Raw genomic sequence first — 112,149 nt, 5'->3', positions numbered from 1 at the left:
GGCCGCACCTCTCGCGAGGCGGTGTCCTGCAGCCGCCCGCCACCTCGTAACGGCAGGGGCCCCGGACCGCTCACGCGGTCCGGGGCCCCTGCACCGAGCTTGCCGGTGATCAGTAGACCGGCTTCTCCGGCTCGATCTGGTTGACCCAGCCGATCACGCCGCCGCCGACGTGCACCGCGTCGGCGAAGCCCGCGGACTTGAGCACCGCGAGGACTTCCGCACTGCGGACGCCCGTCTTGCAATGCAGGACGATCTTCTTGTCCTGCGGCAGGTCCTGGAGGGCGCTGCCCATCAGGAACTCGTTCTTGGGGACCAGACGCGCACCCGGGATCGAGACGATCTCGTACTCGTTGACCTCGCGGACATCGATGATGTCGATGTTCTCGCCGTCGTCGATCCACTCCTTGAGCTGCTTCGGAGTGATCGTCGCGCCGGCCGCCGCCTGCTGGGCCTCCTCGGAGACGACGCCGCAGAAGGCCTCGTAGTCGATGAGCTCGGTGACGGTCGGGTTCTCACCGCAGACCGCGCAGTTCGGGTCCTTGCGGACCTTGACCTGGCGGTACTGCATCTCCAGGGCGTCGTAGATCATCAGCCGGCCGACCAGCGGCTCGCCGATGCCGGCGAGCAGCTTGATCGCCTCGTTGACCTGGATGGAGCCGATGGAGGCACACAGCACGCCCAGCACCCCGCCCTCGGCGCAGGAGGGGACCATGCCCGGCGGCGGGGGCTCCGGGTAGAGGCAGCGGTAGCAGGGGCCGTGCTCGGACCAGAAGACCGACGCCTGGCCGTCGAAGCGGTAGATCGAGCCCCAGACGTAGGGCTTGTTCAGCAGCACGCACGCGTCGTTGACCAGGTACCGGGTCGCGAAGTTGTCCGTGCCGTCGACGATCAGGTCGTACTGGCTGAAGATGTCCATCACGTTCTCGGCCTCGAGCCGCTCTTCGTGGAGGACGACGTTCACGTACGGGTTGATGCCCTTGACGCTGTCGCGGGCCGACTCGGCCTTGGAACGGCCGATGTCCGCCTGGCTGTGGATGATCTGACGCTGCAGGTTCGACTCGTCGACCTCGTCGAACTCCACGATGCCGAGCGTGCCGACACCGGCCGCGGCAAGGTACATCAGGGCCGGCGAACCGAGGCCGCCCGCGCCCACGGCGAGCACCTTGGCGTTCTTCAGCCGCTTCTGCCCGTCCATCCCGACATCCGGGATGATCAGGTGGCGGGAGTACCTGCGGACCTCGTCTACGGTGAGCTCGGCAGCCGGCTCGACCAGGGGTGGCAGCGACACGGGGGCTCCGTTGGTCGGTAAGTCAGTACGGTTGTTCTCCCCGTAACACTGCCACGGCCCTTCTCATTCCGAGACACCCGGTCCGATCTGCGAGACGATTTCGTCCCAGTAGCCGGGCAGCGCCTCGTATGGTCCGCTTTGCCCTTTTCCTTCCTCCGGGACACCGCGGTCCGTGAAGAAGATCGTCCCGGCGCCCTGCCAGCGCGCGATCCGGGTGGCCTCCTCCAGATGCGTGCGCGGCACCCCGTGGACGAAGTGCGCGAACCGCTCCTGCGGATGGTCCGCCGTCCATTCCGCCACCTGCGACCAGCGGTAATCCGTCCACGGTCCGGAGAAGGTGACCAGCTGGTCCGCCGCCTCGGCGTAGCCCGGGTACGGGTGGGTGCCGTGCCCGAGGACCAGGTGGCCGCCGTCCGTCATGGCGTCCAGCGTGGCCGTGGTGCGCCGCACCCTTGCCAGGTCCGCGCGCTCGACCGGGCAGCGGTCGAGCAGGAAGCCGTCGACCCGGTACCAGTCGCAGAAGTGCTGGGCATCACAGACGACGTCGCCGAACGAGCGGGCGCCGTGGGCGAGGTCGAGATGTCCCAGCACGCGCACCCCCGCGTTCCTCAGCCGGCCCGCCGCCTCCAGGCAATGCGGGTCGGGGAGGATGCCGGGACCGTCGGCGACATTGAGGACCACCCAGTGCAGCGGCGTCCCGGGGCGGGTCAGTTCGGCCCATTCGAGGGGCGCGAGCAGCGGATGGGCGTAGCCGGGGATGCCGAAGCCCAGCCCGTGCGCGCCGGTAGCCGAGAGCTGGGCACCGGAACTCGTCAGATGCGGCATGCCGCCTCCATCCAGATGTCGGCGAGGGATTCCTCGAGGTTGATACGGGGCCGCCAGCCGAGCCGGTCCCGTGCGGTGCGCACATCGGCCTGCTGCCAGCCACCGCAGCCGTCGGGGTACGGGGAGGGGGTGGCGGCCAGGTGCTCGGCGACCGACTCGCCGCGCGGCGCGCCGATGCCGGGGCGGCCCCCGGGCACATCCAGTTCGTGCAGGGCGCCCGCGTAACCGGCGACGCGCGCGAGGGTCGCCGCCGCGTCCCGGAGTTTCACGGCGCGCCCGGTGCCGATGTTGACGACGCCCTGTGCGGCGGACAGGGAGGCGGCGTGCACGGCGCGCGCCACATCCCGTACGTCGACGAAGTCGCGCTGCACGCCGAGGCCGCTGAGCTTCAGCTCGCCGTCTCCCTGCTGCATGGTCCGCCGCATCGCCTCGGCGAGGCGGCCGAGCGGGGAGCCGGCCGGGGTGCCGGGTCCCACGGGCGAGAAGACCCGCAGGACGACGGCGTCGAGTCCCGAGCCGAGGACCAGCTCGGTGGCGGCTAGTTTGCTCACCCCGTACGGGCCGCCGGGCCGCGGCACGGCGTCCTCGGCCGTCGACGAGCCGTGCTGGGACGGCCCGTACTCCGAGGCGCAGCCGATCTGGACGAGCCGTGCACCGCAGCCGCTGCGCCGCAGTGCCTCGCAGACGGTGGCGACGGCGACGGTGTTGTGCCGGGTGAGTTCCCGGGCGCCGCCGCGGGTGGCGCCCGCGCAGTTGATGACGACACCTGGGTGGACGGCGCCGAGGAAGCGCGTGAGCGCGCCCGGGCTGCCGCCGGAGAGGTCGAAGCGCACATCGGCGTCGTCGCCGCGACCGAGCGCGGTGAGGTGCACGGCCGGATCGGCGAGGAGCCGGTCGGCGACGAAGCGGCCGAGGAATCCGTTGGCACCGAGCAGAAGGACCCTCATCGCGCGACTCCTCGGTGCCGACGGGCCGTGACTGGGTGGTGCGGGGTCATGCGCAGTCTCCTTCGGGGTGTTGCTGTCGATGCCGTGAATGCCGGCTGCTCCGTGGTGTCGGCTCCGCGGACCGCGTCGGCCTGCTCCATGGCGGGTGGTGTTCGGTGCGTGTGGCCCTTCGGTGGGTGGGCGCCTTCAGTGGCCTTCAGTGGCTGTGGGCCGAGGCCCGGGCGAGCACCGCGAACGCGTGGACGGCGAGTCCCAGCGCGGCGGCCCCGCAGGCCAGTACGGGTACGGCCGCGACGCCCCCCGCTCCGACGAGCGCCTCCACAGGACGCGCGACGAGGTCGAGGCCGGGCAGCCCGCCCGACAGCAGCAGGGCTGGGGCCGTCATCTCGACGGCGCACGCCGCGGCCAGGGCGGCCGATGCGGGCTCCGGGAAGCCGTGGACGACGAGCAGCCGGGCCAGGAAGAACAGCGTGCCCAGGACCACGGGCGCGAGCGTCCCCGCGTCGGGCAGGACGAGCCCGGTCAGGGCGACGATTCCGCCCAGCGCGCCGACGTACAGAAGAAGGACGGCGAGCAGCAGGGGCCGGGTTCCGGTGGCGAAGTCGTCCAGTCCGCGGCTGGTGCCGAGCCTGCGGCGCGCCCGTACGGAGAAGAGGTGCGCGCACCAGGCGGCCGGTGCGACGGCGAGGGCGAGCGCGACGAGAGGGGCAGGGCTCATGGACCACAGGCCGTCCGGGCCGCTGGCGGCGATCGCGCCGAGCAGCCCTTGGCCGCATGCCGCGTGGGCGAGCAGGAGCAGGGTCCACAGGCGTACGGCGGGGAGCGTACGACCCCGGGCGCGCAGCGGACCCCTGCGCAGCGCGAACAGGAGCGCGAAGCCCGTGGCGAGCATGCCGAGTGCGCCGACCGCAAGCCGGGCGGCGCCCTCGGTGGCGGCCATGCCCGCGACCGCGAGGGCGCAGACGGCGCCCGGCAGCAGCGGCCCCAGGTGCAGCCCGGCCCGCCCGGCGCGCGAATCGGCGGCGCGCGCCGGGCGGTCCTCGGCGGTGCTGATGCGCTCCGCCCGCGCGAACATCTCCTCGGCGAGCGAGAAGACGTCCCGGTGCCGGAAGCGGGCGGCGGTGCGGTCGGTCACCCCGTGGGCCTCGAGCCCGGCGGCGATCTCCAGAGGGTCGACGGCGTGCTCGCACAGCTCACGATGCCGGTGGATCAGCCTCTTGACGGGGTCGACCCCGCCCCGCCGACCGGCGGCCCGTACGGGGCCACCGCCCCTGCGGAAACGGTCCCGCACGGGCGCGCCGTCCGCCGGTGCGGCCTCGGCACGGTCGGTGCTCGGCGGAACGACGTCGTCGCCGGCACCCGGCGCGGACCTCCGGGGCGGCCGGTCCCCGGCGCCGTCAGAACCGGCGGCCAGGGAGCCTCCCGCGTTCCGCGGAACGACGTCGTCGACACCGCCCGCCCCGAAGCCGACGACAGGTACGGGCGTACCTCCTTCGGCACCGGCGGGCGCGGAGCCGCCCGCGTCCGGGGAGTCGGATTCGCCATGGGACCGGCCACCCGCGGGCGAGTCCGCCGCGGCGGCCGTGCCGTCGCACGGCGCTCCCGCCGGGAGCGTGTCCGTCGGCAGTGGTCCGCCTCCGGGCCGGTCGGTGCCCGCCGAGTCGCCGCAGTGCGCGGGTGCCCGAGGGGTGACGGACTCGGATCGCCCGGCACCGGCGAGGGGCTCCCCCCATCGCCCGGCACCGGCAGCGGCAGCGGCGAGCGGCTCATCCAGGGCACTGGCGCGCTCCCCGGGCGCGTCCACGACCGCCTCCCCCGACTTGGCGCCCCCCGGGCGGGACCGGTCCTGCACCTGCGCGTCGCCGGGTCCGGCCGGGTCACCCCCCGGTGCCGACTCTGCGCGGATGTCGTCGAGAGCCGTCAGCGCCGCCAGGGCCCAGACCGCGCGGACGTGGTCCCTGTCGGTCTCCAGGCCGAGGTCGAGGCCGCCTTCCAGCGCCGCCGGTTCCTCTGGAGCCGCGTTCCCCGTGATGCCTGCCGCGTTCATCGGTCAGCCTCCTTCCCGCTCTCCGGTGTCGTGCCGGCGCCGACGAGCCCGGCCACCGCGGCCCAACTCGGCGTCTGCGCGCCCGTTCCCGTCCAGCCGCCCGGCACATGCGATTCGGCCGGGTGCGCGAAGGGCAGGGGCTCGCCGTCGGCGTCGACGGCCTCCCGCTGCACCGGCGAGTGCGAGATCAACTCCAGGTAAATGCCGCGAAATGCCGTCAGGTTCTGTTCGACGGTGAAGAGTTCCAGCGCGCGGGCCCGCGCGGCCGCGCCCAGGCGCGCACGGCGCTCCGGGTCGCGCAGCAGCGCGAGGCACGCGTCCGCGAGCGCCCGCGGGTTGCGCGGTGGCACCACCAGCCCGGTGCCACCGATGACTTCGACGACCGCGCCGACGTCCGTGGACACCGTCGCCCGGCCGCAGAACATCGCCTCGACGAGGCTGGACGGGAAGCCCTCGACCACGCTGGAGAGGACGACGACCGCTCCGGCGGCGTACGCGTCGGCCACTTCGGGCGCCTCGGGGCCGCCGATCTCCTCGAAGGAGACCGGGTTGTCCCCGACGGCGTGCGCGTCCGCGGCCTCGTCGGGAAAGAGTTGCGCGGCCAGGGCCCGACAGTGGGCCAGGTACGTCATGCCCTCGTCGCTTCCCACGGGCGCGCCGAAGATCCGCAGGCGCGCGGCCGGTTCCTCCTTGCGGACCGCGGCTAAGGCGTGGAGCAGGGCGATGAGGTCCTTGGCGGGTTCGATCCTGCCGACCCAGACGAGAGTGTGCCCCTCCCCCGCGTCGTCGCTCTCCCCGACGGCCGCGAAACGGTCCGCCTCCATGCCGGGGTGGACGGTGCGCAGCTTGGCGCGGTCGGCGCCGCACTTCTCCTGCCAGCGCCGGGTGTGGGCGTTTCCGGGGGTGATGACGGCCGCCTGCCGGTAGGTCTCGGCGGCGAGCTGTCCGTGGAAGCCGGCGAGCATGGCCCGCACGGGGCCGCCCAGTCCGGCCTCGCGCGCGGCGAGGTACTGCATGCGCACCTGCGCCCCGTACTCCGTGACCAGCAGCGGGACCCCGCAGAAGCGTTTGGCCAACAGGCCGGGCAGCGCCGCCGTTCCACCGGACGCGGCGTGGCAGAGGTCGGCCGAGGCGAGGCCGTCGTCCTCGTACCAGTCGAGCGAGAGGGGGCGCAGCGCGCGCTCCAGCCGTTCGGCGACCGCGAGCAGGTCGGCGACCGTCACGCCCTGCAGGACGCGGTGTGCGCCGGGCGCGCGGCAGGCGGATTCGAGGGCGCGCAGGGCCGGTTCGGCATGCAGGGCGGCGGGCAGTCCACCGTGGTCGCGGGCGAGGTCGGCGAGACCGTACAGCCCTTCGGCGAAGCCTTCCCCACCGGTGCAGACAGCGGCCGCCAGGTCGGCGAAGTGCCCGGTGAAGCGCCGTCGTTCACGCCGTCCGTGACGCACGCCGTCATCGGCCGGCGCCCACAGCCGCGCGCTGCGCACCCGGCGCACCTGCGGCGGCAGCGCGGGGTGGCGCTGCTCCTCCTGCCGGGCACTGCGACGGAGCGCGTAGACGTCGAACTCGTGCTGCGCGAGTCCGTGCACCAGCCGGTCGCACCAGAGCCCGGATTCACCCGGCGCATACGGATAGCCACCGTCCGTGAGTAGTCCGATCCGCACGAATACACCGCCGATCTCCCTTGTGGACGGCCGCCGTTGGTTTCCGGCGACTCACAGCGGATGACGTTATGCGGATGTGGCGGTGGCGCGACGGACGGTTGTCCATCGCACCACCGGAAGGGGTGAATGCACGTAACTTTCGCACTCAGGTAGCGTTCCGTCGCGCTACAGTGCCGTTTCGTTACGCAAAGTCATGCTGCGGCCAGTCCGAGGCGGGCCTCGATGACCGCTCGGCGCGGGCCCGTGTCACCACTCCGGCGCGGGCTCACTCGCCGGGGTGCACCCAGGGGTTCGGCTTGCACGCGATGCCACCGATGTCCAGCGACTTCGTCTGCTGCTGCATCACGGGCGCCAGGGCTCCCGGCGTCCGGCAGTTCACATGGTTGTACCCGAGCCGGTGGCCGACCTCATGGTTGATCAGCATCTGCCGGTAGGCGAGCATCGCCTCCGGTCCGTACGTCTCGGCACCCTGGGCCCACCGGAAGGCGTTGATCATCACGCGCTCGGTCGATGCCGAGTCGCAGGAGACGTTGTCGACGGTCGTGTCCAGACCGGACTTGGCACACCAGGTGGCGGTGGTGCCGGGGCTCGCCAGGGTGATGACGAACTCGGGCTCGCCCGACGAGATCCGCTCGAAGGTCATCGCCCCGCCGTGGGCCCAGCTCCGCTCGTCGTTCAGCGTCTCCTGGACGGCCCGGGCGAACAGGCCCTGGTCCAGGCCGAGCCCCTTCTCCACGTCGATGCGGTAGCGGACCGTGCGCCCCTTGCCGGGCGCCTTGTCGAATCCCGGGACGGCCTCGAAGTCCCCGGACGCCTGCAAGTCGGGGTCGATGGGGAACTGCCGGGCCATCAGCTGCTGGTACGTCGGAGCCACGCGAGGCGGCGCCACCTCCTGCGGCGGCGCCGGCCTGCCGTCGGACCGGCCCGGGCGCTCCTGCACGGCGCTGCGGTCCTGTTCCGCCGGCCGGGCGTCGACGCTGCGGTCGGCGGCCACCTGACCGGCGACGACGACCGCAAGGACGGTGGTCACGGCAGCGGCCGCGATCCCGGTGAGCGTGCGCCCCTTGCCGCCCTTCGCGGGCTGCTCCTCCGCCCCGTCCCCGGCGTCGTCCGCCTGACTGTCGACACCGGCCCCAGGCGGCCTGCCGTGATCGCCGTCCCGGTCGGAGTCGTAGGGACCGGACGCGTACACATCGGACACGTACGCATCGGACGCGTAAGGACCGGACGCGTACGGACCGGACGCGTACGGACCATCGGCCGGGGCGCCCGCCGGTGCGTCGAAGGCCTCGATGAACTCACGGCGCGGGCCCGGTATCCGCGGTCCGCCCACCGTCGTGCGCGGCGGCGCGGTCCGCACCTGCTGCATCGCACCCGTCTGCCAGTCACCCCAGCCGCCGCCGGCCTCGTGGTGCTCGGGATGCCCGCCCCTGGCCGGACCCGTGAGGGGGCCCGTGGCGGAGGTGTGCTGCTCCGGACCGGGACGGGGCCCTGCGGACCTGCGCCGCCAGTTGCCCGAGGAGGCCGCGGCGTCCCGCTCGCCGGACACCGGCCCGGGTGCCCCCCCGGCACCGGCGCCCTTGGCTGCGGGGCCCTTGCGGCTGTGTCGTCCCACGCCCCGGATCAGCTCCTATTGCCGTCGTCGAGCAGTTCCCGGAATGCCTGGGCGACCGTCTCCGGGTACTCCATCATCGCAACGTGCCCGGCGTCCGGGAGCGTCAGCAGCCGGGAGTCCCGGAATGTCGCTGCCGCCTTGCGCGCCTTACGGTACGAGACGAGCCGGTCCCTGCGCCCGTAGACGAGCAGGGTCGGCGCGAGCACACGCTCCGCCTGACGCCACAGCCCGTGCTGTCCGCCGAGGGTGTATGCGTCCACGATTCCGCGCGCCGACCTGGCCATCGCGTCCCAGAAGTACGGAAGGCGCATGCGTCGCTCCATCTCCTCGACCGCGTGGCGCAGCGCCTCCTCCGTCACCCGTGCGGGGTTCCCGTAGCAGAGCCCGAGTACCCCGCGAGTGCGCTGTTCGGCGCCCCATTCCTTCGTCAGCCGCGCGAAGAGCAGGGCCACGCCGGGCAGGGCGAGCAGCGCGGTCGGCACGGCCGAGCGCTGGACTCGGAGCTCGGGCAACGCGGGCGAGACGAGGGTGAGCGTGCGCACCAGGTCGGGACGGACGGCCGCCACCCGGGTGCACACGGCGCCGCCGAGCGAGTTGGCGATCAGATGGACGGGGCCGCGTCCGCTCGCGTCCAGGAAGCGGATGACCGCTCTGGCATGTCCGGTGACCGAGTAATTGCCGTCGTCCGGCGGCGGCGAGTCGCCGAACCCGGGCAGGTCGATCGCCTCCCCGTCCACGGCGTCGGCGAGGAGCGCCATCAGCGCCGACCAGTTCTGCGAGGAGCCGCCGAGGCCGTGCACATACAGCGCGGGCGGGAGCCCGGCGGTGGCCGGCGGGCGGGACCGGACGGTCAGCGTGAGGCCGGGCAGGGTGACGGAGCGCAGCTCCTCGCCCTCGGCGACGCGAACGGTCGCGACCTTCGGGGCCACCGCGGCATTGGCGGCGGCGGCTCCCGGCAGCTCGGTCGAAGACATGCGGGCAATGTTACGAGACGATCACGCCCTGACTCGTGTGTTCGGTGTCACAGATCCCGTACCTACCGCGTAGCGCCCGCGATCGGGAACTCCTAGGCTCGTACTAAAGGGCGCATTCCAGGGAAAGCGGTGCGGTATGACAGTCGATCCCACAGAGCCGGAAACCTTCACCGAGGACGACGACACCGCCACGAACGACTCGGAGGTCCCCGAGGCCGACGCCGCCGAGCAGCACGCCGACATACGCCCGGAGGGGGACGACCCGGTGAACCGGTCCGAACCGGACGCCGCGAACGAGGCGGACGCGGCCGAGCAGGCACGTGTCGTGACCCTCGACGAGGACGACTACCGGTGACCTGCCGCGCTTGCCGCCGGTATGTCCCCGTATTGCCCCCGAACAGGCAGCTTCCGTGACCGTCCGGTCCGTGAAATTCTGCGTCCGCACCACGCGCACCGTCGTTACCCAAAAGTACGATGGCGGGCGCGGCGCACAGCGCGTACGGAAGAACTGTGCTTGTTCAACACATTGGGAGGCGGCGTGACAGCCATCGAGCAGACAGAGGCGGCGCGCCCGCGGGGCACGCGCCTGCCACGCCGAGCCCGCAGGAACCAGCTCCTGGGCGCGGCCCAGGAAGTCTTCGTGGCCCAGGGGTACCACTCGGCCGCCATGGACGACATCGCCGAACGGGCCGGCGTCAGCAAGCCCGTGCTCTACCAGCACTTCCCCGGAAAGCTGGAGCTCTACCTCGCGCTGCTGGACCAGCACTGCGAGTCGCTGCTCCAGGCGGTCCGCACGGCGCTCGCCTCGACGACGGACAACAAGCTGCGCGTGGCGGCCACGATGGACGCCTACTTCGCGTATGTCGAGGACGAGGGCGGCGCGTTCCGGCTGGTCTTCGAGTCCGACCTGACGAACGAGCCCGCGGTCCGCGAGCGCGTGGAGCGGGTGTCGCTGCAGTGCGCGGAGGCCATCTCCGACGTGATCGCCGAGGACACCGGTCTGTCCAAGGACGAATCCATGCTGCTGGCCGTTGGCCTCGGCGGTGTCTCCCAGGTCGTCGCGCGGTACTGGCTCTCCAGCGGCTCCCGGATCCCGCGCGACACGGCGGTGCAGCTGCTCACGTCCCTGGCGTGGCGTGGTATCGCGGGCTTCCCGCTGCACGGCAGTGAGCAGCACACGGCCGAACAGCACTGAGCACTGTTCGCTCTTGGCGTTGCCCAACCCGTGCCTGCCGCGTCCGGCGCCCGGCTAATGTGTGCTGCGTACAGCGCGTTGATCGCGCAACGCAACTGACCGTTCGGAGGGACATAGCCGTGGAGGTCAAGATCGGCGTGCAGCACGCGCCCCGGGAGATCGTTCTGGAGAGCGGGCAGTCCGCCGAGGAGGTCGAGCGCGCGGTGAGCGATGCGCTGGCCGGCAAGACGCAGCTGCTCAGTCTGACGGACGAGAAGGGCCGCAAGGTCCTGGTGCCGGCCGACCGTCTCGCCTACGTCGAGATCGGCGAGACGACGGCGCGGCGCGTGGGATTCGGCGCCCTGTAGGCACGTCCCGACACAGGCGCCCGGGCGGCGCGGCAGCATCACATCGGGTGAGGGCCCGGCGGTTTACGCCGGGCCCTCACCCATGTCCACCGCGCTGCCCGAACAGACCGACCCCACCCATGGCCGGCCGCCCCTGCCCCGGTCCAACCGCGGCCGCGTCACGGCCCCGAAAAACCCACCACCGTCCGCAACCACCAACGGCCCCCGCCCAGTCGAACCACGGCCGCGTCAGCAGTCCGTCAGAGCCCGCTTTCGCCCGCTCAGCGAGGGTTGTGCTCCGCTGCCCCGGGGTAGTACGGGCTACGACCGTCCCCTGCCCGCGCCGGTGTCCGTGAGGTGATCAGCAGTGCTTCTGGAAGCGCTCGGTTCCGTTCTGATCGGCTTGGCTCTGTCCTGGGCCGCGACGCGTCATCTCGCCGAACGTCTCCCGTCCCGCTGGGCGGTCTTCACCACGGGCACGCTGGGCGCACTGTTCGGTGCCTATGTGACGCATGTGGCGATCGGCCCCGGCAATGAGGCGGCGACGCTGATCGGGTCCGCGGCGATCGCAGCCGTGCTGCTCTCCCTCCTACTGCGTCCCTCGACGCGCAGACTGCACCGCGCCCTCCCTTTCTGAAGGGCGAAGACGACCGGCCGGGCCCGAAGGAACGGCCGGATAAGAGGGAACGGCCGGACGAGGACGAACGGCCGCATGAGAAAGAGCGGCCGAACAGGAGAGCCCGCCGCTTCCGGCGGCGCTGAGGTGAGGGCGCAGGACATCCGGCCGGCCGGGCCCTGAAGGTCCCGGCCGGCCGGCTTCCGTGCTCCGTGCTCGGCACGAACGGTCAGGCGGCCAGCCCCAGGGCCGCCATCCGCTTGGTGTGCGCCCTGGTGATCCGGGAGAACATCTCGCCGACCGCCGCGAGGTCGAAGCCGTCCGCCACACCGCCCACGAGCATCGTGGAGAGCGCGTCGCGCTCCGCGACGACCCGCTGCGCCTGGGACAGCGCCTCACCCATCAGGCGCCGCGCCCACAGGGCGAGCCGGCCACCCACCCGCGGGTCGGCCTCGATAGCGGCGCGCACCTTCTCGACGGCGAAGTTGCCGTGACCGGTGTCGTCGAGCACGGCCAGCACCAGGGCGCGGGTGTCGCTGTCCAGGCGGGCCGCCACCTCGCGGTAGAAGTCGCTGGCGATCGAGTCGCCGACATACGCCTTGACCAGGCCCTCAAGCCAGTCGGACGGGGCGGTCTGGCGGTGGAAATCGTCCAGCGCCTGGGCGAACGGCTCCATCGAGGCCGTCGGCTCGGCCTCGATGGCCGTCAGCCGGTCCCGCAGCTGCTCGAAGTGGTGGAACTCCGCGGAGGCCATCTTCGCCAGCTCCGCCTTGTCGCCGAGCGTCGGCGCGAGCTTCGCGTCCTCGGCGAGCCGCTCGAAGGCCGCCAGCTCGCCGTACGCGAGCGCGCCCAGCAGGTCCACGACGGCTGCGCGGTACTGGGGGTCTGCGGACGCCGTGGCCCAGTCCTGGGCGGCGATCCCGGTGTGTTCAGTGGCGTTGTCAGGCGTCTCCATGGAGCGCACAATAGCCCGCCCGCCGATCGGGGGAAGGGCCTGGTCAGCCCTGCCACGAGCACAATTCCCATGAACTGCCCCGACACACATGCGCGAATCCGGGGTACAGTGGTAATGCGCCTGCTGAGCATCAGCATTTTTCCTCTGCTCAGTGGGCCGTCTGATGAATGAGGATGCCCGGTCGGTGGCCCGATCGGCTCCGACCCGACCGCCCTCCACGCGGAAGATGCGCACACCAGGTGCGTACGACCGCAGATGAGGGGCCCCTCCAGCGGCACGACGCTCGAGCGACGGCAGTGGTCCCGCGCCATCCGGCCAATCCACGGCCGGCCCAGTACCCAGGTGCGGTACGACCCCCAGCGTTCGCCTCGCGCCGCGTCTCACAGAAGAGGCAACACCCTGACTACGCAGCCCATGACTTTCCGGGATCTCGGGATCCTCCCCGAGACCGCCGAAGCCCTCGAGGCCGTCGGCATCGTGTCCCCCTTCCCCATCCAGGAGATGACGCTCCCCGTCGCGCTCTCCGGTACCGACGTCATCGGCCAGGCCAAGACCGGCACCGGCAAGACTCTCGGTTTCGGCCTGCCGCTGCTGGAGCGCGTCACCGTCCCCGCGGACGTCGAGGCCGGCCGGGCCAGGCCAGAGCAGCTGACGGACGCGCCGCAGGCGCTCGTCGTCGTCCCCACCCGCGAGCTGTGCACGCAGGTCACCAACGACCTGCTGACCGCCGGCAAGGTGCGTAACGTCCGCGTGCTCGCCATCTACGGCGGCCGGGCGTACGAGCCCCAGGTCGAGGCGCTCAAGAAGGGCGTCGACGTGATCGTCGGCACCCCCGGGCGTCTGCTGGACCTGGCGGGCCAGAAGAAGCTCGACCTCTCGCATGTCCGCGCGCTGGTCCTCGACGAGGCCGACGAGATGCTCGACCTGGGCTTCCTGCCCGACGTCGAGAAGATCATCCAGCTGCTGCCCGCGCGCCGCCAGACGATGCTGTTCTCGGCGACCATGCCGGGTGCGGTCATCGGGCTCGCCCGCCGCTACATGTCGCAGCCCACGCACATCCGCGCGACCGCGCCGGACGACGAGGGCGCGACCGTCGCCAACATCACGCAGCGCGTCTACCGCGCGCATTCCATGGACAAGCCGGAGATGGTCTCCCGCATCCTGCAGGCCGAGGGCCGCGGGCTGGCGATGATCTTCTGCCGTACGAAGCGCACCGCCGCCGACATCGCCGACCAACTGGCCCAGCGCGGCTTCGCGTCCGGCGCCGTCCACGGTGACCTGGGCCAGGGCGCGCGTGAGCAGGCCCTGCGGGCCTTCCGCAACGGCAAGGTGGACGTGCTCGTGTGCACCGACGTCGCCGCGCGCGGCATCGACGTCGAGGGCGTGACGCACGTCATCAACTACCAGTCGCCGGAGGACGAGAAGACCTACCTCCACCGCATCGGCCGCACCGGCCGCGCGGGCGCCAGCGGCATCGCCGTGACGCTGGTCGACTGGGACGACATCCCGCGCTGGCAGCTGATCAACAAGGCGCTGGACCTGAAGTTCCCCGACCCGGCCGAGACGTACTCCACGTCCCCGCACCTGTTCGAGGAGCTGAACATCCCGGCGGGCACCAAGGGCGTCCTGCCGCGCGCCGAGCGCACCCGCGCGGGCCTCGGGGCGGAGGAGCTCGAGGACCTGGGCGAGACGGGCGGCCGCGGCCGCCGGTCCGCGGCCACGGCCACGGCCGTGCTCGAGGAGCGTCCGGCGCGCACCCGCACGCCGCGTCAGCGACGCCGCACGCGCGGTGGGTCCGAGCTGACCGCACCCTCGGTGCCGGAGCAGGCCACCGGCTCCGGCGAGGAGCAGACGGAGCCGCGCACGCCGCGCCGGCGTCGCCGTACCCGGGCCGGCGCCCAGGCGTCGCCCGAGGCGACGGCCGTGCTGGACCAGGTCGAGACGGTCGAGACCGTCGTCGAGACGGAAGAGGCTCCTCGTCGGGCGCGTCGCCGGACGCGAGCGGCGCAGGAGACCGAGGCGCCGGTGTCGTCCGTGGCCACGGAGACCGAGGCGGCCCCGGAGGCTGCGGAGTCCGCGGAGGAGAAGCCGCGCCGTCGCCGCACGCGCGCCGCGAAGCCCGAGGCAGAGCAGGCGGCCGTCACGGTCGCCGTCGAGGAGCCGGAGGCGGAGCCCAAGCCGCGCCGCACCCGCACACGCGCTGCCAAGGCCGTTGACACCGCGGAAGCCGTCGACACCGCCGAGGCGGTCGAGCCCGAGGCCAAGCCCCGCCGGACTCGCGCCCCCAAGGCCGTCAAGGCGGTCGAGACCGTCGAGGCCGCGGAAGGCACCGAGCCGGAGGCCAAGCCCCGCCGCACCCGTACGCGTAAGGCGGCGGAGCCCAAGGCCGCCGCAGTGGCTGCGACCGAGGCGGAGGCGCCGGAGCCCAAGCCGCGCCGCACCCGCACACGCAAGGCAGTGGCGCAGCCGGAGAGCTGACGCTGATCCCGCGCCGATGGCCCGGCCTCACTGGGGACCGGGCCATCGGCGTTTCCGCGCCCGCATCCGCATCCGCATCCGCATCCGGCCAGAGCCTGCGCCCGTACCGCCCGCTGCCGGAGCACATCGGCGTTTCCGCCGCCCGCCCCGCGCTCGGTCAGGCTCCAGAGCCCGTACCGCCCGCTGCCGGAGCACATCGGCGTTTCCGCCGCCCGCCCCGCGCTCGGTCAGGCTCCAGAGCCCGTACGGCCCGCTGCCTGGGGCATCCGACACCCGCAAGGGGCAGGGCACCGCCCCGCGGGCCCGCCGCGTTAGCCTCATGCGCATGAGCCGGCCGCCCACCTTCGTACCGCCACCTTGCGCCCGATCCCTGCGCCTGCCCACCGCGCGCGGGGACTTCGCCGTGCTCGACGCCCGGCCGCCCGCCGGGGACGTGCGCGGCACCGCGCTGCTGCTGCCCGGATACACCGGGAGCAAGGAAGACTTCATCGCCATGCTCGAGCCGCTCGCCGAGGCCGGCTACCGGGCCGTCGCGGTCGACGGGCGCGGGCAGTACGAGACCGACGGGCCGAGCGACCAAAGCGCGTACGCACAGAGCGAGTTGGCGCATGACGTGCTGGCCCAGGCCGCGGCCGCGGGCGGGCGTGTGCATCTCGTCGGGCATTCGCTGGGCGGGCAGATCGCCCGTGCCGCCGTGCTCCTGGACGCCTCTCCCTTCCTGACGCTTACGCTGATGTCCTCCGGCCCGGCCGAGATCAGTCCGGCGCAGCGGCAGCGGGTCGAACTGCTCGCCGACGCTCTCGGCGTCATGACGATGGACGAGGTCTGGTCGGCCATGCAGGCGATGGACGCGGCCGCTCCGGAGGACTTCGACGCGGTACGCAACGGTCACCGCGAGGACCTGCGGCGGCGCTGGCTTCGCCACAATCCCGCCCAACTGCTGGTCACCGGGCGGCAGCTGGCCGCCGAGCCCGACCGGATCGCAGAACTCGCATCGGTGCGGCCGCTGCCCAAGCATGTGCTGTCGGGAGAGCGGGACGACACCTGGCCCGTACCGCTGCTGGACGAGATGGCGCGGCGACTCGGCGCCCACCGGACCGTCGTCCAGGGTGCCGAGCACTCCCCGAACACCGACCGCCCCCGGGAGACCGCGCAGGCCCTGGTGCGGTTCTGGGACCGCCACTGAGGACACCGCTGCGGGCGTCACCAGGCGTCACTGAACGTCACTGAGCCCTCGCTCGGCGGGACCTGGTCAGAGCTGTGACTGCAGGTGCTGCCAGAAGCCGTCCCGCAGCGCACGCCGCAGGACAGCGTGTCCGCGCAGCGACCGCTGGAGCAGCCGTTCCGCCTCGATCAGCAGGTCCTGGTCCACCGGACCGGGCAGATAGGGCAGACCGGGCAGCAGCTCGGACATCGCGGCGAGCCCCCGCTCCCCCAGCCATGTCGCGGCGATCTGCGCCCCGATGAAGCGGACCTCGTCGCGGGAGGGCGGCGGAGTGCCCTCGTTCTCGTACGTCGTGACGGGCCGGCGCGTGATGTAGGGACGGCAGAAGTCGAGGTCGAACGTCCGCCGGCTGTCGACCTCCCAGAGCAGCGGCTCGGCCTGGTTGCTGCCCTCCGCGGCCTCGATGCCCCACAGGTGGACCCGTGCGCCGTACCCCTGGGCCGCCTCGACCGCCGACACGAGGTCCTCGTCGCCCCCGATGAGAGCCGCGTCGCTGATGGCGCGGTGCCGTGCGAGGGACTCCAGGTCGGAGCGGATGAGGGAGTCGACGCCCTTCTGCTGGTTGTTCGCGTTGAGGTTGCCGAGGCGCACCTTGACGTCGGGCAGTTCGGCGATGGACTGCTGTTCGGCGGTGTGGATACGCCGCCGGGCGCCGTCGTACCAGTACACGCGCAGCAGTCGGCTGTCGGCGAAGATCGTGCGGGCCCGGTCGATGAAGGCCTCGATCATGCCCTCGGCGTCCAAGTCGAAGGAGCGCCGGTCCTCGGTGCCCGCGACCAGCAACCCGGCCGCAGCATAGACGTAACCGGCGTCGACGAAGATGGCATGTGTCGAGGGGGTCTTGGCAACTTCGGCGAGCATCCGCTGGAGGAGCTCATTGGTGCGCTCCAGGCGGTCGGCGATCGGGGTGGTGTCGGCGTCGTTCATACGGTGCTCATTGTCCGCGCCCCGAGCGCTACCCGCCAGTAGTTAGGCATCCGAAAAATTTCCTTAGCGTAGGGAATGTTTGCAGGATGCATCGCGTTGTGGACCTGTGTACCCAGACGGAGAATTCCGTCTGTCACCAGTTCTCCGTCAGGAGGATCAGACGAAGGGAGAAGCCGTGCGCTTCGAGATCATGCGACTGGACGACGTCGACGGCACCGCCGTGGACAGCACCGTCGTGGACGCCGCCTCCGTCAACCGGATCGTGCAGCAGGCCGCTTCGATCGGCCAGCGCATCCTCATCCGGCCTGCCGAGACCTCGGCTTCGTAGCCCTTACGAGCCCTACCCTCAGCGCCCCCGTACGACCTCCGTACGGGGGCGCGCTGCGTCGGGCGCCACCCGTCATCCGTCACGCACCACGCGTCAGGCGCCACGCGCCACGCGCGTCAGGCACCCTGGATCACCTGGGTGACGCCGTTGATGATCTGCTGCACGGCGATCGCGGAGAGCATCATGCCCGCGAGCCGGGTCACGAGCACGACACCGCCGTCTTTGATCACGCGGATGATCAGCAGCGAGTAGCGCATGGTCAGCCAGAGCACGACGTGCATCGCGGCGATTGCCGCCCAGACCGAGAGCTGCTGGCCCGGGCTCTGCGCGTGCTGGACCGCCAGGATGACCGAGACGATCGCGCCCGGGCCGGCGAGCAGCGGCATGCCGAGCGGGACCAGGGCGACGTTGACGTCCTTGGTCTGCTTGGGCTCGTCGGTCTTGCCCGTCAGCAGGTCGAGCGCGATCAGCAGCAGGAGCAGCCCGCCGGCGATCATCAGCGCCGGCACGGAGACGTGCAGATAGTCCAGGATCTGCTGACCGAGGATGCCGAAGACGGTGATCACGCCGAAGGCGACGGCTACGGCCTGCCAGGCCATCCGGCGCTGCACCTTGGCGGCGCGTCCGGAGGTCAGGGCGAGGAAGATCGGCGTGATCCCGGGGGGATCCATGATGACGAAAAGGGTGAGGAAGAGGGAGCCGAAAACGGCAACGTCGAACACGGTGAAGGGCCTTGCGGGAGAGGGGTGTACGAGGGTCGGCGGGTCCTACGGGCGCGTTCCGCCCGTACCCGGCACCGGGAACGCGCCCGTGGCCCGGCGGGTGATCTCGCCGTAGATCTCCGGGTCGGTGGTGTACTCGCCGAGCCGGCAGGTCTTGCGGCTGCCGTGGTAGTCGCTGGAGCCGGTCGTCAGCAGACCGAGCTCCCCGGCGAGGCCGCGCAGCCGCGCACGCGTCGCCTCGTCGTGGTCCATGTGGTCGACCTCGATGCCGTCCAGGCCGTGCGCGGCCAGTTCGGCGATGACGCTCTCGGGCACGGTGCGGCCGCGCTTGACGGCGAGCGGGTGCGCGAAAACGGTGACCCCGCCGGCGGCCTTGACGAGGCGTATCGCCGTGAAGGGGTCGAGCTCGTGCTTCTCGACGTACGCCCGGCCGCCGTCCGCGAGCCAGTCCGGGGTGAACGCGTCCGAGACGGTGTCCACGACGCCGAGCTCGACGAGGGCCTCGGCGATGTGCGGGCGGCCGACGGAGCCGTCACCGGCGATACGGGCGACCTGCGCCCACTCGACAGGGACGCCGAGCTCCTGGAGCTTGCCGACCATGGCCCGGGCGCGCGGCACACGGTCGTCCCGTACGAGCTCGCGTTCGCGCAGCAGCTCGGGCTCCGCCGCGTCGAAGAGGTACGCCAGCATGTGCAGGCCCACACCGTCGAGGCGGCAGGACAGCTCGGCGCCCGTGACGAGGGTCAGGCCCTCGGGGAGGGCGGCGAGGGCGCCGGCGTGGCCGCGTGTGGTGTCGTGGTCGGTGAGGGCGACGACGTCCAGCCCGGCAGCGGCGGCGCTGTGCACCAGCTCCGCCGGGGTGTCCGTACCGTCCGAGGCCGTGGAGTGGGTGTGCAGGTCGATGCGCACGTGTGACTCCGGGGCTCGGGGCGGACAGGGGGACGATCCAGGATAACCGGCCGGCAGCCCCTCTCCGCGCCATGCGGGTAAGCCGGGCGTCCCCGCACGGCCCCTTACGGAAGCCGACAGCGAGGCACCGCCGGCAGTACGCGGGCGCCTACGACAGCAGTCGCGGCGACAGCGCTCCACAGGGCAGCAGCTCCACCTCGGCGCCCGCGTCGCGCAGGTCCGTCAGCACCAGCTCGTCGTACATCAACAGCCCGGACTGCTCGGGCCAGACGACGGCCCACAGCCACAACCCACGCGCCTCACCGGCGAACACGGCGCGATCCTCCGGGGCGCCCGCCACATGCCACAGCGGGGTGGGCCGGCCGGCGGCCAGCATCTTGACCTGCGGCGACATGTCCACCCGGATGTGCGGGCCGGGATCGGGGCCGTCGATGCCCGCGTACCGCGCGCCGAGCCCAACACCCAACTCCTCGGCGACGAGCAGCAGTTCCCCGATGCCGCCGAGCGGTCCGGGGCCCGAGCACGCCACGGCGGTGGCGCGGCCGCCACTGCGGTCGTCGCCCGCATAGGTGACACCCGTGAACAGCCAGCCGACCGGCAGTGGCCAGGGCATCCACACGGGGACCTTCGCGCGGTGCACCACGACACCGAGGGCCTCGACACTGGGCGGGATCACCGGCTGCAGCGGGTGCACGGCGCCGTGCACAGCGCACTGCCAGGAGTCGGCAAAGAGACCGGGCGCCCTCACCCGGCCACCGCACTTCGGGCAACTGGGTTCGCCCCTCATAGGGCTCAACGGTCCTCCCCGGCCGACTCCGCGTCAAGGACGATCACCCGTCCGGAGCGTGCCACGCCGGGGGAAATCAGATGCTCTTTACATTCATCAGGGTGCCTCACTTGTTCATCGCGTAGATCACGCACCCAGGCGGAGGGGCAGGGGAGGCGTCGCATGCAGGAGCAGGGGGAGGACTGGTGCGGATCGCTCGTCCTGTTCGCCGCCGATGTGACGGTCCTCGGGCAGGGGCAGCCACACCACGGCGATCGCGTGCACGATCCTGTCCGGGCGCTGCGCTGCCCGCTCGCGGCGATCCTCTGGGCCAGGCGCGACTCACGGACCCACGAGGCCGAGGAGCTGGAGCCGGAGCATGTGACCGGGGACGACGTCACCACCATCGCGAACCGGCCCTCCGGGACCTCGTGTTGGGACGCTGCCCACCGGCCCCGTGCGCGCCGTCAGTCCAAAGGTACCGACCTGCGCAGCGGATCACGCAGGTCCGTACCGCGCGCCAGCCAGCGCTCCTGGAGCTCCGCGGCCCCGTGCACGCGCTTCCACGCGGCCTCATTGGACGTCATCGGCAGCAGCGGCAGGAATCGCACGGGATCCATCGGCTCGTCGAGCTCCAGGTCCTCCACCAGACCGCCCGACTCCGCCACCAGCACCGAGCTGAACGGCGCGTCCGGCCACAGCGGTTCACCGACGTCGAGCGAGGCCCCCGGGGCCACGACCACGCCCTCGACCTGCGGGGAGGCGGCCAGTACGGCGAGAGGGCGCAGCACCTTGTCCGTGTCGGCGAGCCCGGCCCGTACCGAAAGGATCAGCTCTGCGCGCGGGCCGGCGACCGGGTCGGCGAAGGCCGCAGTGGGGTCGGTCATCGGCTGTGCGGACATGCCGAGAGTTGCGTACCGCACGATGTTCCCGCCGTCGCCGGGGAAGCGCAGGACCTCGATGCGGTCCGTGCCGAGGAACGTCACCGCGGCGCGCGCGTCCGGTTCGCCGAGGGCGCTGTGCAGTCGGGCCTCGACCAGAGCAAGAACATCTTTCATGTCGCGAGCATAAAACGCGTAAGCAACGGGCAATCAGAGGGATTGGCCCCTAGTCGGCTGATAGGCTTGGCCGCTGGTCGGGGCAGTTCACCGACGGGAGCATCTGCCGGCGGCAGCCGGAGGGCGTATTCCCCGGTCCCCGACGACACGTCATCCCCCAAGGGGGACCGGCCGGAGGAGGTGAGGCTGCGGTGGATCGAAGTCGATCGGGCAGTACCAGCAGCTCTTCCGCACGGCACCGCTCCTCTCGCCACGTCTGATCCGGCGACCGCGGACCGGTGAGCTGAGGCCTTTCCGTACAGGGCCCACGGCATTTCGCACGACGGAAGAGCACTTCCTTTTTGCCTGTCTGTAGCGAACGCCGTCACCGCGACCCTGCGGTGCCGCCCGCTTTGCGGACGTATGTCACACGTCCCCATTCCGGGCTGCGCCACGCCATTCGCCGACGGCCTCTCCGTGAAGGAGCCAGCCATGTCGATGATCCGTGACCTGCGCGCAGCGGTCCGCCCCGCCCTGCGCAAGAGCAGCACGCCGTACAGCACCTACGACACGACGCGCGACCCGTCCGCGTCCAGCGCGGTGGTCGACTGCGCCGTCTACCGCGACGGCAAGCGGCTGGAGAGCACCGCCTGCCAGACGCCGCACGAGGCGATGCTGCAAGTGCGTGAAGGAGGCGGCTTCGCCTGGATCGGGCTGCACGAGCCGACGGAGGCGGAATTCGCCGGTATCGCAGCCGAGTTCGGGCTGCACCCGCTCGCGGTCGAGGACGCGGTCCACGCCCACCAGCGGCCCAAGCTGGAGCGGTACGACGACACCCTGTTCACCGTCTTCAAGACGATCCACTACGTCGAGCACGCCGAACTGACCGCCACCAGTGAGGTCGTGGAGACCGGCGAGGTGATGGTCTTCACCGGGCGGGACTTCGTCATCACGGTCCGGCACGGCGGCAAGGGCTCGCTGCGCGCGCTGCGGCACGGCCTGCAGAAGGACGCCGAGCTGCTCGCCAAGGGTCCCTCGGCGGTGCTGCACGCCATCGCCGACCATGTCGTCGACGGCTACATCGCGGTCGCCGCGGCCGTACAGGACGACATCGACGAGGTCGAGATCGACGTGTTCTCCGCGCCCGCGAAGGGCAGCCCGCGCGGCAGCGACGCCGGGCGGATCTACCAACTCAAGCGTGAGGTACTGGAGTTCAAGCGGGCCGTGTCTCCGCTGCTGCGCCCGATGCAGCTGCTGAGCGAGCGGCCGATGCGGCTGGTCGACCCGGACATCCAGAAATACTTCCGCGACGTCGCCGACCACCTCGCCCGGGTCCAGGAGGAGGTCATCGGCTTCGACGAGCTGCTGAACTCCATCCTCCAGGCCAACCTGGCGCAGGCGACCGTCGCGCAGAACGAGGACATGCGCAAGATCACGTCCTGGGCGGCCATCATCGCCGTGCCCACGGCGGTGTGCGGCGTCTACGGCATGAACTTCGACCACATGCCGGAGCTGCAGTGGAAGTACGGCTACCCGATGGTGCTCACCGGGATCGTCGGCATCTGTCTCATGATCCACCGCATTCTGAAGCGCAACGGCTGGCTGTGAGGCGCCGGCCGGTCGATAGGCTGCGCCCATGACATCCCATCGTCTCGACCAGGCGCTCGTCGAGGAGGCCACGAAGAAGTCCGGCCTCATCTGGGTGCGCGGCGACGGCCCGACGCACGCGCTGTGGCACGTGTGGCACGAGGGTGCCGCGCACGTCGTCGGCGACGGGCCCGGCGAGCAGCCGCTGCCCGGCCTGGTCGACGGCGGGGCCGCCGAGGTCACCGTCCGCAGCAAGGACAAGGGCGGGCGGCTGGTCGCGTGGACAGCCGTCGTACGCGAGCTGCCCCCCGGGTCCGAGGAGTGGGAGGCGGCCGTCGGCGAGCTCAAGGGCAAGCGGCTGAACGCGCCGGACGCGGAGCGGATGACGGACCGCTGGGCGCGGGAATGCCGCGTGCTGCGGCTGGAGCCACGGGACACCATCACCGATCTACCGGACGCCTCGCTCGCCGCGCCGCCGGTACCGAGCCCCGCCATCACCCGCAGGCCCGCTCCGGCGGCCCTGCCGAGGCTCCTCCTGAAGCGCCGCGCCGGCCGCCGCCGCTAGGCGAGCCGACCGCGCGGCACGCCGCCGGCCACAGGCGTGGCCGCCGTGCCTGTGCCCGCCGCCGCGTGCGGGCGTGGTCCCGGGCGCCGGGAGCCGTCACCTGCCTGCCGTGGCCGACGCGTCGTCCATCGTCCGCCCCAGCCGGAACCCGCGCCGCCCGCGGACGTGGCCGCCGCGACCACGGTCGTCATCCGGTGCGCCGTCCGCCGCGACGCCTGGACGCGCTGCCGCCGGTCAGCGGCGGCAGCGTTGCCGCCGTGCCGACCCGACGCCAGCCGCTCATGGGCCGCGCCGCCGCCTGCACGCGTGCCGCCGGGACCACCCTGATGGGACCGGCACCTGCCTGCCGTGGCCGCTGGGCTCCGACGCCTGCCCGCCGTGGCCGCTGGGCTCCGACGCCTGCCCGCCGTGGCCCGCGCATCATCCCTCGTCCGCACCCACACTGCCGCGCCCCACCCGATACGCGCACCCCGCAGGCGTTGCCGCCGTGACCAGGGCCGTCGTGCCCCGCACCGGGGTGCACCGCCTGCGGGCGTGCCGCCGACGCAGCCCTGATGGCGTGGTCACCAAACGCCGTGGCCGCTGGGCTCCGACGCCTGCCCGCCGTGGCCCGCGCATCATCCCTCGTCCGCACCCACACTGCCGCGCCCCACCCGATACGCGCAGCCCGCGGGCGCTGCCGCCGTGACCAGGGCCGTCGTGCCCCGCACCGGGGTGCACCGCCTGCGGGCGTGCCGCCGACGCAGCCCTGATGACGTGGTCACCAAACGCCGTGGCCGCTGGGCTCCGACGCCTGCCCGCCGTGGCCCGCGCATCATCCCTCGTCCGCACCCACCCTGCCGCGCCCCACCCGATACGCGCACCCCGCGGGCGCTGCCGCCGTGACCAGGGCCGTCGTGCCCCGCACCGGGGTGCACAGCCGCCCGTGGAGGTGGTTGCGGGGGTCGCCGTGACCTGGCCGCCGGGTGCCCGCCGTGACCTCGTGACCGGCGTCGTCGTGCCCCGCACCGTTGGGCCGGCGCGCTCGGGCGGCGGGGAGCGGTCACCATGGAAGGCGTGGTCCCCGCCGGACGAGGAGGCAGCATGGTCACGCTGCACATCGAGCATGCGATCACCGATCTCACCACCTGGAAGGCCGCGTTCGACCGGTTCGGCGACTTCCGGCGGAAGCACGGCGTGCGGGCGTACCGCATCCAGCAGCCCGTCGACAATCCGGCGTACATCGTCGTCGACCTCGAATTCGCGACCGCGGGCGAGGCCGAGCGGTTCCGCGACGCGCTCGTCGCGGATGTCTGGACGTCGCGCGAGAAGGCACCGGCACTGATCGGGACACCGGTCACGAGAGTCCTCGACGTCGTCGAGGAGGGATAGCGGCGGAGCCCCGGGGGTGTCAGTCGCCCGAGGTCTTCGGGAGCTGGCCGCCGTAGTCCAGCGTCTCGTCCTTCGACGGCTCGGTCAGTGCGAAGTCCTTGTCCCAGTCGCCGAGCGCGAGGACCCCCGCGCCGCCTGCCCGGGTGAAGCGCAGCGGGTACGGCTTGCCGATCAGCGACACGTCGAGCACGCCGCCGGCACCCTCGGCCGCGAGGACCTCGACGGTCCGCACGCCGCCCACCTCCGTCCGGTCCCCCTTCGTCAGCTTGCCCTGCATGCCGAGCAGCCCGTCAAGCAGCACGTCCATGTCCGTGAAGCCGCGGAACTGCTTGTACGCCGGGTCACCCTTCGGGACCTTCACGTACTTGTCCTGGAGCTTGTCCGCGGCCTCCTCGTCGGACCTGCTCGGCTCCTCGCCGTCCTCGTCGTCCGTGTGGCTCCAGAAACCGGCGTCGGCCTTCAGGAAGAGGGTGTCGCCGATGCGCAGCAGTTCGAACGTGTTGTCCTTCGAGGTCACCGAGCCGGTGCCGCCGTCCTGCTTGAGCCGCATGTTCAGCTTGTACGTCCCGCCCTTGCTGACCAGCGTGCCGGACAACCGCACCGCGGAGGCCCCGTCGGCGGCCGCGCGCGCCTTGTTCTCGATCTGCTGGGCCGTCAGCTTGCCGATCCCGTTGGTGCCCGCGTCCGGGTCCTCGCCGCAAGCCGTGACTCCGGCGGTCAGCCCGGCACACAGCGCGACGGCAAGCACGGCACGACGGGCCCGGCCGGCCGAAGGGAGGGGAGTCACCAGCGCCCTGCCTCTCATCTGTGGGGGGATGGCAGACCGCAGCGTACCTGTGCCGGATGCGCGGTCTTGCAGAGAGCCGTACGGACGTGAGACAGGGCGACCGCGAACGGTACGAGCTAGCCTGAATCACCTGAATCAGTCGAACAACGGCATCCCGGTAAGGAGGGGCGGCATGGCCGCAGGCGCCCCCCGGGTCTTCGTCTCGCACCTCGCGGGCGTACCCGTCTTCGACCCCAACGGTGATCAGGTCGGCCGCGTGCGCGACCTGGTGGCCATGCTGCGCGTCGGGCGGCGTCCGCCCAGGCTGCTGGGCCTCGTCGTCGAGGTGATCAGCCGCCGCCGCATCTTCCTGCCGATGACCCGCGTCACGGGCGTGGAATCGGGTCAGGTCATCACCACGGGCGTGCTGAACATGCGTCGCTTCGAACAGCGCCCGACCGAGCGCCTGGTCCTGGGCGAACTGCTGGACCGGCGCGTGCGCCTGGTGGAGAGCGGCGAGGAGGTCACGGTCCTCGACGTGTCGATCCAGCAGCTGCCCGCCCGCCGCGACTGGGAGATCGACAAGGTCTTCGTCCGCAAGGGCAAGGGCGGGGCATTGCGCCGCAAGGGCGAGGCGCTGACCGTCGAATGGTCCGCGGTCACCGGCTTCTCGCTGGAGGAGCACGGCCAGGGCGCCGAGAGCCTGCTCGCCACCTTCGAGCAGTTGCGTCCGGCCGACCTGGCCAACGTCCTGCACCACCTCTCGCCGAAGCGGCGCGCCGAGGTGGCCGCCGCGCTCGACGACGACCGGCTCGCCGACGTGCTGGAGGAGCTACCGGACGACGACCAGGTGGAGATCCTGGGCAAGCTCAAGGAGGAGCGCGCGGCCGACGTCCTGGAGGCCATGGACCCCGACGACGCGGCCGACCTGCTCTCCGAGCTGCCCGAGGAGGACAAGGAGCGGCTGCTAACGCTGATGCGCCCGGACGACGCGGCCGATGTGCGCCGGCTGATGTCCTACGAGGAGCGCACGGCGGGCGGCCTGATGACCACCGAGCCGATCGTGCTGCGCCCGGACGCCACGGTCGCCGACGCACTCGCGCGCGTCCGTCAGGCGGACCTCTCCCCCGCGCTCGCGGCCCAGGTGTACGTCTGCCGGCCGCCGGACGAGACGCCGACGGGCAAGTTCCTGGGCACCGTCCACTTCCAGCGGCTCCTGAGGGACCCGCCGTTCACCCTCGTGAGTTCGATCGTCGACAGCGATCTGCCGCCCCTGTCGCCCGACACCCCGCTGCCCGACGTCACCAGCTACCTCGCCGCGTACAACCTGGTGGCCGCGCCGGTCGTGGACGAGAGCGGCTCACTGCTCGGTGCCGTCACCGTCGACGACGTGCTCGACCATCTGCTCCCAGAGGACTGGCGCGAGACCGAGTTCGAGGAGTCCGCCCATGGGTAGCGGCGGTGAGCTCGGATCGACCGAGCGGGGCGAGCCTCGCGAGCGCATGCCGGCGGGCGCGAGCGCCGCGTCGCGTGCACGCGTACGGCTGGACATGCCACGCCCGCCGCGCCGCACGCTGCTGCCGGAATACGACCCCGAGGCCTTCGGGCGGCTCTCGGAGAAGATCGCACGGTTCCTGGGCACCGGGCGGTTCATCGTCTGGATGACGGTGACCATCATCGCGTGGCTCAACTGGAACATCTTCGCGCCCGAGGAGCTGCGATTCGACCGGTACCCGTTCATCTTTCTCACGCTCGCGCTGTCGGTGCAGGCCTCCTACGCCGCCCCGCTGATCCTGCTGGCGCAGAACCGGCAGGGCGACCGGGACCGGGTCACCTACGAGCAGGACCGCAAGCAGAACGAGCGGTCGATCGCCGACACCGAATACCTGACCAGGGAGATCGCGGCACTGCGGATGGGCCTCGGCGAGGTGGCGACGCGGGACTGGATCCGCTCCGAGTTCGAGGACCTGATCAAGGAGCTGGAGGAGCGGCGCACCGTATTCCCGTCCGAGCGTCCCGGGCACCGTGACGAAGGCGACCGCTGACAGGGCTTTCCCGAGGCGGGCGGCAGCGCCGTACCATCGTCCCTATGGTTACGGAAGACGCGGTGCTCGAGGCACTGGCGACAGTGAACGACCCCGAGATCAACCGACCGATCACCGACTTGGGCATGGTGAAGTCGGTCGACATCGGGGACGACGGCACGGTCGCCGTCACGGTGTACCTCACCGTCTCGGGGTGCCCCATGCGCGAGACGATCACCAAGAACGTGACCGACGCGGTCGCCCGTGTCGACGGCGTCAGCCGGGTCGACGTCTCGCTCGACGTGATGAGCGACGCGCAGCGCAAGGACCTCGCGGCCTCGCTGCGGGGCACGACCGCCGAGCGGGAGGTCCCGTTCGCCAAACCCGGCTCACTGACCAGGGTGTACGCGGTCGCCTCCGGCAAGGGCGGCGTCGGCAAGTCCTCGGTGACCGTGAACCTGGCGGCCGCGATGGCCGCCGACGGCCTGAAGGTCGGTGTCGTGGACGCCGACATCTACGGCCACAGCGTGCCGCGGATGCTGGGCGCGGACGGCCGTCCCACCCAGGTCGAGAACATGATCATGCCGCCGTCGGCGAACGGTGTGAAGGTCATCTCCATCGGCATGTTCACCCCGGGCAACGCGCCCGTGGTGTGGCGCGGCCCGATGCTGCACCGCGCGCTCCAGCAGTTCCTCGCGGACGTGTACTGGGGCGACCTGGACGTGCTGCTGCTCGACCTGCCGCCGGGCACCGGCGACATCGCGATCTCCGTCGCCCAGCTCGTGCCCAACGCCGAGATCCTGGTGGTCACCACCCCGCAGCAGGCGGCCGCCGAGGTCGCCGAGCGGGCGGGATCCATCGCGGTCCAGACGCACCAGAAGATCGTCGGCGTCGTGGAGAACATGTCGGGGCTGCCGTGCCCGCACTGCGACGAGATGGTCGACGTCTTCGGCACCGGCGGCGGTCAGAGGGTCGCCGACGGCCTGTCGCGGACGACCGGTACGACGGTGCCGGTGCTCGGCTCGATCCCGATCGACGTACGGCTGCGCGAGGGCGGCGACGAGGGCAAGCCGGTCGTGCTGACAGACCCCGACTCCCCCGCTGGGTCGGCGCTGCGTTCGATCGCGGGCAAGCTGGGCGGACGCCAGCGCGGCCTGTCGGGCATGAGCCTGGGCATCACACCGCGCAACAAGTTCTGACGGGGTCCGTCGGGGTCATTCCCTGACCGCGCGGTGACCGGGGCCGAACCGGCGTCGGCCGTGCCCCGGCGCCGCACGGCCTCAGGTGGTCGCCCCGTTGGCCTCATGGGCCGCCCGGGTACGCCTCAGGTGGTCCGGCCTCGTACGGCCTCCGGTGGTCGCCTCGCACGGCCTCCGGTCGCGTCCTCGCCCCCGGCCGGCGGATCTCCCGCCCGGGAGTCCGGGTACGGACGGGTGGGGCAGGGCCCCGCCCGTCACGCGTACGCGGATACGTCCTGCACCACCGAGAACCCGAGCCCGTACGCGCTCATCCCGCGCCCGTACGCGCCGATGTGCACGCCGTTCCCCGTCGTCCCGGCGAGCACCCAGCCGAACTCCGACTCCCGGTAGTGGAACGGCGTCGGCACCCCGTCGACCGGCAGCGACAGCGTCGACCACGCGGGGCCCGCCAGGTCGTGCGCGAGCTCGAACGCGGTCTCCGTCTGCTGGTTCAGCCAGTCGTCGCGCAGGCAGTGGTCCAGCTGCGGCGGCCAGGTGTGCGCCAGCAGCCCCGAACCGGCCAGCAAGGCCGCGGACGAGGCCGTCGTGGCGTCCAGGACGCCCGTACCGTCGTCGCTGCGTCTGAGCGGGCTCGCCGCGACGGTCACGACCACGGCGAAGCGTTCCTTCTCCGCGCCGGCCGCCTCGGACCGTATCGACGGCTCGTCGCCGTGGCCGATGGCGCCGTGCTGGACGGTGCCGTCCGCGGCGGTGCCCACCTGCATCAGTCGGCGTGGGCCGGTGAAGGCCTCGTCCAGCCCGTACCAGGGGAAGCCGGCACTCCTGAAACCGTCGGCCGTACGCCGAGCGGCCGCCGCAGCCGTGCCCCCACCCTCTGTCGCGCGGGGGCCGCTGCCGCCCTGGGCCGACGCAGCGCCGGCCGTGTCCTGCGCCGTCACCCCACTCGTCGTCGCCATCTCCGGCCGCCTCCTCTGTCGTTCATGCCTTCAGCGGACCCGCCCCCCTCGGGCGTCCTCACTGCCGGACAGATGGAGAGAATAGCCATCCCGTCGCTGTGCGCAGGGGATGACAGTGCTCGGGCGTGCTCAGGTGGCGTCCGCGTCGAACGGCGGCCGCTCGTCGCGATCGGCGCCGTCGCGCTTCTTGAGCAGGTCGGGGCCGCCCGCGGGCGAACCGTTCACCACGGCCGGGACGGAGCTTTCCGACACGCCGGAGGGGTCCTTGCCGTTGACGGCGTCCGCGACCTCGTTGATCTCCTTCTTGAGATCGAAGCTGCTGCGGAGCTCCTTCAGGTCCTTGAGGTCCTCGTTCTCCGCGAGCTGCTTACGGAGATACGCCTTGGGGTTGAGGTCCTCGAACTCGAAGTCCTTGAATTCCGGCCCCAGTTCGCTGCGGATGTCCTCCTTCGCGCTCTCGGAGAACGCGCGGACCTTCCGGATGAAGCGGGCAGCGTCCTGAATGACCTTCGGCAGCTTGTCGGGGCCGAAGACGAGCACGGCGAGGATGACGAGAGCCACCAGCTCCAGTCCGCCTATGTCATTGAACACCCTGCTGCTCCTCGTGTTCTCTGCGGCCCGCAGGTCGGATGAGGTCCGGACCGGCTCCACGGTACCCGGCGGAACTGTCGCCCCGGTACCGCCCGGGCACCGCGCACATGGTCATGAGCTGTCCGCCGAACCGAGGGTCAGTGTCACCGTCCGCTCGTCGCCGCCGCGGGTGAGGGTGAGCTCCAGCCGGTCGCCCGGCCGGTGGGCGCGGATCTTGACGATCAGCTCCTCGCCGCTGTGAACCCGCTGCCCGTCGACCTTGGTGATGACGTCGCCCGGCCGGATTCCGGCCTTGTCGGCCGGGCCGCCCGCGGTGACGGACGGGGTGTTGTCCTTGCCCTTCTCGCCGACGCGCGCGCCGTCCCCGGTGAACTTCATGTCGAGGCTGACGCCGATCACCGGGTGTGTGGCCTTGCCGGTGTTGATCAGTTCCTCGGCGACGCGCTTGCCCTGGTTGATCGGGATCGCGAAGCCGAGACCGATCGAACCGGCCTGGCCGCCGTCGGCCCCCACTCCGGTGTCGGCGGCCCTGATGGCGCTGTTGATGCCGATGACCCGCGCCTTGCTGTCCACGAGCGGACCGCCAGAGTTGCCCGGGTTTATCGGGGCATCGGTCTGGAGTGCGTCGACGTAGCTGACGTCGCTGCCGTCGCCCTTCTCACCGCCGGCCGTGATGGGGCGCTCCTTGGCGCTGATGATCCCGGAGGTGACGGTGTTCTGGAGGTCGAACGGGGCGCCGATCGCGACGACGGGGTCGCCGACGCGGACGTTGTCGGAGTTGCCGAGCGGCAGCGGCTTCAGGCCGGAGACGCCGGTGACCTTCACGACCGCGAGGTCATATCCGCTGTCCTTGCCGACGAGGGTGGCCTCGGCCGTCTCCCCGCCGCTGAAGGTGATCGTGATGTCGCCGGAGGTACCCGCCGGGTCGACGACATGGTTGTTGGTGAGGATGTGGCCCTGCCGGTCGAGGACGAAGCCGGTGCCCGTGCCCTGCTCGCCGCCGCCGCTGACGTGCAGGGTGACGACGCTGGGCAGGGCGCTGGCCGCGATGCCGGCGACGCTGTCGGGCGCGCGGTCCCGGCTCTCGCGGTCCGCCTGGGGCAGCTCGACCTGGGTGATGCCGCCGTTGCGCTCGACGTATGCACCGGCGGCACCTCCGATGCCGCCCGCGACGAGCGCGATGACCAGCGCGCCAACGAGCAGCGGACCGCGCCTGCGCTTCCTGGCGGCGGGCTCGCCGGGCTCCGTGAGCGGCCGGCCGGGTGCGCTCCACGGGTCGTACTGGAGCCAGATCGAGTTCAGCGGCTGCGGCCGCTCGGGCGGCTGCGGCTGCGGCTGGTGGAGGTGGTGGGGAGCGGTCGGCTGGGACTGGTGGGCCTGGTGGGGTACAGAGGGCTGCTGGACGGCCGGCTCTGGCCGCACGGGCGGCAGCGGCGCCGTCTGCGCGTCCTGCGGCACGGGAGGCACTGCCTGCGACGCGTGCGGTGCCTGTGGTGCATGGGGTGCGTGTGGAGCCGCGTACTGCGGGGGTACGGGCGTGCCTTGCGCCGGGGTCGGGACGGGCCGCTGCACGGGGGGCGCCGGGGCCCACGGACCCGGGCCGCCGTAGGGCGGGGTGCTGTACGCGTCAGGCTCGTGCAGGGGCGTCGGGCGGGAGGCGGTCGGTGCGGAGGCCGGCGGAGGAACGACGACCGCGTCCGCGGTGCTCGGCTCGGCGGACTGCGTCGCACCCACCGGGACCGTCGCCTCGGCCGCCGCGTGCGGGCTCGCCTCGGGCTCGGTGACCGACGGCTGTGCGTCGGCCACAGCGGCTTGCTCGGGCCCGGAATCCGTCGCCCGTCCCGCACTGGGGCGGCTCCACCACTTCGCCTTCGGTTCGGTGGGCTTCCCGTCGTCCATGCTCTCCCCGCAAACTGCCGGCCTCTGCGGTACCCCCGCGGGGCACGCACCCAGGATTCAACCAGGTTTGCGAATCCCCGCGCAGGGGCCCGCCCTGGGTGCCGTCAGTGCGGGGGTGTCCACGACGGGTGAGGAGCCGTCGGAGCCGCGAGATGCGTCGGGGCCGGGGTGGCGGCCGGCGTGGCGGACGGCGACGCCCCGGAGCCGGTGGCAGGCGGGAGCGCCGACGCCGTGGGCCGTATCAGCGGCGGGAGGGCGGCGGAGTCATACATCAGCAGCGCGGTGGTGTACGGGTGCGCCTGCTGCGGGGCGGGGGGCGCGGTGGGTGCGACGGCGCGGAACGGGCCGCTGCCCTGCCTGGCCGGCGTACCCATCGTGCTGCGGCGCCGGTCGCCCTCCGTGCCGCGCGGGGAGATGGCGCCGCCGGTCGTCGTGGCACCGGAAGAGGATCCGCTCGGCCCGGCGGAGGCGCGCACGGGGGTCACCTTGTTGCCGGCGCCCTGGCCACGGGCGCTGGTCTCACCGGAGACGTCCAGCGGGACGGCTCCGCCGAGCGCGATGGCGGCGAACGACACGGCACTCGCCGCGGCGAACGCGAAACGTCTGCCGCGCCACGGCGACCGCTCAGCGTCCCCGCGGCCCACCTCGTGAATGCGGAAGCCGCCGCCCGCTCCCGGCAGGACGGCCGCGTGCGCGCCCCCGGGGACGTACCCGAAGGTCTCCCCGCGCGGTTCGCGAGTATGTCCCGCCGACGGGTTCAGAGCTCCGAGCACACCGTCGCCGGAGCGGCCGCCGAAGGGGCCCCCGCGGTCGTCGTCGACACCGGGCTCCGCCGGCAGGCCCTGGAGCCGGGCGAGCAGCCCCTCGGACAGCGGCGGTGGCGCGGACTGCGCGAAGACGCTCTTCAGGCGGCGCTGGGCGTCCGCCTCCGCCTTGCACTTGGGGCAGGTCGCCAGATGGGCGAGGACACGGTCGCGCACGTCGTGTTTCAGCTCGCCGTCGACAAGCGCGGCGAGCCGGTCCCCCAGATGCTGCTCCGCCGGGGTCGGACCGGTGCCACTCACGCCGTCCCGCCCTCCACGGCAAGGCAGACCACACCCGCCGGCGACCGCTGCTGCTCGGCACGGGCCTCGGGAGACCGGTGCTGCAGGGCCTTGCGCAGATGCGAGCGGCCGCGGTGGATACGGCTGCGGACCGTGCCGAGCTTCACGCCCAGGGTCGCGGCGATCTCCTCGTACGACAGCCCCTCGATGTCACAGAGGACGACGGCGGCGCGGAACTCCGGTGCGAGGGTGTCCAGCGCCTGCTGCACATCGGCGTCGAAGTGGGTGTCGTTGAAGACCTGCTGGGGGGACGGCTCGCGGCTGGGCAGGCGCTCGGCCGCGTCGTCACCGAGGGCGTCGAAGCGGATGCGCTGCTTGCGGCGGACCATGTCCAGGAAGAGGTTGGTCGTGATGCGGTGGAGCCAGCCCTCGAACGTGCCGGGGGTGTACGTCGACAGCGAGCGGAAGACGCGGACGAACACCTCCTGGGTGAGGTCCTCGGCGTCGTGCTGGTTCCCCGTGAGGCGGTAGGCCAGGCGGTAGACCCGAGCGCTGTGGGTGCTGACGATCTCCTCCCAGGTGGGAGGGGTCCACGCCTGCGATTCCGCATCCGATGCGAAGGTCGCGGTGGCTACGGAGTCGGAGGGCACGGAACGGTCAGCAATGTTGGTCACGGATTTGGGCTCACCCACCGACCTGAGGAAGCGCCTGAGCACTCCGGTCCGATCCGCAGGTGCAGCCGCACCTCCCCTGTCAGCTCTGGTGGTGTCCAGCGGAGCCCCTACCATAGCCACCTCGCCCGTTAGCTCCGGATAAGAATTTTTACGTGGATTTGGGTCCTGCTGCCGGCCTCGATCCATGTACTCCCCCCAATCTCCCCCGTCCTTCTCCAACGTCCGGTCCCATCTGCGGGTTCCCGGCGCAGCGGATACAGTCAGCCTCGCGCCACCTACGGGGACAGGAGAGGGTCATTACCGCCAACCGGCAGACGAGCTGGGCGTTCGCCGACGCCTTTGTCGCCGAGGACGACGCTCTGCGCTGGGCCCGGGAGCGGGCCCGGGAGGCAGGGCTGCCCTCGGTGTCGCCCGGCACCGGCTCCGCGCTGCGCCTGCTGGCCGCCACCGCCGACGCCAAGGCCGTGGCGGAGATCGGGACCGGGACGGGCGTCTCGGGGATCTATCTCCTCCAGGGCATGCGGCCCGATGGCGTGCTGACCACGGTCGATCTGGAGCCGGAGCGCCAGCAGTTCGCGCGGGAGGCGTTCCGCGCGGCCGGCTTCGCGGGGAACCGCGCGCGCTTCATCCCGGGCGGTGCGCTGGACGTGCTGCCGCGGCTGGCCGACGGCGGGTACGACCTCGTCTTCTGCGACGGGGACCGTACGGAGTCGTTGGAGTATCTCGCTGAATCGTTGCGCCTGCTGCGTCCGGGCGGGCTCGTGTGCTTCGAGGGCGTGTTCGCGGACGGCCGCACGGTGGACTCGGCGGCCCAGCCGTCGGAGGTGCTACGGGTGCGGGAGCTGCTGCGTACGGTCCGGGAGAGCTCGGAGCTGCTCCCGACCCTGCTCCCGGTGGGCGACGGCCTGCTCTGCGCGGTCCGCCTCGGCTGAGCGCTCGTGGGGGTGCGGCCCGGCCGTGCCGACTCACCAGCACCGCCCGCCGCGGGGTATCGCCGCGCTCTACCGCCATCCGGCGCTGCCGGGGCGAGCACGGCACCCTCGTGGACGTACGGCCCCGCCGTAGGGACTCGGCGCTCTGCGCCGTACGGCCACACCGCAGGTACGTGCGCTCGTGGCCCGTGGGGCCCGGCCGTCCGGGCGGTGTGCTGACGTCACAGCACCGTGCGGCCCACCGCAGGGTGAGCGCGGCGGTCATCGCCGTGCGGCGGCGCAGGTGAGCCACGGCTCCCTCACCGTGCGGACGTCGCAGCCTGCCGAAACGCCCCGGAGAACACGCACTGCCCCGGCACCTTCGTGCCCGGGGCAGTGCGAAAGATCAGGGGCGTGTCAGCCGACGACCTTCTTGAGCTCGTCGCCCAGCGCGTTCGCTTCGTCCGGAGTCAGCTCGACAACAAGCCGACCGCCGCCTTCGAGCGGAACGCGCATGACGATGCCCCGCCCCTCCTTGGTCACCTCGAGCGGGCCGTCGCCCGTCCGCGGCTTCATGGCCGCCATGCTCGTTCCCCTTCCTGAAACCAGCTCATCGCAGCCGGCGGCCCCGTGAGAGGTGCTGTGTCACCGGCATCGAACACATTGCTTCCAGGCCATTATCCCGCATGGCGGGACCCAAAGACCAACATCAGTCGGCATCGCTTACGCAACGCGCTCTCGCAAAACCACCCAATTCGGCGATCCGCCTGCGATACTTCGCCACCGTCCGCAGCCGTCGCGACGATGATTCTTTGACACAGGTCACATGTCCTGACCCGGTGATCTCCGCCATGCTGGGCCTCGACACTGCCGTCCGAACCGCAAAGGGGACCCGCCATGGCCGACGCCGTGCTGTACGACGTGAACGACGGACTCGCGACGATCACGATCAACCGGCCCGAGGCCATGAACGCCATGAACGTCGAGGCGAAGGTAGCGCTGCGCGACGCCGCTCAGGCGGCCGCCGCCGATCCCGCGGTGCGCGCGGTGCTGCTCACGGCGACGGGCAAGGCGTTCTGCGTGGGGCAGGACCTCAAGGAGCATGTGGAGCTGCTCGCCGCCGACCGCGAGACGGGCAGCAGCCAGACGATGAGCACGGTGCGCGAGCACTACAACCCGATCGTCCGTGCCCTCGCCGGGATGCCGAAGCCGGTCGTCGCGGGGGTCAACGGCGTGGCCGCCGGCGCGGGTCTCGGCTTCGCGCTCGCCGCCGACTACCGGATCGTCGCCGACACCGCCAAGTTCACGACGTCGTTCGCGGGTGTGGCGCTGACCGCGGACTCCGGCGTCTCATGGACGCTGCCCCGGCTGATCGGCCGGAGCCGGGCCGCCGATCTGCTGCTGTTCCCGCGCTCGTTCTCCGCCCAGGAGGCGTACGACTGGGGCATCGTGAACCGCGTCGTCCCGGCGGACGAGCTCGCCGCGGAGGCCGCGGCCGTGGCCCGGGGACTGGCCGAGGGGCCGACCGTCGCGTACGCCGCACTCAAGGAGTCGCTCGCGTACGGCGCCGACCGTTCGCTGAGCGAGGCGCTGGACAAGGAAGAGGAGCTCCAGGCGCAGGCGGGCGCCTCCGCGGACCACGCGATCGCCGTGCAGGCCTTCCTGGCGAAGGAAGCACCCAGGTATCTGGGCCGCTAGCTAGCGCATTCGCGCAGTATCAGGGCCCGGCCCGCGGCGTCCGGTGCCGGGGATCTGACTGTGCCCGAAGGGCTGCGGGGGCCCCGGTCGCAGATCGCCAGGCGGTCTGGCGCGAGGGCGCCTCCCGTGCCCGTAGGGCTAGGGGGGTGGGGCCCCGTCCACGCCGGAGGCCGCGGGGAGTCGGGCGTCGCGGGCCGGGCGAGAGCTTGCGGATACGGCTCAGCCCCGGCGGCCGCGGGCCACGCAGTCGGCGAGGTGGTCGTCGACCAGGCCGCACGCCTGCATCAGCGCGTACGCCGTCGTTGGGCCTATGAAGCGCAGGCCGCGCTTCTTGAGCGATTTGGCCAGCGCGGTGGACTCGTCGCTGACGGGCGGCACATCGGCGAGCGTCCGCGGGACCGGGCGCTGTGCGGCATCGGGGGCGTAGGACCAGATGAGCGCATCGAGCTCGCCGGAGGGCCAGTCGGCGAGCAGGCGCGCGTTGGCCACGGCCGCCTCGATCTTGGCGCGGTTGCGGATGATCCCGGCGTCGGCGAGGAGGCGCTCCTTGTCGGCGTCGGTGAACGCCGCGACGGACGCGATCTTGAAGCCGTCGAAGGCCGTGCGGAAGCCCTCGCGGCGGCGCAGGATCGTGATCCAGGAGAGGCCCGACTGGAAGGCCTCCAGGCAGAGCCGCTCGAACAGGGCGTCGTCGCCGTGGACGGGGCGGCCCCATTCCTCGTCGTGGTACGCCAGGTAGTCCTCGGAGGACAGGCCCCAGGGGCAGCGCGGTGCGCCGTCGGGGCCGGGCAGGGCGCCGCCCGTCACCGGTCCGTCTCCTCGCCCGGCTTGGTGAACGCCTCGCGGCGGCCGCCCGCCGCCGTCTGTGCACCGGCCAGCGCCGACTCCAGCTCGGCGATGCGCGCGTCCCGCTCGGCGAGCTCGGCGCCGAGCCGGTCCAGGACGTCGTCGACGTCCACCATCCGGTAACCCCGGGGGGACACGGGCAGGCGCAGGGCGTCGAGGTCGGCGCGGCCCACCGGGCGGTTCAGCGGCAGGGGGTCGGCCGGCTGCTCGGGCGCCGCCTCGGGCAGGGCCGCGCTGTCGCCGCCGCCGACCACGGCGAGCGTGACCGCGGCGACGACCACGACCATCGCGATCAGCAAGAACAAGAACACGAGCGACCCTCTCCCCGAAGACCCGGGGACACCCCGGGTGGAAACCGTCCCGTGCCGATCGTGCCACGGGACACTGACAGTAGGGTCGCAGGGCGGACGATCTGAGGAGGAAACTGCGGATGCTGCGGCTGGGACGGCGCGAGTTCGACGCGCACGAGCCGGTGATCATGGCGATCGTGAACCGGACGCCCGACTCGTTCTACGACCAGGGCGCCACGTTCCGCGACGAGCCCGCGCTCTCCCGGGTCGAGCAGGCGGTGGCCGAGGGTGCGGCCATCATCGACGTCGGCGGGGTGAAGGCGGGCCCCGGCGAGGAGGTGAGCGCCGACGAGGAGGCGCGGCGCACGGTCGGCTTCGTGGCCGAGGTCCGCCGCCGGCACCCCGATGTGGTGATCAGCGTCGACACGTGGCGGCACGAGGTTGGTGAGGCCGTGTGCGAGGCGGGGGCGGACGTGCTCAACGACGCGTGGGGCGGGGTGGACCCCCGGCTCGCGGAGGTCGCGGCGCGGTACGGCGCGGGCCTGGTGTGCACGCACGCGGGCGGCGCCGAGCCCCGTACGCGGCCGCACCGGGTCGCGTACGACGACGTGATGGCGGACATCCTGCGGGTCACGGTCTCTCTCGCCGAGCGGGCGGTCGAGCTGGGCGTGCGCCGGGACGGGATCATGATCGACCCCGGGCACGACTTCGGGAAGAACACCCGGCACAGCCTGGAGGCCACCCGCAGACTGGACGAGATGACGCGGACGGGCTGGCCGGTGCTGGTCTCGCTGTCGAACAAGGACTTCGTCGGCGAGACGCTCGACAAGCCGGTCAAGGAGCGGGTGCTCGGCACGCTGGCGACGACCGCGGTCTCGGCCTGGCTCGGTGCGCAGGTGTACCGGGTGCACGAGGTGGCCGAGACCAAGCAGGTGCTGGACATGGTGGCGTCGATCGCGGGCCGGCGTCCGCCCAAGGTCGCCCGCCGCGGGCTGGCCTGACGGCCGCCCGCCCGGCACGCCGCCGGAGGCGTCCGGAGCGTGCCGGTCGGGTCGGACGTGACGAACGGGCCTACCTGGCGGTCTCCTTGGTGACCATGGCCACGGCTTCTTCCACGTCGTCCGTGACGTGGAAGAGCAGCAGGTCACGCTCCGAGGCCTTGCCCTCTGCGACCACGGTGCTGCGCAGCCAGTCGACCAGGCCGCCCCAGTACTCGCTGCCGAACAGGACGATCGGGAAGCGGGTGACCTTGCGCGTCTGGACGAGGGTGAGCGCCTCGAACAGCTCGTCCAGGGTGCCGAGGCCGCCGGGCAGAACGACGAAGCCCTGCGCGTACTTCACGAACATCGTCTTGCGGACGAAGAAGTACCGGAAGTTCACGCCGATGTCGACGTGCGGGTTGATGCCCTGCTCGAAGGGCAGCTCGATGCCGAGGCCGACGGAGATGCCCTTGGCCTCCCGGGCGCCCTTGTTCGCCGCCTCCATGGCGCCGGGACCGCCGCCGGTGATCACCGCGAAGCCTGCGCCGACCAGCGCCCTGCCGAGCCGCACGCCCACCTCGTACTCCGGCGTGCCGGGACGGGTGCGGGCGGAGCCGAAGACGCTGATGGCGCTGGGCAGTTCGGCGAGCGCGCCGAAGCCTTCGACGAACTCCGACTGGATGCGCATGACCCGCCAGGGGTCGGTGTGCACCCACTGGGAGTCGCCTTCGGTGTCGAGCAGCCGCTGATCGGTGGTGGTCGGCTGGACCTGTCCCCTGCGGCGCAGTACCGGTCCCAGTCGCTGCTCCTCCAGCGCGCGCAAACCCTCGGAGTTGCTGCTCATGACCTGCTCCCTCCGCCGGACATCATTTTCTTCGGGCCAGCGTAGGTCGGCGGACGTGAAGAATGGCGAAATAAGGGCGATCCACCAGGATGCGCTGGCGGGAAGTACGGCCGCCGGGGGCGCCCGGCGGGTCAGGCGGTGAGCCAGTCCCGCAGCCGCTGCTCGCAGTGTGTGATCTTGTCGATGGCCACGTGCTCGTCCCGCTTGTGGGCGAAGAGCGCGTCACCGGGGCCGTAGTTGACCGCCGGTACACCGAGCGCGCTGAACCGCGAGACGTCGGTCCAGCCGAACTTGGGCTGTGCGGTGCCGCCCACCGCGGCCATGAACGCGGCCGCGGCAGGGTGCGAGAGGCCGGGCAGCGCGCCGCCTGTGTGGTCGTCCACCACGAACTCGCTCACTCCGCAGTCGGCGAATACCTCACGGACATGGGCTTCAGCCTCTTCCATGCTGCGGTCGGGCGCGTAGCGGTAGTTGACGACCACCGTGCAGGCGTCGGGAATGACATTGGTGGCCACACCTGCCTCGATGCCGACGGCGTTGAGGCCCTCGCGGTACTCGAGCCCGTCGATCACCGGCCGGCGCGGTTCGTACGCGGCGAGGCGGGCGAGGATCGGAGCGGCGGCGTGGATGGCGTTGGAACCCATCCAGCTGCGGGCGGAGTGCGCGCGCTCGCCCTCCGTGCGGAGGTGGACCCGCAGCGTGCCCTGGCAGCCGCCCTCGACCTGGGCATCGGACGGTTCGAGGAGGACGGCGAAGTCGCCCGTCAGCCAGTCGGGATGGGCCTCGGCCACATGCCCCAGACCGTTGAGATGTGCGGCGACCTCCTCGTTGTCGTAGAAGACGAAGGTGAGGTCGCGGTTCGGCTCGGGCACGGTGGCGGCGATGCGCAGCTGGACCGCGACGCCCGACTTCATGTCGCTGGTGCCACAGCCCCACAGGATGCCGTTCTCGTCGAGCCGCGAGGGGAGGTTCCCCGCCACCGGAACCGTGTCCATGTGCCCGGCGAGCACGACCCGCTCGCCCCTGCCCAGGTGCGTACGGGCCACGATGTTGTTGCCGTGCCGGTCGACGGTCAGGTGCGGCAGGAGACGCAGGGCCTGCTCGATGGCGTCGGCGAGGGGCTTCTCCTCGCCGCTGACCGAGCGGAAGTCGACCAGCGCCGCCGTGAGCGCCGGGCCGTCCAGAGTGAGGTCAAGCACGGTTTCGGACATGACTCAGACCCTAACGCGACCTCCAGTACCGTGGGCGTCGTGTCCGAGACCGCCTCCTCCGTCCGGCGCGGCCGCCTCCTTCGCTTCGCGGCCGCGCTCCTCGTGCTGCTGGCTCTCATCGCCTACGTCGTCGTGCAGTACGTCACCGGGGGCGGCCCGCCGCGCTGTGTCGTGCGCACGACGGAGGGCAGTGGCACGTCGTACGAACTCTCGACCGAGCAGGCGGACAACGCGGCGACCATCTCCGCGGTCGGCACCACCCGGGGCATGCCCCAGCGCGCGGTCACCATCGCGCTGGCGACCGCCCTCCAGGAATCGGCCCTGCGCAACATCGAGCACGGCGACCGGGACTCGCTCGGTCTGTTCCAGCAGCGCCCCTCCCAGGGCTGGGGGACGCCGCGGCAGATCCTCGACCCGGTCTACTCGGCCGGGAAGTTCTACGACCAGCTCGCCGAGGTCCCCGGCTACTCGCGGCTGCCGCTGACCGTGGCCGCCCAGCGCGTGCAGCGCAGCGGCTTCCCGCAGGCGTACGCGAAGCACGAGCCGGACGCCACGCTGCTGGCCGCGGCGCTCACGGGCCGGGCGGCGGCCACCTTGACCTGTGAGTCCCGGGAAGGCGGCAAGGCCGGCGACCCGGCGAAGCTGCGCGCGGAGCTGGTGCGGGCCTTCGGCGCGGAGGTACTGCCGCGCGGCGGTGCGGGGCGCGGGAACACCGGTGTGCCTGAGACGGCGGAGCTCACCGTCCCGGTGCCGTCCACGGCGGCGGACAACGGCGGGGCGTCCCCCCGCGGCTGGGAGCTCGCGCACTGGGCGGTGGCCCGGGCGGACGCGCTGCGCATCACGGAGATCTCGTACGGAGGCCGGGTCTGGAGCGCGGCGGAGTCCGGCAAGGGGTGGCGGAAGGAGCCCGTCGGCGCGAGCGGCCGTGCCGGAGCGGGTGCGCACGGCGGTGACACCGCCGATCAGGGCACCGGGGACGTCCGCATTCGCGTCGCACAGTAGTCCGGCCACTCCCCCGAACGAAGCACTCCGCTCGCCGCGTGCGAAGACCGCGCGCCCTGTCGCGCCCACTCGCGGTTCCTCACCGAATCCCTTGCGGCCACAGGGAAGTGACGGTTCATCACGGTGTGGGACATCGCGGCGTTTGCCCGTTTTTCCACGAAACCGATTATGCGACGCGTTACCAATTCTTTACCCGGAGTCACCGCAACTTCCCCCGCCCTCCTCGCGGTTGTCAGGACGTCCGTACGCCGGACAGCACGATCTCGCACCACGCACAGTCCGAACGTCCTCTCGCTTCAAGGAGCATCATGTCCCTCCCCCTGACCCGTCGGATCGCCCGTGCCGCGCTGCTCATCGCGGCGGGTGCAGCTCCCGTGGTCGGTGCGGCCGGCTCCGCAGGCGCCGTGGAAGTCCCCCAGGCCCCCGTCGGCGGCCTGACGGCCCTCGACACGGACAACGTCGACGACACGGTCGGCGATGTCTCGAAGGAGACCACCCAGGTGGCCGGCCAGGTCGGCGGCAAGGCGGCCGAGAAGGCCGCTCCGGTCGCGGCCAAGACCGTCGGAAAGACCACCAAGACTGCTGCTCCCGTCGCGGCCAAGACCGTCGGAAAGACCACCAAGACTGCTGCTCCGGTCGTCGAGAAGGCCGCCGGTGCCGCCACCGGCGAGGCGGGCGGTCTGGTCGGCGGCGCGACCAACGGCGGCGGCCTGCCGACCGACTCCCTCGGCGGTGGCGGACTGCCCAGCGGCACTCTCGGCGGTCTGCCGCTGGGCGGCTGATCCACTGCCTGCCCGTCGGCCGGCCGGTGAACGCGAAGGGCCCGGGAACACAGCTCTCCCGGGCTCTTGGCGCATCCCTCGGAGGGCACTCAGCCGAGGCGCTTCACGGCCGCCTCGACCCGCTCGTCGGTCGCCGTGAACGCCACTCGGACGAACCGCTCTCCCGCCTCGCCGTAGAAGTCGCCGGGCGCTACCAGGATGCCGAGGTCCGCCAGGTGGGCGACGGTCTCCCAGCACGGCTCGTCGCGGGTCGCCCACAGGTACAGGCTGGCCTCGCTGTGCTCGATGCGGAATCCGTGCGTCTCGAGCGCCGAGCGCAGGGCGGCGCGGCGGGCCGCGTACCTGGCGCGCTGCTCGGTGACGTGCGCGTCGTCGCCGAGGGCCGCCACGGTCGCCGCCTGCACGGGTGCGGGGGTCATCATCCCGCCGTGCTTGCGGATCCGGAGCAGCTCGCCGAGCACGTCAGCGTCACCGGCGATGAACGCGGCCCGGTAACCGGCCAGGTTGGAGCGCTTGGAGAGCGAGTGGACGGCGACGACGCCCTCGTACGTGCCGCCGCACACGTCCGGGTGCAGCACGGACACCGGCTCGGCCTCCCAGCCGAGTTCCAGGTAGCACTCGTCGCTGAAGACCAGCACCCCGTGCTCGCGCGCCCAGGCGACGATCCGGATCAGCTCGTCCCTGGCCAGCACCCTGCCGGTCGGGTTGGACGGCGAATTGAGCCACAGCAGCTTCAGCCCTGCCGGGTCGAGCTCGGTCGGGTCGTCGTACACCACGGGGTCCGCCCCGCACAGGCGCGCGCCGACCTCGTAGGTGGGGTAGGCGAGCCGCGGGTAGGCGACCCGGTCGCCCGGCCCGAGTCCGAGCTGTGTGGGCAGCCAGGCCACCAGCTCCTTGGAGCCGACGACGGGCAGGACATTGGTGTCCGCCACGTCCACCGCGCCGAGCCGCCGGCCGACCCAGCCCACCAGCGCGTCCCGCAGGGCGGCCGTGCCCCAGACGGTCGGGTAGCCGGGGGAGTCGGCGGCTGCCACGAGGGCCCGCTGGATCAGCACGGGCACCGGGTCGACGGGCGTGCCGACCGAGAGGTCGACGATTCCGTCCGGATGGGCCGCGGCCGTCGCCTTGTACGGCTCGAGCTTGTCCCAGGGGAAGACGGGGAGGCGCGAAGAGACTGAGGCCACGGCGGCGCTCGCTTTCTGGTACGTGGGCGTCAAACGCCTCGGTCCCGTACGGACGACGAGCCGTACGGGACCGGAGGATGCGGATCGGATCTGCCGTCCCGCGGCGGATCAGCGGCTCAGCGGCCGATCCGCCCCGCGGGGGCTGCTCCCTGCGGGAGCGGATCAGTCGTGGCGGCCGATCAGCCGTTCTGCGGCGGCAGCGCGGCGATGAAGGGGTGGTCGCGCTCGATCAGGCCGAGCTTGGAGGCACCACCGGGCGAGCCGAGCTCGTCGAAGAACTCGACATTCGCCTTGTAGTAGTCCTTCCACTCCTCCGGGGTGTCGTCCTCGTAGAAGATGGCCTCCACGGGGCAGACCGGCTCACAAGCACCGCAGTCGACGCATTCGTCCGGGTGGATGTACAAGGACCGAGAGCCCTCGTAGATGCAGTCGACGGGGCACTCCTCGATGCACGCCTTGTCCTTGACGTCGACACAAGGCTGCGCGATGACGTAGGTCACGCTGTCGTTCCTCCTCGGTAAGGGCTGGCTTGCGCGGGAGCGCGGCGTCGTCGATGCCCGCCCCTAGTATCTCCGTTCTTGGCGACGATCCGAACAGGAGGGGCTCACAGAGCTGTGGAATTCACTGCCGGCGGACGACTCGAGATCCGTATTACACCTGATGACGTGGGAAAACGAGTGTCCGTACGGACCCTGGACACGGCCGGCGGTCCGGGTGCGAAGTTCACCGACACGGTCGGTGTTCTCACATCATGGACCTCTGGTGTGCTGCTGATCACACGAAGGACCGGCGAAACCGTCCGCATCGCGGAATCCTCCCTGGTCGCGGGCAAGGTCGTGCCCGGGGCACCGGCCCGGCGACGGGGACCCGCCGCGAGTTTCGAGGAGCTGGCGCGGGTGACGTCCAGGGCCTGGCAGCCGGTGGAGAGCGAACGGCTCGGCGACTGGGAGCTGCGGGCGGCGTGCGGATTCACCCGGCGCGCCAATTCGGTTCTGCCGCTCGGCGACCTGGGCATGGACCTCGACGCGGCGCTGGAGCGGGTGCGTGCGTGGTACGGGAAGCGCGGGCTCCCGGCCTATGTGCAGACCGCGACCGGCGCGGCGGGCACCCAGGAGGAGCTGTGCGCCGAGCTGGAGAAGCGCGGCTGGCAGCGCGAGGTGTCGGCGCAAGTGCAGGTCGGCGGCCTGGCGCCGATCGGCGACCTGGACGCGGACGTCACGCGGGTGCGGCTGGCGCGCACCGTCGACGCGGCGTGGCTGCGGCGTTACAACCGCTCCGGTGTGGCGGGGCCCCATGTGCTCCAGGTCCTGGGCAGCGGCCCTTCGGTGTGGTTCGCCTCTATACCGGGCACCGGGGAGGTCCCCGCGGCGATCGGCCGGTGTGTGGTCGACGGACGCTGGGCGGGCTTCATGGCCGTGGAGGTCGACCCCGAGAACCGCCGTCAAGGTCTGGCGACGGCGGCGATGGCGGCCCTGGCCCGCCGCGCGCTGGAGGAGGGCGCGTCGGCCGCCTGGCTCCAGGTGGAGGCGGACAACGAGGCGGCCCGGGCGCTGTACGGCGCGATGGGCTTCACGGTCCATCACCACTACCACCACTTCCGCGCGGCGTAGACGGGTACGAAAAGCATATGCAGCACGATGCGTGGCGGCAGCCCCGGCGGGAGCGGTTCGCCGAGGAGGCCCGGGCCGAACGCCCCGACCTTGCCCTGCTGTGCCTGCTCATCGGCATACAGGCGGACGCCTCACTGGACGAGGCGGGCATCGACGAGGCCCAGATCGAACTGGACCGCCTCGCGGGTGCGGTGCCGTACGGGCTCACCGCACCGCGGGCCTGGGCGCGGGCACTGGCGGACCTGCTCGGCGGCCGCGAGGGCTTCCACGGCTCCCCCGGCGACTACCAGCACCTCGAGTCCTCGCTGTTGCAGGAGGTGCTGCGCCGCCGCCGTGGCCTGCCGATCCTGCTCTCGGTGATCTGGACGGAGGTCGCCCGCCGGGCGGGCGGCCATGTGTACGGGGTCGCCCTGCCCGGCCACTTCGTGGTCGGCTTCGGCGACGCGGACGCGCAGGTCCTGGCGGACCCGTTCGCCGGGGGCCGGCTGCTGACGCCCACGGACACCGAGCTGCTCGTCGCCGGCACGACGGGCGCGCCGCTGACCCCGTCGATGCTGACGCCCGCGGACCCGCTCGCGGTGGTCTCACGCATCCTGAACAACATCCGCGCCTGGGCGGCAACCCGCCCGGAGCGCTCGGACGTCGCCCTGTGGGCGCTCGACCTGCTCCTCCTGCTCCCCGCGCACCCGGCCAGGCTGCGCTACGAGCGTGCCCAACTGCTCGTGCAGCGGGGTGATTTCACGGCAGGCGCGGTGGAGATGGAGGCGTACGCGGACGTGGTGTCGGCGGTCGAGCCGACGGCGGCCGAGGCGATCAGGCGCCGGGCACGGGCGGCGCGGGCGATGCTGAACTGACGGGCACGGGCGGCGCGGGCGATGCTGAACTGACGGGGGCGGGCCTCACCGGAACTCGTGGACGACCTCGATCGTGCCGACGATGTGCGCGTTGAACTCGTCGAGCTCCTCGGCCGGCACCCACAGTTCCAGGATGGTCTCGCCGCCGGCCTGTTGTACGGGATAGCGCGCGAGGAAGGCGGCGTCGACCTCGAAGCGGGTGACGAAGCCGGCGCCGTCGTACCTGACGTTCCAGTCGCGCGCGATGCGGACGGCATAGTCCTCGTTCAGCACGGGATAGAAGATCGGCTGCTCGGGCAGGCGCGCGGGCCACGCCCGCCACCCCGACTCCCGCACGAGCTCCAGCTCGACGGGCCCGGTGGGACGCCAGAGGGTGGTGGTCGGGGCCGGGCGCGTGCTGGTCATGACGTCGCTTTCCGGTCGGCGGGCGGAGAGGGGAAGTCGAGCTCGGACGATGGCGTCGGGCCGGCCCGGAGACCGGGCGATTTCGACAGCGGCAAGGCCGCCGACAGGGTTTCGGGCCGTGCACGAAGCCCCCTGCCCGGAGGACCGGGCAGGGGCTTTTCGTGTCGGTGGCGGCCGCTCAGCTCGGGTTGAGCGAGATGACCGCCGTGCGCTGCGCGGGCGTCTTGCCGCGCAGGGCGGGGCCCATCGCCTGGGCCACGTCGTCCGCGGACACCTGGTGCTGCTTGCCGTCGCCCTTGGTGATCATGATGCCGTCGAAGACGCCGTCCAGCAGCTGCTCGATGGCCTGCTTGTCATAGACCTCGACCAGCCTTCCGTCGATCGCCTTCATGGAAAGGATCTGCGGCAGGGACTTCGCCGGGCCGAACTGGATCGACTTGTCACCCGCCTTGATCGTGATCAGGCCGGACATCGCGGGCTGGGCGAATTCCTTCATCGCCCGGTCCAGCTCCGCCTGCGTGATCGTCGGCTCGCGGGTGGCGACGGGCAGCTCCACCACATTCGGCTTGCCCGTCTCCACCTGGGCGCGGTACGCGTCCTTGACCGAGATCACCGAGCGGCCGACGTCCAGGGTCTGGCCCGCCTTGCCCGGTACGGCGACCGCCTTGCCCGGCTCGAAGCGGATCGTGCCGTCGGTGGCCGAACCGGATGTGCCCGCGAGGTCCGCGAGCGCCACGCTCAGTTTCTCCTCGTCGACGAGGATGACGGGCTCGGCGACGCGTTCGCCGCCGAACAGGGAGCCGATCACCGACACGGGGTTGTAGTCGCTGCCCGCGGCGGCACGCACGGTCGCCTGGCTGTCCAGGGACAGGCCGGCCTTGTCCGGGCCGAGCTCCACCTTCTTGCCGCCGACCGAGAGCTGGAGCGGCGTCCTGGCCCGCTCGCCGAGCGCCGCGTCGAGCTTGTTGACGGCCTCGTCCCGGGTGCCGCCGCCGATGTCGACGCCGAGGACCGTGGTGCTCTTGGGTACGTCGGAGTGGTTGAGCAGCAGACCCGCGCCGTACGCGATGCCGAGCACAGCGACCACGCCGGCCCCCGCGAGCATCAGCTTGGAGCGGCCCTTCCCGGCAGGCGCGGACCGGGACGCCGACGTCGCGTCCGCACTGGACACGGGGCCCGCCGGGCCTGCCTGACCGGCACCGGGTCCGGCCGGGAACTCCGGTGCGGAGAAGTCGGCGTCCGGCCCGTGCGGGCCGTGGGACAGGCCCGCGTCGGGTCCGGCGCCGAGGCCGGAGTGCGGTCCGTCCAGCGTCGGGAACGGGGAGCGGTGCTCCTCGGGGACCACAGGGATGCCGCTGGTCAGCGTGTCACCGGAGACATAACCGCCGCCCGGTTCGGAGGCCGGCGTCTGCGGCGTGAGCACCGCGGTGTCGTCGGACATCCGGGGTGCCACGCCGGGGCCGCCGGGCATCCCGCCCAGCGGCATGTTCCCGGTGGCCGGGCCGGTCGTGGGACCCGCCGGCCCTGAGCGGCCGGGCCCGCCCGGAGGGCGTACGCCCAGCGGAGGCGTATTGCGGCCGGGAGCGAAGCCGTTGCCGCCCTGGCCGGGGACACCACCGGGGCCGGGCTGCCCCGGAGCACCGCCCTGCCCCGACCGGCCCGGGGCGAAACCGTTGCCGGACTGGCCCGCGCCGGGCCGGCCGGGAGCACTGCCCCGGCCGGGCTGGGGGCCGTCGGGGAAGTAGGGGGTTCCCGTGCCGGGGAGCGTGCCGCTGCCGGGGCGCGGTCGCGTGGGCAGGGCGGGCGCCGGACCGGCGTCCTCGGCGAGGGCCGCCAGGCCGGACTTGCGGGGTGCGCCGTCGTCCGCGCCGGGCCCGAAGGGAGCACCGGCGCCGGAGCCGTTCGCACCGGGGCCACCGGGCGCGGCCGAGCCGCCCTGCGGCGAGGGGACCGGACCGCCGCCGCTCGCCGGACCGCCGCCCTGCGGTGAGGTGGCGGGCGGCGCGGACTTGCGCGGCGCGAACCAGTCGCTCGCCGCGGCCTTCCCCTCGGCGGCCGGGGCCGGGGTCCCGGCCGTGTCCGGCGCCGCCGCGGGTCGCGGAACGCCGCCGGTGCGCTCGCTCTCGCGCTCGCCCGCGGGAGCGTCGGCGTCGCCCGACCCGGCCCGCCCGGCGTCGGTGTCGCTCATCGGCGTGCGCATCACGACGGGCGGGATCGGCCGTGATCCCGGGATGTTGATCCGGATCCGCGTCGTCAGCGTGGTCTCGGTCTTCTTCTCCTCCGGCTGCCGCGGGGAAGCGGCGCCGGTGCCCTCGTCCGGAGCGTCCTGCGTCGGATGCAGCGACGGATACTGGCGGGATCCGTACGGCGGAGTGCCCGAGGGGTACGCGGCTCCACCGCCCCCCTGGGGGCCGGAGGACGAACTGTCAGTTTCACGACTCAAAGCAGGTTCTCCCGGTTGGCTTCGCCGCCCGTTCTTACTGGATAGCTACTGCTGCGGGCGGCTCGGCGGCGCGCACCACCATACTGGCCACGGCCGGCGGACACTCCGGGACCGCCGGAAGCGGCCCCGGCCGGCCCTTCGGCGTGCCATACGAGCACGGCCGGTTCAGGGGCTTCCCGGCCCGTCGGTCGACCCACCCTAGGGGCACGCCGAACCGGCTGCGCGCTGGGGGTACGTGGTGCGGCTACCCGCCAAGTCGGCCCGGTCCACCGCCCGGTTGCGGCAGCCGCGACATGGTGGCGCAGATCACAGCCGTCGCCATGCCGCCGAGCATGAAGACGAGCGGCGCGATCCCGGAGGCGAACATGGCGTCGCCCTCGGGGCGTCCGACGCTGAGCACGACGATGGCCAGCAGCCAGCCGACGGCGGACGCGGCCACGCCGAGCTGCGTCCCGGTGGCCCGCAGCGAGCCGTAGAACAGGGCGGCCGTGGCGGCCAGCGCGAGCATCAAGCCGCCCGGGAGCCAGGCGCCTTGGAGCAGCGAGCCCGCGATGCCGACGAACGCGCCCAGGAGGGCGAGCGCGAGGTACGCGACGGCACGGCCAGGCCTCGCGGCGCGCACAAGAAGAGATCCCGGGCCGGGTCCGGCCGTACCACCCTTACCGGCTGTACCGCCCTTACCGGCCGTACCGCCCTTACCGGCCGTACCGCTCTTTCCGGTCGTACCGCTCATGCGGTCACCCCCGAAGTTCCCTCAAATCCCTCGGAATCCTCACCCCGTGAGACTTTCCCGAAGGGCGCGTTTGCCTCAAGTCGGCCCTCGTGTCCGCCTTCACGTCCTCCCCCGGGACCGCTCGGCGTCACCTCCGGCTCCGCCAGGCCCGCGAAGAGGTCGTGCTCGCGCTCTCCCGCCGGTGCGGCGGGGCCGCCCGTGACCAACTGGTAGTACTCCGTGGCGAACAGCGGCTGCGCGAGGTCGTTGGAGAGCGCGAAGACGTCGCCGTCCACCGCGATCTGGGTGGCATGCGCGCGCATCGCGGCCGCCTTGCGCTCCGCGTACGCGGAGCCATCGATCTCCGTGGTGATCTCGGCGTCCTCCACCACACCCGGAATGTCGCCGGTCTCGCCGATGCCCGGGAAGTCCGTCCCCGTGGCGCGCAGCCGGGCGAACGCCTCCTCGGCGGCCGACCGCGGGACCCGGTTCCAGTAGATCTTGGCGATCGTGTGCGGGGTGCCGAGGTCGCGCCGGTAGGCGGGCTCGGCGGCCAGCTCGGCGGCGCGCATCGCGACGCGGTGGGTCTGGATGTGGTCGGGGTGGCCGTACCCCCCGTGGGGGTCGTACGTCACCATCACCTGGGGACGTACGGAGCGGATGACCTCGACCAGATGCGCGGCGGCCTCGTCCACGTCGGTGTTCCAGAACGCGCCCTCGCGGTGGTTCTGCTCGACGCCCATCATCCCCGAGTCGCGGAACCGGCCCTGCCCGCCGAGGAAGCGGTGGTCGGTGACGCCGAGCTCCTTCATCGCGGCGGCCAGTTCGCCCGCGCGATGGGGGCCGAGCCGGTCCTCCCGGTCGGGCGCGAGATGGGCGAGACCGGCCGGAATGACCTCGCCCTCCTCGCCCAGGGTGCAGGTCACCAGGGTGACCAGGGTGCCGGAGGCCGCGTACCGGGCCATCGTGGCGCCATTGTTGATCGACTCGTCGTCCGGGTGCGCATGCACCAGGAGCAGACGACGGGCGGGAAGATCCTTCATACCGAACAGACTAGGCCGTGCGGTCCGGCGGTCGGCTCAGAACTTGATGCCGCCGATCATTCCCGCCACATTCGTGGTCAGCTCCGTGATCGTCGGAGCCACGGAGGAGCTGGCGAGGTAGAACCCGAGCAACACGCAGACCATCGCATGTCCGCCCTTCAACCCGGCTTTCCGGATCAGCAGGAAGACGACGATCGCCAGCAGCACCACCGCCGAAATCGAGAGTGCCACGGCGGTTCACCTCCACAGATATTCGGTAGGGACGGTCCAGTCGCATGTGCCAGGGGGGTCATACCCACCTTGCGCTACGGATCATAACTATCCGTGCGTACGCATCGATCGGTGCACGGCAGCACATGGGGGCGCACAAGCGCGGCTCCGGTGCCTTAGGTTCGGTGCCATGACAGCGACGCAGCAGCTCTCCTTCCCGCGTCAGTCGGCGCGGACCCAGCGCTTCACTCTTGGTGCCCCGCGGTCCTTCACGGTCTCGCCGGACGGTTCGCGGGTCGTCTTCCTGCGATCGGCGTCCGGTACGGACCGGACCGGCCTGCTCTGGGTGCTCGACCTCGACGACGCCGGGCACCGGGAACGGCCGGCCGCCGATCCGCGCGAGCTGCTCGGCGGCTCGGCGGAGCACCTGCCGGCCGAGGAGCGGGTACGGCGCGAGCGGAGCCGTGAGGGGTCGGCGGGGATCGTCGGCTACGCGGTGGACCAGGCGGTCGAGTTGGCGGCGTTCGCCCTGTCCGGGCGGCTCTTCGCGGCCGAACTGCGGGCCGGTACGGCGCGTGAACTGCCCACCGCCGGCCCGGTGATCGATCCCCGGCCGTCCCCCGACGGGCGGCACATCGCGTACGTCGCCCGGGGCGCACTGCGGGTGACGGGGGCCGAGGGCGACGGGGACCGCGCGCTGGCGGAGCCGGAGGACGGGAACGTGTCCTGGGGTCTGGCCGAGTTCATAGCCGCAGAGGAGATGGGGCGTTCGCGCGGCTTCTGGTGGTCACCGGAGTCCGACCGGCTGCTTGTCGCGCGGGTGGACGACCGGAAGGTGCGGCGCTGGTGGATCGCGGACCCGGCGCATCCGGACCGGGAGCCGACCGAGGTCGCCTACCCGGCGGCCGGGACGCCCAACGCCGATGTCCGCCTGCACTTCGTCACCTTGGACGGCCGGCACACCGAGGTCGAGTGGGACCGCGCGCGCCATCCGTACCTCGCGCGGGTGCACTGGTCGACCGCCGGCCCGCCGCTGCTGCTGGTGCAGTCCCGGGACCAGTGCACGCAGCTGTATCTGGCGGTCGACCCGGAGACGGGCGGCACGCGGACGGTGCACGTGGACGAGGATCCGGCCTGGCTGGAACTGTCCCCCGGGGTCCCCGCCTGGGCCCCCGAGTCGTCGTACGCGCCCGATTTCGGCGGCGGGCGCCTGGTGCGGATCGCCGACGAGGGGGGTGCGCGGGTCCTCGCGGTGGGCGACCGGGTGCTGACCGGCGCGCAGCTCCAGCTGCGGGCCGTCCTGGACATCGGTGAGAGCGACGTGCTGGTGGCGGCAGCGGCCGGTGCCGAGGCCGCGACACCGGAGATCGGCGAGATCCATGTGTACCGGGTCAACGAGCTGGGTGTGGAGCGTGTCTCTCAGGAGCCGGGAGTGCACGGGGCGGTCCGCTCGGGCGGTGTGATCGTCCTCGCGTCGTCGGTGACCGGGCCGAGCGGGGCGAAGGGGGGAGACGTACGCGTGCTGCGGGACGGCAAGCCGATCGCGGAGGTCCTCTCGTACGCGGAGCGGCCGGTGCTCACGGCCCGCCCGCGGCTGGTCGAGGCGGGCGAGCACCGGATTCCGTGCGCGGTGCTCCTGCCCTCCGGCTATCACGAGTCGGATGGTCCGCTGCCGGTGCTGCTCGATCCGTACGGCGGGCCGCACGGTCAGCGGGTGCTGGCCGCGCACCATCCGTATCTGACCTCGCAGTGGTTCGCGGACCAGGGCTTCGCGGTGATCGTCGCGGACGGGCGGGGCACGCCCGGCCGGTCCCCCGCGTGGGAGAAGGCGGTCAAGAACGCGTTCACACTGACGCTCGACGACCAGATCGAGGCACTCCACGGGCTGGCCGGATCGCAACCGCTGGATCTGGACCGGGTGGCCATCCGCGGCTGGTCCTACGGCGGCTACCTGGCGGCGATGGCCGTGCTGCGCCGCCCGGACGTCTTCCACGCGGCGGTGGCGGGTGCGCCGGTGACGGATCTGCGGCTGTACGACACGCACTACACGGAGCGGTATCTGGGCGATCCGGCCGCGCAGCCGGAGGTGTACGGCGCCAACTCCCTCGTGGGCGACGATGGTCTGACGTTGGCGGAGACGCCGCACCGGCCGATGATGATCATCCATGGTCTGGCGGACGACAATGTGGTGGTCGCCCACTCACTGCGACTGTCGTCGGCGCTGCTGGCCGCGGGCCGGCCGCATGAGGTGCTGCCGCTCACGGGCGTGACGCATATGACCCCTCAGGAGCAGATCGCGGAGAACCTGCTGCTGCTCCAGGTGGACTTCCTGAAGCGGTCGCTGGGTCTCGCCTGAGAGCCTGCGGACGGGCGCGGCGGTACGGGTGGGTGGCGGTACAGGTGGGTGGCCGGCCGGGGTCACATGGCGAGACCCCGGCCGGCCCAACGGCACCCGCACGGCCGTACGCTGTTCAGCGTGACGCGTTCGTATATCGGAGTTGCGACGGTCAAGTTGCCTGCGTGTTAACGAATTTGATGCGCATTTGCCGCGCTTTGCACCGACCCTGACGCACTGTCAAGCAAGCTCCTCGGCGAAGTGGCAAGCCGAAGGATGCCGCACGGGCCCCTCGGTCGTCCGCAGATGCGGCGGCACGGCGAGCAGCGGCACCTCCAGCGCGCAGCGCTCCTGCGCCTTCCAGCACCGGGTGCGGAACCGGCAGCCCGAGGGGATGTTCGTCGGCGACGGCACGTCTCCGGTGAGGATGATCCGCTGCCGGCTCTCGCGCGCCTCGGGGTCCGGGACCGGCACGGCCGACAGCAGCGCCTGGGTGTAGGGGTGCGTCGGGTGGTCGTAGATCTCCTCGTCCTTGCCGATCTCCACCACGCGCCCCAGGTACATCACGCCGACCCGGTCGGAGATGTGCCGCACGATCGACAGGTCGTGGGCGATGAAGACGCAGCTCAGCGAGAACTGGCTCTGGAGCTGGTCCAGCAGGTTGATGACCTGCGCCTGCACCGACACGTCCAGCGCGGAGACCGGTTCGTCGGCCACGATGATCTCGGGCCGGAGCGCGAGCCCGCGCGCGATGCCGATGCGCTGGCGCTGTCCGCCGGAGAACTGGTGCGGATAGCGGTTGATGTACTCGGGGTTGAGACCCACGACGTCCAGCAGCTCCTGCACCTTCTGCCGGCGCGAACCCTTGGGCGCGACCTCGGGGTGGATCTCGTACGGCTCGCCGATGATGTCGCCGACCGTCATACGGGGGTTGAGCGAGGTGTACGGGTCCTGGAACACCATCTGGATGTTGCGGCGCACGGCCTTCAGCGCGCGCCCCGACAGCTTGGTGACGTCCTCGCCCTTGTACCGGATGGAGCCGGACGTGGGCTGCTCCAGATGGACGAGCAGCTTGGCGAGCGTCGACTTCCCGCAGCCCGACTCCCCCACGATGCCGAGCGTCTCGCCCGCGATCAGGTCGAGGTCGACGCCGTCGACCGCCTTGACCGCGCCGACCTGCTTCCTGAACAGGACGCCGCGGGTGAGCGGGTAGTGCTTGTACAGGTCGCGTACCTCAAGGATCGCCTCAGCCATTGAGGGCCTCCTGCCAGAAGTGGCACGCGCTGCCGCGTTCAGCGTTCACCTCGTACAGCGCAGGCACGTCCGTGCGGCACACGTCCCGGGCCAGCGGGCAGCGGGGGTGGAACGCGCATCCGGGCGGAATGTGCATCAGGTTGGGCGGCAGACCCTTGATCGCGTAGAGCTCCCCGCCCTTCTGGTCCAGCCGCGGGATCGACTCCAGCAAGCCCTTGGTGTACGGGTGGGCCGGTGCCTTGTAGATGTCGTGGACGGGGGCGGACTCGACGATCCGTCCCGCGTACATCACGGCGATCCTGTCGGCGACGTCGGCGACGACGCCGAGGTCGTGGGTGATCAGGACGAGGCCCATGTCGAGTTCGCGCCGGAGCTCGGCGAGCAGGTCCATCACCTGGGCCTGAACGGTGACGTCGAGGGCGGTGGTGGGCTCGTCGGCGATGATCAGGTCCGGCTCCAGGGAGAGCGCCATCGCGATCATGATGCGCTGGCGCATACCACCCGAGAACTGGTGGGGATACTGCCCGACGCGTTCCTTCGCTGCCGGGATGCCCACCCGGTCCATCAGCTCGATCGCCTTGGCCTTCGCGTCCTTCTTCGACAGGCCCTGGTGCACGACGAACATCTCGCCCAGCTGGTCGCCGACGCTGAGCACCGGGTTCAGCGAGGAGAGCGCGTCCTGGAAGATCATGGCCATCTCGGCACCTCTGATCTTCCGCCGCTCGTCCTCGCCGAGCGTCAGCAGGTCCCGTCCTTTGAAGAGGATCTCGCCGCCGGCGATCCGGGCGGGCGGCATGTCCAGGATCCCCATGACGGCCTGGGCCGTGACGGACTTGCCCGAGCCCGATTCGCCGAGGACGGCGAGCGTCTCGCCCGGGTCCACGGAGCAGCTGACGCCGTTGACGGCTTTGGCGGCCCCGTCGCGGGTGCGGAACTCCACCTGCAGACCGCGGACTTCGAGCAGCGTCGCGGCCTCGGCGGGCGGCGCGGCGGATGGGACGGACGTGGCGGACAAGGCGGACACCTCCTAACGCAGCTTGGGGTCGAGGGCGTCGCGCACCGCGTCGCCGAGCATGATGAACGCGAGCACCGTCACGGCGAGCGCACCGGCCGGCCAGAGCAGCATGTGGGGGGCGTTGCGGATGTACGGAGAGGCGGCGGAGAGGTCGATGCCCCAGGAGACGGTGGGCGGTTTGAGGCCGACGCCGAGGAAGGACAGCGTCGCCTCCAGCGCGATGTACGTGCCGAGCGCGATGGTCGCGACGACGATCACCGGGGCTACGGCGTTGGGCGCGATGTGCCGCAGCAGCATCCGGGCGTGGGAGGCGCCCAGCGCGCGGGCCGCCTGGACGTAGTCGTTCTGCTTCGCGGTGATGACCGAGCCGCGGGCGATACGGGAGATCTGCGGCCACCCCAGCAGCACCATGAAGCCGATGACGGGCCACACGGTGGTGCTGGTGACGACGGACAGCAGCACCAGGCCGCCGAGCACCACCGGGATGCCGAAGAAGACGTCCGTCAGCCGGGACAGGACCGCGTCCAGGGCGCCGCCGAAGAATCCGGCGAGACCGCCGAGCACGGACCCGAGCAGGGCCACGCCCAAGGTGGCGCAGACGCCGACGGTGACGGAGGCCCGCGCGCCATAGACGGTACGCGTGTAGACGTCGCAGCCCTGGCCGTTGAAGCCGAAGGGATGGCCCGGCTGGGAGCCCTCCTGGGCCTTGGCGAGGTCGCACGCGAGCGGGTTTCCGGAGGCGATCAGCGAGGGCCACAGGGAGATGACGATCAGGAAGAGGATGACGAGGGCGGAGACGATGAAGACGGGGTTGCGCCGCAGGTCGCGCCAGGCGTCGGACCACAGGCTACGGGGCTTGCCCGAGGGCCCGGCGCCCCCGGGCCCGCGGGGAGTCCTCTCCAGCGTCTCGCCCTCGCTCATGGCGAGGTCGCTCACTCCGCCGGCTCCCCCGGCCACGATGGCGGAGTCCTGATAGGGGCTCTGCTGCTCAGGCATACCGGATCCTCGGGTCGAGAACGGCGTACAGGAGGTCGACCAGCAGGTTCGCCACCAGGAAGACGATGACGAGCACGCTGACGAAGCCGACGACGGTCTGCGTGTTCTGGCGCAGGATCCCCTGGTAGAGCTGGTAGCCCACGCCGTGGATGTTGAAGATCCGCTCGGTGACGATCGCGCCGCCCATCAGGGCGCCGATGTCGGTGCCGATGAACGTGACGACCGGGATGAGCGAGTTCCGCAGCAGGTGGCGGCGGATGACGCGCCCCCGGGGCAGTCCCTTGGCCTTGGCGGTGCGGACGTAGTCGGAGCGGGCGTTCTCGGCGATGGAGGTACGGGTGAGGCGGGTGACGTAGGCGAGGGAGACCGAGGCCAGGACCAGGCCGGGCACGATCAGCTCGTCGAGCCGTGCGTCGGAGGAGACGGACGGGTCGACGACTGCCCACTTGTAGCCGAGCAGCAGTTGCAGCAGCAGGCCGGTGACGAAGGTGGGCACCGAGATGACGACGAGGCTCAGCAGCAGCACCGAGGTGTCGACGGGGCGGCCCCGGCGCAGCCCGGTGACGACGCCGAGGGTGATGCCGATGACGATCTCGAAGGCGATGGCCACGAGGGTGAGCCGAACGGTGACCGGGAAGGCGTCGCCCATCAGCTCGGTGACCTTCTGCCCGTTGAACGCGGTGCCGAAGTCGCCGGTGAAGACGTTGCCCATGTAGGTCAGGTATTGCTGCCACACCGGCTTGTCGAGTCCGAACTCCCGGCGCAGCTGGGCGGCGGTCGCCGGGTCGCACTGGCGGTCCCCGCACAGGCCGGCGATGGGGTCGCCCATGACGTTGACCATGAGGAAGATCAGCAGGGTGGCGCCGACGAAGACCGGGATCATCTGCAGCAGACGCCGGATCACATAACGTCCCATGAAGCGCTCCGGGGGTCGTGGGAAGGGTGACGGCCCGGCGCAGCGTGCGCGCCGGGCCGGGTGCTTCCGCCGTCAGTCGACCTTGATCTCGTTGTAGACCGGGACACTGAAGGGGTTGAGGGCCACGCCGGAGAGGCGCTCCGAGTACCCGGCGCTGCCGTTCTGGTACCAGAGCGGGATGGCGGCCATCTCGTCCCGTACGACCTCCTCGGCCTGCTTGAACGTCTCCACGGCCCTGGCCTGGTCGCTCTCGGCGTTGGCCCGGTCGACGAGGTCGTCGAACTTCTTGTTGGTCCACTTGCCGTCGTTGGACGAGGCGTTGGTGTAGTAGAGCGGCTGCAGGAAGTTCTGGATCAGGGGGTAGTCCATCTGCCAGCCCGCCCGGAACGGGCCGGGCATCTCCTTCTCGCCGATCTTGTTCCGGAAGTCGGCGAAGGTGCCGACCGGACGGCCGACGCAGGCCCGGTCGTTGCCGAGGGCGTTGTTGATGGAGTTGCACACGGCGTCGACCCAGTCCTTGTGGGAGCCGGTGTCCGCGTTGTACGTGATCTTGACCTGGCCGCCGGGGAGGCCGCCGCCTTCCGCGATCAGCCGCTTCGCCTCGGCCGGGTCGTACTCACAGACCTCGCCGCACAGCGCGTGGTCGGAGCCGCCCTCCGGGCCGAGCACCGGGGAGGTCCAGTCCCTCGCGGGGGTGCGGGTCTTCTGGAAGATGGTGTCGGTGATCTGCTGCCGGTTGATCGCCATGGACAGGCCCTTGCGGACCATCGCCCCGTCAGGGGTGTTCCACGCCTTGTCGTAGAAGGGGAAGGCGAGGGTCTGGAGGATCCCGGCGGGCTGGTTGATGTAGCGGTCGCCGAGGTCGGCCCGGACGTTCTTGAGCTGGGCGGCGGGGATGTCGTCGACGAGGTCGATGTTGCCGGCGATCAGGTCCGTGTAGGCGGTGTTGTTGTCCGTGTAGACGATGAGGTCGATGCCGCCGTTCTGCGCCTTGTCCGGCCCGTTGTACGCGTCCCAGCGGCGCAGCTCCGCCTTCGAGCCCTTCCTGTAGGACTGGAGGGTGTACGGACCGTTGCCGATGGGCTTGGCCAGCCAGGCGTCGTGGTCGTCGAAGAAGGCCTTGGGCAGCGGCGCGAAGGCGGAGTAGCCGAGGGTGTCCGGCCAGGTGGAGAACTTCTGGGAGAGCTTGACGGTGAAGGTGCGGTCGTCGACGACCTTCAGGCCGGACATGGTCTCGGCCCGGGCGGTGCCGCTGGCGGGGTGGACCTGTTCGTAGCCCTCGATGTAGCCGAAGAAGTACGCGTTCTTCTGATTGTTCTTCAGATGGGCGCCGTAGTTCCAGGCGTCGACGAAGGACCTCGCCGTGACCTTCTCGCCGTTGCTGAAGGTCCAGCCGTCCTTGACGGTGACGGTGAAGTTGACGGAGTCGGTGGTCTCGATCCGCTCGGCCAGCATGTCGGTGGCGGCGCCCGTCTTCGGGTCGTACTTCTTCAGACCGCGGAAGATCATGTCGAGGACCTTGCCGCCCTGCACCTCATTGGTGTTGGCGGGCTCCAGCGGGTTCTGCGGGTCGGTCCAGGAGGATGTGACGATCCCGTCGGCGCCACCGGCTCCGCTGTCGCCCCCACCGCCGCAGCCTGTCGCCATCAGGGTGACGACGGCGGCACATGCGGCCCACTTGGCGTGCGTGGCTCCACGCATGGGGTTCCTCCCGTGTCATCGGCATGACCTAGGACCGAATACCACCCCATAACGGATCTAACGCACTTTCAGGGCGTCCGGGTGAACGGTACGGCTGCCGCGAGAGTGACCCCCAGGTCTCGACGGCATGGGGCAGGGTCATCCCGTACGACTCGTGCAGGGCAGAGCCCGCGACTCGTTCAGAAGAGAGCCCGCGACTCGTTCACCCGTCCGGCCGTCGTTTCCCTACGACGAGGCCCCGCCCGCCGCGGTGCGGCAGACGGGGCCCGAAGTGCCCACGGCTCACGAATGCGCGTGGACGACGTCCTTCTCCTCGGCGAAGTGGCACGCCGACTCGTGCGCGGCCGGGGAGTCAGAGCCCTTGAAGCGCTCGGGGACCGCCAGCAGCGGCACCTCGGTGGCGCACTTGTCCTCGGCCTTCCAGCACCGGGTGCGGAAGCGGCAGCCCGACGGTGGGTTGGCCGGGGACGGGACGTCACCGGTGAGGATGATCCGCTCGCGGCCCTCACGGGCATCCGGGTCGGGGACCGGGACCGCCGACAGCAGCGCCTGGGTGTAGGGGTGCGTCGGGTGGTCGTAGATCTGCGTGTCGGTGCCGATCTCGGCCATCTTGCCGAGGTACATGACGCCGACCCGGTCCGAGATGTGCCGGACGATCGACAGGTCGTGGGCGATGAAGATGTAGGACAGGTTGAACTCGTCCTGCAGCTTCTCCATCAGGTTGATGACCTGTGCCTGGACCGACACGTCCAACGCGGAGACCGGCTCGTCGCAGATGATGATCTCGGGGTTGAGCGCAAGCCCGCGGGCGATGCCGATGCGCTGGCGCTGTCCGCCGGAGAACTGGTGCGGATAGCGGTGGATGTACTCGGGGTTGAGACCCACGACGTCCAGCAGCTCCTGCACCCTGCGGCGCCGGTCGCCCTTCGGGGCCACCTCGGGGTGGATCTCGAAGGGCTCGCCGATGATGTCGCCGACCGTCATACGGGGGTTGAGCGAGGTGTACGGGTCCTGGAACACCATCTGGATGTTGCGGCGCACGGCCTTGAGCGCGCGCCCCGACAGCTTGGTGATGTCCTGGCCCTTGTAGAAGACCTCGCCCGCGGTCGCGGACTCCAGCGTCATCAGCAGCTTGGCGACCGTGGACTTGCCGCAGCCGGATTCGCCGACGATACCGAGCGTCTCGCCCTGGTAGAGGTCGAAGGAGATCCCGTCCACGGCCTTGACCGCGCCGACGTGCCTCTTGAAGAGGATGCCCTGGGTCAGCGGGAAGTGCTTGACCAGGTTGCGCACCTGGAGGATCGGCTCACCGCGCTCGACCGTGGCGTCGAGTGCGGCCACGGCCGCCTCCTCGGTGGCCGCCTCGACGGTCTCCACCTCGGTGACGTTGGGAGTCGCGTCCACGGCCTCGTCGATCTTCTTGAGCTCAGCCATGGATCGTCTCCTTCCAGAAGTGGCACGCGCTGCCGCGGCCCGCCAGCTCGGTGCCGTCCCGCTCGGTCACCGGCGCGAGGGCCGGGATCTCGGTGCGGCAGATGTCGTCCGCCTTGGGGCAGCGCGGATTGAAGGCGCAACCGGTGGGGATCTTGAGCAGGTTGGGCGGCAGGCCCTTGATCGCGTACAGCTCCTGGCCCTTCTGGTCCAGGCGCGGGATCGAGTCGAGCAGACCCCGGGTGTAGGGGTGCGCCGGCCGCTTGTAGAGCTCGTGCACCGGGGCGGTCTCGACGATCCGGCCCGCGTACATCACGGCGATCTTGTCCGCGACGTCGGCGACGACGCCGAGGTCGTGGGTGATCAGGATCAGACCCATGTTGTACTCGCGCTGGAGCTCCGCCAGCAGGTCCATGACCTGCGCCTGCACGGTGACGTCCAGGGCCGTCGTCGGCTCGTCGGCGATGATCAGGTCCGGCTCCAGGGCCAGCGCCATGGCGATCATGATGCGCTGGCGCATACCGCCGGAGAACTGGTGCGGGTAGTCGCCGACCCGGGCCTTGGCGGCGGGGATCTTCACCCGGTCCATCAGCTCGATGGCCTTGGCCTTGGCGTCCTTCTTGGACAGGCCCTCGTGCACCCGGAACATCTCACCGAGCTGGTAGCCGACGGACAGCACCGGGTTGAGCGAGGACAGTGCGTCCTGGAAGATCATGGCGATCTTGCGGCCGCGGATCTTCCGGCGCTCCTCGTTGCTCATGGTGAGCATGTCCTGGCCGCGGAAGAGGATCTGGCCCTTGGGGATGCGGCCGGGCGGCATGTCGAGGATGCCCATGACGGCCTGGGCCGTCACGGACTTGCCGGAGCCGGACTCGCCGAGGACGGCGAGCGTCTCGCCCGCGTCCACGCTGTAGTTGACGCCGTTCACGGCCTTGGCGACACCGTCGCGCGTGTGGAACTCCACGTGCAGGTCGCGGACTTCGAGCAGTGCGCCCTCGTGGTCCCCGGAGCTCCGGGGCGCGGGGACGTCCGCTGTTTTGTCGATGATGGTCACGTACGCCTCCCTCAGCGCATCTTCGGGTCGAGGGCGTTGCGTACCGCATCGCCGAACATGAGGAACGAGAGCACCGTGATCGAGACCATCACCGACGGGACGATCAGCACGAACGGCGCGTTGCGCAGCTGCTCCCGGCCGCTGGAGACGTCGACGCCCCATGAGACGGTCGGCTCGGCGAGGCCGACACCGAGGTAGGACAGCGTGGCCTCGGCCGCGATGTAACCGCCGAGCGCGATCGTCGCGACGACGATGATCGGGGCGAGTGCGTTGGGCAGCACGTGCTTGAACAGGATGCGGGTGGTCGAGGCGCCGAGCGCCTTGGCGGCCACGACGTAGTCGGCCTGCTTGACGGTGATGACGGCACCGCGGGCGACACGGGCGATCTGGGTCCAGCCGAGGAAGACCAGGGCGAGGATGACGACCCAGATGGCACGCTTCTCGAAGCTGGTGAGGACCACGAGGGCACCGAGCATGAACGGAATGCCCATGAAGATGTCGGTGAGCCGCGACAGCAGGGTGTCGGTTATGCCGCCGAAGTAGCCGGCCAGCATGCCGACGATCGTGCCGAGGACGGTCACCATGGCGGTGACGCCGACACCGACGACGATCGAGGCGCGGGCACCGTAGACGACACGCGCGTAGATGGAGCGGCCCTGGCCGTCGTAGCCGAACCAGTCGGGGGCGAAGAAGTGGCTCCAGTTCGGCTGCTGCAGGAAGTGGTTGGCGAGGTCGGCGTCACGCGGCGAGGCCGACGTGAACAGACCCGGGAACGCCGCGACGACAAGCAGCAGCAGGATCATCCCGGCGGAGACCAGGAACAGGGGGTTGCGGCGCAGGTCGCGCCAGGCGTCGGACCACAGGCTGCGCGCCTTGTCCGGCTTGGGTGCCTGTACGGCGAGCGCGGTGTCCGGCGCGGCGGCGGTCGTGTCCTCGGCGGTCGCGGTGGACGCCGCGGCGGCGGCGGTCTTCTCAGGCATACCGGATCCTCGGGTCCAGGACCGCGTAGAGCAGGTCGACGAGCAGGCTGGCGAGCAGGTAGACGAGGACGATCAGCGAGGCGATGCCGACGACCGTGGCACCCTCGCGGCGGAACAGCGCCTCGTAGATGGCGTCACCGACGCCCTGCACGTTGAAGATGCCCTCGGTGACGATCGCGCCCGTCATCAGGTTGCCGATGTCGGTGCCGAGGAAAGTGACCACCGGCACAAGGGAGTTGCGCATCAGGTGGACGCCGACGACGCGGCGGCGCGGCAGACCCTTGGCGACGGCGGTGCGCATGTAGTCCGCGCGCAGGTTCTCCGCCATCGAGGTACGGGTCAGACGTGCCACGTACGCGAGGGAGAGCGAGCCGAGGACGATGGCCGGCAGCAGCAGGTCGCCGAAGCTCTCGGAGTCCTGCACCGTCGCCGTGGTGATCTTCCACTGGAAGGCGAACAGGTACTGCATCAGGTAGCCCAGCACGAAGGAGGGCATCGAGATGAGCACGAGGGTCAGGCCGAGAAGGCCGCGGTCGCGCACCGACTCGGGCTTCAGGCCCGCGACGATGCCGAGGCCGATGCCGACGATCACGGTGAAGCTGAACGCGAAGAGGGTCAGCCGCATGGTGACGGGGAATGACTGGCCGATGATGTCGGCGATGGGGCGCTGGCTGGCGATCTCCGTACCGAAGTCGCCCTGCAGCAGGCCCCCGAGGTAGTTCAGGTACTGCTGCCACAGGGGCAGGTCGAGACCGAGATCCTTGCGGATCGAGGCGACGATCGCGGGATCGAACGCCTGGTCTCCCATGAGCGCTCTTACGGGGTCGCCGGGGAGCGCGAACATCATGGCGAAGATCAGAAAGGTTGACCCGATGAACACCGGGATCATCTGGAGCAGTCGTCGTGCGACGTAGCGCCCCATAGGTGCCTCCGTGAGGGGTTAACGCGGTCGGGGGCGTGCCTGTGCGGCAGGGCGCGCCTGCGCACCAGGGCGCCCCCGGACCACCGCCGCCGCCGGATGACCGACGGCGGCGGGTGATGGCCGAGTGGGGATAAGGCCCGTCAAGCGCTGAGCGCTTACTTGACGGTGACTCCGGTGAGCTCGAGGTCGCCGTGGAAGTCCACCGCCACGTTGTCGACGCCCTTGCCGTGGCCACCGTTGATGCGGTAGTACCAGAGCGGGATCGCCGGCATCTTCTCGAGCAGCTTCTTCTCGACCTCCTGGTAGCCCTTCACGGACTCTTCCAGGGAGCTGGCCTTGTCGGCCTCCGCCATCATCTTGTCGATCTCGGCGTCCTTGAAGCGACCGTTGTTCGCCTCGGCCTTGGAGTTGTAGAGCTCCTTGATGAAGTTGACGTTGACCGGGTAGTCGGCCACCCAGCCACCGCGGTACATCGACTTCACCTGGTCGTTGTCACGGGCCTCCAGGTCCGTGGCGAAGTCCGGCTTGGCGTCGCCGACACAGTCGACGCCGGTCGCCTTGCGGATGGACTCGCAGACCGCGGTCACCCACTCCTTGTGGCCACCGTCGGCGTTGTACTGGATCATGATCTTGTTGCCGGGGACGCCGCCGCCCTCGGTGACAAGCTGCTTCGCCTTGGCGGGGTTGTACGTGAAGACGTCCGTGCCCAGGTCCTGGTTGCCCTTGACCTGCGGCGGCGTGAAGCTCGTCGCGGGGGTACGGGTGTTGTTCAGGACGGTCTTGGTGATCGTCTCACGGTCGATCGCCATGGAAAGACCCTGGCGGACCTTGGGGTCCATGTCCTTGAACGTGGCGGAGTAGAACGCCGGGACGAGCGTCTGGATCGCCGCGTACGGCTGCTCGATGGCGCCGTCGCCGAGGTCCTGCTTGTACTTCGGCAGGTCGGTCGGGCCGACCTGGCGGATGATGTCCAGGTTGCCGGAGACGACGTCCTGGTACGCGGCCTCGACGGTCGCGTAGTTCTTGAACTGGATGCCCTTGTTCTGCGCCTTGTTCGGGCCCTGGTAGTCAGGGTTGGCCGCAACCTGGATCAGCTTCTTGTGGGTCCACTTCTCGAACTTGTACGGGCCGTTGCCGACCGGCTTCTGGCCGAACGCCTTCGGGTCGTCGTAGAACACCTTCGGCAGCGGGGCGAAGGTGGCGTAGCCCAGCTTGTAGTTGAAGTACGGGACCTTCTCGGTCAGCTCGATCGTGAAGGTGGTGTCGTCGACGACCTTCAGACCGGACATCTTGTCGGACTTCGGGTCACCCTTCTCGGGGTGCACGTCGGCGTAGCCGGCGATGTCGCTGAACCAGAAGCTGTTCTGCTGCTGGTTCTTGACGTTGGCGTACCAGTTCCACGCGTCCACGTAGGACTGCGCGGTGACGGCCTCTCCGTTGTGGAACTTCCAGCCCGGCTTGAGCTTCACGGTCCAGGTCTTGGAGTCCTTCGTCTCCACCGACTCGGCGTTCGTGTAGACGATGTTGCCCTTGGCGTCGAAGTCCAGCAGCTGGGTGAAGAGCGACTGAATCACGTACGAGCCGAGGCTCTCGTTTGTGTCGGCCGGGATCAGCGGCTTCTGCGGCTCACCAACGTCGATCGAGACGTAGCCCGCGGGCTTGCCCGAGGCGTTGTTCTTGTCCGAGCCACTGTCGCTGCTGCCACAGGCAGTCGCGGCCAGAGCAACGACGATCGCACCCGCTACCCACTTGGCGCTCTTGGCACCGCGCATGGGTTCCTCCTCATGAGTCCACTTGTCACTACAAGAAGGGCACTGGAAGTCGCGACGACACCCCTGACGACGCTGTGTCAATGCCCCGAGTGTGCTCGTGAGTCGGCGCTCCCCACAGCGCATGACCCATTGACCCGAGCTCAACGGAGCCAACTATTAAGTACGTCCGGGCGGTAAACCACACTTAAAGGGTCTCGTTTTGACAACATCGGCAGGTGTTCACAGATCGAAATCCGGACAAAGCGATGACAGACAGACACCCCCGAAACGGACCGTTAACACACGTTTCGGAGAGCGACGGCCGATATGCGGACACTCGGGCCACGAAAACGAGTTGACGAACGGCCCGGCCCCCCACAGTGTCTGCGGGGGGCCGGGCCGTTCGGTCAAGGCGTGGTAGGTCAGCCGTGCTTGGCGCGCGAGGCGGCGCGACCGCGCTCCTTCTGGTCGAGGACGACCTTGCGGATGCGCACGGCCTCCGGGGTCACCTCGACGCACTCGTCGTCGCGGCAGAACTCCAGTGACTGCTCCAGCGACAGCCTGCGCGGCGGGACCACGTTCTCGGTGTTGTCCGCGGAAGCAGCACGCATGTTGGTGAGCTTCTTCTCCTTGGTGATGTTCACGTCCATGTCGTCGGAGCGCGAGTTCTCACCGACGATCATGCCCTCGTACACCTCGGTGCCCGGCTCCACGAAGAGCACACCGCGCTCCTGCAGGTTGATCATCGCGAACGGGGTGACGGCACCCGAACGGTCGGCGACCAGCGAGCCGTTGTTGCGCGTGACCAGCGGCCCGAACCACGGCTCGTGGCCCTCGTGGATCGAGTGGGCGATGCCGGTGCCGCGGGTGTTGGTCAGGAACTCCGTACGGAATCCGATCAGGCCGCGGGACGGGACGACGAACTCCATGCGCACCCAGCCGGAGCCGTGGTTCGACATGTTGTCCATGCGGCCCTTGCGGACGCCCATGAGCTGGGTTACGGCGCCCATGTGCTCCTCGGGCACGTCGATCGTCATGCGCTCGACGGGCTCGTGCACCTTGCCGTCGACCTCCTTGGTGACGACCTGGGGCTTGCCGATGGTCAGCTCGAAGCCCTCGCGGCGCATCTGCTCGACCAGGATCGCCAGCGCCAGCTCGCCGCGGCCCTGCACCTCCCAGGCGTCGGGGCGCTCGGTGTCCAGCACGCGCAGCGAGACGTTGCCGACCAGTTCACGGTCCAGGCGGTCCTTCACCTGACGCGCGGTCACCTTACGGTCCTTGACGGCGGACTTGGCGTCGGCGCCCTTGCCGGTGCCACCACGACCGACCAGCGGCGAGGTGTTCGTACCGATCGTCATGGAGATCGCCGGCTGGTCGACCGTGATCAGCGGCAGCGCGATCGGGTTCTCCGGGTCGGCCAGCGTCTCGCCGATCATGATGTCCGGGATACCGGCGACGGCGCAGATGTCACCGGGGCCGGCCACCTCGGCGGGCTTGCGGGTGAGCGCCTCGGTCATCATCAGCTCGCTGATGCGAACGTTGGAGATCGTGCCGTCGCGCTTGATCCAGGCCACGGTCTGGCCCTTGCGCAGCTCGCCCTGCTCGACGCGCAGCAGCGCGATACGGCCGAGGAAGTTGTCGGCGTCGAGGTTGGTGACGTGCGCCTGAAGCGGGGCGGACTCGTCGTACTCGGGGGCCGGGACGTGCTCCAGGAGCGTGGTGAAGAAGGGCTCCAGGCTGTCGCTGTCGGCCGGGACGGTGCCGTCCTCCGGCTTGGTCAGCGAGGCCACACCGTCACGGGCGCAGGCGTAGACGATCGGGAACTCGATCTGCTCCTCGGTCGCGTCCAGGTCCAGGAACAGGTCGTACGTCTCATCGACGACCTCGGCGATCCGGGAGTCCGGGCGGTCCGTCTTGTTGATGCAGAGGATCACCGGCATCTTCGCGGCGAGCGCCTTGCGCAGCACGAAGCGGGTCTGGGGAAGCGGGCCCTCGGAGGCGTCGACGAGGAGGACGACCGCGTCCACCATCGACAGACCGCGCTCGACCTCGCCGCCGAAGTCGGCGTGGCCGGGGGTGTCGATGATGTTGATGGTGATCGGGGACCCGCCGGCCTTGGGGTGGTACTTCACGGCCGTGTTCTTGGCCAGGATCGTGATGCCCTTCTCACGCTCCAGGTCGTTCGAGTCCATCATCCGGTCGTCGAGCTGCTCGGCGGCGTGCGCGGCGAAGGCACCAGCCTGCTTCAGCATGGCGTCGACCAGGGTGGTCTTGCCATGGTCGACGTGGGCGACGATGGCGACGTTACGGATGTCGTGGCGCGTGGGCATGCTGGCTGGCGCTTCTCTCGATCGTGGGATCGGGCGTCGGACCGTGATCCTCGTCCGCCCGCCGGGCGGACACGCCACGGCTTGTCCCATGGTACGGGCACGCCGGGACAAGGGCTTCCCGGAAGGGGTGAGGGCGGTCGAAGGAGGCGGGGATCACGCCGCGGGACGGCGTGACGTACATGATCGGCGACGGCCGTGGAAACAGGGGGCGACGTACAGGTGCCGAGCGGCGGGCGCGCTGTAGCGGGGAGCGCGCGGGCTGCTCCGGCGCCGGGCGGAGCTGGGTCAGGAGGTGCCACGAGCTTGCCCGCCGGCACGGCCGGCGGGCAAGGGACTTGAGCGACTTCTGAGGTTGGTGCGACCGGGCCCGGGGGCTACTGCCGCCGGGGGGCCACGGCCTTGGGCTTCTTGTACCCGATGTCCTGGTAGACGGGGGTCGCGAAGCCGAAGGCGCCGACGTTCGCCAGCGTGGAACGCACGGCGACCAGCTCGGGCCGCTGGTAGAGGGGGATGGACCCGGCCTCGGCCCAGATGCGGGCGTCCGCCCGGCGCATCAGATCACGTGCGGTGTCCTCGTCCAGCTCGGCGGCCGCCTGGTCGAAGAGCTGGTCGATGTGGTCGGTGCCGACGCGGGTGTAGTTCTGCTCGACCAGGAGCGAGCCGTCCGAGGCGGGCCTGGGCTTGGCGTAGATGGGTCGGGCGTCGGTCGCCGGGTAGGCACTGGCGGGCCAGGAGTACAAGGCGAGGTCGAAGTCGCCGGACGCGATGTGGTCCTTGAAGTAGCTGTCGTCAGCGACCTTGCTGATCTCGGTACGGATGCCGATGCGCTGCAGCATCTGGGAGATCTTCTCCCCCACGGTGCGCAGCACCTCCGAGCCCGGGCCCGACGGGAGCACGAAGCGCAGGGTGAGCGGCTTGCCGTCCTTTCCCACAGCCCCGCCCGCCGGCTGGGGGGCGGCCGTGCCGCGCGGGGCGTAGGCCCCGGCCACGCCGTCGCCCTTCCGGCCCGCCGCGGTGTCCGAGCGGTCCGCCGACCCGGCGCCGTCGGATTGCGCGTGCGCCTGGCGCTGGAGGGCGAGGCTCTGGACCGCGGCGGCCGGGGCCGGGGCGAGGACGTGCGTCCCGGAGGGGGTGTGGTCGCGCAGCGGGACCCGGCCGGCGGGCTTGTCGTCGCCGACGATGTAGAGGCCCTCGTCGGAGGCGGTGTCGCCCGCGCCCGCGGACTTCGCGTCCTCGCCCTTCTTCGCCGTTCCCTCCTTTTTCTCCGTGCCCTTGTTCTCGTTCTCCTTCGTGGTGGCCTCGCCGCCCGCCTTGGCCGGGCCGGACCTCTTCAGCGCACCCTGGGGCGTCCAGCCCGCGTCGGCGAGCAGGGCCTGCGCCTCCTGTGTGTTCTGGTCGCCGAGCGCACCGCTGTTGTCGCTGTACGCGCGTTGGCCGGCCAGCGCGACGTGGCTGCCGGGGGGCTCGGCCGGCAGGCCGAGCGGTGTCAGCACCGTTTCGGCCAGTTCCTTGCGGTCGATGGCCCGGGCGACGGCCCGCCGCACACGGTCGTCGGCCAGCGGCCCGGACTCGCCGTTCATCGCGAGCTGGGTGTAGGCGGGCTCCAGTGACCTGCGGACCTGAAAGCCCCGCAGCACCGACTGCTCCGCGGCGTATTCGGCCTGCGCCTTCGCGGTCCGCTCCCGGGTCTTCCGGGCCGACTCGGCGAGGCTCTCGTCGGAGCCGTGTGCCTGTGCCCAGGATGCGAGCGCGGCGGAGGGCGTGATCTCGGAGCCGGGGCCGTGCGCGAGCGGCCGCCCGCCCCGGCCGGCGTCCTTCGCGGCATAGGAGATACGTTCCGCCGCTGACCGGTCGATGTCTGCCACGTCGAGGGTGCCGGAGGTGAGTGCGGTGACGCGCTCCGCGCGGGGCACGGCCGCGAAGACCAGGGTGTCCAGCTTGGCCCGCTGCCCCCACCAGCGCGGATTGCGGACGAGAGTCGTGGTGGCGGCCTTGCGGTCGATCTTCTTGATCGTGAAGGGCCCTGCCGTGGCCACGAGCCGGGCCCGGGCCCCGTCGTTGAAGGTGGCCGGCGTCGCGGTCACCTCCTTCGGGTACAGCGGTGTGAACAGCCCCTTCCAGTCGGCGTAGGGCCTGCCGAAGGTGACCTTGACCTCCAGGTCGCTCTTGCCGCGCTCGATCCGCTCGATCCGCTCGTAGCCCGCGTTCCGTGCCGTCCAGAATGCGGAGTCCTTGCCGCTCAGCGCGCGCCACTGGGCGAGGAAGTCGGCCGCGCCGATCTCGCGGCCGTCGCTCCACACGGCCTGCTGGTTGAGCTTGTAGAGCACGACCTGCTTGGGTTCGCGCTCGATGATCTCGGCCGATTCCAGATAGTCGGGGTTGCGCTCCGGACGCCCGCGTTCGTCCAGGACGAACAGCGCGGGCAGCACGGCACCGGCGATCCGGCTGGTGGTGGCGTCGGCGTCGGCCTGGAAGGCGTTCAGTGTGGCGGGGACGGAGTCGACGGCCCAGCGCACGGTGCCGCCGTCCTTCGTCCGGTCCCGCTCGGCGGGGGCGATGTCCTGGGCAACGAGCCCGGCCGTGCTCTCGTCGTCGCCCGAGCCGCAACCCGCGAGGACGGGCAGGGCGAGCACACCGCTGGTGAGCAGAGCGACGGAGCGGAGCCTTCGGGAGCATGTCCGCCCGCGGAGGGCCTCGACCTGGGACATGGCTTATACCTCTTAGTCCTGTTTTGTCGAATTTGGAGATGATCACACCGATTCCCCCACTGAAGTGGACGAAGGTGACGAGGCGGAGCCGACACGGCGGAAGCCCGCCGAAGCTCACTCGTGCGGGTCAACCAGGAAAGGACCCACAAGCGAGCACAAAGGGAGAAAATGGGGAAACGAGACATCAACCACAAGGGGCGCGCCGACAGCGCGTGCGCCGGGAATCCCTGCACGTCCCTTCACAAGCGGGGATGTGACGCGCGACACTCTCAGGCGCATGAACGATGCCACCGCACCCTGCGGAAGTGAGGACACGTCATGTCCCAGCAGGAAGAGATGACGGCGATGCAGCAGCGCATCGACGAGCTGGCCCAGCGCGTCGGGCACCTGGAGCAGGCCGTCGATCAACTGTGGGGGTCGGGCCGGACCCGGCCCGGCAGCCGGCCGAAGGAGCCGAGCCGTCCCGAGCTGGTCACCATCCCGGACACCCCGTACGACAACGCCCTGTGGACGGACTCGGACGACGAGGGCCTGGGCGCTCGCGACCGGCACGCGCCCTGACCGGCCCCCGCGCCCGGACCTCACCCCATCCCACTCCACCCGGAGTCTTCGTTGGCCACAGGTACCGAACCACCACAAATCCATACGGGCGTGCAGGGGACGGCGCGCGCCGCCATCGGCCCCCGCCATCTGCGGACGGACCGCTGGTGGCTCGCCCCGGCCCTGACCGCCGCCGGGCTGCTCGCCTTCGTCGTCTACTCGACCTGGCGCGCGTTCGCGAACGCCGACTACTACGCGGCGCCGTACGTCTCACCGTTCTACTCGCCCTGCCTGGCCGAGAACTGCGTGCCGATGCGGGCGGGACCCAACTGGGAGATCTTCGGTACCTGGTGGGGCCTGTCCCCCGCCCTGCTGATCCTGATCTTCCCGCTCGGCTTCCGGCTGACCTGCTACTACTACCGCAAGGCCTACTACCGGGGCTTCTGGGCCTCGCCCCCGGCCTGCGCGGTCGCCGAGCCGCACACGAAGTACACCGGTGAGACGCGTTTCCCGCTGATCCTGCAGAACATCCACCGGTACTTCTTCTACGCCGCCCTGCCCGTCGCCGGGATCCTCACCTACGACACCGTCCTCGCCTTCCGCGACGAGAACTACGACTGGGGCCACATGGGCCTCGGCACGCTCGTGTTCCTGGTGAACATCGTGCTGATCTGGGCGTACACCCTCTCCTGCCACTCCTGCCGGCACATCGTCGGCGGCCGGCTGCGGCACTTCTCCAAGCACCCGGTGCGCTACCGGCTGTGGGGCTGGGTCGGCAAGCTGAACGCCCGGCACATGCAGCTCGCCTGGACCTCGCTGTTCAGCGTCGCGTTCGCCGACCTCTATGTGTATCTCGTCGCGTCCGGCGCCTTCGACGATCCGCGCTTCTTCTAGGGGAAGGTGCCAACCGACATGACACAGCTCGAACGGCAGCAGTGGGACGTCGTCGTCGTGGGCGCGGGCGGCGCGGGTCTGCGCGCCGCCATCGAGGCGCGCGAGCGCGGCGCGCGTACGGCAGTGATCTGCAAGTCCCTGTTCGGCAAGGCGCACACCGTGATGGCCGAGGGCGGCATCGCCGCGTCCATGGCCAACGTCAACGAGCACGACAACTGGCAGGTCCACTTCCGCGACACGATGCGGGGCGGGAAGTTCCTCAACCAGTGGCGGATGGCCGAGCTGCACGCCCAGGAGGCGCCCGCGCGGGTGTGGGAGCTGGAGACCTGGGGCGCGCTCTTCGACCGGACGAAGGACGGCCGGATCTCCCAGCGGAACTTCGGCGGCCACGAGTATCCGCGCCTCGCGCACGTCGGCGACCGGACCGGTCTGGAGCTGATCCGCACGCTCCAGCAGAAGATCGTCTCGTTGCAGCAGGAGGACAAGGAGGAGTTCGGGGACTACGAGGCCCGGCTCAAGGTCTTCCAGGAGTGCACGGTCACCCGGATCCTGAAGGACCACAGCCTGGGGGACGGCGGCAGCGTCTCGGGGGCCTTCTGCTACGAGCGCGAGTCCGGTCGCTTCTTCGTCCTCGAAGCGCCCTCCGTGGTGCTGGCCACCGGCGGGATCGGCAAGTCCTTCAAGGTGACGTCGAACTCCTGGGAGTACACCGGGGACGGCCACGCGCTGGCCCTGCTCGCGGGCGCGCCGCTGCTCAACATGGAGTTCGTGCAGTTCCACCCGACCGGCATGGTCTGGCCGCCGTCGGTGAAGGGCATCCTCGTCACCGAGTCGGTGCGCGGCGACGGCGGGGTCCTGCGCAACTCCGAGGGCAAGCGGTTCATGTTCGACTACATCCCCGATGTGTTCAAGGACAAGTACGCCGAGTCCGAGGACGAGGGCGACCGCTGGTACGACGACCCGGACAACAACCGGCGCCCGCCCGAGCTGCTGCCCCGCGACGAGGTGGCGCGCGCGATCAACGCCGAGGTGAAGGCGGGGCGCGGCTCCCCGCACGGCGGAGTCTTCCTCGATGTGTCGACACGGATGCCGGCCGACGTCATCCGGCGCCGGCTGCCGTCGATGTACCACCAGTTCAAGGAACTCGCGGACGTCGACATCACCGCCGAGGCGATGGAGGTCGGGCCCACCTGCCACTACGTGATGGGCGGGATCGCCGTCGAGTCCGATTCCGCCGCCGCGGTGGGCGTCCCGGGCCTGTTCGCCGCCGGTGAGGTGGCCGGCGGCATGCACGGCTCCAACCGGCTCGGCGGCAACTCACTCTCCGACCTGCTGGTCTTCGGCAGGCGCGCGGGGCTCTACGCGGCCGAGTACGCCGAGGGCCGGGCCGTACGCCCCGTGGTGGACGAGGACCAGATCGACGCGGCGGCGGCCGAGGCGCTGCGCCCGTTCAGCGCGGAGGGGGTCGAGCCGGGGGCGGCCCCGGAGAACCCGTACACGCTCCATCAGGAGCTCCAGCAGACGATGAACGACCTGGTCGGCATCATCCGGCGCGAGGGCGAGATGGAGCAGGCCCTCGACAAGCTCGCCGAGCTGCGGGTGCGGGCGCGCCGGGCCGGGGTCGAGGGGCACCGGCAGTTCAATCCCGGCTGGCACCTGTCCCTGGACCTGCGGAACATGCTGCTGGTCAGCGAATGCGTCGCGCGGGCCGCGTTGGAGCGCACGGAGAGCCGGGGCGGCCACACCCGGGAGGACTGCCCCGCGATGGAGCGCTCCTGGCGTCGGACGAATCTGCTGTGCCGCCTCGCCGATCCGAGCGGCGAGAGCGCGGCCACCGACCCCGAGCGTGGCCAGATCGTGCTCGAACGCACCACGACCGAGCCCATCCGACCCGACCTGCTCGGCCTCTTCGAGAAGGAGGAGCTGGTCAAGTACCTCACCGAAGAGGAGCTGACCGAATGAGCACGTACGACGCCCGCTTCCGGGTGTGGCGGGGCGACCAGGACGGCGGGGGGCTCACGGATTTCACCGTCGAGGTCAACGACGGCGAGGTCGTCCTCGACATCATCCACCGCCTCCAGGCCACCCAGGCCCCCGATCTGGCGGTCCGCTGGAACTGCAAGGCCGGCAAGTGCGGATCGTGCAGCGCGGAGATCAACGGACGGCCGCGGCTGATGTGCATGACCCGGATGTCGGTGTTCTCGCGCGAGGAGACGATCACCGTCACCCCGCTGCGGGCGTTCCCCGTGGTGCGGGACCTGGTGACCGATGTGTCCTTCAACTACGACAAGGCGCGTGAGGTCCCCTCCTTCGTGCCGCCGCCCGGTGTGGCGCCGGGCGAGTACCGGATGCAGCAGATCGACGTGGAGCGCTCGCAGGAGTTCCGCAAGTGCATCGAGTGCTTCCTGTGCCAGGACACCTGCCATGTGGTGCGCGACCACGAGGAGAACAAGGCGGCGTTCGCCGGTCCCCGCTTCCTGATGCGCGTCGCCGAACTGGACATGCACCCGCTGGACGCGGCCGCCGGGCAGGGCATCGACCGCAAGACGGCCGCCCAGGACGAACACGGCCTCGGCTACTGCAACATCACCAAATGCTGTACGGAGGTGTGCCCGGAAGGCATCAAGATCACGGACAACGCGCTGATCCCGCTGAAGGAGCGCGCGGCGGACCGCAAGTACGACCCGCTGGTGTGGCTGGGGAACAGGATCCGGCGCCGGGAGGGGTGACTGTCCCCGGGGCAACGGCTTCCCGAGGCAGGGGCGCGCGGCCGCGGTCGTGCGGTCGCGGCCCTCCCGCACCCGGCATAGCCTCCCCCATGTGACCCGAAGAGCCACCCGGGCGGTCCTCGCCGTGCTGGTGGCGGCGTGGTGGCTGGTCGTGCCCGCCGCCCCGGTCGCCGGCGCCGCCACCGGCGTCCGCGCCGACGACCCGGTCGAACTGTCCCGGCAGGGCCGGATCACCGACCGTGTGGGTGCGCTGGACGACCGCGAGCCGCAGGTCGAACGGGCGCTGGACCGGCTCTACGACGGCTCGCGGCTCCAGATGTTCGTCGTGTACGTCCGCGACTTCTCGGGCCCCGATGCACCCCGGTGGGCCGCTGAGACGGCCGAGAAGAACGGCCTCGGCGAAAGCGACGTCCTGCTCGCCGTCGCCACCCACGACCGGCAGTACGCGTACTGGGTCGACGACGCCTCGCGCCTGACTGGCCCCCAGCTCGCCGAGGTCGCCGCCACCGGCATCGAGCCCGCACTGCGGCAGCACGACTGGGCGGGCGCGGCGATCGGCGCCGCCGACGGCTACGGCGCCGTTCTGGCCGGCCGCCCAGCCCCCGAGGTCGCCGTCACTCCGGGCGAGACGGACCCCGGCTCCGACCAGGGCGCTGGGACCGGCGCCGGCGATCTGGTGCTGCCCATCGCCGTGCTCGGAGGGGCCGGTGCGCTGGCCGCTTACACCTACGCCAAGCGCCGGCGGCGCACCGCGACCCGGACGACGCCGCGGGGCGGCCAGGAGGGCTGGGGAGAGCCGCGGCAGACACCCCTGCCGGAGCTCGACGCAAAGGCCGAGCGGGCCCTGGTGGAGACCGACGACGCACTGCGCACCAGCCAGGAGGAACTCGGTCTCGCCGTCGCGCAGTTCGGCGAGGAGGCGACCGAGCCCTTCACCGCGGCCGTCGAGCACGCGACGGCCGAACTCACCGCGGCGTTCCGGTTGAGGCAGCAGCTCGACGCCGCCTACCTCGAGGACGACGCCGCCCGGCGCAGGATGCTGGACGAGATCGTCGCCAGGTGCGCCGAGGCCGACCGCCGGCTGGACGCGGAGTCCGCGGACTTCGACCGGCTGCGCGCCCTCGAACAGAACGCGCCCCAGGCGCTCGCCGCGGCCGAGGCCGCCCGCGACGACGTCAGGGGGCGGATGGTCAGCGTCGAGGCCGCGCTGGGCGTGATGCGCCGGCGGTACGCGGCGACGGCGTCCGCGCCGGTCGCGGACGCCGTGGAGGAGGCGGAGGTCCGGCTGCGGTTCGCGACGTACAGCCTCGGCCAGGCGCGCGAGGCGGTCGAGGGCGAGGACAACGCGACGGCCGCCGTGCACGTACGCGCTGCCGAAGGAGCCGTCTCCCAGGCCGTCCGGCTCGTCGACGCGGTCGACCGGCGGGCGCGGGAGCTGGCGGAAGCGGCCGGGAAGCTCCCGGGCGCCGTCACCGATACCGAAACTGACCTGGCCGAGGCGCGGGGACTGTTGGAAGGAACGCCGGATGGGGTGTCCACCGCCGCCCTGCGGGGACGGGTGGCCCGCGCGGAAATGGTGGCCGCCGAGGTACGGCGCGAGATCGAGACGGGGCCGTACGACCCCATCGACGCACTGCGCCGGGTCGCCGAGGCCGACACCGCGCTCGACGAGGCGCTGGCCGGGGTCCGCGAGCCCGCGCAGGGAACGCTGCGCGCCCGGACGCTGCTGGACCGGGCGCTGCTCGGCACCCGTGCGGCCACCGGCGCGGCCGCCGACTACATCACCACCCACCGCGGCGCGGTCGGCAGCGAGGCCCGTACCCGGCTGGCGGAGGCGCAGCGGCGGCTCGATCGGGCCGAGGCGCTGGGCGAGGGCGACGCGCAGGCAGCGCTGACGGAGGCGCAGCACTCGGATGCGCTGGCGCGGCAGGCGCACTCGCTGGCGGAGGACGACGTACGCGGTCTCGTGGGTCCCGGTGGGCTGGGCGGTCCGGTCGGGCCCGGCGGCGGGAACGGCCTGGGCGGCGGCAGCGGGCTGGGCGGTGCGGTGCTGGGCGGGATCATCCTCGGCGGAGTGTTCGGCGGCGGGGGCGGGGGTCGTGGCGGGTTCCCGGACGGCGGGTTCGGGGGCGGGGGTCGTGGCGGGTTCCCGGACGGCGGGTTCGGGGGCGGGGTCCGTGACGGGTTCGAGGGCGGCGGTCTCGGGGCCGGCTTCGGCGGCAGGCCCGGGAGCTTCGGCGGCGGGGGCACTCGGGGCCGGTTGGGCGCCGGCCGGTTCTGACCCTGCTCGATCCCGACCGTATGGCGTCCAAGGAGAGGTGCGATGACCGAGCAGGCATGCTGAAGTCGCGGTAGGGGGCGGCGGCCGTGAGTGGGCCGTTCCCCTACCCGCGCTCCCCCCTACGGCCTGGCGGCCGTGGGAAGTAGCCCCCGCAACCGGGGCAAGCCCCGGACCGCGTTACGGGCTTCGCACGGTGTCCTCAAACTCACTCCGGGCTTCGCCCCCGGGCCGCAGGGGGCTGGTGTCGCACAGCGAATCCAGCCCCCTGCCTACGGCCTGGCGGCCATGGGTGGGCCCCGGCAAAGCCAGGTGATGTCCGGGAGTTTGAGGCGCGGGGTCCCGGGGCGGCGCCCGGTTCGGGAGGAGGGGTAGGGGAACAGCGCCGCGCAGCGGCCCCGCCCCCGTCAGAACATGCTCAGCAGCTGCTCCACCGTCGGTTCCGCGGTCCCCTTGCCGTCCGGGAGCGGGAGTTCGAACCAGACCGTCTTGCCCCGTGGTGTACGCCGTGAGCCCCATGACGTGCTCAGCAGGCCGACCAGCTGGAGGCCGCGGCCGCCCTCGTCCGTGTCGCGGGCGCGGCGGCGGCGGGGCTGGACCAGGCCCGCGTCCCAGACCTCGCAGACCAGCGTCCGGTCCCGCAGCAGACGCAGCCGGATCTCCCCCTCTCCGTACCGCAGTGCGTTGGTGACCAGCTCGCTGACGAGCAGTTCGACGGTGTCGACGAGCGCCTCGAGGTCCCAGGCGACGAGCTGCGCGCGGGCGAGTTCGCGGGCCCGGCCCACGGAGCGCGGTTCGCGCGGCAGACGCCAGTCGCCCACGGACTCGGCCGGCAGGCCCTGGATGCGTGCCATGAGCAGGGCGATGTCGTCCTCGCCGTGCCGGGTGTCCAGCGTGTTCAGCACGTGGTCGCAGACGTCCTCCAGCGGCCGCCCGGGCTCGGTGAGCGCGGCGCGGAAGGCGTGCAGGCCCTCGTCGAGCGGATGGTCGCGGGACTCGACGAGGCCGTCGGTGTACAGCGCGAGGAGCGCCCCTTCGGGGAGATCGACCTCCACCTCCTCGAAGGGCTCGCCGCCCACCCCGAGCGGCATCCCAGGCGGTACGTCCAGCAGGAGCGCTTTCTCGCCCGGCTCGACGAGGACGGGGGGCAGATGGCCGGCGTTGGCGAAGGTGCAGCGCCGGGTGACCGGGTCGTAGACGGCGTACACACAGGTGGCGAGATAGACCTCGGAGAGGTCGGCCTCCCGCGACCTGGGAATCTGGTGCGGGACCTGGGCGCCTCCCGTGGAGCGACGGAGCTGTGAGGGGTTGCCGGGGCTGCCGAGGCCGCGGGCGATCTCGTCGAGCGCGGAGAGCACCTCGGCCGGTTCCAGGTCCAGCAGCGCCAGGGTCCGTACGGCGGTGCGCAGTTCTCCCATGGCGACCGCGGCCCGCAGCCCGCGGCCCATCACATCGCCGACGACGAGGGCGGTGCGGTGGCCGGGGAGTTCGATGACGTCGAACCAGTCGCCGCCCACCTCAGTGGCGGTGGTGCCCGGCAGATAGCGGCAGGCGATGTCCAGTCCGGCGGCCTCGGGGTCGCCGGGCGGGAGCAGGCTGCGCTGGAGGATCAGCGCGCGCTCGTGCTCCCTGCGGTAGAGGCGGGCGTTGTCGATGCAGACGGCCGCGCGGGCCGCGAGCTCGACGGCGAGGGCCCGGTCCCGGTCCCCGAAGGGTTCACTGCCCTTGGTACGGGCGAACTGCACCAGCCCGACGACGGTGTCGTGCGCCACCATCGGAACGGCGAGCGTGGACTGGACGAGGCTGCCGTCGCGGCCGGGGATCGTCCGCAGGCTCGCGGTCCGAAGGGCGTCGGCGCAGGGCGAGTTGAACGGGTAGCGATGGACCTCGCCGACCTGGGTGGGCCCACCGCCCTCGGGCACGCAGTCGGGGGTGGTCATCAGGGGCGCGTCCGACACGGCACTGGCGAAGGCGACCCGGCGCAGTTCGGCGCTGCCGCCGCCGTAGCTCTCGGCGTGCGGGGAGGCGAACTGCCCGGGCGGTGCCTCGTCGCCGGTGAGCAGGCCCTGGTAGAGGTCGACGGAGGCGAGGTCGCAGAAGCCGGGGACTGCGACGTCGAGCAGTTCGCGGGCGGTGGTCTCCAGATCGAGGGAGTTGCCGATGCGGGAGCTCGCCTCGTTGAGAAGGGCGAGATTGCGCCGGGCGTTGGCCGCCTCACGGGCCGCGATGTGACGGTGTGTGACATCGATGCCCAGTCCCGCGACACCGACGGGCCTGCCCGATCCGCCGTGCACCCGGTAGAGGTTGATCGACCAGTGCCTGCGTTCGGTGCTGCCGGGTGCAGTGCCGACGATCTGGAGGTCGGTGACGGCCTCTCCGGTCTCCAGGACGCGGCGCAGGGCGGCATTCATCCGCTCCGCCTCAGGGCGGGAGAGGTAGTCGTCGACGGTGCGTCCGCGGTGCTCCTCGGCGGCGCCGCCGAAGACGGTGGCGAAGCGCTCGTTGGCACGCTGCACCGTGAGGTCCGTGCCGAAGAGCAGGAAACCAAAAGGAGATTGACCGAAAATGGCCTGCGATGCGGCGAGATCGCTCTCGATCCGGCGCAGTGCGCGCACATCGACCACGATGCACAGCGCCGCCTGTTCGCCGCGGTCGGTCTCGCTCGGCATCACATAGATCTCGGCGAGTCCGTGGGCGCGGTCGCGCCCCGGCACACGGAAGGGGACGAGACCGGTCCACTCCTTGCCGTCCAGGATCTCGGCGACCGTGCGGTGACCTCGCGGTCTCAGGTCGGCCGGCATGAAGACCTCGACCGGGTCCTTGCCCCTGACCTCCTCGGCGGTGATGCCGAAGAGCTCCACGGCCCGCCGGCTCCACTGATCGACGAGCCCGTCCGGGCCGATCGAGAAAGACGCGACCTTGATGTAGTCATAGATCGAGCCAGGCGCGCTGCTCTGCCACATGGCACCGCTCGCCGTCTCAGGTATCTCGCTCACGCGACCGTCCCCTCCAGCTCACCGCACCGGACCGGCCATGACCGCAGTATTCAGCACTACGGCTCCGACCGGCACGGCGTTCACGATCACAGAGAGGTCTCGTTCGTTTTCGGCCGAGTCCCCCGTGATCGTCGTCCCTCCAGACACCTAACCAGTAAGGGCCAGCTCGAACCACACGGTCTTGCCGGTCCTGCCGCGCCGGGTACCCCAGCGACGGGCCGTGCAGGCCACCAGTTGCAGTCCTCGGCCACCCTCGTCGTCGGGGTGCGCGGACCGCTCGGTGGGGGGATCCGGCAGCGGATCGGACACCTCCACCAACAGCGTCGGCGCTGCGCCGTTCTCACTCGGCCGGAACATCCGCAGACCGATCGGGCCGGAGGTGTACCGCTGGGAATTGGTCACCAGCTCGCTGACCAGCAGCACGGTCACATCGCCGACGGCGGCGTCCAGGCCCCATGACCTGAGGGTTTCGCGGACGGCGTGGCGTGCGGCACGCACGGCGTTCGGCTGCGCCGGGAAGGTCCACTCGGCGCATTCGCCTTCGCTGCCGGTCACGCCGATCACACCCCATACAAGCACGGGAGAAATAACCCTTTTGATGGGTTTAATCAGCACATACCCGATATTGAGGGCCGAGTACCACGGCACGAGCGGGACGAGGGCACGGCGGTCCGGGCGCATGTGGCGCGACCCGCGCCGCGCGGCCCCGAGCCGCGCGGCGCCCGGCCTGCGGAAGGGCGTCGGCGCGAGGGCGCGTCGCTCAACTCCCGCGTACGGGCCCGGTCGAGCCGCACGCCTGTCGCCACTCCGGCGGTGGCGTGCAGCCCCCGCCCCGGAACCGGCCGCCGAACATCGGGTGCCGGGCCGACACCTCAGCCCCGCACCACACCACCACCCGACCGCGCCGACAGCACGCGCCCCGACCCGGCGGCCGGACACCAGGGGGCCGGGCCGACACCTCAGCCCCGCACCACACCACCACCCGACCGCGCCGACAGCAGGCGGGCGGCCTCCGCCACCGCGGGCCGGTCCTCGTCGAGCCAATCGACGTCGCCGCTCTCGTGGGGTGCCAGCCAGCGCAGCTCGTCATGATCCTGCAGGGCCCGCGGGCGGCCCGAGACCAGCCGTACCGTCCACACCTGGAGCACATAGCCGGGCTTCAGCGGCCACTCGCCCGGGATGCGCTCCATCGGCTCGGTCTCCACGCCCAGCTCCTCACGGAGCTCGCGCACCAGCGCCTGCTCGGGACTCTCCCCCGGCTCCAGCTTGCCGCCGGGCAGCTCCCAGCGGCCGGCCAGCTCCTCGGGGGCGCTGCGGCGGGCGGCGAGCAGCCGCCCCTGGTCGTACACGGCCCCGGCCACCACCACGCGATCCTTCATGCGCCGGAGCGTACTGCGCCCGCCGGTCCGCCCGATCCGGGCGATCGCCCCGCGCGCCCGGGCGGCGCCGTGACGCTTGCCGCCGAGCGTGACGTCAGGGGCCCGTCTGCCCGATGCGCTCCACCCAGTAGAGCTGCTTGTGACCTCGGCCGTCGAGACTGTCTGCGATCTGCTGGGCCTCGTCACGGGTGGCATAGCGGCCGACGCGATAGCGGTTGCCGTTGTCGTCCTGCCGGATGACCTGCCAGGGGAGCGCGGCGCCGACGTCATTCATCGCGAACCTCCCCGACTCGCCCCGCACACTCGTAAGTTGGTACCTGAAACCCCACTCAGCATATGCCTGAGCGTACGCCTGACCTTCACTGAGCGGATATGGGTTTTCACGAAGAGGAACCGGATGGGGGCGTATCCGGCTGGATACGCCCCCCATGTCGCCTGAAATGTGCGGGTGCCCCCGCGCCCCCATCCCTGCCGTACCGAACAGCAGCCGAGCGGAGCCGGGGCGCCCTCAGTCGGCCCGCAGCGTTGGCACCGGAATAAGCACCGACCCCGCGCCGGTTCCTTGCGGCAGGTGCGTCGCCGCATCCGGCGTCGAGGAAGCAGCACGGCGAGCAGATGGGTCCGGCGCGGACGGGGCGGTCGGCGATGTCGGGGAGCTCGTAGGCCGCCTCGCAGACCGTGCGGTCGTGTGCGGCGGGCGTTACGGGCCCACGGCCGCGGTTGACACGCCGTCACCGCACCGGGGCCTACACCCTCACTTCACGGGGAGGTGGTACGCGACGCGGTAGCGGTCCGCCGGGACGACCACGTCCGCCGTCTCGACCGCGCGCCCCGACGCGTAGTACGTCCGCTCGATCACCATCACCACATGGCCGGGCACGCCGCCGAGCGCCAGCAGCTCCTCCGCGAGGCCGGGCCGCGCGCCGACCTCCTCCACCACGTTGTCCACGACGACGTCGATGGCGGCCATGCGCTCGACGACCCCGCAACCGCCGAGCGGGCCTTCCTCGGGGAGCATCACCGGGGTACGGCCCGTGACCTCCAGGGGCTCCCAGGAGGTGGAGAGCATCATGGCCTCGCCCGCGTCCCGGTAGAGATAGCGGGTGCGCATCACGCGGTCGCCGAGCTGGATACCGAGGCGGGCGGCGATCTCCGGGCTCGCGCCCTCCTGCTCACTGCTGGACTCCCAGGTGCCCCGGGCCCCGTCCTCCGCCTGCTCCTGGCGGAACGGGCTCGCACCGGACGGCGGCCGGAAGCCGGAGCGTGCCACCCGCCGGGGAACGGGCCTCTCGCGCACATACGTCCCCGATCCGGACCGGCCCTCGACGAGCCCCTCAGCCATCAGCACCTTGCGGGCTTCGAGAGCGACGGTGTCCGAGACGCCGTACTCCTCGCGGATGCGTGCCTGCGAGGGCAGTCGGGTGTGCGGCGGCAGCGAGCCGTTCACGATCTTTTCCCGTAGATCGCTCGCAACGCGCAAGTAGGCGGGCTGCTCACCGAATGTCACTGGCCACTCCCAACAGATTGACAGTCTGCAACAGCCTGACAACCGTGGGTCGTTGACCGCAAGTGTGGGCCAAAGTTTCACCCGAAGTGATGATTTGCCGGTGGAGGGCGGTTTACTGCCGGTACGTCAGGGCCCGGACCCCGACCCGTTGGGCGTCGGCGCCGTCCGCGGACCCGCGGCCTCGCAGTGTGCTGGTGAGCTTCCCCTCGGTCGCTGGGTAGGCGCAGGTCACCGTGTGATCGCCGAACCCCCCGCCGGACGGCGAGCGGCGAACAACGGGGACGTACGGACGCGAAGAAGGGGCGGCCGCGAGCGGCCGCCCCTTCCGTCCGTCCGTTTCCGGACGAGGGTCAGGTGATCAGGGCCGACTCAGAACTGCAGCGACCAGGCGTCGATCCGGCCCGTGTCGTAGCGGGCGTTGTCGTTCACCCGTAGCTTCCAGGTGCCGTTCGCGACCTCGGACGACGCGTTCACCGTGTAGGTGGTGATCACGTTGTCCGCGCTGCCGCCGGACCCGTAGGCCTTCAGGTTGTAGACCGAGCCGTCGGGGGCGACGAGGTCGACCTTCAGGTCACCGATGTAGGTGTGCTTGATGTCGACCGAGACAGCCAGGTTGGACGGCGCGTTGCCCGTGACACCGCTGACGGTGATCGGCGACTCGGTGGTGGCGAAGTCGTTGATCGCGTAGTCGCCGGTGTTCTCGAACTTCGCTCCGGGCGGGGTGGTGCTGCCGCCGCCCACGTACAGCAGGCGGTTGGGCGAGCCGGTGCCCGGGTTGCCCACCACGCCGGAGGTGGCGGCGGCGGTCAGGGCCGAGGACACCTGGGCCGGCGTCGCGGTCCTGTTGTCGGCCAGGTACAGCGCGGCCGCCCCCGCGACGTGCGGGGTCGCCATCGAGGTGCCGGAGATGGTGTTCGTCGCCGTGTCACTGGTGTTCCACGTCGACTTGATCGACGAGCCAGGGGCGAAGACGTCCAGCACGCTGCCGTAGTTGGAGAAGCTGGAACGGGCGTCGGAGCTGGTGGTGGAACCGACGGTGATGGCCTCGGAGACGCGCGCGGGCGAGTAGTTGGAGGCGTTGGATCCGTCGTTGCCCGCCGCGACCGCATAGGTGATGCCGGAGGCGATGGAGTTGCGCACGGCGGTGTCGAGGGCGGTGTCGACGCCGCCGCCGAGGCTCATGTTGGCGACGGCCGGCTTGACGGCGTTCTGCGTCACCCAGTCGATGCCGGCGACGACCTGCTCGGTCGTGCCCGAACCGGAGTTGTCGAGCACGCGGACGCCGACGATCTTGGCCTTCTTGGCGACACCGTGGGCGGACCCGGCGACGGTGCCGGCGACGTGCGTGCCGTGACCGTGGCCGTCCTGCGCCGTGTTGTCGTTGTCGATGGCGTCGTAGCCGTAGGAGGCGCGGCCACCGAAGTCGCTGTGGGAGACGCGTACGCCGGTGTCGATGACGTACGCCGTCACACCCTGGCCGGCGGTGTCGGGGTATGTGTAGCTCTGGTTGAGCGGCAGCGCCCTCTGGTCCACCCGGTCGAGGCCCCAGGACGGCGGGCTCGGCTGCGTACCGGAGATCTTGAAAACGCGGTTCTGCACGACGGAGTCCACGGCCGGGTCCGCCGCGAACTTCTTGGCCTGCGCCTCGGTGAGCTGCACGGCGTAGCCGTTGAGCGCGGCGTCGTACGTCCGCTTGATCTTCGCGCCGTATTCGGCCGCGAGAGCCTTGCCCGCCTTCGAGCCCGCGTCTGCCTCGGACTCGTCGAGTGTGACGATGTAGCTGCCCTTGATGGCGCCGGGGGCACCGGCGTTCTCGATGACGCCTTCCGGGGCCGGCTCGGCCGCGATGGCGGGAAGGGCGGAGACCGTGCCGAGTGAGAGTGCGGCGACGGCTATGGCGCTGGCCGCGGCGAGTCTTCGCCGCGAGTCACGCATCACAGACATGTGAGGGGTCCTCCTCATAGGTGGTGCGCTGCTGTGGGGGTCATGACAGACGAACGGCAGGGGCATGCCAACGATTCGATATCAACGCGGCTGCCCCCCTTGCGCGTCTGCCGAGCGAAAGATTGGCGGATCCATAGGAATCGCACAAGAGGCCGGGCAGCGGCGAAACGTGGGCGTCATACGGGCGCCGCACGGCTGCCACGCGGCTGACATGCTGGCGGCTATGACGTCCTATCGCTGCCCCGATTGCACGAGTTACTGGCCGGTCGATTCTGCCACCTGGTGCTGCCGTGACTGCCGCGGCCCTCTGGACCTGGACTTCCTCGGCTCGGCCGTTCCCCGCGTACTGCCGGCGGGCCGCGCCAATTCACTGTGGCGTTACGAAGAGGCACTGCCGCTGTCCGGGCCGGCGACCACCCTCGGCGAGGGGCGCACCCCGCTCGTTCCCCTCACGGCGAACGTGTCGGCGAAGCTCGACTTCGTCATGCCGACGCTGTCGTTCAAGGACCGGGGCGCGGTCATGCTGGCGGAGCTGGCCCGCCGGCTCGGACCGCGCCGCGTGATCGCGGACAGCAGCGGGAACGCGGGCACGGCCGTCGCCGCGTACTGCGCGCGGGCGGGCCTTGCGTGCACGGTGTACGTCCCCGAGGGCACGTCAGCGAAGAAGACCGAGCAGATCCGGGCGCACGGCGCCCGCCTGGAGGTGGTCCCCGGCGACCGCGAGGCGACGGCGTCCGCCGCGCGGGCCGCGGCCGACGAACCCGGCGTCTTCTACGCGAGCCACGTCTACAACCCCTACTTCCTGCACGGCACCAAGACCTACGTCTACGAGCTCTGGGAGGACCTCGGCGGTCGGCTCCCGGAGGCCATCGTCGTACCGGTCGGGAACGGCACCCTCCTGCTCGGCGCCGCACTCGCGCTCGACGAACTGCTCGCGCACGGCCTGATCGATGCCCGCCCCGCGCTGGTCGCCGTCCAGGCGGAGGCGGTCTCCCCGCTGGCCGCGGCCTTCCGCGCGGGCGCGGACGACCTCGCGGCCCCCGCTGGCCCGGGACCGACCCTCGCCGAGGGCATCGCGATCCCCAACCCGCCGCGCGCCCGGCAGATCCTGCGCGCGGTCCGGGAGTCGGGCGGCGAGTTCCTGACGGTGACGGAGGACGAGATCCGCACGGCCCAGCAGGACCTGGCGGCACAGGGTCTGTTCGTCGAATCGACGGGCGTGGCGTGCTGGGCGGCCACCGGTTCGTGGACCCACCGCACGGCGGTGGTCCCGCTGTGCGGGGCGGGCCTGAAGACAGGGATGGCGCGGTAGGGGCGAAGCGGTCTGTGGCCCCTGCCCCTGGAATTCGCCGGTTGGGGTCAGGGGCCACAGCGCGTGCGGGGAGCGAGGCTGTCCTGTGGGGCGGAGCAGTCACCGATCGCGATCCGTCCGACAACCGCTCACCCGCGGGCACCCTGGCCTGCCCCACCCTCGCCACACCGAAGACAACGAGGTACAGCTGTCCAAGTCACCGGCATTGGTCCTGGAGCCCCTGGGCGAACCTGGCGTTCTCGCGGCGCTGGAGGATGACGCGGTTGGTGGCCTTGTCATGGACGATGACGGCTGCGACCACCAGGGGCGTCGAGCCGAGCGCCGGCTTGAGGCTCGGGGGCTGTCGTCGGTCTGCTGGGCCAAGGGACTCCCCTCGCCGGGCGGGTTGTTGGTCATGTTGGGCCCAGGGCCCCGGCGGCCTTCACCCAAGCCACCTCACCCTCGTGCGGGATTGTGCTGCCCTCTCCATTGGGCGTACCAAGGCACCGCAACGTTGGTCCGGTCGCGGAATTGACGAACACCATGAGAGCTAGGCAGGCACGGCCTGCGGGGAGCCGGCTTCATCCGCCGACCACTGCTGATTGCGGACGAGGTCCTGGTACTGCGGGCAGCGGGCGAGCAGTTCCTGGTGCGTTCCGGCATCCAGGGCGTGACCGGACTCCATGATCAGCACGTGATCGGCATGCTGCACGGTGGACAGACGGTGGGCCACGACGATCACGGAGCGGTCCTGCGCAAGCCGCGTGACCAGGTCGCGCAGACGCTGTTCGTTGATGCTGTCCAGTTGCGAGGTGGGTTCGTCCAGCAGGACCACGTCGGCGTCGGTGAGCAGTACGCGCGCCAGGGCGAGGCGCTGGCGTTGTCCGCCCGAGAGGTCCGTCGCACGTCCGAGGAGCGTGTCGAGCCCGTCGGGGAGCCGCAGCACCTCGTCGCGCAGCGCCACGGAGTGGAGGGCGTTGAGGAGTACGTCGTCGCCAGGTGCTGCGTCGCAACCCAGCAGGAGGTTGTCGCGCACCGTCCCTTCGAGCAGGGTGAAACTCTGGTCGACGTAGGCCACACGCCGACGGAGGTCGTTCAGCGGCCAGTCCTGCACGTCATGCCCCAGGACGCGGATCGTGCCCTTGTCCGGATGCACGAATCGTTCGATGAGCGTCAGCACCGTGGACTTCCCCGCTCCCGAGTGCCCGACGAGCGCGGTGAGCCCGCGGCGGGGGGCCGAGAGGGTCAGGTTCCCCAGGACCGGCTCGTCGTCGTAACCGAAGGCGATGTCGCTGAATTCGACAGCGGGTGCACCCTCGGCCGGCACGGGGGCGGTGGTGGCCGTGTCGCCGGCTTCCTGGGGAAGCGACAGCAGCTCGTCGAAGCGCGTGCGGGCGGCGAGCCCCGCCTGCAATTGGCTGATGCTGGAGGCCACGATCGCGACTGGAGCGACGAGTTGGAGCAGGTAGAGAAGGAAGGCCGTGAAGTCCGGCATGGACAGATTGCCGGAGGCCATCCTGGCGCCGCCACCGAGAATGATGCTGACGAGGGCGATCTGCTGTCCGAGGCCCATCACGGGGCCGATGAGTGATTGCAGCCGGGCGCTGAAGAGCGTCGATTCCGTCAGCCCGGTGGCGTCCTGGGCCAGGGAGGCGGTCGCGTGTTCCTCGGCTCGGTACGCCTTGATGGTAGGCAGCGCGGCGAGTGTGGCGGTGAAGCGCTGAGCCAGTTCGCCGAGGGCTGTCTGCTGGGCGACGATGCTGCGTCGTACGCGGACGATCACCAGGCCGATGACAGCACCGGCCAGGGCGAAGGACCCTACGGTGATCAGGACGAGGACCCAGTCGAGCACGCTCATGACGACCAGGGTGGCCAGGACGGTAATGATCGACAGCGGAAGCTGGATCGCCCCGACATCGATCACCGAGCGCAGCATCATCGCGTCGGAGGTGACACGTGCGACGAGGTTGCCCGGACCTTGGGTTCGGACCTCGCGCAAGGGAAGCCGCATGGTGTGGTCCATGACGCGCGAACGCAGCCTCAGGATCATCTGTTCGCCGATACGGGAGAGCAGATAACCGGACGTGGTCGCCGACAGTGCTCCGGCGATGGCGACTGTGGTCATCAAGGCGACCGGCACCAGCAGTCCCCGGGTTCCCGAAAGTGCTTCCACGAGGTCTCTGACCATCAGTGGTACTGCCAATGTCGCGGCCGTCGATATCAGTGCCAACAGGGCCGCGAATCCCAGCTGCAGGCGGTCTCCACCGGCGAGATATGCGCCCAACCGCAGTCCCGGGGCAGATTTGTTACGGGCGACTGGCATTCGCTGTTCCACCTCGTGTGAGAATTTCCGGGATTCACGAGTTCATCCGTATCGCGATGGCGGCGGCGATGGTGATGGCCCCTGTCAGGCATCGGGCGCCTGGGTACGAGCCAGTCCACCACACGCTCGCGCGAACAAAGTAACGACAATTCTTGATCCTTCGGCGCTGCACCGAGGGAGGTGCCCCCGTTCCTGTGAATTGGCCCAGTCCCGGACACCTCAAAGTTGGCGTTGCGGCGCGGCCCCTTTCGGGCGGTGGTCACCGAGGCCGATGGCTGCCTGTAGCGTGACCGGACGTCAACCACCCGGATTTCCCGGGTCTGTTGGGTGCAGTGGTTGGTTCAGAAAGTCGGCGAGAGAGAGAAGGAACGGGCATGTTCAGCAAGAAGGAAGCGCATCTGATTGCGCTCAGCGACCTCGGCGACGCTCGTGATGCGGTGCACCAGGCCTTGTCGGATGCCCCCGCTGACGAGCTCCCCGGACTGCGGCGCGCGGCGCGGATCCTGGACGACCTGGCGGAGCGGGCCGGCGAGCCGCGGCTGCGTTGGGCCCGGGGAATCCTTGAGCGTGAAGGCATCGACCCCGTGAGCCATGAGGTGTCGGCCATACGGGCCTTGCGGCTGGAGCTCCCGGGCCTGAGCCTGACGGCCGCCACCGAGCTGGCGCGGGAGGTGAAGTCGGCTCAGGAGAGGTGACCGGCCGCTTGCGGCCACCGCTGCGAGAGCCCCTCCGGGATCCCGTCCGGAGGGGCTCCCGCATGCCCGTGGCCTGCTGATGGAAAGTACTTGCCATGTTGGAAAGTTCATGCCAGGGTGGAATGCGTAAGCGCCCCTCGTCGACACCAGAAGCCGGAGAACCGATGAACACCTCAGGAGCGATGCAGCCGAGCGCAGAGTCCGCCGCGGCGGCACTGCGCGGCGCGCGTGCGGCGCAGACCGCGGCTCGGCGCCCCCAAGTGGTGCCTGGCTGGTATCCCGCCACGCACGGGCTGTTGCTCGCCGCGGGATTCACCGGCTTCGGCGCGGCCCGCATGTGGCCCCAGTGGCAGGGCTGGTTCCTCGCGACAGCCATGCTCTGCTCCGTCGGCTTCCTCGCGGTGACCTGGATCATGATGCGCAGCTCCGGGATTGCTCCCTGGTTCGACCGGCGCGAGCCGGGGGCGTCATGGCGTTCCTGGGGCTCGCCCCTCGTGCCATTCGTCGCGGGCCTCCTGCTGGCGATCCCCTACGGAACGGCCGGCTGGTTCGTAGGGTTCGGCGTGGTCGCCGGGGCCGGGTCTTGGGTCGGGGCCGCCCGTCGGCGTGCCCGTGCTCTGGAGTCGTCGTGAACCGTGCGGACGTTCCCGGCCTGGACAAGGAGATCCATCATCCGACCCGGCTCACCGTGGCGGCGTTCCTCTCCGGTTGCGCGGAGGCCGAGTTCGGCGCGGTGCGGGACTACTGCGGGGTCACGGACTCCGTGATGAGCAAGACGGTCGCGGCGCTGGAGAAAGCCGGCTACGTGAGTGTGCGGAAGGGGTATCTCGGTAAGCGCCCCCGGACTTGGGTGGCGCTCACCCTGAACGGCAGGCAGGCGCTCGCCGCGCACCTCACCGCGCTCGAAGCCCTCGCGGAAGCCTCTCGGAGGGCGGGCGCACGTGGGCCGGCCCCTGGCCGCGCCGAGGATGAGGAGAGTTAGGGCCCCTGTCCGGACAGGCAGAAAACACCGCTGGGTGCCTGGGGGGAGTCAGGCACCCAGCGGTGGGTGTGAATCTGCGGGCGGGAGCTGGTTCAGCAGCCCCAGTTCGCCGTGGCCGAGACGCCGGCGCCGCTGATGGCGCTGACAGCCGCGCCGCAGCCGCCGCTGGAGCCACCGATGAAGCTCAGGACGGTCGGCGTGATGGCCGGGGCGTCGGCCGACACGCCGGCGCCGAACTCCTCGGCGTTGGTGTAGGCGGTGTAGCCGGCGAGGAGCTGGTCTGCGGTGTTCATGAGAATCCTTTACTGAACGCTATGGGAAAGTGCGAAATACTTCTGCCCGAATGTCCGCCTTCTTCAGGCGGGCACCCACCGGGACAATCAGCTGTCGCTGATCAGCAGCCCCAGGCCTTGGTGCTGGCGATGCTGCCCGCGGAGGCACCGAGGGAGAAGTAGATGCACTCGGGGGAGGAAACCGTGGTGATGGTGGGCGTCGCCGCCGGGGACTGGTTGTCCGCGCTGGCGCCGAAGTCCTCGGCGGTGGTGTAGGCGGTGTAGCCGGCGAGGAGCTGGTCTGCGGTGTTCACGGCGATCCTTCACTGATCGAGTTTCAGGGCGGGTTCTTCCTGCCCTGTCTCTATTCGATCGCATGGACTGCCCGGAACGCCACGGAAAAATTATCGTTGATTGGCTCGCCCGCCTTCACGACCTGCGCGTTGTCTCCCCTGGCCACAACAAGTGGCTCACTGAACGGACCTGTCAAAGATATGCCCCGGTACAACTCTCGGCATGACGGGGACTCGCTGCGCAGTAATACAGGAAGCAGGAATGCATGCAGCCCCCACCAGGAAAGGTGAGGGCTGCACGGCTGTGAGCGCCTTGAGGGGTCGATCATTTCTTATCGGGTGTCCGGCGTCGGTGTTTCCTCAACGCCTGCCATACGTTCAGTTCAAGGCACACCTCTCCGAGAGCGGTCTTGAGCTCTGTCATCTCTGCGACGAGCCGGCTCTCCCCCAGAGGCGGGCGGTGTGCGTCGGCCCCCTGAAGTCCCAGCAGTCCGCCTTCGATGAACGCCTCACGCCATTCCTCGATGGCCTGCTCAGAGACCGTGCGCCGTCCGGCTGCCTCGGCAACCGATTCCCGGCCCGAGATGACGCTCAGGACGATGCCGACCTTGTCTTCGACGGAGAGTGCCTGGGGCGGCGGGTCGTACGTGCTGTCTTCCATCCGCTCACGGCCTGGTGGTCATACCAGGCCGATTCCCGGCAGCACCGGAGAGTCCAGATTCCGGGCCGGCATCAGCGGGTCCGTCCCGGCGTTGAGGAACGCCTCGGCGACGACGGCCTCGCGTGCGACGCCGTCGGCCCGGACCGCGTGTCCGACCAGGGCCTCGGCGAGAACTTGGCAGCGATGTTCGCCGAAGCTCAGCTTGCCCTTGCCGGGCCGCGGGTCGTCGGGCTCCCAGGCCGCACCCACCCCATCGGCCACCCGGCGGACGAACGGGGAGGTGGCGGAGCCCAGACCGGGCAGTCCTTGGACGGAGGCCGCGATCTCGCCTGCCGCATGCCAGGCATCCGGGCCGAGATAGACCACCAGGGCGTCGCGGCGCGGGAAGTGTTTCAGGGACGAGGTGACCTTGGCCCGGTAGCGGAGCTCCAGCTCCTCCATCCGCGACAGCACCGTCCTCCAGGCATCCGGGGCCGACTCCGCGTCGGTCAGGTGTATGTAGAGGCGCAGCATCTGGGATCCCGTGACACGTCCGCGGGAGCCGTCGGTCAGGAAGAACCCGGTCGAAAGGGCGGGTCGCGGCGCCGGGATGTGAAGGGTGACGAGATCGGAGTCCGCGTCCGGCAGCCGGTCGGCGATGCGATCGCGGGGGATGCGGACCCGCAGGCCGTCGAGCCGGACTATCACGCTGTCCGCCCCGGGGACATCGCTGAGCACGGTCGCCTGGACGAGCGTGGTCCGGTGGGGCATAGCGGCGAAGAGCCGCTGGTCGAAGTCGTCGTCGCGCAGGCTTCGTTGCCGGGTGGTGTCGCCCTGCTCCGCCATGCCGGCATGCAGATTCTGGTAGAAGAGTCCGCCGAGCTTCTTGGCGAGGTCGCCTGGGGTCTTGGCGTCCAGTTCCTCGTCTCCGACGACGGCGGTCAAGCCCCCCTCGGCGACCTCGATCTGTCCGAGCTCCTCGGAGATCTCGGGAGCGATGAGCCCAATGGCGCTCGTCATGAGGTGCCTTCCAGACCGAGTACGGAGGTGAAGTTCTGCGGTGCCAGCAGCACCGTGCGTCCGATGCCGGCGGCCGCGCGGTCGCCGGCCGTCAGCCGGGTTCCGAATTTGGCACCGGCGAGCATGCGGTCGATCATGTGCCAGCCGGCGAAGGCCGCGACCCGGGTCATGAAGCCTTCCTCGGTCGTGGCGCGCGTTTCGCGGTACCCACCCCGGAACGCTTCGATCCGGGGGCGCAGACGGTCTATTTCGCGGGCCCCGTGGGCGAGGATGTCCTCGTGGGACGCCTCGCGGCCGAAGCTGTACCCGGGGTCCTCACTGATGGACTTGGGGATGCCCTGGATCGCCCGGTACAGCCACTCGCCGACGAATCCGCCGACGTCTCGGGCGGCGTCGCCGAAGCGGAATTCCTCCCAGTCGGTCAGATAGAGGTCATCACCGGCGAGTAGGTACTGGTCGAGTCGGACGTCGCAATGGGCGGGCACCATGGGCGCGTCCGCTTCCCGGCGGCGCAACTCGTGCAGGGACGCGATCAGTTCGGTGTCCGGCTGGAGGAGTGCCCAGGACTCGACTTCGGCGAAGGCGGAGTGGATGTAGACCGGCATCGACAGCGCATCGAAGTCGTCCATCGGCGGTGTCGGGTGGGGGGTGCTGTCCAGGGTTCCGGTCTCGAGCGACAGCGAGTGCAGGACTCCGAGGATGCGGCCGGCCCTGCGGCACATGTCGTCGTCGAAGTCGTCGTCGGCGGACAGTTCCGACCCGGATCGGGCGTCTTCGAGCCGCGTGAAGGCGACCAGACGCTGTTCCTCGTCCGACCCGAGCAGTTCGGGAGCCCGGAGTTCTGTTCCGCTGAAGCGTGACGCGATCTGCTCAAAGGCCATGATGCGGTGGAACCGCCGCAATACGTCGGCGGGTTCGCCGCCGACCCGCTTGACGAACACCCTGGCGCCGGTGCTGGTCGTACCGGCCCAGTTGTCATTGCGGCCGATATGGGCGACGACGGTGTCCGGGTCGAAGCGGCCCAGACCGAGCCGTTCGAGGAACATCTCGACCTCGGGGGCCTTCTCCAGTTGGACCGGATCGAAGCGGGCGCGGGTCAGCGAGGGCTTCGATTCTTGATCTGTAATCACGATCACAAAGCGTAGGGACGGCCGGGTGGGCCGACAACAGATGGCTCATCTATCGTCCGTTGTTGTTTTGGGGGAGGCTGCCTAAGGGGGGAGATGGCCGTCGGTACCGGTGCGGCACGGCTCTGCGGACCCAAAGTTACGGGTTTTCTGTGACCTTTTTGCCGGTGTCCGGATCCCATAAGGTACCCGGCATGTCCACTCCGATCCTGCAACGCTTCACGCTGCCCAACGGTCTGCGGGTAGTTCTCTATCCGATATCAGGCGTTCCGGCTGTCGGCGTCAGTGTTCACTACGACGTAGGTTTTCGGTCCGAACCCGAGGGTCGCACCGGCTTCGCCCACCTCTTCGAGCATGTGATGTTCCAGGGCAGCGAGAGCGTTGACCGGATGGAGCACTTCGGACATGTGCAAGCGGCAGGCGGTACCGCCAACGGATCGACGCATCAGGACTACACGGATTTCTACCAAGTGGTTCCGTCAGCCGCTCTGGAGCGAATTCTTTTCCTCGAGGCCGATCGGATGCGCGCGCCGAGACTGACGGAGGAAAACCTGCGGACCCAGGTGAACGTGGTCAAGGAGGAGATCCGGCTCAATGTTCTGAACAAGCCCTATGGTGGCTTCCCCTGGACAGTGCTGCCGGGCCTGCTGTTCCGAACCTATCCCAATGCGCACAACGGCTATGGGGATTTCACCGATCTCGGGCGGGCCACGGTCGACGAGTGTGCCGCGTTCTTCGATGCCCACTACGCGCCGGGCAACGCCGTCCTGACGATCGCCGGCGACATCGAACCTGCGCGGACCGCCGAGTTGGTCCACCGGCACTTCCAGGATGTGCCGTCGCGGCGACTGCCCCCGGCCGTGGACCTGAGCGAGCCGGCACCCGATCAGGAGCTCAGGGGGGAGCACCTCGACCCCCATGCGCCGATGCCGGCCACAGCGGTCGGCTACCGCATGCCGGACCCGCTCTCCGACCTCGACGCCTATCTGGCCCACATGGTGCTCTGCGTCGTCCTCACGGGTTCGGGCGAGTCGTCCAGGCTCAAGCGCCGGCTGATCCATGGCGCCTCCCCGCTGGTCACGGATGTGAGCACCGGCTGCGGTCTCTTCGGTGCTCTGGAGGCCCGCGATCCCGAGACGTTCCTGTGCGTCGCGACGCATCCGCAGGAGACGTCGACCGACCTGTTGCTGGACGTGCTGGACCGCGAGCTCGAGGACTTGGCGGCGAAGGGCCCCGCCGAGGCGGAGCTGATGCGGGCCACGGCGTTGAGCAGCGTGAGCATGCATCGCAAGGCCGACATGTTGCTGGCGCGGACGCGCGTCCTCGGTGCGCAGGAGGTGCTCTTCGGCAGAGCCGAGCTGGTGGACGAACTGCCCGGCCGGCTCGCCGCTGTCACGGCGGAAGACCTCGCGCTGGCCGCCAAGTCGCTGCGGCCGGACGCACGCGCCGTGCTCAGTCTCCGCCCCGCTCCGTAGCTGATATCCCGCCCGAGCCTGTCAGAAAGCTGATCCATGATCGATACGCCTTTGGTCCGCGCTTCCTCGGGGGAGCCTGCCCGTACCCATCGCAGCGCCGAGGAGATCGGCCGCACCGCTGCCGGCCCCCGCGCGCTGCCGGCCCTCGATGTCCGCAGGCGCTACACCTCGCCGGCGATGGTCGACACGGTCCTGCCCAACGGGCTGCGGGTGATCGCCACCCGGCATCCGTCGATCCCGATGGTCGAGATGCGGATGTCGGTGCCCTTCGCCGGTGCCACGTTCGAGCACGCGGCCACGGCCGAGGTGCTGGCCACCACCTTGTTCCGTGAGGGGCCTCCCTCCCGGGAGCGCACGGACGCGGCAATGGGCCGGCACGGTGTCACCCTGGCCGCCAGTCGCTCGTCCCGGTGGCTTCACATCTCCGGATCGGCGCCCGGGCACGCGCTGGGCACGCTGCTCGGCACCCTGGCCGACGCGCTGACCCACGGCTCCCCCGACGAGGAGGAGATCCGCCAGGTACGTCTCCGGATGGTGCGTCAGATCTCCGTGATCCGGGCGCAGCCGCAGGTGATTGCGCAAGAGGCTCTGCTGGCGCTTTGCTACGGAGAGATGCCCGGTCTGCAGGAGGTTCCCTTCGCTGCGCCGGTGGAAGCCGTCACGGCCGAGTCGGTACGGGTGTTGCACAGCGCCCTCGTACGTCCACGAGGGACCGCGCTGGTACTGGTGGGGGACCTCGATCCGGAGCGGGCTGTGGACCTGGTGACCGCTGCAACCGAAGACTGGGGCGGTGCCGGGACGATCACGGCGCCGGCGACGCTCCCGCCGGCGCCCGGCGGGCGGGTCGCACTCGTGCCCCGGGCGGACGCGGTCCAGTCGCAGATCAGACTCGTCCGCCCTGTGGTGGCACGCACCGACGACCGTTTTCCCGCTCTGAGTCTGGCCAGTCTGGTATTCGGTGGCTACTTCTCCTCACGTCTGGTCGCGAACCTCCGTGAAGTCAAGGGGCTGGCCTATCGTGCGGATGCGGGTTTCCAAGACCACCTGGACCGGCTGGTTGTCGGTATCGAGGCGGACACCGCTACGGAGGCGACTGCGCAGGCCTACCGTGAGATCCGCGCCGAACTGGGGCGTATGGTCGGTGACCCGCCGTCCGCGGCGGAGATCGACGCGGCCCGGGAGTACACCATCGGTATGGCGATGCTCGCTCTGTCCTCCCAGGCAGGGTTTGCCACCAGTGTGATGACGGCCGTTTCCCTGGGGCATGAACCGGAGCGGGTGACCACGTTCCCGGAGCTCCTGCGCACCGTCACTCGGGGCCAAGTCGCCGAGGCAGCACGGGAGTTCTTCGATCCCGATGCGTTCAGCGGGGTCATCGTCGGCGATGAGGACAAGCTTGCCTCCCTGTTGAGTGCGGCGGGCGGAGGCGGCGGCACAGTGAGCGCCTCATCGAGCTGATTCCGGGCAACGCCGTCCCGAGGGTGGATGGTTCGGAAAGTCCGTATTGGGCAACCTCAAATAAGGCCCAAGTTTGTTGCCCCGCATAATGTGCCAGTTATATGATCTTGGTGTCGTTACGCGTTCCGTGCGCGACCGACGGGCTTCACTTGAAAGATCGACCGAATCTTTCCAACGGGGAAACTGTGAAATTATCAGAAGAGATTCGACCGCTGCTTGTGAACGGATTCACGACTGTTTGAGCTGCGCCTTCAGGCGAAATGCCTGGACCTGGTCTCGCAGTCGTCGCGGTTCACGAGGGGATACGCCGGTGGAGCGGGATGACCTCCGCTCCACGCGGCACTCCGCAAATCTGACGCCAGGGTTGCCTGTCGATCGGCGGGCCCCTGCGGGTGTTGAAATGGAGACGAGAGGCGATGTCACGCCCTCCGGTAATGCCAGCTGCCGAAAAACTAAAGATCGTCCTGGGGGTTCTGTCGGGGGAACACACGATCGCCGAATCCGCCCGCCGGGCCGGCGTGTCCGAACAGTCCGTGGGGAATTGGAAGCGACAATTCCTGGATGGCGGACGCACGAGCCTCGAAGGAGGGGCCTCACGCATCGCCCAGCGTGAGCGTGATCTCCTTTCCGAAATCACGGAACTGAAGACGGCACTGGGTGAGGCGTATGTCCAATTGAGAGTACGGAGAAAGTCGGGCGAATACCGCACCGTCCCTTTTCAGAACTCGAGGCAATCAGAGAGGACGCCAGGATCAATGTCTCGAGGTTCTGCGAGATCTTGGGAATCCCGCGGCGAACCTACACGCGCTGGAAGATGAAGCACACGCCCTCAGCCCGGCGCGGCTGAGGCCGGCTGAGGCCGGCTGAGGCCGGCTGAGGCCGGCTGAGGCCGGCTGAGGCCGGCTGAGGCCGGCTGAGGCCGGCTGAGGCCGGCTGATCCGGATATCCGAAACCCCCTGGCGGCGACTGCCGCCAGGGGGTTTCGGTGTCCTTGCGGTGCCTACAGGACCGAAAGCGAGCCGGGCAGCGCCTGCGCGCCGTCCTCATCGATCAGCTCCGCGATCGACGAGGCGTACTCGAGCAGTTCGGAATGCCATCCCATGTACGCGGCGAAGTCGTGCGCGTGAGTGAAGATCCGCAGCGCAGCCGCGCGCCCCGCCGCCACCCGGTCGGCCGGCGCACCGTACGCCTGGCACAGCCCGCCGAGAGCGGCCTGGTAGTCCCGCGGGTCCATGACCAGGCCCGGTGTCCCGCGCAGGAGCGTCATCCGCCATTCCGTGAACTCTCCCAGCAGCCAGCCGAAATCGAAGTCCGCTGGCCCGCGTGCCACGTCCTCACCGGTGAGCAGGCAGCCGCTTCCCGGCCCGCTCCCCGCGATGACCGATCCCAGACTCGGCGCCCCGTGCAGGAAGACGCCGTCCGCGAGATCGGAGGCCAGCGACTCGCACCAGCCCTCAACGTGGCTCCACCGGGCAGTGCCGAGCCGTCGGCGGACCACAGTGTGGAAGGCCGTCGCGGCCCGCGGTCCTCTGCCGTGACGCATCCATGCCGCCAGCCGGGCCGGGCCCGGCGGCCCGGACGTTGCGAGGGAGGGATCCGCGGTGTGGAGCAGACGCAGGCCACGGCCCGTACTGGCCATGGCCGAAGCGACGCGCGCCGGAGTGAGGCGGGGATCGCTCCCCACGCAGAGCTTCGCCACTGCGACCGGCCCAGGGACCCGGTAGAGCAGGGCGTCCCCGACCACCTCCGGGAGCGCCAGGAACGGGTTCGTCGGCTCCAGGGAGCGGATCGCGGAGCGGACGGGAGCGCTGGGAGGGGTCAGGGGTGCCGGGCGGTCGGCGCCCGACCGACGGACCCACGCATAACCGCGGTCGTCCGCGTGGACGGCTGTCCGCAGGAAGCCGGTAGCGAATTCCTCCACCGGAGGCGCGGAGGTACCCGTCACTGCGCGCCCCGGTGCTCCGCGCCGCCGGCCGCCAGCCGCGCCCGGAGGCGTTCGAGCGCGGGTACGACCTCGGGCAGCGGGGTGGCGACGGCGGCGTCCATACGCCCGGTTGTCACGCTGAAACCGGGCTGCGGGGGCACCACGGTCACGTTGGGGCGCTGTTCGAGCGCCGCGACGTGTTGCCGGTAAGCGAACGATTCCACTCCGGAGGGCGGCAACGCCGGAGCGACGGCGATGGGTGCCTGGGTGCATTGCAGGGCGAGCATGAGGGGCGTGTCGGCGACGCCGAGCGCCAGGCGGCTGACGAAGTGGAACGTTGCCGGGTGAACCACGACCGCGTCCGGCCACTGCGCGAGCTCGACGTGACGAGCGCCCACTTCGGGCTCGTCCGGCCACACGTCCCGCAGTACCTCGTCGCCGGCGAACGCCGTCAGCGCGGTCCGCGTGACGAACCGTTCTGCGGACCGGGTGACCATCGTCCGCAGCTCGACAGCGGGATACGCGGTCCGCAGCCAGTTGACCCACATCGGCATGAACATCACCCCGATGGCGCCGGTTCCGACGAAGAGCACCCTGCGGGCACCGAATGCCGGCGCCGATCCCGCGGGCACTTGTGTCGCTTCAGCCATGGAGCCGGTCTTCGGCCGCGAGAATCTCCTGGAGATCGGTCATGGTGGCGCCCAGCCCTTCCGTATGGATCACGCCGGCCGGATTCAGCACGACCTCGTCCACGCCGTTGAGCCGGTAGCGGTGGAGTTCGGCCGCGATCTCGTCGGGCGTCCCGGACACGAATACGCCCGCGTCCACCAAGGCGTCCGCCCCCGCGTCCGGATCGTCCGCGTACGCCTGCACCCCCGCCCGGCGCAGCATGTCGGTGTAGTGGGCGGCGCTGAGATGAGCGCCCGCGCCCCGGCGGGCCGCCAGGCGGATGTCACGACCGGGCCGGGCGACGGCGACATGGACCACGGTCGCGACACGTGGTGCCTTGCGGCCCGACTCCGCCGCACCCTCGGCCAGTGCCGGCACCAGCGTGTCGGCGACGTAGTCGGCGGGCGTCATCCAGGTGACGGCCACGTCGGCCACAGCGCCTGCCATCCGCGCCATCCGCGGGCGCAGCACGCCGAGGCCGAGTTCGACCGGCGGGGCATCCAGGGAGATGAGTTGCGCGTCGATGGAGTGGTACTCGCCGTCGTGGCGCGCCAATTTGCCGTCGAGCAGCTCCCGCATGGAGGTCATGTACTCCCGCATCGCGGTGAGGGGCTTGGCGTAGCGGGCCGGCAGCAGGGATTCCTGGAACTCCGGGGCGGCCGGGCCGATACCGGCCACGTACGGTGCACCGGTGAGCGCGGCGACGGAGCGCGCCTGCACGGCGGCGTCATAGGGGTGCCGCAGGGGCGCGAGGGTCACTCCGCTGCCCATGGGGATCCGTAGTCCCATGCCGGCCAGGGTCGCGAAGAGTTGGTGCGTGTCCAGGCGCAGGGACTGCCCGAGCCACAGCCTTCCCGAACCACGGCGTTGCAGCAGTCGGGCGACGGGAAGGATCTGCCCGGTGTTCGTGGGCTGGATCGGGTACATGATGCTGGTTCTGTGCTGGGGGGCCATGGTCTTTCATCCCTCAGTAGGAGCGTTGGCCGACGAGTTCGCGGCGCGCCGTCAACCGGCTCCCGGACTCACGGCGTGAGGAGTTGAGCAGGAGCCGGGGGGCGAGCAGCAGGCCGAGCAGGATCCAGCCGCCGAGAACACCGAACGTCTCCCAGTGCTGCCACGCCTGACCGGTTTCGGCGACGACCGCGCTGTCCGGCAGCAACGCCGAGCGAACGCCCTGCGCGATCCACTTGAGCGGGAAGACCTGGCCGATGACCTGCAGCCACTGCGGCATGCTCGTGACCGGGAAGAAGATTCCCGAGACGAAGAGCAGTCCGATCATGGGGATCATGACCCAGGCCAGCGCCTGGCGCGGATTGGGCAGAACGGCGCCGACTGCCGCGCCGATCAGGGCGAGGGCGACCAGACCCAGGGTGATGACCCAGAGGAGCGTGCACCACTGGCCGAGACTCTGCGGGAACCCGGAATCGGTGATGGCTGCGCCTCCGACGAGGAGGACCACGGCGCTGAGGACGGCGATCGTGATGACCATCAGGGTCTTGCCCACGAGGTAGGCGAACATTCCGCCGGGTGTGCCCCTCAAGCGCAGCAGCGTGCCGTCCTCGCGCTCCGTGGCCAACTGCTGCGGCAGCCAGACCATCGCGACCAGGAGGAGCAGCGACGCCACGCCTCCGGCGATCACCATTTGGGAGGACGCCACCGAGCTGCCCGGGATGTTCCCGGTCTGCAAGGACGCGGTGAAGAGGAACATGGCCGGGTTGCCCAGATGCCCCAGATACTCACGCGGGGTGCGCACGGTCTGCCGCAGTTCGGTCTTTCCCCGGTGCAGCCCAACGACGAGGGCCTGTCGGCTGATCACGCTTCCTCCTGGTGGAGCATGCCCAGATAGGTGTCCTCCAGCGTGGGCCGGCGCACCTCCAGGTCGGGGATCGGTCCGCCGAGCCGGGTGTGGAGTTCCCACACCAGACGGGACGGGTCGTTGGTCTGCTGGTGGTGCCGCTCTCCGGCCTCCGACCAGCGGACCTCTGCGTCCGCCTGTATCTGGGCGGCCAGTTGGTCGATGGACCCCGAGGCGATGAGTCGGCCCCCGACCAGCACCGCGATGTGATCGGCCAGTCGTTCCGCCTCGGCGAGATCGTGGGTGGTGAGCAGGACGGTCATGCCTTCCACCGAGCTGAGCCGTTCGACCAGTGTGTGGAAGTCGCGCCGCGCCTCGGGGTCGAACCCGGTGGTCGGTTCGTCGAGGAAGAGCAGTTCCGGCTTACCGATGATGCCCAACGCGACGTCCAGGCGCCGCCGCTGGCCGCCCGACAGCTTCTGGCACTCCTGGCCTGCCTGCTCGGTCAGCCCGACGGTGTCCAGCAGCTCCTGCGGTTCGCGGGCGCCGGGGTAGTACAGCGCGAAGTGCTCGACCAGATCCTGGACCCGCCAGCGGGCATGGTCGCGCCAGGACTGCATGACGATGCCCACCCGGGCCCGCCACGCGTCTCCGGCGTTCTCGGGATCGGTCCCCAGCACGCTGACGTCGCCGCTCGAACGGCGACGGAACCCTTCGAGGATCTCAATCGTGGTGCTCTTCCCCGCCCCGTTCGGGCCGAGCAGCGCGAGCACCTCGCCGCGCTGTACGTCGAGGTCCACTCCGTGGAGTACGTCGCGTGACCCATAGCGCATCCGCAGGTTGCGGATGCTGATCGCGGGAGGAGCTGTGCCGGAGGACGGCGCCGCTGCCAGCGGCGCTGCTGCGGGAATGACCATAGTGCTGGACACTAATGTCCGGATGTTCTCCGCACGTGCCTGCAGAGGAGGTTGGCCCAGGTGCCGACTGCGTTTCCCGGGGCGTGTTTCACGGCTTCTGACCTGGTCAAACGGTTCTTCGGGCAGCCGGGTGCCAAATAAAAGACTGCGTCGCTTACTTGTCGAACGGCCGGCCCCGCCCCACACGCCCTGGGGCGGGGCGGCGCCCGACGTGACGCGAGGTCGGCGACGTTCCCTGCCCGCGGCGTCACACCTGTGAACCCGAAGAGCCTCCCGCCCACCCGGGTGCCGCCGCTCAGCCCCTCGACATGGTCCTCGCGATCCGCGCCGCATCACTCCCCAGCTCCCGCGGCATCCCGCTGACCTGGTTCGTGCAGCCGTGACGTCCATCCAGCACGCGAGACAGCGACGAGGTCTTCGAGGAGGTGGGCGATCCCCGTTGCGGCCCCGCTCTCATCGGCCTGCTGGACAGCGACAACCCGACCGTCCGCGAATGGGCGGCCATGGCCCTGGCGAGCCTGGAGATCGACGGCGCCATCGAGCCCCTGCGCCGCGCCTACCGCGCCTGCCTGGAACGGGCGACCCCACCGGACTGGACCGAGTCTGTCGGCATCCGCTGGGCGCTGACCGAACTCGACACCCGTAGCCCTGTGGTCCCCCCGCTCACCGCGCGCCTGCGGGCCACCACCGCAGATGATGCCCCTGGCTGGCCCACGACCCACTTCACCGAGATCATCAACGACCTCGCCGACCATGCCCAGGTGATCCTCTACTCCCAGTTCTGGCGGGTGGACGCCGGCCGCACCTATGGCGTCTCCGACACCGGCCTGGACTGGGAACTCGACTGGACCGCGCCCTGGGAGCACCTGGTCGAGGAGTCCCGCACCTGGTCGCTGCTGGAAGCCTCCGAAGCCCCCGCCGGCGACAACATCTTCGTCGTCCCCACCTGGATCGACCGTACCGACCTGCGCCCGGAGATGACCGATGCCGTTCCAGCACCCCAAGAGATCGGCTACGGCCATGTGGTCGAGAGCTACGTGACGAGGATGTACGCGGGCCTCCCGCGCTACCTCGTACTGAACGGCGGGCGCTTCCTGAGCCCCGGTTCTCGGCCAGAGCCCACGACACCAGGTTCCAGCCGGATCCCCGCTTGGCAGCGAGCCACTCCTGGGACCCGTCCAGCAAGGCTCCTTCAGCGGCAGTGTCGGACCCGGGCCGCGGTCGACAAGGCGTACGCGGACCAGGCCGCCGACGCCCAGCCGCAGGTCGACGAAGCGGCGTAGCCGCTCCCCCGCGCGCTGACCGAAGTCAGCACGCTGCGGACTCTGGGCGGACCGCAAAGGCCGCCCAACCCGCTCCGCCGCAGGTCAGACGGCCTTTCGCCGGACGGATCAGACGTTGAAGCGGAACGTTCACAACAACGCTCCCACCTGCGGAAACGTGGTTCTGAGGGGTCCAAGTCAGCATAGAATCAGCACCGTGGAGCGAGCTCCCTCTACGCCGACGGCGGCTGCACCTCCAGGATCGTCGCCGTCCCGCCGGCCACCGCGGTCTCGTAGAGCGTGATCCGGTCGCCCGGGGTGAGGTGCCTCCACCGCGCCGAGGTCAGGGGCAGGAGCCGCACCGGAGCCCGAGCGCCGGGCGCGAGATCACCAGCGAACTCGACCCACACGCGGGCGATGTCCAGGTCACGTTCTCCGTCCTCCCTCCGGTTGCCGATGTCCCACATCGGTCGCAGCACCCCAGCTCCAGGAATCGGCGTACGCCGGAACGTCTCACCGGCCGGTCGAAGCGCGAGATCAGCTCGGATAACACCCACTCGCGTCTCGGCGCCCCGCCACCAGCACCACTCCCGGCTCCGTTCGAGCCCCAGCATCCCGGCCGCCCGTCCCAGCTCCTCCCAGAAGCCCGTCGGCGCGGTCCATCCGTCACCCAGCTCCTGGAGCAGGTCGAGCGCCACTTCCCACTCATCGTGCACGGGGTAGTCCCAGACGTCGGACACGGTGAAGTCGTTGTCGGTGGCAACGTCTTCGGGCACTAGCAGAGAGGCGGCTTCAAGTATCCCGACGACGTCTATGCGCGATTATGGATCAGCAGCACAACTTCCCCTCGTGACGGCCACAATCGCTAGGGTTGTCCCATGACCGCACTGCCCGACTGGATGCGCCCGCCGCGCGCGGAAGGCTGGTTCGCGGAGGACCTGGACCGCCTCCCCGAGGCACCACGCCACACCGAGCTCATCGACGGAGCCCTCGTCTTCATGATGTCGCCACAGCGGTCCTGGCATGGCCGCCTCGTCACCGCCCTGACCACCACGCTCATGGCGCAGGCGCCGACCGGCTTCGAGGTCGAGCGGGAGATGACGATCCGCCTCGATGCCCGCAACCGCCCCGAGCCGGACCTCTTGCTGACGGACCTGCCCTATGACCCCGACCGCACGTGGTACGCCCCGGAGGACGTGAAGCTCGTCGTGGAGGCCGTGTCCCCCGAGTCCGCCCACCGCGATCGCACAGTGAAACTTCGCAAGTACGCAGAGGCCGGCATCCCGCACTACTGGTGCATCGAGGACGAGGACGGGGCGCCCGTCGTCCACGTCTACGAGCTCGACGAACCCACCGGCGCCTACGCGCCCGCCGGTATCTTCCGGGGCACCCTCCAGCGCCCGGTGCCCTTCGAGATCAGCGTGGACCTCGACGAGCTCACACCTCCGCGAAGCAGCTGAAATGTCAGCCCATGTCAGCACGGGAACACAGAAGGGTCGGACTCGTCAGAGTCCGACCCTTCTGACCTGCATATTTGACGAAGCTATCTAACATGCAGTAACGAGACGACTACACATTGAAGCGGAACTCCACCACGTCCCCGTCCTGCATCACGTACTCCTTGCCCTCCATGCGCGCCTTGCCCTTCGCGCGGGCCTCCGCGACCGAGCCCGTCTCCACCAGGTCCGCGAAGGAGATGACTTCCGCCTTGATGAAGCCCTTCTGGAAGTCGGTGTGGATCACGCCGGCCGCCTCGGGGGCCGTGGCGCCCTTCTTGATCGTCCAGGCGCGGGACTCCTTCGGGCCCGCCGTCAGGTACGTCTGAAGGCCCAGCGTGTCGAAGCCCACGCGGGCCAGCGTCGCCAGGCCCGGCTCCTCGGCACCGACCGACTGGAGCAGCTCCATGGCGTCCTCCTCGTCGAGCTCGGCGAGGTCCGCCTCCAGCTTGGCGTTCAGGAAGATCGCCTCGGCCGGCGCGACCAGGGCGCGCTGCTCGTCCTTGAAGGCTTCGTCGGTCAGCTCGTCCTCGTCCACGTTGAAGACGTAGAGGAACGGCTTCGTGGTGAGCAGATGCAGGTCGTGCAGCAGCTCGTCCTTCTCGGAGCCCTGGAGGATGCCCTGCGAGAAGAGCGTGTCGCCCCTCTCCAGGATCTCCTTCGCCGCCTCGACGGCCGCGACCTTCGGGGCCACGTCCTTCTTGATCCGGGACTCCTTCTGGAGCCGGGGCAGGACCTTCTCGATCGTCTGCAGGTCAGCGAGGATCAGCTCGGTGTTGATCGTCTCGATGTCGTCCTTCGGCGAGACCTTGCCGTCGACGTGCACGACGTTCTCGTCCTTGAAGGCGCGGATGACCTGGCAGATAGCGTCCGACTCACGGATGTTCGCCAGGAACTTGTTGCCCAGACCCTCGCCCTCGCTCGCGCCGCGCACGATGCCCGCGATGTCGACGAAGTCGACCGTCGCCGGGAGGATCCGCTGCGAGCCGAAGATTTCGGCCAGCTTGGTGAGCCGTGCGTCCGGGACGCCGACGACGCCCACGTTCGGCTCGATGGTGGCGAACGGGTAGTTGGCCGCCAGCACGTCGTTCTTGGTCAGGGCGTTGAACAGGGTCGACTTGCCGACATTCGGCAGACCGACGATTCCGATCGTGAGCGACACGTTGGCGACTTCCTGAGTGGAGAGTGAGGACTGGCGGGGGGCCGTACGGCCCTGCTTGGAGGGGCCGATCCACCAGTTTACGGGCGGGGCGCGCCGGGCAGCGACGGCCGCCGGAAGTCGAACGAACGGCCAAGGTCGGCCAAAGGGCGTGTCTGGTACCTCCGTACCGGCTCCCGGCGACCTACGTTGGTCGATGTGGAGCAGCACAGGACTCGTCGCCCCCAGCCTCGGCAGCGACCGCAGGACACTCTTCCCGCCCGGGGCGCACTCGCCGACGGGACCGTCTACCCCGTGCCCGCCCGGCCTCCGCGGCCCGCGCCGCCGGTCGTCCTCGCGCTGCGCCGACTGCCGAACCCCCGGCTGACCGGCCTCGGCGCGGGGCTGTTCGGGGCCACGGTCATGCTGGTGCTCGGCGGCCTGGACCAGCTGCTCCTGGGCGGTTCCGCCGTTGTCTACGGGCTGCTGTTCCTGTCCGTCAGCGCACTGACCGCACTGTGGGTGCGCGAGGCCGACGTGGTGATGGCTCCGGTCATCGTCCCGATCGCCTTCGCCGTGGGGATCGTGCCGATCTCGGGCGGCGACGGCGGCTTCGGCGGGCAGACCATGGCCGTCGTCACCGCGCTCGCAGTGCACGCGGGCTGGCTGTACGGCGGGACGCTGATCGCCGGACTGATCACCTGCGTACGCAAGGTACGGATGATGGGGCGCCGCCAGCGGCGCGCCCGTGCAGCACAAGGGCCGGGGCGATCGGGCGAGGGCGGCACCGGCGGCCGCACCCGCCAGAGCTGACCGGGCGGACAGCAGCACGCGTCACGACTTACCCGCCTGGGCGGACAGCACTCGGGGCTGACGGCATGGGCGCGGCCCCCGCCAGGGGCCCGTCGGCGACCCCGCGCGATTTCAGCGCCCCGCCGCCGCCATCGCCGCCCCCACGATGCCCGCGTTGTTCTGCAGCTCCGCGGTCACGATCTCCGCCCGCACGCCCTCGATCAGCGGCAGGAACTTGTCGGCCTTGCGGCTCACCCCGCCGCCGACGACGAACAGCTCCGGGGAGAACAGCATCTCCACGTGTGCCAGGTACTTCTCGACCCGCCGGGCCCAGTGCGCCCAGCTCAGGTCCTCGTCCTCCTTGGCCTTGCTGGAGGCGCGCTTCTCGGCGTCGTAGCCCTTCAGCTCAAGGTGGCCCAGCTCGGTGTTGGGGACCAGGCGGCCGTCGATGAAGACCGCGCTGCCGATGCCCGTGCCGAACGTCAGCAGGATCACCGTGCCCTTGCGGTCGCGGCCCGCGCCGAACGTCATCTCCGCCACGCCCGCCGCGTCCGCGTCGTTCAGCACGGTCACCGGCAGTCCACCGAGGTGGTCGCCGAGGAGCCGTGCCGCGTCCTTGTCGACCCAGCCCTTGTCGACATTGGCCGCGGTGCGGGTGACGCCGCCGGTGACGACGCCGGGGAACGTGATGCCGACCGGCCCGGTCCAGCCGAACTGGGCGACCACCTCGGCGACGCCGTCCGCCACCGCGTCCGGCGTCGAGGGCTGCGGGGTCGGCACCTTGTGGCGCTCCGCGGCCAGGTCGCCCCGCTCCAGGTCCACGGGAGCGCCCTTGATCCCGGAACCGCCGATGTCCACTCCGAAGACATTCATGGACACAACGTTACGGGCAGGTGCTGACGGTTACGAGCGGGATCGGCCAGGCCCGGCATGGCCTACTGACCGGACAGCTCGGCCGCCTCAGCGCGCAGGTCGCGGCGCAGCTCCTTGGGCAGCGAGAAGGTGATCGACTCCTCCGCTGCCTTGACGATCTCGACGTCCTCGAAGCCTCGCTTCGACAGCCACTCCAGCACGCCCTCGACGAGCACCTCGGGCACCGAGGCGCCGGAGGTGACGCCGACCGTGGAGACGCCCTCGAGCCACGCCTCGTCGATCTCCTCGGCGAAGTCGACCAGGTGCGCGCCGCGGGCGCCTGCGCCCAGTGCCACCTCGACGAGCCGTACCGAGTTCGACGAGTTCTTCGAGCCGACGACGATGACGAGGTCGGCCTCGGCGCCCATCTGCTTGACGGCCGTCTGGCGGTTCTGCGTCGCGTAGCAGATGTCGTCGCTCGGCGGGGAGATGAGAGCGGGGAACTTCGTCTTCAGGGCGTCGACCGTCTCCATCGTCTCGTCGACGGAGAGCGTGGTCTGGGAGAGCCAGACGACCTTGTCGGGATCGCGGACCTCGACCTTGGCCACGTCCTCGGGGCCGTCGACGAGCGTGATGTGGTCGGGGGCCTCACCGGAGGTGCCGATGACCTCCTCGTGGCCCTCATGGCCGATCAGGAGGATGTCGTAGTCCTCCTGGGCGAAGCGCACGGCCTCCTTGTGGACCTTGGTGACCAGCGGGCAGGTCGCGTCGATGGTCGCGAGCTTCCGCTCGGCGGCCTCCTCGTGCACGATCGGCGCCACGCCGTGGGCGGAGAACATGACGATCGACCCCTCGGGGACCTCCGCCGTCTCGTCGACGAAGATCGCACCCTTCTTCTCCAGGGTCTGCACGACGTACTTGTTGTGGACGATCTCGTGGCGGACGTACACGGGTGCCCCGTACTGCTCCAGGGCCTTCTCCACGGCGATCACGGCACGGTCCACGCCCGCGCAGTAGCCACGGGGAGCGGCGAGGAGGACGCGTCGGGCAGGCGGGGTAGCAGTCATGCGTCCCATCGTAAGGCCGCCCACAGCGGGCGATGATCGCCTGTGGACAACGCGCCGACCGTACGCGGGCGACGGAGGATCGCGGCTGCGCTGATCCCGGAGGTGACAGGCGGGGTGTGGACGTCGATCGCCGTCGTGGTGACGGCGCTGCTGAACACGAGGGGCATGCGGTGGTGTGCCCCACGGCGGCGGGTGACGGGCGGCGGTGATGATGCCGGTGGTGTGACGGCAGGGCGACCGGTTCGGGTCGCGGGAGTTGTCGTACCCGGCCGTTACTCTCGCCCGTATGGCTCTCAACACGTCCGCGGAAGCCCCCCTGCCCGTCGGCGAGGTGTCCCGGCTCATCGGAGGGTGGATCGACCGGCTCGGGGCGGTCTGGGTGGAGGGACAGATCACCCAGCTGTCGCGACGGCCTGGTGCCGGGGTCGTCTTCATGACCCTGCGCGACCCGTCGTACGACATCTCGGTGAGCGTCACCTGCTTCCGGCAGGTGTTCGACGCGGTCGCGGATGTCGTGTCCGAGGGCGCGCGCGTCGTGGTGCTCGCGAAGCCGGAGTGGTACGCGCCCCGGGGGCAGCTGTCGCTGCGGGCGACGGAGATAAGGCCGGTCGGCATCGGTGAACTGCTCGCCAGGCTGGAGCAGTTGAAGCGTTCCCTGGGCGCGGAGGGCCTGTTCGCGCCGGCCCGCAAGCGGGCGCTGCCCTTTCTGCCGCACCGGGTGGGGCTGGTGTGCGGGCGGGCGTCGGCGGCCGAGCGCGACGTGCTGGAGAACGCGCGCCGCCGCTGGCCGCACGTCCGGTTCGAGGTGCGCAACGTGGCGGTCCAGGGCGTACACGCCGTGACCCAGGTCATCCAGGCGGTCAAGGAGCTGGACGCGCTGGACGACGTCGACGTGATCATCGTGGCGCGCGGCGGAGGCAGCGTGGAGGACCTGCTGCCGTTCTCCGACGAGCAGCTGGTGCGTGCCGTGGCCGCGTGCACGACACCCGTCGTGTCGGCCATCGGGCACGAGCCGGACACGCCGCTGCTCGACCTGGTGGCCGACCTTCGCGCGTCGACGCCGACCGACGCGGCGAAGAAGGTCGTCCCGGACGTGAGCGAGGAGCTCCAGCGCGTGCGTCAGCTGCGGGAGCGTGCGCTGCGGACCGTAGAGGGGCTGCTGGACCGCGAGGAGCGCGGCCTCGCCCACTGTCTCGCCCGCCCCTGCATGGAGCATCCGAAGCGGATGGTCGAGCAGCGCGAGGAGGAGGTGGACGCGCTGCTGGCGCGCAGCCGGCGGGTGCTCGGGCATCTCCTCGACCGCGCGGATTCGGAGCTGGCGCACACCAGGGCGCGGGTGCTCTCGCTGTCCCCCGCGGCAACGATGGAGCGGGGTTACGCGGTGCTGCAGCGTGCCGACGGCGCGGTCGTCCGCTCGCCGGAGGATGTGAGCGCGGGCGACGGGCTGCGGGCGCGGGTCGCTCACGGGGAGTTCGCGGTGCGGGTCGAGGAGTGACGGCGCGGGACTGTGGCTCGGGCGGCCGCAGCGGACATACGTACGTTTCTGACACATAGGGTGGACGGCATGGCTGCCAAGACGGAAGAGGCCGCGCTCGGTTACGAGCAGGCGCGGGACGAGCTGATCGAGGTCGTACGCCGCCTGGAGGCGGGCGGGACGACGCTCGAGGAGTCGCTCGCGCTGTGGGAGCGCGGCGAGGAGCTGGCAAAGGTGTGCCGCCATTGGCTGGAGGGCGCGCGGGCACGCCTGGACGCGGCGCTCGCCGGCGCCGAGCCGGACGCTGACGGCGGCGAGAGCTAGGGCGCCGGCTCTCGGGGCCGTGTGAGTCGGATCACGACAGCCTATGTTTAGTTGAAGATTAAACCTCTCGCTTGTACGGTGAAGTCGTTGGTTGACCCACTATCCGTTTTCGGAAGGTATAGCGCCGATGTCGCTCGTTCTTGATCCCGCCGCCCAGGACCTCCTCTTCCGCGAGGCCCGCACCGCCAACACCTTCACCGACGAGCCGGTGACCGACGAGCAGGTCAAGGCGATCTACGACCTGGTCAAGTACGGGCCGACCGCCTTCAACCAGACCCCGTTGCGCGTCGTGCTGGTCCGCTCCGCCGAGGCCCGAGAGCGTCTCGTCACCCACATGGCCGAGGGCAACCAGGCCAAGACGGCTGCCGCCCCGCTGGTCGCGATCCTGGCCGCCGACAACGATTTCCACGAGGAGCTCCCGACGCTGCTGCCGCACTTCCCGCAGGCCAAGGACCTCTTCTTCAGCGAGCGCCCGGTCCGCGAGTCCGCCGCGAACCTCAACGCCGCGCTGCAAGCCGCCTACTTCATCGTCGGCGTCCGCGCCGCCGGCCTGGCCGCCGGCCCGATGACCGGTTACGACGCCGCGGGCATCCAGAAGGAATTCCTGGACGACGACCACACCCCGCTGATGGTCGTCAACATCGGCAAGCCGGGGGATGACGCCTGGTTCCCGCGCTCCCCGCGCCTGTCGTTCGACGAGGTCGTCACCACCGTCTGAGCCGCCACGCGCGCCTACGGGAAAGGCCGCCGCCGTCGGGTGCGGCGGCCTTCGCCGTATGCCCGCGACCTGCGCGGCGCTACTGCCTCGTGGACGGGCTCGCGGCGGCCGAGGGCTTGGCGGTCTCCTCCGGCGCACCCGGCCGCGGGCTGAGCGCGGCAGCCATCTCCGCCAGGCGGGCCGGGGAAGCCGTGCCGGTGACCACCGTCGTCGCGCCGTCGGCAGCCAGCACCAGGGCGTCGTACTTGGGCCCCTCCCACAGCTGCCAGGTCTCGCCGGCCACCTGCCGGGTCCTGTCGGTCCGGGCCGCCCGGTGGGTGACCTCGCGCACGTACTTGTCGGCGGGCTTGGCCGTGGACTGCTCCACCGCGACGTACTGGTCGTCCGGGTCGAGGAAGCCCACGTGCCAGGCGTGGGCGTCGGCGCGGTCGAAGCTGACCGACGTCGCCCTCCACTGCCCGCCCAGCCCCTCCGGCACGGCGACCTGATACGGAGCGGCCCGCTGCGCCGTCACCAACTCGACGCGATAGTCGACCGTCCTGATCGGGTCCGCGTTCTCGTCGTGCGGAACGAGCATGTAGATGCCCGCCACCACGACACCGATCACCGCCATGGACTGGAACATGCCACGGATCGTCTGCTTGCCTCGCATACCTGCCACGCCCCCATGGTCGCATCATGGTGTTGTGCTCAGGCGTGGGCCCCTCTGCTCAATTTATCGATGTACCGATAGAGTCACAGCACCCTCCATATTCCCGGCCGTCGCCGTACAGAAAGGTGCGCTCCGATGACCGAGCATCATCTGCCGTCCGAGCTCGAGGTCTCCCCCGAGGCCCCCGACCGCAACCTCGCCCTCGAGCTGGTGCGGGTCACCGAGGCCGCCGCCATGGCCGCCGGCCGCTGGGTAGGCCGCGGCGACAAGATCGGTGCCGACGGTGCGGCGGTCAACGCCATGCGAACCCTCGTCTCCACCGTCTCGATGAACGGCGTCGTCGTCATCGGCGAGGGCGAGAAGGACGAAGCGCCCATGCTCTACAACGGTGAGCGGATCGGCGACGGCACCGGCGCCGAGGTCGACATCGCCGTGGACCCGATCGACGGCACCACGCTCAACGCCAAGGGCATGCCGAACGCCATCGCCGTCCTGGCCGCCGCCGATCGCGGCACCATGTTCGACCCGTCCGCGGTCTTCTACATGGACAAGCTGGTGACCGGCCCCGAAGCCGCCGACTTCGTCGACATCAACGCCCCCGTCTCGGTCAACATCCGCCGGGTCGCCAAGGCCAAGAGAATGTCCCCCGAGGACGTCACCGTCGTGATCCTGGACCGCCCCCGCCACGAGGGCATCGTCAAGGAGATCCGCGAGACCGGCGCCCGGATCAAGTTCATCTCGGACGGCGACGTCGCCGGTTCGATCATGGCCGTCCGCGAGGGTACGGGCGTGGACATGCTGCTCGGCATCGGCGGTACGCCCGAGGGCATCATCTCGGCGTGCGCCATCAAGTGCCTCGGAGGCGTTATCCAGGGCAAACTGTGGCCCAAGGACGCCGCGGAGCGCCAGAAGGCGATCGACGCCGGGCACGACCTGGACCGGGTGCTGTCCACGAATGACCTGGTCAGCGGCGACAACGTGTTCTTCGTCGCCACCGGCATCACGGACGGCGAGCTGCTGCGCGGCGTCCGCTACCGCTCGGAGACCGCGACCACGTCGTCCCTGGTGATGCGCTCGAAGTCCGGCACGATCCGCCAGATCGACTCCACGCACCGGCTCTCGAAGCTGCGTGCGTACAGCAAGATCGACTTCGATCGCGCGAAGTAGCAGCCGGTCGTCGGACGTGTGACATACGGGAAGGGGCGCCCCTCGTGCGGGGCGCCCCTTCCCGTATGTCGCGTGTGGCCGCTGTCGTGCGCTCAGGCCGCCGACGGAGACTTCTTGAGCTCCAC

General features: G+C 70.7%; 107 protein-coding genes and 1 pseudogene (1 of these 108 running past the window's edge). 40 read left to right on the top strand and 68 right to left on the bottom strand.

Annotation, left to right across the window (positions count from 1 at the left end; all coding sequences use genetic code 11):
• Positions 1-109: 109 nt before the first annotated feature.
• From moeZ to ACH5AF_RS22450, 7 genes are all read right to left on the bottom strand, one after another.
• Positions 110-1,288: an adenylyltransferase/sulfurtransferase MoeZ gene (gene moeZ / locus ACH5AF_RS22480; RefSeq protein WP_398903549.1), complete on the bottom strand. Its 1,179-nt coding sequence runs from the start codon at positions 1,286-1,288 to the stop codon at positions 110-112.
• A gap of 63 nt (positions 1,289-1,351) precedes the next feature.
• Entirely contained in the window at positions 1,352-2,113 is a 762-nt protein-coding gene (locus ACH5AF_RS22475; protein ID WP_398903547.1) for a spherulation-specific family 4 protein, read from the bottom strand.
• Positions 2,101-3,060, bottom strand: a complete 960-nt coding sequence (locus ACH5AF_RS22470; protein ID WP_398903545.1) for an NAD-dependent epimerase/dehydratase family protein — start codon at positions 3,058-3,060, stop codon at positions 2,101-2,103. Before ACH5AF_RS22470 ends, ACH5AF_RS22475 begins: the two co-directional genes overlap by 13 nt.
• A gap of 196 nt (positions 3,061-3,256) precedes the next feature.
• A complete protein-coding gene (locus tag ACH5AF_RS22465; RefSeq protein ID WP_398903543.1) occupies positions 3,257-5,107 on the bottom strand; it encodes a hypothetical protein in 1,851 nt (616 codons plus the stop codon).
• Complete coding sequence (locus ACH5AF_RS22460) at positions 5,104-6,768, bottom strand: DUF3492 domain-containing protein (protein ID WP_398903541.1); 1,665 nt, start codon at positions 6,766-6,768, stop codon at positions 5,104-5,106. Before ACH5AF_RS22460 ends, ACH5AF_RS22465 begins: the two co-directional genes overlap by 4 nt.
• Before the next feature lie 265 nt (positions 6,769-7,033).
• The gene (locus tag ACH5AF_RS22455; RefSeq protein ID WP_398903539.1) at positions 7,034-8,383 is read right to left on the bottom strand and encodes a DUF3152 domain-containing protein; all 1,350 of its coding nucleotides are present in this window, start codon (positions 8,381-8,383) and stop codon (positions 7,034-7,036) included.
• Positions 8,384-8,391: 8 nt separating this feature from the next.
• Complete coding sequence (locus ACH5AF_RS22450; protein WP_398903537.1) at positions 8,392-9,357, bottom strand: alpha/beta fold hydrolase; 966 nt, start codon at positions 9,355-9,357, stop codon at positions 8,392-8,394.
• A 136-nt stretch (positions 9,358-9,493) separates the two neighbouring features.
• Here ACH5AF_RS22450 and ACH5AF_RS22445 point away from each other — a divergent pair, with 136 nt between their 5' ends.
• The 4 genes from ACH5AF_RS22445 (at position 9,494) to ACH5AF_RS22430 (ending at position 11,515) form a co-directional block, all read left to right on the top strand.
• Complete coding sequence (locus tag ACH5AF_RS22445) at positions 9,494-9,712, top strand: hypothetical protein (RefSeq protein WP_398903535.1); 219 nt, start codon at positions 9,494-9,496, stop codon at positions 9,710-9,712.
• A 183-nt stretch (positions 9,713-9,895) separates the two neighbouring features.
• Entirely contained in the window at positions 9,896-10,552 is a 657-nt protein-coding gene (locus ACH5AF_RS22440; RefSeq protein ID WP_215178624.1) for a TetR/AcrR family transcriptional regulator, read from the top strand.
• A 119-nt stretch (positions 10,553-10,671) separates the two neighbouring features.
• Positions 10,672-10,899, top strand: coding sequence for a DUF3107 domain-containing protein (locus tag ACH5AF_RS22435; protein ID WP_398903533.1), 228 nt, complete (start codon positions 10,672-10,674; stop codon positions 10,897-10,899).
• A 346-nt stretch (positions 10,900-11,245) separates the two neighbouring features.
• On the top strand, positions 11,246-11,515 hold the full coding sequence (locus ACH5AF_RS22430; RefSeq protein WP_398903532.1) for a hypothetical protein: 270 nt from the start codon (positions 11,246-11,248) through the stop codon (positions 11,513-11,515).
• Positions 11,516-11,723: 208 nt separating this feature from the next.
• Here ACH5AF_RS22430 and ACH5AF_RS22425 read toward each other — a convergent pair whose 3' ends face one another.
• Positions 11,724-12,449, bottom strand: a complete 726-nt coding sequence (locus ACH5AF_RS22425; protein ID WP_398903530.1) for a ferritin-like fold-containing protein — start codon at positions 12,447-12,449, stop codon at positions 11,724-11,726.
• A gap of 414 nt (positions 12,450-12,863) precedes the next feature.
• Between ACH5AF_RS22425 and ACH5AF_RS22420 the strand changes: the two genes are divergently transcribed.
• Together ACH5AF_RS22420 and ACH5AF_RS22415 are read left to right on the top strand one after the other, a co-directional pair.
• A complete protein-coding gene (locus tag ACH5AF_RS22420; RefSeq protein ID WP_398903528.1) occupies positions 12,864-14,927 on the top strand; it encodes a DEAD/DEAH box helicase in 2,064 nt (687 codons plus the stop codon).
• A gap of 325 nt (positions 14,928-15,252) precedes the next feature.
• Complete coding sequence (locus tag ACH5AF_RS22415) at positions 15,253-16,113, top strand: alpha/beta fold hydrolase (protein WP_398903526.1); 861 nt, start codon at positions 15,253-15,255, stop codon at positions 16,111-16,113.
• Between the two features lie 66 nt (positions 16,114-16,179).
• On the opposite strand, the gene ACH5AF_RS22410 is transcribed toward ACH5AF_RS22415, so the two are convergent.
• Positions 16,180-17,079 carry an NYN domain-containing protein gene (locus tag ACH5AF_RS22410; RefSeq protein WP_398903524.1) on the bottom strand — a complete coding sequence of 300 codons (900 nt, stop codon included), beginning with the start codon at positions 17,077-17,079 and terminating at the stop codon, positions 16,180-16,182.
• Positions 17,080-17,254: 175 nt separating this feature from the next.
• Between ACH5AF_RS22410 and ACH5AF_RS22405 the strand changes: the two genes are divergently transcribed.
• Entirely contained in the window at positions 17,255-17,407 is a 153-nt protein-coding gene (locus tag ACH5AF_RS22405) for a hypothetical protein (RefSeq protein ID WP_177150633.1), read from the top strand.
• A gap of 116 nt (positions 17,408-17,523) precedes the next feature.
• Here ACH5AF_RS22405 and ACH5AF_RS22400 read toward each other — a convergent pair whose 3' ends face one another.
• The 5 genes from ACH5AF_RS22400 to ACH5AF_RS22380 all read right to left on the bottom strand — a co-directional run bounded on the left by ACH5AF_RS22400 (position 17,524) and on the right by ACH5AF_RS22380 (position 20,862).
• Positions 17,524-18,129: a MarC family protein gene (locus tag ACH5AF_RS22400; RefSeq protein ID WP_398903522.1), complete on the bottom strand. Its 606-nt coding sequence runs from the start codon at positions 18,127-18,129 to the stop codon at positions 17,524-17,526.
• Between the two features lie 45 nt (positions 18,130-18,174).
• Positions 18,175-19,038 carry a PHP domain-containing protein gene (locus tag ACH5AF_RS22395; protein WP_398903521.1) on the bottom strand — a complete coding sequence of 288 codons (864 nt, stop codon included), beginning with the start codon at positions 19,036-19,038 and terminating at the stop codon, positions 18,175-18,177.
• Between the two features lie 148 nt (positions 19,039-19,186).
• On the bottom strand, positions 19,187-19,825 hold the full coding sequence (locus ACH5AF_RS22390; protein ID WP_398903519.1) for a DUF6758 family protein: 639 nt from the start codon (positions 19,823-19,825) through the stop codon (positions 19,187-19,189).
• 126 nt (positions 19,826-19,951) lie between these two features.
• Complete coding sequence (locus ACH5AF_RS22385; protein ID WP_398903516.1) at positions 19,952-20,089, bottom strand: hypothetical protein; 138 nt, start codon at positions 20,087-20,089, stop codon at positions 19,952-19,954.
• Between the two features lie 182 nt (positions 20,090-20,271).
• Positions 20,272-20,862 (bottom strand): suppressor of fused domain protein, encoded by a 591-nt coding sequence (locus tag ACH5AF_RS22380; protein WP_398903514.1) that lies wholly within the window; start codon positions 20,860-20,862, stop codon positions 20,272-20,274.
• Positions 20,863-21,333: 471 nt separating this feature from the next.
• On the opposite strand from ACH5AF_RS22380, the gene ACH5AF_RS22375 reads away from it, so the two are divergent.
• The 3 genes from ACH5AF_RS22375 (at position 21,334) to ACH5AF_RS22365 (ending at position 24,364) form a co-directional block, all read left to right on the top strand.
• Entirely contained in the window at positions 21,334-22,449 is a 1,116-nt protein-coding gene (locus tag ACH5AF_RS22375; protein ID WP_398903512.1) for a magnesium and cobalt transport protein CorA, read from the top strand.
• A gap of 28 nt (positions 22,450-22,477) precedes the next feature.
• Positions 22,478-22,993 carry a hypothetical protein gene (locus ACH5AF_RS22370; RefSeq protein ID WP_398903510.1) on the top strand — a complete coding sequence of 172 codons (516 nt, stop codon included), beginning with the start codon at positions 22,478-22,480 and terminating at the stop codon, positions 22,991-22,993.
• A 1,083-nt stretch (positions 22,994-24,076) separates the two neighbouring features.
• Positions 24,077-24,364: a hypothetical protein gene (locus ACH5AF_RS22365; RefSeq protein WP_398903509.1), complete on the top strand. Its 288-nt coding sequence runs from the start codon at positions 24,077-24,079 to the stop codon at positions 24,362-24,364.
• A 19-nt stretch (positions 24,365-24,383) separates the two neighbouring features.
• On the opposite strand, the gene ACH5AF_RS22360 is transcribed toward ACH5AF_RS22365, so the two are convergent.
• Complete coding sequence (locus ACH5AF_RS22360; protein WP_398903507.1) at positions 24,384-25,169, bottom strand: hypothetical protein; 786 nt, start codon at positions 25,167-25,169, stop codon at positions 24,384-24,386.
• A gap of 154 nt (positions 25,170-25,323) precedes the next feature.
• Here ACH5AF_RS22360 and ACH5AF_RS22355 point away from each other — a divergent pair, with 154 nt between their 5' ends.
• From ACH5AF_RS22355 to ACH5AF_RS22345, 3 genes are read left to right on the top strand one after another with little or no spacing between them, the layout of a single operon-like run.
• Complete coding sequence (locus ACH5AF_RS22355) at positions 25,324-26,586, top strand: magnesium transporter MgtE N-terminal domain-containing protein (RefSeq protein ID WP_398903505.1); 1,263 nt, start codon at positions 25,324-25,326, stop codon at positions 26,584-26,586.
• Positions 26,579-27,175, top strand: coding sequence for a DUF1003 domain-containing protein (locus tag ACH5AF_RS22350; RefSeq protein ID WP_398903504.1), 597 nt, complete (start codon positions 26,579-26,581; stop codon positions 27,173-27,175). The genes ACH5AF_RS22355 and ACH5AF_RS22350 overlap by 8 nt, the downstream gene beginning before the upstream one ends.
• 44 nt (positions 27,176-27,219) lie before the next feature.
• Positions 27,220-28,353, top strand: a complete 1,134-nt coding sequence (locus ACH5AF_RS22345; protein WP_215178596.1) for an Mrp/NBP35 family ATP-binding protein — start codon at positions 27,220-27,222, stop codon at positions 28,351-28,353.
• Between the two features lie 254 nt (positions 28,354-28,607).
• Here ACH5AF_RS22345 and ACH5AF_RS22340 read toward each other — a convergent pair whose 3' ends face one another.
• The 5 genes from ACH5AF_RS22340 to sigE all read right to left on the bottom strand — a co-directional run bounded on the left by ACH5AF_RS22340 (position 28,608) and on the right by sigE (position 33,630).
• Positions 28,608-29,309, bottom strand: coding sequence for a hypothetical protein (locus ACH5AF_RS22340; protein ID WP_398903502.1), 702 nt, complete (start codon positions 29,307-29,309; stop codon positions 28,608-28,610).
• A gap of 129 nt (positions 29,310-29,438) precedes the next feature.
• Positions 29,439-29,900, bottom strand: coding sequence for a sec-independent translocase (locus tag ACH5AF_RS22335; RefSeq protein ID WP_398903501.1), 462 nt, complete (start codon positions 29,898-29,900; stop codon positions 29,439-29,441).
• Positions 29,901-30,011: 111 nt separating this feature from the next.
• Positions 30,012-31,799, bottom strand: coding sequence for a trypsin-like peptidase domain-containing protein (locus ACH5AF_RS22330; RefSeq protein WP_398903500.1), 1,788 nt, complete (start codon positions 31,797-31,799; stop codon positions 30,012-30,014).
• A 104-nt stretch (positions 31,800-31,903) separates the two neighbouring features.
• Positions 31,904-32,863: a zf-HC2 domain-containing protein gene (locus ACH5AF_RS22325; protein ID WP_398903498.1), complete on the bottom strand. Its 960-nt coding sequence runs from the start codon at positions 32,861-32,863 to the stop codon at positions 31,904-31,906.
• Positions 32,860-33,630, bottom strand: a complete 771-nt coding sequence (gene sigE / locus ACH5AF_RS22320) for an RNA polymerase sigma factor SigE (protein ID WP_398903497.1) — start codon at positions 33,628-33,630, stop codon at positions 32,860-32,862. Before sigE ends, ACH5AF_RS22325 begins: the two co-directional genes overlap by 4 nt.
• Positions 33,631-33,770: 140 nt before the next feature.
• Here sigE and ACH5AF_RS22315 point away from each other — a divergent pair, with 140 nt between their 5' ends.
• Entirely contained in the window at positions 33,771-34,448 is a 678-nt protein-coding gene (locus tag ACH5AF_RS22315; protein ID WP_398903682.1) for an O-methyltransferase, read from the top strand.
• Between the two features lie 396 nt (positions 34,449-34,844).
• Here ACH5AF_RS22315 and ACH5AF_RS22310 read toward each other — a convergent pair whose 3' ends face one another.
• A complete protein-coding gene (locus ACH5AF_RS22310) occupies positions 34,845-35,012 on the bottom strand; it encodes a DUF3117 domain-containing protein (RefSeq protein ID WP_215178580.1) in 168 nt (55 codons plus the stop codon).
• Between the two features lie 312 nt (positions 35,013-35,324).
• On the opposite strand from ACH5AF_RS22310, the gene ACH5AF_RS22305 reads away from it, so the two are divergent.
• The gene (locus ACH5AF_RS22305) at positions 35,325-36,125 is read left to right on the top strand and encodes an enoyl-CoA hydratase/isomerase family protein (protein ID WP_398903496.1); all 801 of its coding nucleotides are present in this window, start codon (positions 35,325-35,327) and stop codon (positions 36,123-36,125) included.
• Positions 36,126-36,344: 219 nt separating this feature from the next.
• Here ACH5AF_RS22305 and ACH5AF_RS22300 read toward each other — a convergent pair whose 3' ends face one another.
• Both ACH5AF_RS22300 and ACH5AF_RS22295 read right to left on the bottom strand, forming a co-directional pair.
• On the bottom strand, positions 36,345-36,932 hold the full coding sequence (locus ACH5AF_RS22300; RefSeq protein WP_398903494.1) for a DNA-3-methyladenine glycosylase I: 588 nt from the start codon (positions 36,930-36,932) through the stop codon (positions 36,345-36,347).
• Positions 36,929-37,282 carry a hypothetical protein gene (locus ACH5AF_RS22295; protein ID WP_398903492.1) on the bottom strand — a complete coding sequence of 118 codons (354 nt, stop codon included), beginning with the start codon at positions 37,280-37,282 and terminating at the stop codon, positions 36,929-36,931. The genes ACH5AF_RS22300 and ACH5AF_RS22295 overlap by 4 nt, the downstream gene beginning before the upstream one ends.
• Positions 37,283-37,401: 119 nt before the next feature.
• On the opposite strand from ACH5AF_RS22295, the gene folP reads away from it, so the two are divergent.
• Positions 37,402-38,262, top strand: coding sequence for a dihydropteroate synthase (gene folP, locus ACH5AF_RS22290; RefSeq protein ID WP_398903490.1), 861 nt, complete (start codon positions 37,402-37,404; stop codon positions 38,260-38,262).
• Positions 38,263-38,332: 70 nt separating this feature from the next.
• On the opposite strand, the gene ACH5AF_RS22285 is transcribed toward folP, so the two are convergent.
• Positions 38,333-39,085, bottom strand: coding sequence for a TIGR00730 family Rossman fold protein (locus ACH5AF_RS22285; RefSeq protein ID WP_398903488.1), 753 nt, complete (start codon positions 39,083-39,085; stop codon positions 38,333-38,335).
• Between the two features lie 131 nt (positions 39,086-39,216).
• The gene (gene dapE / locus ACH5AF_RS22280; protein ID WP_398903486.1) at positions 39,217-40,296 is read right to left on the bottom strand and encodes a succinyl-diaminopimelate desuccinylase; all 1,080 of its coding nucleotides are present in this window, start codon (positions 40,294-40,296) and stop codon (positions 39,217-39,219) included.
• Between the two features lie 30 nt (positions 40,297-40,326).
• Between dapE and ACH5AF_RS22275 the strand changes: the two genes are divergently transcribed.
• The gene (locus ACH5AF_RS22275; protein WP_398903484.1) at positions 40,327-41,298 is read left to right on the top strand and encodes a hypothetical protein; all 972 of its coding nucleotides are present in this window, start codon (positions 40,327-40,329) and stop codon (positions 41,296-41,298) included.
• A 308-nt stretch (positions 41,299-41,606) separates the two neighbouring features.
• Positions 41,607-42,080, top strand: a complete 474-nt coding sequence (locus ACH5AF_RS22270; RefSeq protein WP_398903483.1) for an ATP-binding protein — start codon at positions 41,607-41,609, stop codon at positions 42,078-42,080.
• 89 nt (positions 42,081-42,169) lie between these two features.
• On the opposite strand, the gene dapC is transcribed toward ACH5AF_RS22270, so the two are convergent.
• Together dapC and fdxA are read right to left on the bottom strand one after the other, a co-directional pair.
• Complete coding sequence (gene dapC / locus ACH5AF_RS22265) at positions 42,170-43,264, bottom strand: succinyldiaminopimelate transaminase (protein WP_398903481.1); 1,095 nt, start codon at positions 43,262-43,264, stop codon at positions 42,170-42,172.
• 179 nt (positions 43,265-43,443) lie between these two features.
• Positions 43,444-43,764 carry a ferredoxin gene (gene fdxA / locus ACH5AF_RS22260; protein ID WP_003985062.1) on the bottom strand — a complete coding sequence of 107 codons (321 nt, stop codon included), beginning with the start codon at positions 43,762-43,764 and terminating at the stop codon, positions 43,444-43,446.
• Between the two features lie 114 nt (positions 43,765-43,878).
• On the opposite strand from fdxA, the gene ACH5AF_RS22255 reads away from it, so the two are divergent.
• Both ACH5AF_RS22255 and ACH5AF_RS22250 read left to right on the top strand, forming a co-directional pair.
• Positions 43,879-44,874 carry a GNAT family N-acetyltransferase gene (locus tag ACH5AF_RS22255; RefSeq protein ID WP_398903479.1) on the top strand — a complete coding sequence of 332 codons (996 nt, stop codon included), beginning with the start codon at positions 43,879-43,881 and terminating at the stop codon, positions 44,872-44,874.
• Positions 44,875-44,891: 17 nt separating this feature from the next.
• Entirely contained in the window at positions 44,892-45,728 is an 837-nt protein-coding gene (locus tag ACH5AF_RS22250; RefSeq protein ID WP_398903477.1) for a transglutaminase-like domain-containing protein, read from the top strand.
• A gap of 45 nt (positions 45,729-45,773) precedes the next feature.
• Here ACH5AF_RS22250 and ACH5AF_RS22245 read toward each other — a convergent pair whose 3' ends face one another.
• From ACH5AF_RS22245 to ACH5AF_RS22225, 5 genes are all read right to left on the bottom strand, one after another.
• Positions 45,774-46,133 (bottom strand): hypothetical protein, encoded by a 360-nt coding sequence (locus tag ACH5AF_RS22245; protein ID WP_398903475.1) that lies wholly within the window; start codon positions 46,131-46,133, stop codon positions 45,774-45,776.
• Positions 46,134-46,311: 178 nt separating this feature from the next.
• Positions 46,312-48,576, bottom strand: coding sequence for a hypothetical protein (locus ACH5AF_RS22240; protein WP_398903473.1), 2,265 nt, complete (start codon positions 48,574-48,576; stop codon positions 46,312-46,314).
• 244 nt (positions 48,577-48,820) lie between these two features.
• Positions 48,821-49,309 carry a DUF6113 family protein gene (locus ACH5AF_RS22235; protein WP_398903471.1) on the bottom strand — a complete coding sequence of 163 codons (489 nt, stop codon included), beginning with the start codon at positions 49,307-49,309 and terminating at the stop codon, positions 48,821-48,823.
• Positions 49,306-50,331, bottom strand: coding sequence for an N-acetyl-1-D-myo-inositol-2-amino-2-deoxy-alpha-D-glucopyranoside deacetylase (gene mshB, locus ACH5AF_RS22230; RefSeq protein ID WP_398903469.1), 1,026 nt, complete (start codon positions 50,329-50,331; stop codon positions 49,306-49,308). The genes ACH5AF_RS22235 and mshB overlap by 4 nt, the downstream gene beginning before the upstream one ends.
• A 36-nt stretch (positions 50,332-50,367) precedes the next feature.
• Positions 50,368-50,562 (bottom strand): hypothetical protein, encoded by a 195-nt coding sequence (locus ACH5AF_RS22225; protein WP_215178555.1) that lies wholly within the window; start codon positions 50,560-50,562, stop codon positions 50,368-50,370.
• Positions 50,563-50,731: 169 nt separating this feature from the next.
• Here ACH5AF_RS22225 and ACH5AF_RS22220 point away from each other — a divergent pair, with 169 nt between their 5' ends.
• Complete coding sequence (locus tag ACH5AF_RS22220) at positions 50,732-52,897, top strand: alpha/beta fold hydrolase (protein ID WP_398903466.1); 2,166 nt, start codon at positions 50,732-50,734, stop codon at positions 52,895-52,897.
• A 219-nt stretch (positions 52,898-53,116) separates the two neighbouring features.
• Here the strand turns inward: ACH5AF_RS22220 and ACH5AF_RS22215 are convergent, their stop codons facing one another.
• The 12 genes from ACH5AF_RS22215 to ACH5AF_RS22160 all read right to left on the bottom strand — a co-directional run bounded on the left by ACH5AF_RS22215 (position 53,117) and on the right by ACH5AF_RS22160 (position 69,934).
• Entirely contained in the window at positions 53,117-54,130 is a 1,014-nt protein-coding gene (locus ACH5AF_RS22215) for an ABC transporter ATP-binding protein (RefSeq protein WP_398903464.1), read from the bottom strand.
• A complete protein-coding gene (locus ACH5AF_RS22210) occupies positions 54,123-55,094 on the bottom strand; it encodes an ABC transporter ATP-binding protein (protein WP_398903680.1) in 972 nt (323 codons plus the stop codon). Before ACH5AF_RS22210 ends, ACH5AF_RS22215 begins: the two co-directional genes overlap by 8 nt.
• A gap of 63 nt (positions 55,095-55,157) precedes the next feature.
• Entirely contained in the window at positions 55,158-56,141 is a 984-nt protein-coding gene (locus tag ACH5AF_RS22205) for an ABC transporter permease (protein ID WP_398903462.1), read from the bottom strand.
• Positions 56,134-57,057, bottom strand: a complete 924-nt coding sequence (locus tag ACH5AF_RS22200) for an ABC transporter permease (RefSeq protein WP_398903460.1) — start codon at positions 57,055-57,057, stop codon at positions 56,134-56,136. The genes ACH5AF_RS22205 and ACH5AF_RS22200 overlap by 8 nt, the downstream gene beginning before the upstream one ends.
• A gap of 72 nt (positions 57,058-57,129) precedes the next feature.
• On the bottom strand, positions 57,130-58,758 hold the full coding sequence (locus ACH5AF_RS22195; RefSeq protein ID WP_398903459.1) for an ABC transporter substrate-binding protein: 1,629 nt from the start codon (positions 58,756-58,758) through the stop codon (positions 57,130-57,132).
• 282 nt (positions 58,759-59,040) lie between these two features.
• The gene (locus tag ACH5AF_RS22190) at positions 59,041-60,192 is read right to left on the bottom strand and encodes an ABC transporter ATP-binding protein (protein ID WP_398903457.1); all 1,152 of its coding nucleotides are present in this window, start codon (positions 60,190-60,192) and stop codon (positions 59,041-59,043) included.
• Complete coding sequence (locus tag ACH5AF_RS22185) at positions 60,185-61,243, bottom strand: ABC transporter ATP-binding protein (protein WP_398903453.1); 1,059 nt, start codon at positions 61,241-61,243, stop codon at positions 60,185-60,187. The genes ACH5AF_RS22190 and ACH5AF_RS22185 overlap by 8 nt, the downstream gene beginning before the upstream one ends.
• Before the next feature lie 11 nt (positions 61,244-61,254).
• Entirely contained in the window at positions 61,255-62,223 is a 969-nt protein-coding gene (locus ACH5AF_RS22180; protein WP_398903451.1) for an ABC transporter permease, read from the bottom strand.
• Entirely contained in the window at positions 62,216-63,145 is a 930-nt protein-coding gene (locus ACH5AF_RS22175; protein ID WP_398903449.1) for an ABC transporter permease, read from the bottom strand. Before ACH5AF_RS22175 ends, ACH5AF_RS22180 begins: the two co-directional genes overlap by 8 nt.
• Positions 63,146-63,300: 155 nt before the next feature.
• Positions 63,301-64,917 carry an ABC transporter substrate-binding protein gene (locus tag ACH5AF_RS22170; RefSeq protein ID WP_398903448.1) on the bottom strand — a complete coding sequence of 539 codons (1,617 nt, stop codon included), beginning with the start codon at positions 64,915-64,917 and terminating at the stop codon, positions 63,301-63,303.
• Between the two features lie 401 nt (positions 64,918-65,318).
• Entirely contained in the window at positions 65,319-67,226 is a 1,908-nt protein-coding gene (gene typA / locus ACH5AF_RS22165) for a translational GTPase TypA (RefSeq protein WP_398903446.1), read from the bottom strand.
• 374 nt (positions 67,227-67,600) lie between these two features.
• The gene (locus ACH5AF_RS22160) at positions 67,601-69,934 is read right to left on the bottom strand and encodes an ABC transporter family substrate-binding protein (RefSeq protein WP_398903444.1); all 2,334 of its coding nucleotides are present in this window, start codon (positions 69,932-69,934) and stop codon (positions 67,601-67,603) included.
• A 318-nt stretch (positions 69,935-70,252) separates the two neighbouring features.
• Between ACH5AF_RS22160 and ACH5AF_RS22155 the strand changes: the two genes are divergently transcribed.
• From ACH5AF_RS22155 to ACH5AF_RS22135, 5 genes are all read left to right on the top strand, one after another.
• Positions 70,253-70,495, top strand: coding sequence for a hypothetical protein (locus ACH5AF_RS22155; protein WP_398903442.1), 243 nt, complete (start codon positions 70,253-70,255; stop codon positions 70,493-70,495).
• Between the two features lie 51 nt (positions 70,496-70,546).
• Entirely contained in the window at positions 70,547-71,368 is an 822-nt protein-coding gene (locus tag ACH5AF_RS22150; RefSeq protein WP_398903440.1) for a hypothetical protein, read from the top strand.
• 18 nt (positions 71,369-71,386) lie between these two features.
• Entirely contained in the window at positions 71,387-73,330 is a 1,944-nt protein-coding gene (locus ACH5AF_RS22145) for a fumarate reductase/succinate dehydrogenase flavoprotein subunit (RefSeq protein WP_398903438.1), read from the top strand.
• On the top strand, positions 73,327-74,097 hold the full coding sequence (locus ACH5AF_RS22140) for a succinate dehydrogenase/fumarate reductase iron-sulfur subunit (protein WP_398903436.1): 771 nt from the start codon (positions 73,327-73,329) through the stop codon (positions 74,095-74,097). Before ACH5AF_RS22145 ends, ACH5AF_RS22140 begins: the two co-directional genes overlap by 4 nt.
• A gap of 91 nt (positions 74,098-74,188) precedes the next feature.
• A complete protein-coding gene (locus ACH5AF_RS22135) occupies positions 74,189-76,378 on the top strand; it encodes a TPM domain-containing protein (RefSeq protein ID WP_398903435.1) in 2,190 nt (729 codons plus the stop codon).
• Positions 76,379-76,782: 404 nt separating this feature from the next.
• Here the strand turns inward: ACH5AF_RS22135 and ACH5AF_RS22130 are convergent, their stop codons facing one another.
• The 6 genes from ACH5AF_RS22130 to ACH5AF_RS22105 all read right to left on the bottom strand — a co-directional run bounded on the left by ACH5AF_RS22130 (position 76,783) and on the right by ACH5AF_RS22105 (position 84,201).
• The gene (locus ACH5AF_RS22130; RefSeq protein ID WP_398903678.1) at positions 76,783-79,338 is read right to left on the bottom strand and encodes a SpoIIE family protein phosphatase; all 2,556 of its coding nucleotides are present in this window, start codon (positions 79,336-79,338) and stop codon (positions 76,783-76,785) included.
• Between the two features lie 180 nt (positions 79,339-79,518).
• On the bottom strand, positions 79,519-79,935 hold the full coding sequence (locus ACH5AF_RS22125) for an ATP-binding protein (RefSeq protein WP_398903676.1): 417 nt from the start codon (positions 79,933-79,935) through the stop codon (positions 79,519-79,521).
• Between the two features lie 395 nt (positions 79,936-80,330).
• The gene (locus ACH5AF_RS22120) at positions 80,331-80,750 is read right to left on the bottom strand and encodes a (deoxy)nucleoside triphosphate pyrophosphohydrolase (RefSeq protein ID WP_398903433.1); all 420 of its coding nucleotides are present in this window, start codon (positions 80,748-80,750) and stop codon (positions 80,331-80,333) included.
• Positions 80,751-80,844: 94 nt separating this feature from the next.
• Entirely contained in the window at positions 80,845-81,024 is a 180-nt protein-coding gene (locus ACH5AF_RS22115; protein ID WP_398903431.1) for an SPOR domain-containing protein, read from the bottom strand.
• Positions 81,025-81,504: 480 nt separating this feature from the next.
• Positions 81,505-82,257 (bottom strand): GntR family transcriptional regulator, encoded by a 753-nt coding sequence (locus tag ACH5AF_RS22110; RefSeq protein ID WP_398903430.1) that lies wholly within the window; start codon positions 82,255-82,257, stop codon positions 81,505-81,507.
• 369 nt (positions 82,258-82,626) lie between these two features.
• Positions 82,627-84,201 carry a S8 family peptidase gene (locus ACH5AF_RS22105; protein ID WP_398903428.1) on the bottom strand — a complete coding sequence of 525 codons (1,575 nt, stop codon included), beginning with the start codon at positions 84,199-84,201 and terminating at the stop codon, positions 82,627-82,629.
• Positions 84,202-84,424: 223 nt separating this feature from the next.
• On the opposite strand from ACH5AF_RS22105, the gene ACH5AF_RS22100 reads away from it, so the two are divergent.
• Positions 84,425-85,513: a threonine synthase gene (locus ACH5AF_RS22100; protein WP_398903426.1), complete on the top strand. Its 1,089-nt coding sequence runs from the start codon at positions 84,425-84,427 to the stop codon at positions 85,511-85,513.
• A 208-nt stretch (positions 85,514-85,721) separates the two neighbouring features.
• Here ACH5AF_RS22100 and ACH5AF_RS22095 read toward each other — a convergent pair.
• Both ACH5AF_RS22095 and ACH5AF_RS22090 read right to left on the bottom strand, forming a co-directional pair.
• A pseudogene (locus ACH5AF_RS22095) lies at positions 85,722-85,909 on the bottom strand (DNA mismatch repair protein MutT); the annotation flags it as partial.
• Positions 85,910-86,042: 133 nt separating this feature from the next.
• On the bottom strand, positions 86,043-87,815 hold the full coding sequence (locus ACH5AF_RS22090) for an ABC transporter ATP-binding protein (RefSeq protein WP_398903425.1): 1,773 nt from the start codon (positions 87,813-87,815) through the stop codon (positions 86,043-86,045).
• Between the two features lie 374 nt (positions 87,816-88,189).
• Here ACH5AF_RS22090 and ACH5AF_RS22085 point away from each other — a divergent pair, with 374 nt between their 5' ends.
• The 3 genes from ACH5AF_RS22085 to ACH5AF_RS22075 all read left to right on the top strand — a co-directional run bounded on the left by ACH5AF_RS22085 (position 88,190) and on the right by ACH5AF_RS22075 (position 89,492).
• Entirely contained in the window at positions 88,190-88,510 is a 321-nt protein-coding gene (locus ACH5AF_RS22085; protein WP_398903423.1) for a hypothetical protein, read from the top strand.
• Between the two features lie 164 nt (positions 88,511-88,674).
• Positions 88,675-89,142 (top strand): hypothetical protein, encoded by a 468-nt coding sequence (locus tag ACH5AF_RS22080; protein WP_398903421.1) that lies wholly within the window; start codon positions 88,675-88,677, stop codon positions 89,140-89,142.
• Positions 89,139-89,492 (top strand): transcriptional regulator, encoded by a 354-nt coding sequence (locus tag ACH5AF_RS22075; RefSeq protein ID WP_398903420.1) that lies wholly within the window; start codon positions 89,139-89,141, stop codon positions 89,490-89,492. Before ACH5AF_RS22080 ends, ACH5AF_RS22075 begins: the two co-directional genes overlap by 4 nt.
• 92 nt (positions 89,493-89,584) lie before the next feature.
• On the opposite strand, the gene ACH5AF_RS22070 is transcribed toward ACH5AF_RS22075, so the two are convergent.
• The 5 genes from ACH5AF_RS22070 to lxmK all read right to left on the bottom strand — a co-directional run bounded on the left by ACH5AF_RS22070 (position 89,585) and on the right by lxmK (position 92,847).
• A complete protein-coding gene (locus ACH5AF_RS22070; protein WP_215178515.1) occupies positions 89,585-89,785 on the bottom strand; it encodes an LxmA leader domain family RiPP in 201 nt (66 codons plus the stop codon).
• Between the two features lie 101 nt (positions 89,786-89,886).
• Positions 89,887-90,078: an LxmA leader domain family RiPP gene (locus ACH5AF_RS22065; RefSeq protein WP_215178513.1), complete on the bottom strand. Its 192-nt coding sequence runs from the start codon at positions 90,076-90,078 to the stop codon at positions 89,887-89,889.
• A 304-nt stretch (positions 90,079-90,382) separates the two neighbouring features.
• A complete protein-coding gene (locus tag ACH5AF_RS22060) occupies positions 90,383-90,718 on the bottom strand; it encodes a helix-turn-helix domain-containing protein (protein ID WP_398903418.1) in 336 nt (111 codons plus the stop codon).
• 18 nt (positions 90,719-90,736) lie between these two features.
• Positions 90,737-91,717: a T3SS effector HopA1 family protein gene (locus ACH5AF_RS22055; RefSeq protein ID WP_398903416.1), complete on the bottom strand. Its 981-nt coding sequence runs from the start codon at positions 91,715-91,717 to the stop codon at positions 90,737-90,739.
• Positions 91,714-92,847, bottom strand: a complete 1,134-nt coding sequence (gene lxmK, locus ACH5AF_RS22050; protein ID WP_398903414.1) for a class V lanthionine synthetase subunit LxmK — start codon at positions 92,845-92,847, stop codon at positions 91,714-91,716. The genes ACH5AF_RS22055 and lxmK overlap by 4 nt, the downstream gene beginning before the upstream one ends.
• Before the next feature lie 191 nt (positions 92,848-93,038).
• On the opposite strand from lxmK, the gene ACH5AF_RS22045 reads away from it, so the two are divergent.
• From ACH5AF_RS22045 to ACH5AF_RS22035, 3 genes are all read left to right on the top strand, one after another.
• Positions 93,039-94,319 (top strand): M16 family metallopeptidase, encoded by a 1,281-nt coding sequence (locus tag ACH5AF_RS22045; protein ID WP_398903411.1) that lies wholly within the window; start codon positions 93,039-93,041, stop codon positions 94,317-94,319.
• A 36-nt stretch (positions 94,320-94,355) separates the two neighbouring features.
• Positions 94,356-95,777 (top strand): M16 family metallopeptidase, encoded by a 1,422-nt coding sequence (locus ACH5AF_RS22040; RefSeq protein ID WP_398903409.1) that lies wholly within the window; start codon positions 94,356-94,358, stop codon positions 95,775-95,777.
• Positions 95,778-96,193: 416 nt separating this feature from the next.
• On the top strand, positions 96,194-96,595 hold the full coding sequence (locus tag ACH5AF_RS22035; protein ID WP_308307399.1) for a transposase: 402 nt from the start codon (positions 96,194-96,196) through the stop codon (positions 96,593-96,595).
• Positions 96,596-96,777: 182 nt separating this feature from the next.
• Here the strand turns inward: ACH5AF_RS22035 and ACH5AF_RS22030 are convergent, their stop codons facing one another.
• From ACH5AF_RS22030 to ACH5AF_RS22010, 5 genes are read right to left on the bottom strand one after another with little or no spacing between them, the layout of a single operon-like run.
• Positions 96,778-97,698, bottom strand: a complete 921-nt coding sequence (locus tag ACH5AF_RS22030; RefSeq protein WP_398903407.1) for a hypothetical protein — start codon at positions 97,696-97,698, stop codon at positions 96,778-96,780.
• 20 nt (positions 97,699-97,718) lie between these two features.
• Complete coding sequence (locus ACH5AF_RS22025; protein ID WP_398903406.1) at positions 97,719-98,351, bottom strand: flavoprotein; 633 nt, start codon at positions 98,349-98,351, stop codon at positions 97,719-97,721.
• Complete coding sequence (locus ACH5AF_RS22020; RefSeq protein ID WP_398903404.1) at positions 98,344-99,324, bottom strand: LLM class flavin-dependent oxidoreductase; 981 nt, start codon at positions 99,322-99,324, stop codon at positions 98,344-98,346. Before ACH5AF_RS22020 ends, ACH5AF_RS22025 begins: the two co-directional genes overlap by 8 nt.
• A 13-nt stretch (positions 99,325-99,337) precedes the next feature.
• A complete protein-coding gene (locus ACH5AF_RS22015) occupies positions 99,338-100,186 on the bottom strand; it encodes an ABC transporter permease (protein WP_398903402.1) in 849 nt (282 codons plus the stop codon).
• A complete protein-coding gene (locus tag ACH5AF_RS22010; protein ID WP_398903674.1) occupies positions 100,183-100,998 on the bottom strand; it encodes an ABC transporter ATP-binding protein in 816 nt (271 codons plus the stop codon). The genes ACH5AF_RS22015 and ACH5AF_RS22010 overlap by 4 nt, the downstream gene beginning before the upstream one ends.
• A gap of 509 nt (positions 100,999-101,507) precedes the next feature.
• On the opposite strand from ACH5AF_RS22010, the gene ACH5AF_RS22005 reads away from it, so the two are divergent.
• Complete coding sequence (locus ACH5AF_RS22005; protein ID WP_398903400.1) at positions 101,508-102,365, top strand: HEAT repeat domain-containing protein; 858 nt, start codon at positions 101,508-101,510, stop codon at positions 102,363-102,365.
• Positions 102,366-102,577: 212 nt separating this feature from the next.
• Here the strand turns inward: ACH5AF_RS22005 and ACH5AF_RS22000 are convergent, their stop codons facing one another.
• Entirely contained in the window at positions 102,578-103,120 is a 543-nt protein-coding gene (locus ACH5AF_RS22000; RefSeq protein WP_398903399.1) for a hypothetical protein, read from the bottom strand.
• A 102-nt stretch (positions 103,121-103,222) separates the two neighbouring features.
• Between ACH5AF_RS22000 and ACH5AF_RS21995 the strand changes: the two genes are divergently transcribed.
• Complete coding sequence (locus tag ACH5AF_RS21995) at positions 103,223-103,804, top strand: Uma2 family endonuclease (RefSeq protein ID WP_398903397.1); 582 nt, start codon at positions 103,223-103,225, stop codon at positions 103,802-103,804.
• 109 nt (positions 103,805-103,913) lie between these two features.
• Here ACH5AF_RS21995 and ychF read toward each other — a convergent pair whose 3' ends face one another.
• Complete coding sequence (ychF, locus tag ACH5AF_RS21990; RefSeq protein WP_398903395.1) at positions 103,914-105,002, bottom strand: redox-regulated ATPase YchF; 1,089 nt, start codon at positions 105,000-105,002, stop codon at positions 103,914-103,916.
• Positions 105,003-105,197: 195 nt separating this feature from the next.
• Between ychF and ACH5AF_RS21985 the strand changes: the two genes are divergently transcribed.
• Positions 105,198-105,791 (top strand): DUF6542 domain-containing protein, encoded by a 594-nt coding sequence (locus ACH5AF_RS21985; RefSeq protein WP_398903393.1) that lies wholly within the window; start codon positions 105,198-105,200, stop codon positions 105,789-105,791.
• A gap of 111 nt (positions 105,792-105,902) precedes the next feature.
• On the opposite strand, the gene ppgK is transcribed toward ACH5AF_RS21985, so the two are convergent.
• Positions 105,903-106,643: a polyphosphate--glucose phosphotransferase gene (ppgK, locus tag ACH5AF_RS21980; protein WP_398903392.1), complete on the bottom strand. Its 741-nt coding sequence runs from the start codon at positions 106,641-106,643 to the stop codon at positions 105,903-105,905.
• Positions 106,644-106,705: 62 nt separating this feature from the next.
• Positions 106,706-107,698 carry a 4-hydroxy-3-methylbut-2-enyl diphosphate reductase gene (locus ACH5AF_RS21975; protein ID WP_398903390.1) on the bottom strand — a complete coding sequence of 331 codons (993 nt, stop codon included), beginning with the start codon at positions 107,696-107,698 and terminating at the stop codon, positions 106,706-106,708.
• Positions 107,699-107,975: 277 nt separating this feature from the next.
• On the opposite strand from ACH5AF_RS21975, the gene xseA reads away from it, so the two are divergent.
• From xseA to ACH5AF_RS21960, 3 genes are all read left to right on the top strand, one after another.
• A complete protein-coding gene (gene xseA / locus ACH5AF_RS21970; protein ID WP_398903388.1) occupies positions 107,976-109,184 on the top strand; it encodes an exodeoxyribonuclease VII large subunit in 1,209 nt (402 codons plus the stop codon).
• 69 nt (positions 109,185-109,253) lie between these two features.
• A complete protein-coding gene (locus ACH5AF_RS21965) occupies positions 109,254-109,487 on the top strand; it encodes an exodeoxyribonuclease VII small subunit (RefSeq protein WP_398903386.1) in 234 nt (77 codons plus the stop codon).
• 127 nt (positions 109,488-109,614) lie between these two features.
• Positions 109,615-110,205 (top strand): malonic semialdehyde reductase, encoded by a 591-nt coding sequence (locus ACH5AF_RS21960; RefSeq protein ID WP_398903384.1) that lies wholly within the window; start codon positions 109,615-109,617, stop codon positions 110,203-110,205.
• A gap of 79 nt (positions 110,206-110,284) precedes the next feature.
• Here ACH5AF_RS21960 and ACH5AF_RS21955 read toward each other — a convergent pair whose 3' ends face one another.
• Complete coding sequence (locus tag ACH5AF_RS21955; RefSeq protein ID WP_398903672.1) at positions 110,285-110,857, bottom strand: DUF4245 domain-containing protein; 573 nt, start codon at positions 110,855-110,857, stop codon at positions 110,285-110,287.
• A 135-nt stretch (positions 110,858-110,992) separates the two neighbouring features.
• Between ACH5AF_RS21955 and glpX the strand changes: the two genes are divergently transcribed.
• Positions 110,993-112,024, top strand: coding sequence for a class II fructose-bisphosphatase (gene glpX, locus ACH5AF_RS21950; protein WP_398903382.1), 1,032 nt, complete (start codon positions 110,993-110,995; stop codon positions 112,022-112,024).
• A gap of 92 nt (positions 112,025-112,116) precedes the next feature.
• On the opposite strand, the gene ACH5AF_RS21945 is transcribed toward glpX, so the two are convergent.
• Positions 112,117-112,149: the 3' portion of a WhiB family transcriptional regulator gene (locus ACH5AF_RS21945; protein ID WP_177150775.1), read on the bottom strand. The gene runs 321 nt beyond the window's last position; 33 of the gene's 354 nt are visible here — the last part of the coding sequence; the start codon falls outside the window, past its right edge — the gene reads right to left on this strand; its stop codon occupies positions 112,117-112,119.

It is taken from the genome of Streptomyces sp. NPDC018833 (genome assembly GCF_044390825.1).
Taxonomy (GTDB): Bacteria; Actinomycetota; Actinomycetes; order Streptomycetales; family Streptomycetaceae; genus Streptomyces.
The sequence above is the reverse complement of the archived record's forward strand: the minus strand, read 5'-3'. Positions and strand labels throughout refer to the sequence as shown.

What these genes read in the sequence shown, in the direction of transcription:
- ACH5AF_RS22330 (WP_398903500.1), bottom strand. Translation starts at nt 31,799, where the DNA reads ATGGACGACGGGAAGCCCACCGAACCGAAGGCGAAGTGGTGGAGCCGC.
- ACH5AF_RS22175 (WP_398903449.1), bottom strand. Translation starts at nt 63,145, where the DNA reads ATGGGGCGCTACGTCGCACGACGACTGCTCCAGATGATCCCGGTGTTC.
- ACH5AF_RS22040 (WP_398903409.1), top strand. Translation starts at nt 94,356, where the DNA reads ATGATCGATACGCCTTTGGTCCGCGCTTCCTCGGGGGAGCCTGCCCGT.
- ACH5AF_RS22410 (WP_398903524.1), bottom strand. Translation starts at nt 17,079, where the DNA reads ATGAACGACGCCGACACCACCCCGATCGCCGACCGCCTGGAGCGCACC.
- ACH5AF_RS21995 (WP_398903397.1), top strand. Translation starts at nt 103,223, where the DNA reads ATGACCGCACTGCCCGACTGGATGCGCCCGCCGCGCGCGGAAGGCTGG.
- ACH5AF_RS22445 (WP_398903535.1), top strand. Translation starts at nt 9,494, where the DNA reads ATGACAGTCGATCCCACAGAGCCGGAAACCTTCACCGAGGACGACGAC.
- ACH5AF_RS22130 (WP_398903678.1), bottom strand. Translation starts at nt 79,338, where the DNA reads ATGTGGCAGAGCAGCGCGCCTGGCTCGATCTATGACTACATCAAGGTC.
- sigE (WP_398903497.1), bottom strand. Translation starts at nt 33,630, where the DNA reads ATGGTAGGGGCTCCGCTGGACACCACCAGAGCTGACAGGGGAGGTGCG.
- ACH5AF_RS22305 (WP_398903496.1), top strand. Translation starts at nt 35,325, where the DNA reads ATGGCCGACGCCGTGCTGTACGACGTGAACGACGGACTCGCGACGATC.
- ACH5AF_RS21975 (WP_398903390.1), bottom strand. Translation starts at nt 107,698, where the DNA reads ATGGGACGCATGACTGCTACCCCGCCTGCCCGACGCGTCCTCCTCGCC.
- ACH5AF_RS22180 (WP_398903451.1), bottom strand. Translation starts at nt 62,223, where the DNA reads ATGCCTGAGAAGACCGCCGCCGCCGCGGCGTCCACCGCGACCGCCGAG.
- ACH5AF_RS22140 (WP_398903436.1), top strand. Translation starts at nt 73,327, where the DNA reads ATGAGCACGTACGACGCCCGCTTCCGGGTGTGGCGGGGCGACCAGGAC.
- ACH5AF_RS22365 (WP_398903509.1), top strand. Translation starts at nt 24,077, where the DNA reads ATGGTCACGCTGCACATCGAGCATGCGATCACCGATCTCACCACCTGG.
- ACH5AF_RS22285 (WP_398903488.1), bottom strand. Translation starts at nt 39,085, where the DNA reads ATGAGCAGCAACTCCGAGGGTTTGCGCGCGCTGGAGGAGCAGCGACTG.
- ACH5AF_RS22060 (WP_398903418.1), bottom strand. Translation starts at nt 90,718, where the DNA reads ATGGAAGACAGCACGTACGACCCGCCGCCCCAGGCACTCTCCGTCGAA.
- ACH5AF_RS22475 (WP_398903547.1), bottom strand. Translation starts at nt 2,113, where the DNA reads ATGCCGCATCTGACGAGTTCCGGTGCCCAGCTCTCGGCTACCGGCGCG.
- ACH5AF_RS22025 (WP_398903406.1), bottom strand. Translation starts at nt 98,351, where the DNA reads ATGGCTGAAGCGACACAAGTGCCCGCGGGATCGGCGCCGGCATTCGGT.
- ACH5AF_RS22190 (WP_398903457.1), bottom strand. Translation starts at nt 60,192, where the DNA reads ATGGCTGAGCTCAAGAAGATCGACGAGGCCGTGGACGCGACTCCCAAC.
- ACH5AF_RS22080 (WP_398903421.1), top strand. Translation starts at nt 88,675, where the DNA reads ATGAACACCTCAGGAGCGATGCAGCCGAGCGCAGAGTCCGCCGCGGCG.
- ACH5AF_RS22450 (WP_398903537.1), bottom strand. Translation starts at nt 9,357, where the DNA reads ATGTCTTCGACCGAGCTGCCGGGAGCCGCCGCCGCCAATGCCGCGGTG.
- ACH5AF_RS22270 (WP_398903483.1), top strand. Translation starts at nt 41,607, where the DNA reads ATGTCCCTCCCCCTGACCCGTCGGATCGCCCGTGCCGCGCTGCTCATC.
- ACH5AF_RS22235 (WP_398903471.1), bottom strand. Translation starts at nt 49,309, where the DNA reads ATGAGCGGTACGACCGGAAAGAGCGGTACGGCCGGTAAGGGCGGTACG.
- ACH5AF_RS22470 (WP_398903545.1), bottom strand. Translation starts at nt 3,060, where the DNA reads ATGAGGGTCCTTCTGCTCGGTGCCAACGGATTCCTCGGCCGCTTCGTC.
- ACH5AF_RS22380 (WP_398903514.1), bottom strand. Translation starts at nt 20,862, where the DNA reads ATGAAAGATGTTCTTGCTCTGGTCGAGGCCCGACTGCACAGCGCCCTC.
- ACH5AF_RS22345 (WP_215178596.1), top strand. Translation starts at nt 27,220, where the DNA reads ATGGTTACGGAAGACGCGGTGCTCGAGGCACTGGCGACAGTGAACGAC.
- ACH5AF_RS22010 (WP_398903674.1), bottom strand. Translation starts at nt 100,998, where the DNA reads ATGCGCTATGGGTCACGCGACGTACTCCACGGAGTGGACCTCGACGTA.
- ACH5AF_RS22360 (WP_398903507.1), bottom strand. Translation starts at nt 25,169, where the DNA reads ATGAGAGGCAGGGCGCTGGTGACTCCCCTCCCTTCGGCCGGCCGGGCC.
- ACH5AF_RS22370 (WP_398903510.1), top strand. Translation starts at nt 22,478, where the DNA reads ATGACATCCCATCGTCTCGACCAGGCGCTCGTCGAGGAGGCCACGAAG.
- typA (WP_398903446.1), bottom strand. Translation starts at nt 67,226, where the DNA reads ATGCCCACGCGCCACGACATCCGTAACGTCGCCATCGTCGCCCACGTC.
- ACH5AF_RS22070 (WP_215178515.1), bottom strand. Translation starts at nt 89,785, where the DNA reads ATGAACACCGCAGACCAGCTCCTCGCCGGCTACACCGCCTACACCAAC.
- ACH5AF_RS21965 (WP_398903386.1), top strand. Translation starts at nt 109,254, where the DNA reads ATGGCTGCCAAGACGGAAGAGGCCGCGCTCGGTTACGAGCAGGCGCGG.
- ACH5AF_RS22350 (WP_398903504.1), top strand. Translation starts at nt 26,579, where the DNA reads ATGGGTAGCGGCGGTGAGCTCGGATCGACCGAGCGGGGCGAGCCTCGC.
- ACH5AF_RS22355 (WP_398903505.1), top strand. Translation starts at nt 25,324, where the DNA reads ATGGCCGCAGGCGCCCCCCGGGTCTTCGTCTCGCACCTCGCGGGCGTA.
- ACH5AF_RS22245 (WP_398903475.1), bottom strand. Translation starts at nt 46,133, where the DNA reads ATGACCAGCACGCGCCCGGCCCCGACCACCACCCTCTGGCGTCCCACC.
- ACH5AF_RS22120 (WP_398903433.1), bottom strand. Translation starts at nt 80,750, where the DNA reads ATGAAGGATCGCGTGGTGGTGGCCGGGGCCGTGTACGACCAGGGGCGG.
- dapE (WP_398903486.1), bottom strand. Translation starts at nt 40,296, where the DNA reads ATGTCCGAAACCGTGCTTGACCTCACTCTGGACGGCCCGGCGCTCACG.
- ACH5AF_RS22310 (WP_215178580.1), bottom strand. Translation starts at nt 35,012, where the DNA reads ATGGCGGCCATGAAGCCGCGGACGGGCGACGGCCCGCTCGAGGTGACC.
- ACH5AF_RS22420 (WP_398903528.1), top strand. Translation starts at nt 12,864, where the DNA reads ATGACTTTCCGGGATCTCGGGATCCTCCCCGAGACCGCCGAAGCCCTC.
- ACH5AF_RS22045 (WP_398903411.1), top strand. Translation starts at nt 93,039, where the DNA reads ATGTCCACTCCGATCCTGCAACGCTTCACGCTGCCCAACGGTCTGCGG.
- ACH5AF_RS22205 (WP_398903462.1), bottom strand. Translation starts at nt 56,141, where the DNA reads ATGCCTGAGCAGCAGAGCCCCTATCAGGACTCCGCCATCGTGGCCGGG.
- ppgK (WP_398903392.1), bottom strand. Translation starts at nt 106,643, where the DNA reads ATGAATGTCTTCGGAGTGGACATCGGCGGTTCCGGGATCAAGGGCGCT.
- ACH5AF_RS21955 (WP_398903672.1), bottom strand. Translation starts at nt 110,857, where the DNA reads ATGCGAGGCAAGCAGACGATCCGTGGCATGTTCCAGTCCATGGCGGTG.
- ACH5AF_RS22115 (WP_398903431.1), bottom strand. Translation starts at nt 81,024, where the DNA reads ATGAATGACGTCGGCGCCGCGCTCCCCTGGCAGGTCATCCGGCAGGAC.
- ACH5AF_RS22170 (WP_398903448.1), bottom strand. Translation starts at nt 64,917, where the DNA reads ATGCGCGGTGCCAAGAGCGCCAAGTGGGTAGCGGGTGCGATCGTCGTT.
- ACH5AF_RS22215 (WP_398903464.1), bottom strand. Translation starts at nt 54,130, where the DNA reads ATGGCTGAGGCGATCCTTGAGGTACGCGACCTGTACAAGCACTACCCG.
- ACH5AF_RS22375 (WP_398903512.1), top strand. Translation starts at nt 21,334, where the DNA reads ATGTCGATGATCCGTGACCTGCGCGCAGCGGTCCGCCCCGCCCTGCGC.
- ACH5AF_RS22415 (WP_398903526.1), top strand. Translation starts at nt 15,253, where the DNA reads ATGAGCCGGCCGCCCACCTTCGTACCGCCACCTTGCGCCCGATCCCTG.
- ACH5AF_RS22100 (WP_398903426.1), top strand. Translation starts at nt 84,425, where the DNA reads ATGACGTCCTATCGCTGCCCCGATTGCACGAGTTACTGGCCGGTCGAT.
- ACH5AF_RS22155 (WP_398903442.1), top strand. Translation starts at nt 70,253, where the DNA reads ATGTCCCAGCAGGAAGAGATGACGGCGATGCAGCAGCGCATCGACGAG.
- ACH5AF_RS22035 (WP_308307399.1), top strand. Translation starts at nt 96,194, where the DNA reads ATGTCACGCCCTCCGGTAATGCCAGCTGCCGAAAAACTAAAGATCGTC.
- xseA (WP_398903388.1), top strand. Translation starts at nt 107,976, where the DNA reads ATGGCTCTCAACACGTCCGCGGAAGCCCCCCTGCCCGTCGGCGAGGTG.
- ACH5AF_RS22085 (WP_398903423.1), top strand. Translation starts at nt 88,190, where the DNA reads ATGTTCAGCAAGAAGGAAGCGCATCTGATTGCGCTCAGCGACCTCGGC.
- glpX (WP_398903382.1), top strand. Translation starts at nt 110,993, where the DNA reads ATGACCGAGCATCATCTGCCGTCCGAGCTCGAGGTCTCCCCCGAGGCC.
- folP (WP_398903490.1), top strand. Translation starts at nt 37,402, where the DNA reads ATGCTGCGGCTGGGACGGCGCGAGTTCGACGCGCACGAGCCGGTGATC.
- ACH5AF_RS22425 (WP_398903530.1), bottom strand. Translation starts at nt 12,449, where the DNA reads ATGGAGACGCCTGACAACGCCACTGAACACACCGGGATCGCCGCCCAG.
- ACH5AF_RS22020 (WP_398903404.1), bottom strand. Translation starts at nt 99,324, where the DNA reads ATGGCCCCCCAGCACAGAACCAGCATCATGTACCCGATCCAGCCCACG.
- ACH5AF_RS22250 (WP_398903477.1), top strand. Translation starts at nt 44,892, where the DNA reads ATGCAGCACGATGCGTGGCGGCAGCCCCGGCGGGAGCGGTTCGCCGAG.
- ACH5AF_RS22340 (WP_398903502.1), bottom strand. Translation starts at nt 29,309, where the DNA reads ATGGCGACGACGAGTGGGGTGACGGCGCAGGACACGGCCGGCGCTGCG.
- ACH5AF_RS22105 (WP_398903428.1), bottom strand. Translation starts at nt 84,201, where the DNA reads ATGTCTGTGATGCGTGACTCGCGGCGAAGACTCGCCGCGGCCAGCGCC.
- ACH5AF_RS22145 (WP_398903438.1), top strand. Translation starts at nt 71,387, where the DNA reads ATGACACAGCTCGAACGGCAGCAGTGGGACGTCGTCGTCGTGGGCGCG.
- ACH5AF_RS22160 (WP_398903444.1), bottom strand. Translation starts at nt 69,934, where the DNA reads ATGTCCCAGGTCGAGGCCCTCCGCGGGCGGACATGCTCCCGAAGGCTC.
- ACH5AF_RS22195 (WP_398903459.1), bottom strand. Translation starts at nt 58,758, where the DNA reads ATGCGTGGAGCCACGCACGCCAAGTGGGCCGCATGTGCCGCCGTCGTC.
- ACH5AF_RS22055 (WP_398903416.1), bottom strand. Translation starts at nt 91,717, where the DNA reads ATGACGAGCGCCATTGGGCTCATCGCTCCCGAGATCTCCGAGGAGCTC.
- ACH5AF_RS22390 (WP_398903519.1), bottom strand. Translation starts at nt 19,825, where the DNA reads ATGAGGGGCGAACCCAGTTGCCCGAAGTGCGGTGGCCGGGTGAGGGCG.
- ACH5AF_RS22465 (WP_398903543.1), bottom strand. Translation starts at nt 5,107, where the DNA reads ATGAACGCGGCAGGCATCACGGGGAACGCGGCTCCAGAGGAACCGGCG.
- ACH5AF_RS22200 (WP_398903460.1), bottom strand. Translation starts at nt 57,057, where the DNA reads ATGGGACGTTATGTGATCCGGCGTCTGCTGCAGATGATCCCGGTCTTC.
- ACH5AF_RS22220 (WP_398903466.1), top strand. Translation starts at nt 50,732, where the DNA reads ATGACAGCGACGCAGCAGCTCTCCTTCCCGCGTCAGTCGGCGCGGACC.
- mshB (WP_398903469.1), bottom strand. Translation starts at nt 50,331, where the DNA reads ATGAAGGATCTTCCCGCCCGTCGTCTGCTCCTGGTGCATGCGCACCCG.
- ACH5AF_RS22090 (WP_398903425.1), bottom strand. Translation starts at nt 87,815, where the DNA reads ATGCCAGTCGCCCGTAACAAATCTGCCCCGGGACTGCGGTTGGGCGCA.
- ACH5AF_RS21960 (WP_398903384.1), top strand. Translation starts at nt 109,615, where the DNA reads ATGTCGCTCGTTCTTGATCCCGCCGCCCAGGACCTCCTCTTCCGCGAG.